A 111,322-nucleotide genomic window follows, 5' to 3' on the forward strand; every position below is an offset into this window, starting at 1 on the left:
TGCTCGGTGACGGCGTCGCGATCCGCCCCACGGATGGACGCGTGGTTGCCCCCGTGTCGGGCACCGTCACGTCCCTCCTCGACTCGCAGCACGCGATCGGCATCCGCACTGACGACGGCGTCGAGGTGCTCGTGCACGTCGGCATGGACACCGTCGTCCTCGAAGGCGCCCCCTTCACGACGCACGTCGCGCAGGGCGACCGGGTCGAGGCGGGCCAGCCCGTCATCGACGCGGACCTCGACGCCATCGCCGCGGCCGGCCTCGACACGATCACCCCCATCGTCGTCGTCAACACGGCCGGGGGCGACGCGCAGTTCGACACCGGCCAGCACGTCAACCGGGGCGCATCCCTCATCTCACTCACCAACATCAAGGAGACCGCACATGGCACTGTCTGATCACTTCCTCTGGGGCGGCGCAATCGCCGCGAACCAAGCCGAAGGCGGCTGGGGCGAGGATGGCCGAGGCTGGGTCGTCACCGACGTGCTCCGCCGCCACCCGAACGCCAACAACGACGATTTCGCCGCGCTGCACGCCGTCACCCTCGAGAGCATCGCAGAGGCCAAGCGCGACCCGGACCCCACGTACTTCCCGAAGCGGCGCGCCATCGACTTCGTGCACCGCTACAAGGAAGACCTCGCCCTGTTCGCCGAGATGGGCTTCAGCGTGCTGCGGGTGTCGATCCTCTGGTCGCGGCTCTACCCGACCGGCGAGGAGCTCGAGCCCAACCAGGACGGGATCGCCTACTACCTCGACCTGTTCGAGGAGATGCAGAGCCACGGCATCCAGCCCCTCGTGACCCTGTCGCACTTCGACGCGCCCCTCGAGCTCGCGGTCACCCGCAACGGCTGGCTCGACCGGGCCACGATCGGCCTCTTCGAGCGTTTCGCCCGCACCTGCTTCGAACGGTTCGGGCACATCGTGAAGCGGTGGATCTCGTTCAACGAGATCGACGGCATGGAACGCCACCCGTTCACCTCGGGCGGCATCATCGAGGAGACCGTCACGGGGACCTCGATCACGCAGGCCTGCTACACGGCCCTGCACCACCAGTTCATCGCAGGCGCATCCGTCACCCGCATGCTGCGAGAGCTGCACCCGGACGCGCAGATGGGCTGCATGATCACCATGCTCACGACCTACCCGCGCACCTGCCACCCGAACGACGTCGCCGCGACGCGCGCGAAGGAACGCCTCCTCTACATGTGCTCGGATGTGCAGGCCGGCGGGTCGTACTCGCCGATCGTGCTCCGCCAGCTCGAGGAGATGGGCGTCACCGTGCCGTTCGAGGACGGCGACGTGGAGCTCCTGCGCGAGCACACGGCCGACTTCGTGTCGTTCAGCTACTACATGTCGATGACCGAATCCGTCGACCCCGACGCCGAGCGCACGCCGGGCAACACGGTCCTCGGCGTCAAGAATCCCTACCTCGGCTCGTCCGAGTGGGGCTGGCAGATCGACCCGATCGGGCTGCGCATCTCCCTCCTCGACCTGTACGACCGCTACCGCAAGCCCCTCTTCATCGTGGAGAACGGGCTCGGGATGCGCGACACGGTCGACGAGGACGGACGGATCCGCGACGACTACCGCGTCGAGTACTTCCGAGCGCACTTCGAGCAGATGATCCAGGCCGTGGACGAGGGCGTCGACCTGCTCGGCTACACCAGCTGGGGGCCCATCGACCTCGTCAGCTCGTCGACGTCGCAGATGAGCAAGCGGTACGGGTTCATCCACGTCGACCTCGACGACCTCGGGAATGGCACACTGGAGCGCCGACGCAAGGACTCGTTCCACTGGTACCGCCAGGTCATCGAGTCCAACGGCGCAGACCTCAGCTAACCCCCTCCCCTCCAAGCGGCGTCAAAGGAGACCACCGTGCCCGCCATCAAGAAGGTCCTCAATTCCAGTGTGGTGCTCGTCGTCGACGACCGCGGCGTCGAGCGCGTCCTGCTGGGCAAGGGCATCGGGTACGGCCAGAAGCCGGGCGACGAGGTTTCGGCGACGATCACGGACCAGGAGTTCATCTCCCTCCCTGACTCGGATCACCGGAACCTCGTCGAGCTGCTCGCGCAGATCCCGGCAGAGTACGTCGAGCTGACCCGCGAGATCGTCGCGGATGCGGGTCGAGCGGGACTCACCCTCGACCCGCACGTGTACCTCACCCTCACCGACCACCTCCACTTCGCGGTGGAGCGATACCGGAAGGGCATCGCCCTCACGAACCGGCTCGCGTGGGAGGTGCGCACCGTCTACCCGGACCACCACGCCGTGAGCGTCCGCGCCCTCGACGACGTCGAACGACGCCTCGGCGTGCGGCTCGGCGAGGAGGAGGCAGCCAACGTCGCCTTCCACCTCGTCAACGCCGACACGGGCAAGCTCGGCGTCGACTCGATGCGCGTCGTCGACCTTGTCGCGAAGGTCACGAGCATCGTGACGATGACCTCCGCCGTCCGGGTCTCCAGGAAGGACCTCCACGCCTCGCGGTTCCTCACGCACCTGCAGTTCTTCGCGGAGCGATTCTTCGCAGGCCAGCTGCTGGGCGGCGACGACTTCCTGTTCCGGAACCTCAGCGAGCGCGCCCCTCGTGCGATCGCGACCGCGGAACGCGTGCGCACGTTCATCCGCGAGACGCACGGCGTGGAGCTTCCCGACGAGGAAGTGGCCTTCCTCGCGGTGCACATCGCGCGCGCCTCGCCGGAGTAGAGATGAACGCGGCACCCCATCCCTCCTACCGGCGTCGATCCCCGGCTTCGGCCGCCTGACCCCGGAGGCGACCCGCGACCCACACACCGACCAGGGCGAGTGCGGCGGTGGACCCGAAGACCGCGAGGAACGCGGGCGTCGTGGCGTCGAGCCGTGCGACGGCCGCCCCACCGAGGCCGGCGATGACCGCCGTCGCGAGGGTCTGCGCGAGCTGCAGGCTCGCGCTGATGCTCCCCGCAGCCGAGGTCGGCGTGGCCGACATGGTCGCCGCCGTCGACGCGTTGAACGCGATCCCCATCCCGATTCCCGCGATGCCCCAGCCGACGACGGCCCAGCCCGGCCAGACCGCCGGAAGCGCGACAGCCGCCCCCATGAGCAGCTGGCCACCCAGCAGGACGAGCATCCCGACCCTCGTCGAGCGAGCGCGCTGTCCGGGCCGGGCTGCGTCGATCCGCGCCTGCACGAACGACCCGGCCGTCCAGGCGAGCGCGCCGGCCGCGAGGCCCAGCCCTGCGATCGTGACGTCGAGGCCGTGGATGCTCGTGAGCCCGAGGGGCAGGAACGCCTCCGACCCGAAATACACGCCGCACAGGATGAAGCGCACGACGACCCCGGCCGGCGCACCACGGCGCGCACGGAAAGATCCCACGGGCAGGGTGCTGCGCAAGCCGACGGCTGCAGCCACCAGGCCCACGACAAGCAGCGCGAGCATCAGCGGGAGCGCATCCACCTCGAGGCCGAAGAGCACGGCCCCCGTCCCGGCCGCCAGGAGCACCGAGAACCAGACGGGCGCGGAGAACAACCGGCCACTCCGCACCCTTGGGCCTGCCGAGACCCGGCGTGCACCCGGCAAGACGAGCGGGAGGAGGAGGATCGTGATCGGCGCGATGGTCCAGAACACGACGCGCCAGTCGAGCACCGTCGTGAGCACCCCGGCGAAGACCGGGCCCAGGAGCGACGGGATCGTCCACGCAGACGACAGGAACGCGAACATGACGGCCTGGAGCCGAGGCGGATACGCGAGGCCGACCAGGCTGTAGGCGTACGCCATGATCGCTCCGACCCCGAACCCCTGGAGCGCTCGCGCGGCCACGAACACTCCCCACCCGGGGGCGAGGCCAGCGAGCAGGCAGCCGAACGCGAAGACCAGGCTTCCGACCACCACTGCCCGGGCGGGCCCCCTCCGGTCGATGTCGCTCCCGGCGACGACGGTGCCGACGATGCTGGCGAGCATGAGCGCCGAGAGCCCCCAGCCGTATCCGCGCAGGCCGCCCAGCTCCTCGGCGACGGTCGGGAGGACGGTCGCGACCCCCAGCGATTCGAAGGCCACCGCCCCGACGCTCACGAGGATCCCGATCGTGGACCCGCGCAGACGGGGCGAGAAGACACCTCCGGCCTCTACCTCTGAGGGTGTCGTCGCCTCCGCCGTCGAACGCGATTCATCCTGCTGCATGCGCACTCCCATTCATTACATTCCACACCGGAACGTAATGAATGTAGGGTACGGTGAGGCAATGCCGCAACCAGAGCCGCACGCTGCACCCCGGACCCGATCACTGCCGCACGGCCGCCCCCGCGACGCGACGATCGACGCCAGGGCGACCGAGGCGGTCATCGGCCTCCTCAAGACCGGCCAGTACCGCTCGCTCACGATGGAGAATGTCGCGGCAGCCGCCGGCACGAGCAAGCCAGCGCTTCGACGGCGCTGGAAGAGTCTGCCCGGCATCGTCGTGCACACGCTCATCTCGGTGCTCGGAACGACGCCGACACCAGATACCGGCTGCGTGCACTGCGACCTCGTCAGCGGCATCTCGAACATCGCCGACGGGTTCGGCAACTCCCCCATCACCCGCGCACTCCCGGGACTCCTCGCCGACCTGGAGGCCGACCCGGAGCTCCGCGAGCTGTTCCTCCGCGAGTACTTCGAGGCTCGCCGCGCGACGAGCAGGACAGTCCTCGAGCACGCCATCGAGCGAGGAGATCTGCGGGCGGGACTCGACATGGAGCTCACCCTCGACCTCCTCGCGGCACCGCTCTACTACCGAGCGTTCTTCGGCCACCAGCCGATCGACGCGAAGCTCGCCGAGCGCACGGTGCTCAGCGTCCTGACCGGCATCGCCGACCCCTCCTGGCGAGAACGGCACCATTCGGAACAGGACCGGCCGCCAAGCTAGCCGAGTCGAGCGCCGCCTCGAACGCTGTGCTGAACACCGTGCTCAAGAAACGGACGATGCTGCCGCCGCCGCGCGGTGCGCGCGCACACGTCCGCGGGATGCACACGCAGCCGCCGGGCACCACCGCCTGCGGCCGGATGAATCCAGAAAGACCCAGCGGCAGTCGACCTCGTCGCACTGGCGGAGGAGCGCTCGGTCGGGCCCACGCAGCGTGAGGGTCGCCTGGATGGCGAGCGCTGACAGCGCGGATGCGACATCGCCGAGCGGCGCCCCGGCTAGAGCCGGGTTCCCCTTCGTGGAGAACTCGAGGAGCGCATCCATGCTCAGCTCCCTGGGTGACGAGGGCTCCACGGCTGCCATAGCGAGCCCACGAAGGGTCTCACGGAGCCGCACCGTCTCCTTCAGGTCGCCTCCACTCGGCGCCTCGAGGGGTCGCAGGCCCATCAACGTGAGCCACCGCTGGAGGTCTTCAGGGGCGCGAAGGCGCTCGATGGGATGCGCACCGAATGTCTGCCCCCGAGTGGCGAGGAGATTGAGCCACGCCGCTCCACCATCTGTCCTGAATGCTGTCTTGTCGGCCACTCGACAAGTGTAACGTGTGAACCGTTACAGAATGGAGTCGCCATGGACAGGCAGTACGACCCAGAGGCGGGCCTCGATACGCTCGCCGCGTTGCAGGAACCCGAGACGACGCAGGGATGGCGCACGACCGTCGACGCGACGGCGCCCGGTTTCGACGAGTGGATCGTCGGTGCGGTCTTCGGCGGCACCTACCAGCGCCCCGGGCTCAGCCCCCGCGATCGGCAGCTCCTCAACCTCGGAGCCCTCGCGGCACTGGGCGGCGTGGATCCTCAACTGCAGGGACAGATCGCATCCTCGATCAGGATCGGCATGTCGCGGGAGGAGGTCGCCGAGGCCTTCGTTCACCTCGTCGCCTACGTCGGCCTGCCCCGCACCATGGCGGCCCTGCGCGCACTCGACACGGTCTCCCCGAACAGCGCGACAGCGTGACCGGGGAGGTCGTCCGAACGACTGCCGGCGACCTCGACGCGGCGAGCCTCGGCGTCGTGGATTCGCACGACCATCTCTTCCTCTCCACGCCGGCCCTGCCAGGCCAGGAGCTCGCCGACTTCGGGGCCGCGGTGCTCGAGGCTGACCTCTTCCGCGAGGCCGGCGGAACCACGATCGTGCAGTGGACTCCGCGCGGCCTCGGTCGGCAGCTGGCCGCACTGCAGGAACTCGGGCATGCGTCTCGAGTCCACATCGTCGCCGCGACCGGCCGGCACCGCCGGGAGGTCTATCGGCCCGGGCATCCACTGCTCGACGCCAGTGCCGTCGAACTCGCGGCGGCCTTCGTCGACGACGTGATCGATCGGCGGTGCGGCCTGATCAAGGTCGGGACCGGACCGGCGGGCGCGACGCCGTTCGAGCGGACCAGCTTGGATGCGGCCGCGGCCGCGCATCACGCGACCGGTGCGCCCATCGCCGTCCACCTGGAAGGAGGAAGGTGCGCCCTCGCGGTCGTCGGCCTGCTCCGGGAGCTCGAGGTGGCCCCTGAAGCCGTCGTCCTGGGACACCTGGGCCGCAACCCCGACCTCGAGTACATCGCCGAAGTCAGCGCCACCGGCGCGTACCTTTGCGTCCACGGCCCCTCGCCCAACCACGCCCGCACGGACTCCGCCCTTCTGTCCGTCATCAGCCGGATCGTGGACACGGGGCATGCCGGCTCGCTCCTCATCGGCGGCGACACCACGACGCGCTCGGCGACGGCAGCCAACGGCGGGGCCGGGATGCGCGGCCTCCTCAGCCAGACGAGGCGGACGATCGCCTCGCACGTCGGCGACGCCGTCGCCACAGCGATGTTCACGACGAATCCCGCTCGGGCGTGGCGCCTTCGCGGCAGTGGGCACCCCGAACGAGGTTCGTGAACTACAGCTCAGTCGGCGAGCTGGGGATGATCGTCCCCTGGTGGTATCGGAGGGTTGGGCCTCGCGTGTCCCACAGCGACGCATGCCTGCTGTCCCGGCCGGGCTCATGGAGCACGTAGTTCACGAGCACGAGCTCCGCACTCACCCGGTTGAAGAGCCACTCCGATGTGCGCGGAAGAGGGCGCTCCTCCTCGCCGGCCAGGGCCGCCACCGACTCCGCGTACGTCCAGCGACGCCCGGAGCGCCCGATCTCTGCGAAGTCCTCAGATAGGAACGCGGACGTCTGGGCGGAGTCGGCTCGCACGGCCGACGAGAGCAGCGCGAGTTCAGCGCTCTTGATGTCCGCGAAGTCCTCGGTATCCGTCTCCCACATAGAGCGACCCTACCGACGCATCTGCTCGTCGCAGCCCCGGCAGGAGCCTCTCGGCCCCTGCCCGTTGGACCTGAACGGGAGCACGGGCTCAGGCGCCCTCGAACTCCAGCCGGTCGTAGACGACGGGATCCATGACATCGAGGCCCGCGTCGACAGCTTCCCCGTAGACGACCGCTTCCCTGTCATCCCTCTGGCTGCTCGTGAGCCCCGAGATCCAGTACGCCGTGGCGTGCAGATTCCCCCGAGGCACCCCGAGACCCTCGATGAGGTGGCGGCGGATGCTGCGAACGGTCGCCGACTCGGCGGCCAGCCACACCTGCGCATGCGGGGGTACGGTCAGGTTGCGGGCGGCGCTCACGAGGGCGCTCTCCAACCCCTGGGACGACCTCCCGGTGAGCCAGACGACACGCAGTCGGTCACCCAGCGACTCGATCGCCGCGGAGAGAAGCGCACGATCTTCTGGGTTGCCCGTCTCCGCCAGCAGAGCCACTCGGTGACCAGTGGGAAGCGACTCGAGGATGGCGGCGGTTGCGGGGAGAGCGCTGGCGTCGGCGATGAACACGTGCTCTGTGACCCCGTCACCGACGGCGAAATCTCGCCGGAAGCCGAGGAAGCGCACCCGTTGACCGACCGCGACCGTCTGCGACCAGTCGCTGGCACGACCCGCCTCATGCAGGGCGACGTCGAAGTCGAACTGCAAGCGCTCTGCCCGGAAATCACGGACCGTGAAGCCCCGGATAAGCGGGTTCGCCTCCGAGCCGATATCAATCTTGAAGGCATCTGCAGGCAGCGGCTCCGTGTAGTCCGCAAGGCACGCGCCCCCGAGCGTGACCCGTTGGAACCCCGGAGTGAGACGACGGCTCGCGACCACCTCGACGAAGTCGTCGATCAGGATCGCTCGCCCCTGGGAGAGCTCCCGGATGCGGTCACGGATCGTTGCCATGAAGGCCTTCGTCTGGGGATGAGAGGCGCCGGACAGGACGCACTCCCACGACACTGCACTTAGGTTAGCATTCCCTTACATAAGCCTCCGTGACAGCCGTACTGTCCCGCATCAGAGAAAGCCCTCCCCCCAATGACGCTTCCCATTGCGCGCATCGCCGCTGTCAGTCTCGCGGCCTTGACCGCCCTCTCCCTCGCGGCCTGCTCGGCACCAACGGAGTCCAGCCCTGCCGCGGGCAACGACAGTTCGGCACTCTCAGGCGAGTTCCCCCGAACCGTGACGACGATCCAAGGCGATGTCGAACTGACGGAGAAGCCGGAGCGCATCGTCGTCCTCGATTCTCAGAGCGCCGACGTCGCCGCTGCCCTCGGTGTCGAACCGGTTGCCTACGACATCGGCACGAGCGACAGCCTCGAGACGCTGCCCTGGCTCGACGGGGCCCTGACGGGCTCCTTCGAACCTGGTCTCATCGGCGCCGACGGCTCACTCGACTTCGAAGCCATCCTGGCAACGGACCCCGATCTGATTGTCGTCGACTACTGGACGGCAGCGGAGGGAGAGGCCTACGACCGCCTCAGCGCCATCGCGCCGACCCTCACCAGTGACGTCGAAGCCGCGCAGAGCTGGCAGGAACGCACGACCTTCCTCGCGGACGCGCTCGGAGTCGCCGACCAGGGCGAGCGTGTGATCTCTGAGACGGAAGCCTCCATCACGACAGCAACCGAGGGGCTCTCCGCACTCGATGGCGAAAGCTACTCGTACCTCGGCTATTCAGTCGAGCAGGGCGGCTTCTGGTACGGAAACGGGACATGGCTCGAGGACTTCGGGCTCGCCCCCGCCGACGGCCAGGACAACAGCCACGAGGAGTTCACCGTCATCTCGCTCGAGAATGTGAGTGACTTCGACTCTGATGTGCTCAGCATCTGGGCGATGACCGACGCAGACAAGGCCGCCCTCGAAGCGGATGCGCGCTTCCAGGCACTGCCCGCCGTGCAGAGCGGCAAGGTCGTCTGGCTCGACTATGCCCTCGCCGTTGCCACCAACGTGCCCGGCCCGCTCAGCATCACGTACATGCTCGACGAGGTGACTCCGACCTTCGAGGCAGCCCTTGCCAGCTGAGCTCACCGACACGCAAGGGGCGGCGCTGACGGGCGCTGCCCCTTCCGCTGCGGGCGCGCGACGCCGGATGCGGATGCTCGGTCTCGCAATCGGGGTCGCGCTGCTCCTCGTGACGGTCGTGCTCTCGGTCCTCATCGGCGCGAAGCCGCTCCCGATCCCGGACATGATCTCGGCGCTGGCGAACCCAGACGGCTCAGAGGCCTCCGAGATCCTCTTCACCTTGCGCATTCCACGAACCGTGGTCGGCATCTTCGCGGGCATGGCGCTTGCCGTGTCGGGCGCTCTGATGCAGGCGCTCACGCGCAATCCCCTGGCTGACCCCGGGCTGCTCGGCGTCAACGCCGGTGCCGCGCTCGCCGTCGCGCTCGGCATAGCGCTTGTCGGCATCACGACGCCGAGCGAGTACAGCGTTTTCTCGTTCGTGGGCGCCGTCGTTGCGACGCTCGTGGTGCTAGCCATCGGCCGCACGGGAAGATACGGCGCCTCCCCCGCTCGGCTCGTCCTCGCGGGCGTCGCCCTAGCCGCGGTCTTCTCCGGCATCAGCATGGCCCTCACCATGCTCTTTCCCCTTGTCTTCGCGGGCTACCGCGCCTGGACCGTCGGGTCGCTGGTCGGGCACGACCTGCTCGGTGCCATGCCAGTTCTGCCCGTCATCGTGGTCGGCCTCATCGTCGCGGTCTGCATCAGTCGCGGTCTGGGAGCGCTCTCGCTCGGCGACGATCATGCGCGCGCGCTCGGAACGCGGGTGCGGCTCGTCCGCGGGGCCGCGCTCGTGTCGGTGACGCTGCTCGCGGGATGCGCCACGGCGCTCATCGGGCCGGTTGCGTTCATCGGACTCATGATCCCGCACGTCGTACGGAGGTTCACGGGGCCGAGCCAGCCCTGGATCCTCGCCTCGTCACTCATCTACGGACCGGCGGTGCTGCTCGCCGCAGACATCCTCGGCCGGGTCGTCGCGCAGCCAGGCGAATACCCCGTCGCGTTCATGATGGCGATCATCGGCGCGCCCGTGCTGATCGCGATGATGGCCAGGCGCCGGGTGATCTCGCTGTGAACGAGGGCGGCGGCTCCAGGCCCGAGACCACGCCCACGGGCACGCTGGTCCTGCGGCGGGCGGCCCTCAGCATCCGCGTCCGCATCCGCACCCTTATCGTCGGCGCATGCCTGGTCGCCGCGATCGTCCTTCTCGGCGTCACTGCCCTCTGCGTCGGCAGCCTCGTCCTCTCACCCGGCGAGGTCCTCGCTGCCCTCCTCGGGCAGGGCGACAGCCGCAGCCAGCTCGTGGTGATGGAATGGCGGCTCCCCAGGGTTCTGGCTGCCGTCGTGTTCGGCGCGGCCCTCGGCGCAAGCGGCGCGCTCTTCCAATCGCTGACGAGGAACCCCCTCGGCAGCCCCGACGTCCTCGGCTTCGATGCCGGGGCGGTCACCGGGGCCCTCGTCGCGACTCTGGTGCTCGGCGCGGGGCAGACCGGCCTCACCATCGGCGCCCTCGTCGGCGGTCTCGCCACGGCCGTGGTCGTAGCGGCATTCGGCCTGTCATCTGGGAGCGGCAGCATCCGCCTGATCGTCGTCGGCATCGGCATGAGCGCCATGTTGCTCGCGATCAACCAACTGCTCATCCAGCGCGCCGAGCTCGAGGAAGCGATGCGCGCAAGCTCGTGGACGCTCGGGAGCCTCGCTTCGATCGGCTGGGAGCGCCTGGTGCCAGCGACCTGCGTCATCGCCGTGCTCCTCGTGCTGGCCGTTCTGGCAGCCCGACCCGGTCGAATGCTCGAGCTCCACAACGATGCGGCCGCGGCGTTCGGGGTCAGCGTCCGCCCCGTCCGACTCGCCCTTCTCGCCATCGGCGTGGCGCTGGTCGCCGTGCCGGTGGCGGTGGCCGGGCCGATCGCGTTCGTTGCGCTCACCGCTCCACACCTGGCACGCCAGCTGACCCGGGTCGGACCGCTCGCCGTGCTGCCCGCCGCGCTCATGGGTTCACTCGTCCTGCTGGGCGCGGACGTGGCCGTCCTCGTCGCCCCCACCACGTCGAGCCTGCCCGTGAGCATCGCCACGCTCGTGCTCGGCGGGAGCTACTTCATCTGGCTGCTCATCAACGAATGGAGGCACGCGCGATGACCACACCACGGCTCGCCGCTGACGGAGCTCGACTCAGCTACGGCGGCAAGGTTGTCAGCGAGCATCTCACCGTCGCTATCCCGGACGGGTCGTTCACCGTCATCGTGGGCGCGAACGCGTGCGGCAAGTCAACGCTCCTGAGGGCCCTCGCCCGCCTGCTACCCACGACCGAGGGGGCAGTCGTCCTCGACGGGCGCAACATCCTGTCTCTTCCCACGCGCGAGGTCGCGAAGACCATCGGGTTGCTCCCGCAGACATCGGTTGCTCCGGACGGCATCACGGTCGCCGACCTCGTCGCCCACGGCCGCTACCCGCACCAGCGAATGCTGAAGCAGTGGAGTGCGGCAGACGCGGCTGCAGTGGATGAGGCGTTGGAGCTGACGGAGACCGCCGCTCTTGCGGACCGGTTCGTCGACGAGCTCTCGGGTGGGCAACGACAACGCGCGTGGATCGCCATGGCACTGGCCCAGGAGACCCCGTACCTGCTGCTCGACGAACCCACCACGTATCTCGACATCGCGCATCAGATCGACGTGCTGGAACTGTGCGCTGCGTTGAACCGCCGGGGGCGCACGCTTGTGGCAGTGCTGCACGATCTCAACCACGCGGCCCGCTACGCAACCCACCTCATCGCCTTGAAGGACGGATCGCTGGTCGCCGAGGGCAACCCCCGTGAGGTCGTGTCGGCCGAGTTCGTGCAGGAGGTCTTCGGCGTCGAGTCGACGATCCTCAGCGATCCTTACTCGGGTTCTCCCCTCGTCGTGCCTGCGGGGCGCAGCGTCAAGGCCTGACGTCGGAGCCTGACCGACCGGATACGCCGCCCCGCAGCGCGCCAGCAGCAACCAAGCTGCAGACCACGAACACTCCGGCCCCGGTGGCGACCGGTATCGCGAGGTCGACCTCCCCCAGGAGCCCGCCCATCGTCGCCCCGATGGCAAGCCCCAGGAGACCGAGCACGCGCGTGCTGGCGCCCACGCGTCCGAGCAGCTCGTCCGGGATGAGGCGCTGGCGGAGGGACTGCGAGCAGATGTTCCAGACCGTCGCGTGCAGGATGTAGAGCGCCAAGAGCACGCCGGCGACGATCGGGTTCGTCGTGAGGCACAGTCCACCGAGCGTCAGCGCCCCCAGCGCCAGACTTGCCACGATCGTCCATCGGTATCCGAGCCACGTGCGAAGCCGGGCTGCGAGGAAGGAGCCGAGCAAGCCGCCGAGGGCCGACGCGGCGAGCAGCAAGCCGTATCCGGTGCTGTCCAGGCCGAGGCGCTCCTCGGCGAACAGCACGAGAATCGAGAAGGGCAGCATGTAGCCGATGCTCGCGAGCGCTCCGATGAGCGCAAGGCTCCCGACCACACGGTGGCGTGCCAGCCAGGCGATGCCCTCACGCACCTCGACGGAGACCGAACGTCGTGCGTCGCGCGCATCCGATCCTGGCCTCGACAGTCGCCGAATCGGCAGCGCGAGGGCGACGAGGCCCGCGACAGCCCACAGCCCACCCATCGCGAAGACAGGGGCCGCTGCGGCGAGGGCGAACAGCAATCCCCCGAGGGGAGGACCAGCGAACTCGTCCGCGACGAGCTGCGCCGCCGCGACCCTCCCGTTCGCGGAATCGAGTCGCTCTCGGTCGACAAGCGACGGCAGCATGGCCGATGCGGCGTTGTCCGCCGCGCTCTCCAACGTCGCGACCACCCCCATCGCTGCATACAGAACCATGAGGGAGGAGAAGCCGAGCTGGATCGCCAGGGCGAGCCCCAGCAGGGCGCAGCCGCGCAGCACGTTCGCCGCGACGATCAGGGTCCGGCGGTCGACCCGATCGACCCAGACGCCGATGGGCAGCGCGACCAGGAGGCGGACCAGGGCGTAGAGCGTCGCCAAGCCCGCGACGAGGCGCGGGTCGTCGGTGACCGAGGCGGCCAGCAGCGGCATCGACACGAACGCGATGCCGTCTGCCAGGTTCGACAGGGCGTTCGCGCTCCAGAGCACACGAAATCCGCGACCGAGTGGCATCCGGGAAGCCTACCGATGCGTGGCTTGCCTGATATCCCTCACCAAGCGCGGAGTCCGAAAGCGTCGCACCTCTGGCAGCCAGGCCCGGGCCGGGTAGCTCAGCCGCACGACGAAGTAGTTGAGGTACTCGACGGTCCCAAATGCCCATGTGAACAGGACGAGCACCGCGACCAGCCAGGAGCTGGGCCACCAGGCCACGATGCCGACGAGGCCGCCGACGAGCACCGCGAGGTTCAGCCACTTCAGCACCCAGAACGTGCGCGCGAGCCCGACGGGCATCCTTGAGGTGCCGACCCAGCGGCGGGCGAGCAGCCAGTACGAACCACCGTGCAGGAGCACAAGCAGCAGGGGTGCGAGCGCCGACCAGAACGCGGCCACGTCACTGCCCGACGGCAAGATGGGTGGCACGGCCCACACGCCCAGCATCGTGAAGGTCAGGACCGACGCCAGCTCGCCGGTGCCGAGCGAGAAGTACTGGCGGCGGGCCGCGTCGCGCAGCCCGGGCAGCGAACCGCTGGGTCGGGACGGACTCGCCCCGTCGAAGCCCGGCGTCCGACGATCCGTCACCTCGAGCGCCCGACCGAGTTGCCATTGCTGGTGCTGCTGCGCACGACGAGCCTCGTCGGCAGGATGCGGTGCTCCCCGCTCCGCGGCTGCTCGCCTTCGGCGCTCGCGTCGACGCGCCCCACCACCATCTCGACGGCCGCGGATGCGAGCTGCGCCGGGTCCTGCGCGAGGCTTGTGAGCTGCAGGTACGGCAGCTCGGCCTGCTCGGAGTCGTCGAAGCCGACCACGGCCAGGTCCTCGGGAACACGTTTGCCGAGGAGGCGCGCCTGAGCGACGACGCCCTGCGCGCTCCGGTCGTTGAAGGCGACAACCGCGGTGGCGTCCGGGTAGCGCGCCAGCGCCTCCTCGATCACCTTCGCGCCGGCGGCCTCGGAAGCTCCGCCCGCGACGATCGCGACCTGGTCGCCGAGCCCGGCAGCAGCCGTGGCGGTGAGGAACGTAGTCGTGCGCACCTCATCACCCGAGACGCCAGGCGCCCCGAGGTACAGGATGCGCGAGTGCCCGCGCTCGTGCAGGTGCCGCACCGCCAGCTCCATGCCGCGCGCGTCGTCCATGGACACGCTGTCGAACGACGCCGACGAGTACTGGCTGGCGACCGTGACGACGGGGACCTCCTCGGCGATGCGTTCGAGCTGCTCCTCGGGCAGCGACGCTCCGAGCAGGACGAGCCCCTCGACCCGCTCCCCCAGCAGCGCCTCGATCGCATCCGCCTCGCCCCGCCGCTTCGTGACCGCGGCGAGCGACACGTTGTACCCAGCAGACCGGGCCGCGAGCTGGAGCTCGTCGATGAGCTCGCCGTGGAACGGCTGCGCCGCGTGGAAGACGATGCCGACGAGGCGCGAACGGCCCTGCTTGAGCATCCTCGCCCGCTCGTCTCGCCGGTACCCGAGACGGGCCGCGACCTCGAGGACATGCGCGCGAGACTCCGGGCTCGCGCCGGGCACGTCACGCATGACAATCGACACGAGCGGCTGCGAGACGCCAGCCGCGTCGGCGACGTCGCGCATCGTGACGCGCTTGCCGCCGCCCGGTCTCGCCGGGCGGCGGGCGTCTCGTGCGTCAACGTCGCTCATACCTCGATGCTAAAGGCCTCCCGGAACCTGCGGAGCGCGAGGTCGGAGTCACCGGACGCGAAGGCCTCCATCGCGACGACCCCGCGGTAGCCGAGCTCGTCGAGTTCCCGAGCGACCCGCGGGTAGTGGATCTCGCCCGTTCCCGGCTCGCAGCGCCCTGGCACATCCGCGACCTGGATCTCGCCGATGTAGGGCAGCGCGCGCCCACACAGGTCGACGAGGTCACCCTCGCCGACCTGCGCGTGGTAAAGGTCGAGGTTGAGCCGGAGGTGCGGGCTGTCGACCGCAGCGACGAGTGCGATCGTGTCGCTCGCCCGGTTGAACGGCACGCCGGGGTGGTCGACGGCGTGGTTGAGGTTCTCGAGGGTGAACACCTTGCCGTACTCCTCGCCGAGCTTCGCGAGGCGCTCCAGCGTGCGCAGGGCCGCGAGCCAATCAGCCGGAGTGGTGTGCGCGCTCGGACGCACGGGCAGGCCGTTGGCGTCGAGGCCCGTCCCGTGGATCACGAGTCGCGGCACGTCCAGCACCTGGGCCGCCTCGAGCGACTCGCGCGCCGTGGCGACGATCGCGTCGGCCCCGTCCGGGTCGATGAGCTCTCCGCGAATGTACCCAGACATGGAGCCGAACGTCGCGCCGGTCGCGACGAGCGCATCCAGGTCCTTCTCCCACCACCGCCAGATCTCGACCTCGAAGCCGGCCTCATCGATGCGCCGCACCCGCTCCTCGAACGGGAGGTCGAGGAACAGCATCTCCGCGCAGGCGGCGAGCACGAACGGCGACTCGGCGGCGCCCGAACCAGCGCCCGAGCCAGCGCCGGCGACGGCCCCGCTCATCGGACGACCTCGACGGGTGCGCCGGTCTTGACCGACTCGATGCAGGCGAGCGCGATGACCATGGCCTCGAGCGCGGCCTCCGTGCCGGGGCGGGGGCTCTCGACGCCGGCGACGGCGTCGACGAACGCCTGCAGCTCGCCCGTGTAGGCGGCGCGCATGAGCTGCGTGTCGGCACGCACCGTGTCGAAGGACGCGCCCGCCGCGCCATAGAGGCGCAGGCTCGACGCCGCCAGCTCACCCGCGGTCGCCATGCCGGCGCTGCCGAAGACCTCAGCACGGGTGTCGTAACCGTAGGCGGCCGAGAAGTTCGCCTCCGCGGTGGCGATGGCGCCGTTGTCGTAGCGGATCGTGACGACAGCGGTGTCGAGGAGGCCCTTGTCCTTGAAGTCCGGCGCGACGAGCGCATCCGCGACCGCGTAGACCCGGGTGGCGCGGGCGCCCGGGTTGAAGAAGTTGAGGGTGTCGAAGTCGTGGATGAGGGTCTCGAGGAAGATCGTGAACGGCGGGATCGCCGCGGGGTTCGCGAGGCCCGGGTCGCGGGTCACCGAGCGCAGCAGCTGCGGTGTGCCGAGGGCTCCCGCGTCGAGGGCGGAGCGCAGCTCAGGGAACCCGTTGGCGTAGCGGCGGTTGAAGCCGACCTGGAAGATCACGTCGTGGCGCTCGACGGCGGCCTCGACGCGGCGAAGCTCCTCGAGCGAGACACCCGTCGGCTTCTCGCAGAAGATGGCCTTGCCTGCCGCGGCCGCCTGCTCCACGAGCGCCGTGTGGAAGCGGGGCGGGGCCGTGATGACGACCGCGTCGAGGTCTGGACGGGCGAGCAGCTCGGCGATGTCCGTGTACGACTGCTCGACGCCGAGCGTCTCGGCGAGCTTCGCCGCGGCGCCCTCGACGGGGTCGGCGATGGCGATGAGCTCGGCGTTCGGGATGTCGCGGGCGATGAGCGCGGCGTGGTTGCTGCCGATGCGGCCGGCGCCGATGAGCGCGACACGAATGAGGGGGGTCTTGGACATGGTGCTTCTCCTGAGGACGGCGGTGCCGACACGACACTGTGCTGCTGGGTGCGCCCAGCACGCACAGACTATTACGTACTAGCGCTCTGCGTCTAGTACGTATAAGGTTGCCTCCAATCGGCCGGGAGACCCGGCCAGAATCGCGCAGAAATCACCCAGGAGCGCGACGAACCGCGGAGACAAAGGAGTTCTCATCACTTCCACGCATGGGGCATCAGTGTCAGAGACGACCCTGCCCAAACTCACGCCAGGCCCGTACCGCAAGCGGCTCGGACTCATCTCGATCGTCGCCTGCTTCGGCGGACTGCTCTTCGGCTACGACACGGGTGTCATCAACGGCGCGCTGCGCCCCATGGCCGCGGAGATCGGCCTCGATGCCTTCACGGAGGGCGTCGTCACCAGCTCCCTCGTGTTCGCCGCCGCCTTCGGCGCGCTCTTCGGAGGACGCATCTCGGACGCCATCGGCCGCCGCCGCACGATCATCATCCTCGCCGTGCTGTTCTTCCTCGGCACGGTCGTCGTCGTCGCGTCGCCGAACTTCGCGCTGCTCGTCGTGGGGCGCGTCATGCTGGGGCTCGCCGTCGGCGGCGCATCCACCGTCGTACCCGTCTACCTGGCAGAGCTGGCGCCGTTCGAGATCCGCGGTTCGATCACGGGCCGCAACGAGGTCGCGATCGTCACGGGCCAGCTCTCCGCTTTTGTCATCAACGCCATCCTCGGCAACACGCTCAGCCACATCGACGGAGTGTGGCGCATCATGTTCGCCGTCTGCGCGATCCCCGCCATCGCCCTCTTCTTCGGGATGCTGCGCATGCCCGAGTCGCCGCGCTGGCTGGTCGAGAAGGGCCGCCACGCGGACGCACTCACCGTGCTCAAGACGGTGCGCTCCGAGGAGCGCGCGATCGCCGAGCTCGGCGAGGTCGAGCAGGTCGCGAAGGAGGAGCAGACCGAAGCGAAGGTCGGCCTCGGCGCGGTACTCACGAACAAGTGGCTCATCCGCATCCTGCTCATCGGCATCGGCGTCTCCATGATGCAGCAGCTGACGGGCATCAACTCGATCATGTACTACGGCCAGGTGGTGCTCATCGAGTCGGGCTTCGAGGCGGATGCGGCCCTCATCGCGAACATCGCGCCCGGTGTGGTCGCCGTCATCGGCGGGTTCATCGCGCTGTACATGATGGACCGCGTCGACCGCAGAAAGACGTTTGCGATCGGCCTCACACTGACGACGACCTGCCACCTGCTCATCGGCGCCGCTTCCCTGCTGCTCCCGGTCGGCAACCCGGCCCGCCCGTTCGTGATCCTCATCCTCGTCGTCGCATTCGTCGCGTCGATGCAGACCTTCTTGAACGTCGCCGTCTGGGTGTACCTCGCGGAGATCTTCCCGCTGCACATGCGCGGCCTCGGCATCGGCGTGTCCGTGTTCTTCGGCTGGATGACCAACGGCTTCCTGGCGCTCTACTTCCCGAGCCTGATCGCCGGGATGGGCATCAGCGGGGTGTTCTTCCTGTTCGCCGGTATCGGGGCGCTCGCGTTGCTCTTCACGATCACGCAGGTTCCCGAGACCCGCGGGGTGACCCTCGAGAAGCTCGAGGCCGGCGTCACGACGGGGGCCATCCACGTGCTCGGAAAGACCCGCTAGCCACCACAGAATTCACGACTCGGCCGCTTCTGCGAGCGGCCGACCCGCCCGCGGGATCGGCTTCGATCTGGACGTCCGAGCCGACTCCGCGGGCTCTTTCTGTGCGCTGCGCCGACCCCAACACCTCAACCGCGAGAGGTCGGACCTGAGTGCGAGCAGCGGACAATATTCGCGTGCTTTCCGCGACAAACACTGTAAATTTCGGTTAATCATCGGATGAATCGGGGCATTTAGGGGGTTTGGGCCTTTCCCCGCGTTGATTGAAACGATACAGTCAACGGACCACGAGACGAAGGAGTCCCGCCCCTATGGCTGAACGCACACGCCGCCTCCCACTGCTATCGAGCGCCAGTGTTCTCACTGCCGCCTTCATCGGCCTGCCGTTGCTCGCCGCGCCCGCGCAGGCGACAACCAGCCCGATCGACACCCCACCACCCGCGGCTTCCTCCACCGCACAACCCACTGCGACCCCGACCCCCACCGCAAGCGCCTCCCCACTGCCATCGGCGAGCGCGTCCGCGACGACTTCCCCAACACCCGGCCCGCTCGTCTGCGACGACCGGGGCGCACCGTACGACTTCGCCGATACCTCCGAGACCGTCATCGAGGAATCGGAGCTCGGCCTCACCTGGGCGGGCATGTACGTCCTCCAGGACCTCCTGACCCAGGACGATCGCCAATACGTCGGCTTCTACACCGACGACCGCGAGATGGTCATCGCCCAGCGCGCCCTCCGCACCGACGGGACCAGCGCAGGCGATTGGATCTACCAGCCCCTCCCAGAGACGCTCGAATGGGACAGCCACAACTACATCTCGCTGGGCCTCGACCGCGACGGTGCGCTCCACGTCGCCGGCAACATGCACGATGTCGCGCTGAACTACTACCGCACCGATGCATCCGGTGACGTGACGACCCTGACCGCGGTCCCGACCATGGTCGACCCAGCGACAGAAGACTCCGTGACCTACCCGGAGTTCGTCAACCGCAAGGACGGCAGCCTCGTGTTCAGCCACCGAAACGGCGGCTCGGGCTCGGGTGTCACCTACTTCAACCTGTTCGACGAGACGACGCAGTCATGGTCGCGCCTGATCGACCAGCCCCTCTTCGACGGCGCCGGTACGACCGAGAACCCGGAAGGCACCTGGAACTCCTACTATCAGGGCCCCACGTTGGGCCCCGACGGAAAGTTCCACCTGCTCTGGGTCTGGCGAGACACCCCGGACGCCGCCACGAACAGCATGCTCAGCTACGCGAGCAGCGACGACCTCGTGACCTGGCAGGACAGCAAGGGCGAACCGCTCACCACCCCATTCACGTATGGAGCCGGCGACGTCGTCGACCCGATTCCAGACTACGCAGGGCTCCTCAACGGCAACGCGCGTATCGGCTTCACTGCCGACGATGAAGTGCTGATCAGCTACCACAAGTACGACGAAGCGGGGAACTCGCAGGTCTTCACGGCCACGCCAGACCGCACCTCCTCCGACCCAGCCTGGAAGATCGACCAGGTGTCCGACTGGGAGGGGCGATGGAGCTTCGGTGGCGGCGGCAGCCTCGTCTTCGAGGTGCAGATGCTGGGCTCCGAGGTGCTGTCCGACGGCGACGTGCAGGTCAACTACCTGTGCTCAGGCGAGCCGATGAGCATCATCATCGACAGAGATCAGCAGCCGGTGACCCAGGTGTCGACCCCGCCGTACCCGGCGCAGGTCGCAGAGCTCGCCGGCACGTATCCGGGACTGCAGGTGAACGTGCAGCAGGACCGAGGCGGCAACACGGACAATGGCCGATACGTCCTCCGGTGGGAGAGCCTCGGTCAGAACCGCGACCTGCCGCGGGACGAATGGCCAGAAGGTGGATCGACGCTCTCCGTGCTGCTGCTCCGAGCAGCGTCGGAGACTCCGCCGGAGACGATCGACCCCACGGCCACTTCGCAGCCCACGGCGACGGCAACCGCCACCGCGCTGCCGCCGATCTCAGTCCAGCCGACGGAGACGACCGGGACCGGGGGCCAGGGGCCAGGCACGACTCCATCCGCGCCGGGCCCCGCCGAGGCCGACAGCGGTTCCGAGCTCGCAACCACCGGCGCCGACCTGCCGTGGCTCGCCTTCGGGGCCGCCGGTGCGCTGCTCCTGCTCGGTGCGGGACTCCTGGCTCGGAGAAAGAACGCCTGAGCCCGCCGACAACACCTGAAGTCATCACTCAAGAGCGCCCCTCCGCTGGTCTGCGGAGGGGCGCTCCTCTCATCCGCACCCCGAGACGGATCACGCGGGGCGCCACCTCGCGCCACTGGACACCGCGCCCACGTCGAGCTAGCAGACATCGGATGAATGCGGCTACACTCCGATCATGGCAGTCACCGACGGAGCTATCCTGCAGATCAAGGAGATGATCGTCTCCGGCGATCTCGTGCCTGGGTCCAAACTCCCCCCAGAGAAGGAGCTGAGCGATCGACTCGGGTTGTCGCGCAGCTCGCTTCGCGAGGCCGTCAAGGCGCTCGAAGTCATCCGGGTCCTGGATGTGCGGAGGGGCGACGGCACGTACGTCACGAGTCTCGAGCCACGCCTGCTGCTCGAGGCGATGAACTTCGTCGTCGACCTGCACCAGGATGACAGCGTGCTCGAGATCCTCGCAGTGCGACGCATGCTCGAGCCTCAGGCTGCGGCCGTGGCCGCGCGGGAGGCCTCGCCCGAGCAGCTCGAGAACCTCGAGGAGATTCTCCGTGAGATCGGTGACGACACCGAGGTCGAGGGGCTCATCGAGCACGACCTGAAGTTCCATCGCCACATCGTCGAGAGCACCGGGAACAAGTACCTGACGAGCCTCATCGACTCGCTGTCCAGCCGGACCGTGCGGGCCCGCGTCTGGCGCGGCATCACTCAGGCTGGAGCAGTTGCACGGACGATCGACGAGCATCGGGCCATTCTGGACGCGCTCCGCTCAGGAGACGCGGAGCTCACTGCGGCACTCACGCTCGCCCACGTGTCCGGTGTCGAGCGCTGGCTGCGAGACGCTCGATGAGGGTCGCGCTGCACTCGGAGATCAAGCCGGGCGCCATCGAGCGGTATCGCGAAAGCCATGCGGTGATTCCCACCGAGCTCGTTGCGACGTTCGACCGCGTCGGAATCCGCAGCTGGACCATCTACCGCTCAGGGCATCGGCTGTTCCACGACGTGATCTGCGACGACTGGGAAGCGGCGAACGCAGCACTCGACGGAGATGCCGCGAACGCGCGCTGGCAGGAAGACATCGGACGCTTCGTCGAACTGTTCCGAGGCCCCGACGGCGAAGACGGGTACTCGCCGCTCGAATTGATGTGGGATCTCGAGGCTCAGAAGCGGCGCAGCTGACATGAGCGGAGTCCGCGGTTCAGGGCCGGTGGATGCGCACGTGCACGTCTGGGACCGGGCGCGGGTGCGGTTCGACTGGCTCGACGCACTGCCGGACCTCTCCGCGTCGCGACTGCCCGCGGAGTACGACGCTCAGCGAGGCGACGTGCACGCGGCCGTCTTCGTGCAGGCTGGCGCCGCCCCAGAAGACGCACTGACGGAGGCCAGCTGGGTGCAGTCGCTTGCGCCGAAGTGGCCGGCGCTCTCCGGCATCGTCGCGGACGCCGACCTCCTGCGCGGCGTCCCCGCACTCGAGGCACACCTCGACGCCCTCGAGCAGCTCGAGCTCTATCGCGGCGTTCGTCACCTGCTGCAGGACCTCCCCCGTGGCGCCGTGGCGTCAGACGCACTCGTCTCGGGCCTTGGCGTGCTCGCCCGGCGCGGTGCGAGCTTCGATGCCTGCGTGCGCTGGTGGCAGCTCGAGGAGTTGGCGGACGCGGTGTCCCGCGCCGCTTCGCTGCCGGTGATTCTCGACCACGTCGGCAAGCCCCCGCTCGCCGACGACGAGCGCGACGCGAGCTGGGCGTCCTGGGAGCGCGGCCTGCGCAGGCTCGGCGCCCTGCCGAACGTCTCCGTCAAGCTGAGCGGCTTGTCTGCCGAGGCTGGCCCGAGCTCGCAGGCGAGCTTCGCCGCTCGGGTCGGACGAGTCGTCGATACAGCACTGGCTGTCTTCGGCCCAGACCGCTGCATGTTCGGGAGCGACTGGCCGGTGAGTGCCGTCGGCGCCGCCGGACTCACGACAGCCGAGTGGCTGGAGTTCGTACGCGCGCGATTGTCGGACGCCGAGTGGCTGCAGGTCGGGACGGAGACGGCGGCGCGGGCCTATCGACTGCGGCGATGACCTGATGGCGGTGCCAGCCGGCACCGCCATCAGGTCATCGGCGTCAGCGCTCGAATGCTGGAGCAGGAATGAGGCCGAGCCGCTCGAGCTCGAGCCACAGCTCTTCGGGGATGGATGCTCGCAGGTGGCGTGCGTTCTCGCGCACGGCGGCAGCCCGCGAGGTGCCGACGACCACCGTCGAGACTGCAGGGTGGCGGAGGGGGAACTGGATGGCGGCCTGGGGAAGCGTCACCTCGTACCTCTCGCAGACCTGCGCGAGCAGGTCGACGCGTGCGGCGACCTCCTCTGGCACAGCCCCATAGTTGTAGTGCGCATCAGCCGCGCGGGTCGCCGTCGCAAGCAGTCCGGAGTTGAAGACCGCAGCCGTCACCACCCTCACGCCACGCGCGAGGCAACGAGGCAGCAGCTCGCTGGCTGCTGGCTGCTCGAGCAACGTGTAGCGGCCGGCGATCATGACCACGTCGATGTCGCTCTCTTCGACGGCCCGGAGCGCCGCACCGACGTCGTTGACGCCGATGCCGACCTCCGCGACGACACCCTGCTCGCGCAGCTCCACAAGAGCAGGCAGCCCTTGGGAGATGCCGGCGTCGAGGTCATAGACGTCGGGGTCGTGGAGGTAGGCCACATCGACCCGGTCGACGCCCATCCGCTCGAGCGACTCATGGAGACTTCGCTCGACGCCCGACCTCGACGGGTCGAACCGGCGGATGCGGTCGGCGGGCACAGCGAACCCATCGGCTTCGTCTGTCCCGCCATCGAAATCCGGGTTGGGCACCAGTAGACGCCCCACTTTCGTGGAGAGCACGTACTCGTCCGCAGGAAGGCCGGACAGGAACGCCCCGAGCCTTCGCTCGGACAACCCGAGCCCGTAGTGCGGCGCCGTGTCGTAGACCCGAACGCCTTCGTCCCATGCCGCCGCGAGAGCCGCACGGGCCTGCTCGTCGCTGACCTCCCGGTAGAGATTGCCGAGAGAGGCGGCCCCGAAGCCCAGCCGGTCGATCACGCGACCACGACCGGCTCTGAGGAGAACGCGTAGTCGATGAGGGTCTGCGAGAGCATCTCCGTTCCGGCGCCGGGGGCGAGCGGGGTGACGTAGTGCCCGTCTTCGAGGACAGTCGGGCTCACGAAGTGCTCGTGCAGGTGATCGACGAACTCGATCATCCGATTCTCCATCGTGCCGCTCACGGCGACGAAGTCGAACATAGAGAGGTGCTGCACAGCCTCGCAGAGCCCCACTCCGCCCGCGTGCGGGCAGACACGCACGCCGAACTTCGCGGCGAGCAGGAGGTTCGCGATGTTCTCGTTGACGCCTCCGACACGGCTCGCGTCGATCTGCATGACCTGCATGCCATCGGCCTGCAGGAACTGCTTGAACATGACCCGGCTGTGCGCGTGCTCGCCGGTGGCGACGGGGATGGGTGCGATGGCGCGGGAGATGGCGGCGTGCGCGAGGACGTCGTCCGGGCTGGTCGGCTCCTCCACCCAGGCGATCCCGTAGGGAACGAGCGCGGTGATCCACTCGATGGCATCCCGCGTGTCCCAACGCTGGTTCGCGTCGATCGCGATGGGAAAGTCGGGGCCGCAGATCTCGCGGGCGATGCGCATCCGCCGGATGTCGTCATCCAGGTCTCCGCCCACCTTGAGCTTGATCTGCGGGAAGCCGTCGTCGAGCGCCTCCCTGCAGAGTCGCGCAAGCTTCTCATCGGAGTAGCCGAGCCATCCGGGGGTCGTCGTGTAGGCCGGGTAGCCCGTGCGCAGGAGGGTCGCCTCCCGCTCTGCTCTTCCCGGTTCGGAGGCTCGAAGGATCTGCAGCGCATCCTCGCGGGTCAACGCGTCGGACAGGTAGCGGAAATCGACCAGCTGCACGAGCTCTTCTGGCGACATGCGCGACAGGAGCCGCCAGAGCGGCTCACCGGCGCGCTTGGCCTTGAGATCCCACAGGGCGTTGACGACGGCGCCGATGGCCATGTGCATGACGCCCTTCTCGGGGCCGAGCCAGCGCAGCTGGGAGTCGTACACGAACCCTCGGTAGGTGGCGCCCATATCGGCGAGCAGCTCTTCGACGTCCCGCCCGATGAGGTACTGCTCGAGCGACCGGATGGCGGCCACCTGCACGTCGTTGCCGCGGCCGATCGTGAAGGCGAACGCGTGGCCCGCGAGGCCGTCTGCGGCGTCGGTCTCGATCACCGCATACGCCGCCGAGTAGTCGGGGTCGAGATTCATCGCGTCGGTGCCGTCAGCGGTCAGAGACGTCGGGAACCGGACGTCGACAGTCGTCAGTGACTGAACTTTGCTCATTGTTCCTCCTTGCCGAGAACTGTAAACATCGGATCAATACCGCGTCAAGTGTTACAGTAGCCGCGTCGTAGGCCCTCAGAGGTCGTAATCTTCAGATGTTTGGAGCGTATGTATGCGTTTTCTTCGATTGGGTGACGAGGGGGCAGAGATCCCCGTCCTTCGCGCGGCCGGCACGGACTTCGACCTGCGAGGGGTCACCGAAGACCTCGACGGCGGGTTCTTCGAGCACGGTGGCATCGCTCGCGTCCGAGCGGCGCACGAGGCCGGGGAGCTCCCCGAGCTCGACGGAGCAGAAGCACTCCGCGTGGGCACTCCCGTCGCGCGCCCATCGGCGATCATCTGCGTCGGGATGAACTACGCAGCCCACGCCGCAGAGTCAGGCGCCGCACCCCCGAGCGACGTCGTCATGTTCCTCAAGACACCCAACACGGCCTCCGGGCCGTTCGACGACGTGCCCCTGCCGCGGGGCTCAAAGAAGTCGGACTGGGAGGTCGAGCTCGGCGTCGTCATCTCGAAGCGCGTCAGCTACCTCGAGAGCAGCGACGAAGCACTGGATGCGGTCGCCGGCTTCCTCATCGGCAACGACCTCTCCGAGCGGGCCTGGCAGCTCGAAGCCCCGGGTGGGCAATGGAGCAAGGGCAAGTCGGCCCCTCGGTTCTCGCCGCTCGGGCCTGAGCTGGTGACTCCGGACGAAGTCGACTTCCGAGCACTGCGCCTTCGCAGCTTCGTCAACGGCGAGCCGAGGCAGGACTCCTCGACAGCCGACATGATCTTCGATGTCCCGCACATCATCTGGACACTGAGCCAATACCTCACGCTCGAGCCGGGCGATGTCGTCCTCACGGGCACTCCGGAAGGGGTCGCTCTTTCCGGACGGTTCCCGTATCTGCAGGTCGGCGACGTGGTCGAGCTCAGCATCGATGGCCTCGGAACGCAGCGGCAGGTGATCGTGTGAGCGGATCCATGCAGGGGCTTGTCGCGATCGTGACCGGCGGCGCCTCTGGGATCGGCGCCGCGATCGTGACGCGACTCCAGGAAGCTGGGGCGATCGCCGTGCCGTTCGATCTCGCGCCGAGCGAGGGAGGCGCCGTCGTCGACATCGGCGACGACGCGGCTGTGCGGGCGGGCGTGGAGTGGGTCGTCGAACAGCACGGGCGGGTCGACATCGTCGTCAACAATGCCGGCATCAGCACGGTCGGGACGATCGAGACCAACTCCGACGAAGAGTGGCACCGCGCGTTCGACATCAACGTGCTCGGGGCTGTGAGGGTCACGCGAGCCGCGTTGCCACATCTGCGTCGCTCGCCCAGCGCAGCGGTGGTGAACACCTGCTCGATCGCATCGACTGCAGGTCTCCCACAGCGCGCGGTCTACGGAGCGACGAAGGGAGCGCTCCTGGCACTGACGCTGCAGATGGCCGCGGATCACCTCGCCGACGGGGTACGCGTGAACGCAGTGAACCCGGGCACCGCGGACACACCGTGGGTTCAGCGGCTGCTCGCCGACTCCGCCGATCCCGACGCGGCGCGCGCCGCGCTCGAGGCGAGGCAGCCACAGGGCAGATTGGTGGACGCCGACGAGGTCGCCGAGGCCGTGGCCTACCTCGCGAGTCCGGCCGCACGTTCGACAACGGGCACGAGCCTCGCGGTCGACGGCGGGATGGCCGGACTCCGCGTGTCGCCTGCTGCGAGTTGAACCGATGTTTACCCGCATTCCATCCATTGAATTGACTCAAACTCACTCTTGACCATCTAAACATCGGATGATTAGATCGCCTCAGGCGAAGCTTCGGGGCCGCACGCCCCAACATCGCAACATCAAAGGAGATAACGATGAAGAGACGCACGAAGACTGCCGCCGCCGTCCTGGCAATCGGGTCGCTGGCCCTCGCAGGATGCGCGTCGGGAGACTCTGCCGAATCCGCTGACGGGCTCGTCTGGTCGATGTGGATCGGATCCACGGAAGACCAGACAGCCTGGCAGGCCGTCGGCGAAGCAGGAGCCGCCGCCTCAGGGGTGAACGTGACCTTGCAGGGAGCACCATTCGCCGACTACTGGACGAAGCTGTCCACGCAGCTCGGCACCTCCGCCGCCCCGTGCATCGTCTCGATGCAGAGCCTCCGCATCAACCAGTTCAACAGCGGCCTCCTGCCGCTCGACGACCTCATCGCCGGCTCCGACATCGACCTCGCCGAATTCGACCAGGGCGCGCTCGACGCGATGCAGGTCGACGGCCAGCAGTACGCGATTCCCTACGACACAGGCCCCATGGTGCTCTTCTACAACAAGGACGCCTTCGCCGCGGCGGGCGTCGCCGACCCGGCTCCCGGCTGGACCGCAGACGAGTTCGATGCGGCCACCGCGAAGCTCAAGGACGCCGGCCAGGTGGGCTTCGCATCGACGGTCGAGGACCTCTTCCTCGAGAGCAGCGTGCTCGCCTACAACGGAGGCCGCGTCCTCGATGAGAACGGCGAGTTCACCTTCGACGACTCAGCCTTCGGCGAGGGAGTCGAATGGATCGCGGAAGCCGTCCAGGACGGCCGCGCGACAGTCGCCAACGGACCGGACAACACCGCGGACGACAACGCCTTCGTGAACGGCTCAGCCGCCTCCGTCGTCGGAGGCCCGTGGCTGCTGCTCGACTTCAACGCGAAGACGGACTTCGAGATCGGCGTCGCGACGCTGCCCGCCGGCCCGAACGGCGGAGGCACCTTCTCGGCCGGCAGCGGCTTCGGCATCTCCTCGGAGTGCGCAGACCCGGAAGCCGCCCTCTCTGCCATCGCAGGCATGACCTCCGAGGAGGTGCTGACCTCGCTCGCTGAGCAGGGCCGCGCCTTCCCGGCACGCACCGCCGCGCAGCAGGTGTGGTTCGACAACGCCGGCATCGACGGCCTCCAGGAGGCCATGGATGCGGCGCTCGAGACGGCGATCCCTCTCCCGGGTTCCGCGAAGGGCGACCAGTTCAACCAGCTGCTCGTCCAGTACGGGCCGCAGATGGTGAACGGCGACAAGCCGGCGGATGAAGTCCTGCCCGAGATCGCGACGCAGCTCGGATCATGACGCTCACCACTGAACCGGAGGCGACGACGCCCGCGGTTCCCTTGACCACCGAGGCGAAGCGAGAGCCGGCGCCGCCGCGCAGGCAGCGCCCGAACCTGTGGGGGCCGGCATTCGCTGCCCCCCACGCGATCGGGCTCGGGCTCTTCACCTTGACCCCCATCGTCATCGCGCTCGTCATGAGCTTCCACGACTGGCCGATGATCGGCAGCCCGACGTTCACCGGCATGGACAACTTCCAGCGCCTGTTCGCTGACGAGACCTTCAGGGCCGCGTTCGGCAACACGCTCCTCTTCGTCGTCCTCTACCTTCCGCTGAACCTCATCGTCTCGATGGGCATGGCCGCATGGCTGTCACCGCGCATCAAGGGACGCCAGTTCTTCAGGGTGCTGTTCTTCCTGCCGACCGTCACGCCGATCGTCGCCAACGCGGTCGTCTGGCGTCTCATCTACGAGCCCGGCGGCACGCTCGACGCGACGTCGCAGACGCTCTTCGGGATCGAGCTGCCGAACTTCCTGGCCGATCCCAACTGGGCCATGGCCGCGATCGTCGTCATGAGTGTGTGGCAGGGGTTCGGCTACAACATGCTGGTGTTCTCGGCTGCCCTCGACTCGGTGCCCGAGAACCAGATCGAAGCCGCACAGCTCGACGGCGCCAACCCCTGGACGATCTTCTGGCGCATCCAGTTGCCCTTGATCTCGCCGTCGGTGTTCTTCGCCACGATCATGACGCTCATCACGTCGTTCCAGGTCTTCATCCAGCCCTACATCCTCACCAAGGGAGGGCCCGGAACCTCGACGCTGACGCTCGTGCAGTTCATCTACAACCAGGGCTTCACGTTCCAGCAGCTCGGGCTCGCCGCCGCAGCCGGCTGGGTGCTGTTCATCATGATCCTGGTCATCACCGCCGTGCAGTTCATCGGCCAGAAGAAGTGGGTGCACTATGAGTAGCGGCACCACCCAGGTCCGACGCAGGGCCGCAGTTCCGAGTCGAGCAGGTCAGCGCATCCGTTCCGCCATCGGCTACGTGCTGCTCGGGATCGTCACGCTCATCTTCATCTCGCCGCTTCTCGTGATGATCGGGTCATCTCTCAAGAAGCCGAACGAGATCTTCTCCACTCCCCCGAGCCTCTTCGGCTCGACCCTCGAATGGGGCAACTTCGTCGAGGTCTTCGAGTACGCCCCCTTCGGCCAGTACCTGATGAACGGCATGATCGTCGCCGTGCTCGGGACCGCGCTCACGCTCGCGGTCGCCGCGCTCTCCGGCTACGCGTTCTCTCGGCTCAAGTGGAAGGGTCGCGGCGCCACGTTCGCCGTGTTCCTGGCGACCATGATGCTCCCGCAGGAGGTCATCATCGTGCCGGCATTCGTGCTCATGCGCTCGCTGGGGTGGGTGAACTCGTACGAGGCGCTCATCATCCCCTGGGCGTTCACCGCGCTCGGTGCCTTCCTGCTCCGCCAGTTCTACATGACGGTGCCGCAGGAGCTCGAAGACGCAGCCCGCCTCGATGGCGCCGGAACGGTGACGATCTTCTTCCGCATCATGCTGCCCCTCTCCCGGTCCACGCTCGCCGTGCTCGCGGTCTTCACCTTCATCACGTATTGGAACTCGTTCCTGTGGCCACTCATCATCGTCAACGATGTGAGCGCCCTCGGGACGATCCCGCTCGGACTCCAGCAGTTCTTCGGCCAGCAGGGTACCCAGTGGCATCTGCTCATGGCGGCGTCCGTCATCTCGATGCTCCCGACGAGCGTCCTGCTCGTGGCGCTGCAGAAGCACCTCGTCCGAGGTGTCGTCACGTCCGGCATGGGCGGCCGCTGACTGCGACTCCCGTCACCCACCGACGGCCCTCCCCCACCCCAACCAGGCAACAGCAACCGCTTCAGAGAGGAAGCCGCTTCCCATGGCAATGTTCAAGTCAGAGCCCGTCCGCCCAGAGGCCTACAAGAAGTTCGAACGCGAGACACCCGAGTGGTACCAGGATGCGAAGCTCGGCATCTTCGTGCACTGGGGACCGTACTCGGTGCCGGCCTGGGCCGAGCCGATCGGTCCGCTCGGGACGTTCGACGAGGAGTACTGGTTCCGGCACAACCCCTACGCCGAGTGGTACTACAACACGGTTCGCATCGAGGGCAGCACGGCGCACCAGCATCAGCAGGAGGTGTTCGACGGTGCCCCGTATGACGCGTTCATCGACCTGTGGAAGGCGGAGAACTTCGATGCGGGGGCGGTCATGGACCTCGTGAAGTCGACCGGGGCTCGCTACTTCGTCCCCACCACGAAGCACCATGACGGCGTGGCGCTGTGGGACGCTCCGGGAACCGGCGACCGCAACACCGTGCAGCGCGGCCCCCACCGCGATCTCGTCGCGGAGTTCAAGGACGCCGCCGAGGCTCGCGGCGTGAGGTTCGGCGTCTACTACTCGGGCGGACTCGACTGGCACTTCACCGACGCTGCCGTCATCGATGGCCCCATCGAGGGAGACCGACGCCCCGTCGACAAGGAGTACGCCGACTACGCGCACGACCACGTCGTGGACCTCATCGAGAAGTATCAGCCTGAGGTGCTGTGGGGCGACATCGAGTGGCCGGACGCTGGCAAGGCGCCAGGCGAGAAGAGCCTGGTCAACATCTTTGAGAAGTTCTACGCGAGCCGTCCGGATGGGGTCTCGAACGACCGGTGGGGCGAGACCCACTGGGACTTCCGGACCAGCGAGTACGAGCAGGGACGCGCCCAGGAAGGTGACGGCGCCTGGGAGAACTGCCGCGGCGTCGGGTTCTCGTTCGGGCACAACACGCTGGAGGACGAGTCGAACTCGCTCAGCGGCGTCGACGCGATTCGGAACTTCGTCGACATCGTGTCCCGTGGCGGCAACTTCCTCCTGAACATCGGGCTCACGGCCTCAGGCGAGGTGCCAGAGCTGCAGCGGCACACGCTCGAGGTGCTCGGGGCCTGGAACGCGGTGCACGGAGAGGCCGTCTTCGGCTCACGTCCGCTGGATTCGATACTCGGCGCAGAGAGCGGCACTCCGTGGGTGCGTTGGACGCGCACGGGTGGCATCGCGAACGCCTTCGTGGATCTGCCTGTCGGCGAGACCGTCATCCTCGAGGCACTGTCCGATCGGCTCGACCTCGCGGGGGCGGAGGTCGTCGGCGCGACCTCCCGCGTTGACGGTGACACGGTGACGCTCGTGCGCGCAGACGGTGCCGTCGAAGGCCTCGTTCGCGTCTCCTTCCCGATCCGCGGCGACGTCGAAGCGTAGGTATCGACGTCGGAAACCACGACGCCGCCCGAAGCTGTCATCGCGACAGCCTCGGGCGGCGTCGTGGTTTCCGCCGTCACCTGCTGCCGCGCCGTGCCACCGAATGCCGAGGTCGTGCGCCGAAGGTCAGCCTCCAGCGTCAGCTGTTCGACGACTCCCCATCGACGACCGCGGTGACGCGGTCGAGGTACAGCGAGACGAGCTTCGCCTCCTGCGGGGAGAGATCCTCGGAGAGGCTGCGGATCTGGCCGGAGACGGGGTCGATCTCGTCGGCGTCGAGGTCGGTGTCGACCGGAACGATCATCTTGCGTCGACGGTCATCCGGGTCCGGCGCCGTTCGCACGAGGCCCGATTCGGTGAGGCGCTGCACGAGCATCGTCGCCGACGCGCTCGTGACGTCGAGCCAGTCGGCCAGCTCGCCAGGGCTCGTTCGCTTCCCCTCACCGGTTCGCTCGAGGATGAACCGCATCGCGGACCGGTGGGTCTCGCTCAGCTCACCGGTCGCCTGGCGGCGCCGCCCGAGGCGCGCCTCCGCTCGGCGCAGCTCGTCGACGGCCTCAGAGGCCTCGTCCCCTGGAGTCGCGGAGGGGCGCTCACGGGTCGTCGAGTTCTGTTCGCGGTTCCTTGAGACGTCAGTCATGAGCTGTGGTCACCGACCCGATCAGAGGAACGCGGAGACGGCGGCGATGCAGCCGACGCTGAGCGTCGCACCGATGACGGACAGGGCGAGAAACTCCTTCGGGAGCGTGCGTCGCTGGTAGGCGTCCCAGTAGCGGTCCGAAGTGGAGCGCTTGGCTGACTTCTCAGAGGCGGAGGTGGGAGCGAGGGAAGTCATGTAGTTAGCCTAGCTACGTTCACGGAGGGCAACAAGGTGAGAACTCCCCACCCCGAGTGCGAACTGCAGCTCGAACCAGAACGAGCCACCGGCGCGTCAAGCACCGGTGGCTCGCTTCCGCAGCAGTCTTCAGAAGAGCTGGTACGCACCGATCAGGCCGCCCACGATGAGCATCACGAGCGCCACGAGGATGCCCCGCACGATGACCTTCTTGAAGTGGTCTCCGAGGTTGACGTTCGCAAGCCCGATAAGCAGCAAGAAGGAAGCCACGAGTGGGCTGGACTGATGCAGCGCCTGTCCAACGAGCCCAGCGCGCGCCATCTCGACGGGAGCGATCCCGTAGTGGCTCGCCGTCTCCGCGAGGATCGGAAGCACTCCGAAGTAGAACGCGTCGTTGGTCATGATGAACGTGAGCGGGATGCTGAGCAGCCCCGCGATGACGGGCATGAACGATCCCATCCAGTCCGGGATGATCGAGACGAGCCACGCGGCCATCTCGGTGATCATGCCGGTGCCGTTCATGATGCCGGTGAGGACGGATGCGGCGAAGACCATGCCGACGACGCTGATCACACTGTCGGCGTGAGCTTTGATCTGCGCGGACTGTTCCTTGATCTTCGGGAAGTTCACGACAAGGGCGATACCGGCGGCGGCCATGAAGATAACGGCCGGCTCGACGACATCCATGACAAGCAGCGTCATGACGGCCAGGGTGAGGACGAGGTTGAACCAGATCAGCCTCGGACGTGCGTTGGGGCGGGTCTGGATGGTGCCGGTCTCCGTGACCTCACGAGCGAAGTCGTTCTCGATGACCACCGATGAGCCCGTCTTGGGCATTCCCTCTGCGGCGGCGATGCTGTGCACGAGCTGCCGGCTGGAGTTCTTGTCGACTGAGGGTGACACGCCGCCGCCTTCGCCGGGCAGGGACAGCCTGCCGATGCGCTTGCGCTCGGAACGGCCCAGGAAGTATGCGAGGACCAGCACGGTGACGACGCCCGCGAAGATCGCAGGGGCCATGGGGACGAAGATGTCGATCGGCGACACCCCAAGGGCCGCCGCGGCGCGAGCAGTCGAACCGCCCCACGGCACTGTGTTGAGGACACCGTTGGAAAGTGCCGCGACGACGGTGAGCACGACAGGGCTGAGCCCAAGACGCAGGTAGAGAGGCAGAAACGCCGAGGTGACGATGATGAAGGTAGTGGAGCCATCCCCATCGAGCGAGACGATGCTCGTCAGCAGCGCGGTCCCGATGACCAGACGCACCGGATCGTCCTTCACGAAGCGCAGGATGAGTCGGATCAGTGGGTCAAAGAGGCCGACGTCGATCATCGTCCCAAAGAAGATGATTGCGAAGAACAGCAGTGCCGCGGTTGGTGCGAGCTTGAGCAAAGACTCGATCACCATGTCACCCATGCCGAGGCCAGCCCCAGTGAACGCCCCGAAGATCAGGGGGACGAGGATGAGCGTGGCGATGGGGGTCGCCCTCTTGCTCATCACGAGGTACATGAAGACGGCGATCATCAGAAAGCCGAGGACTACGAGCATCGTTGCTCCTCATTGTCGATACGGGGACTCTAGGTCGCCTGCGGTTGCGCAGCACAACCCAGCCAGGCTAGGTACACGGAGTATATACACACAGGTATACCTATTGAGAACCTAATATGTACCCATGGTCGAAATCGCGCAACCCCGTTCAGCTGATTCATCTGCCGGTGCGGTGCCGGAGCAGCTTGCGAAGACCGAGCGCGTGTATCGCCACCTGCGTGAGGACATCGAGAACGGGACATTCACCCCTGGGCAGGCGTTGCCCGAGGCGATGCTTGTGGAGCACACCGGCGCTTCACGCACGCCGGTCCGTGAAGCACTCCGTCGGCTGGCAGTGGATCAGCTCGTCGAGATCGAGCCCCGACGCGCCCCGACGGTGACGCGGCTCTCGTTGCGAAGCGCCCGAGCACTGTTCGACTATCGACGCATTCTTGAGCCGGCAGCGATGAAGGCGATTGCTGCACGGCAAGTGAAAGACCCGGCGCTGAGCGTGCGATTTCTCGACCTTGAAGCGGCATTCGCTGAGCTCGTGGACGAGCCATACTCCCCGGAGTTCGCAGCCCGTTTCGCCGAGTTGACCCGCAAGTTCGATGACACCGTGGTGTCGCTCACCTCGAACGACTACCTCGCTCGAGCGATCACGGAGCTTCGACCGCACGCTTCCCGCCTGCGGAGAATTGCCCATGCCGACGTCGGCCGTCTCGCGGAGTCCGTACGAGAGCACATCGAGATGTGCCGCGCCATCGCGCAGGGCGACGGAGACAAAGCCGCGGCCGCCTGCATGAACCACCTCTTCCACGTGGATCAGGCGATTTTCACCGCCTTGCTCGACTCCACCCGCCCTGACGCGATGGTGGACATCGACGGCTGATCGCCGTCAGCGACTCGTGATCGCAACGAAGCGGTCGCCAGTCGTGATGACCTGCGAGCCGGGGACGAGGGCTCGAGCCGCCACATCCTTCCAGGTCGCATAGTGCGCCGCACGACGGTGCTCGAGGGTGAAGGCGACCTCGTCGCGGTAGATCTCGTAGAACCCGTACTGACGAGCCTCTCGGTCGATCTCGATGACATCGAAACTCAGGCAGCCGACCTCGTCGCGCACGGAGGACTCCGCGTTCTCCGTGATCGCTGCCAGGAATTCGCTGACGTATTGTTCCTGCACTTCAACCGTGACCCAGACGCTGAACATGTACTCTCCCTCTTGCTAGGTATACCTGAAGGTGTACCCTAACTCATGCACCAACGATGGTGCTGGTTCCGAGAGGTCGAAGAATGCAGACGATAAGCCCCCAGGGAGTTCGCGTTGAAGCCGCGGTGTGGCGTGTTTTCGCGTCGAGCGTGCTCCAGTTCCACCACTTGAAGGAAGCCGACGCTGATCTGGTCGCGGACAGCTTGGTGCAGGCCGATATGTGGGGGCATCAGTCGCATGGGCTGCTGCGCCTTCCCTGGTACGTGGCTCGCCTGAGAACCGGAGCGATGCAGGCCTCCGCAACCCCCACGACGCTCGTGGACACGGGCAGTCTCCTCCTGATCGATGGGCACGATGGAGTTGGACAGGTCCTGACTGAGCGTGCACGCAAGGAGGCCGTGACTCGGGCTCGCGTGCATGGCATCGGCGCCGTCGGCGTTCGCAATTCGAACCACTTCGGGACGGCCATGTACTTCACCCGCCGCGCGGCGCACGACGGTTGCGTCTCCATCCTGACCACCAATGCGTCCCCGGCGATGGCGCCGTGGGGTGGCCGCGAGAAGCGTGTGGGCACCAACCCATGGTCGATCGCGGCACCGAATGGCGACGGTGTGATCTCGCTCGATATCGCGAACACCGCCGTGGCGCGCGGGAAGATCTACCTTGCCCGCCAGCGGGAAGAGCCGATTCCCTCCACTTGGGCGCTCACGCCGGACGGTGCTCCGACCACTGACGCTGGCGAAGCCGTACACGGCGTGATCTTGCCTATGGCTGGCCACAAGGGATACGCCATCAGCTTCATGATGGACGTGCTTTCCGGCGCGCTCACGGGGAGCAAAGTTGGCCGGAGCGTCCACGGGCCGTACGAGGCGGACAAGCCCTCCGGGGCTGGGCACCTCTTCCTCGCCATCGACGTCGCAACCCTGGGCTCCCCGGACGAGTTCCAATCCAGGGTCCAGCAGATGATCGACGAGGTCCACGACACCCCGCTCGCGCAGGGGCATGAACGCATCTACTACCCCGGCGAGATCGAGGACGAATCGGCAGCAGCGAACGCCGCTGCTGGCGGCATCATCCTCCCCGCGAACACCTGGGACGACCTGGCGGAACTCGCGAGCGAAGCGCGCATCGCGCTCCCCCACCGCAGCTAACTCACTTCAAAGAAGAACGGAAGAGAACAATGCCTACCGCTATCAACCCGACAACCGGCCAGAACATTGCCGACTACCCGCTGCACACCCCTGAGGACGTTGACCGCGCTCTAACCGCAGCGGTCACCGCGCAGCGGACGTGGCGGACGACACCCCTCGAAGAGCGCACGCAGCTGCTCACTCGCATCGCCGCGACACTTCGCAGCGGTGTCGACGAATACGCGGCGCTCATCACCGATGAGATGGGAAAGCCCATCGCTGAGGCGCGCGGCGAGATCCTCAAGTCCGCCAAGACCCTCGACTACTACGCCGAGCACGCGGCGTCGTACCTTGCATTCGAGGAGATCGAGTCGAACGCCACAACCTCCGGCGTGGAGTTCGATCCGCTCGGCGTGGTCCTGGCGATCATGCCCTGGAACTACCCGTTCTGGCAGTTCTTCCGCTTCGCAGCGCCCGCCCTCGCTGCTGGCAACGGCGCGATTCTCAAGCACGCCAACAACGTCCCCGGCAGTGCTCTCGTCATCCAGAAGATCATGGACGAGGCCGGCACCCCAGCCGGACTCTTCTCGACGCTCATCATCAACGCGTCCGAGGTCAAGGGCATCATCGAGGACGAGCGCATCGCCGCGGTCACCCTCACCGGCTCTACCGAAGTCGGCGCACTCGTCGCCGCGCAGGCGGGCAGCGTCCTCAAGAAGCAGGTCCTCGAGCTTGGCGGCTCCGACCCCTTCATCGTGGCAGCAGATGCAGACCTCGAGGCCGCATCCACTGTTGCCGTCAGCTCCCGCTTCAACACCACCGGGCAGTCCTGCGTCAACGCGAAGCGCTTCCTCGTGGACGAGAGCATCGCGGACGAGTTCGTGAGACTCTTCACCGAGAAAGCTGCTGCTCTGGTCGTTGGAGACCCTCGCCGCGAGGAAACGCAGATCGGCCCCATGGCACGTGGCAACCTCCGAGACGCTCTGCACGAGCAGGTCGAGCGCACGCTCGAGTCCGGGGCAACGGCGCTCATCGGAGGCGCGATCCCGGACGGCCCTGGCTACTTCTACCCGCCAACGATCCTCGACCACGTCAAGCCGGGCAGTGCCGCGTTCGACGAAGAGACCTTCGGCCCCGTCGCTTCCGTCACTCGCGTCGCCAACATCGATGAGGCCGTCGAGCTCGCAAACTCCAGTGAATACGGGCTCGGGGCGACGATCTTCTCTCGCGACGTCGACGCTGCTCGAGCCACCGCACGACGAGTTGACTCGGGAGCCGTGTTCATCAACGGCCAGGTCGCCTCCGACCCGCGCCTGCCCTTCGGCGGCATCAAGCGATCCGGCTACGGGCGCGAGCTCTCCGGATACGGCATCCGCGAGTTCGTGAACGTCAAGACGATCTGGATCGGACCGGTCAGCGAATGAGCCCCATCAGCTCCTACCAGCCCCATGTCTTTCGACCGGAAGAGCTGCCCTCAAAGAATCGCGGCGGTGGTGCACGCACCATCCCCCTCGTCACCTACGGCCGAGGCGCGACTTCCTACCTCAACGGCATGACGATCTTCGACCCCGGCGCCCAGATCGGCCACCACACCCACAATGTGGCCGAATCCGTCATCGTCATCGAAGGTCGCGCCATCGTCGACATCGACGGCGAACGCTCGGAGCTCAACACCTTTGACACCACCTTCGTGCCCGCGAACATTCCCCACCACTTCGAGAACATCTCGGCCACCGAGCCCATGAGAATCCTCTGGATCTACGGATCGATCGATTCCACACGCACGCTCATCGACAGCGGTGAGCACGGGCGAATCGACGGGGAATCGGCCGACAGCGCTGGCCCCTCCGGTCTCGACTCTGTCACCGAAGTCGCGACCTTGAGAGTCCATGACGGACACCAGGCGGCGTTCGAGCGCGCCGTCGCAAGAGCAGCCCCCTTGTTCCAGCGAACTGCCGGTGCGCGCACCTTCGCGCTCGAGTCTGTCGCAGAGGACGCCACCGAGTACCGGCTCATCGTGCGATGGGAGTCCGTCGACCACCACATGGTCATCTTCCGGGAGTCTCCCGAATTCCAGGAATGGCGAGCCCTCGTGGGCGAACACCTCGCCGAACCGCCTCGTGTCGAGCATCTCAAGAACGTCTTGACGGCGTTCTGACTCCCGGTCTGCTTTGTGGTGCACGCCCCGTCGTGCCTCAGCATGTGCACCACAAAGCTCCCGTCGGGGCTGTCCCTAACGCCCGAGCGCACCCGAGATCCCACGCGCCGCCATCCGCACCCCGAGTGCGAACTGCGGCTCGGCGAGGCGCTCGACGTGCGCGATGATCGACACCGCCGCGACGACCTCGCCGTGCGCATCCACCACCGGAGCGGCCATCGAGAACGCACCAGGCGTCATCTCCTCGACCGACCTGGAGAGGCCCGTCGCCCGGATCTCCGCGAGCCGGCGCCGAAGTGCCTTCTCCTCGGTGATCGTGTTCGGCAGGTACTGCCGCGGCTTCGACGCGACGACCTCGTCGAAGACCTCGATGGGCGAATGCGCGAGCAGCACCAGCCCGACACCCGTCGCGTGCAGGGGCAGCCGCGTGCCGACATCCGAGATGACCCGCACCGCGTTCGGGCTCGAGATGCGCTCGAGGTAGACCGCGCCGAGGCCGTCCCGCACCGCGATGTGCACGTTCTCCTCCGTTGCCTCCAGGAGATCCTCGAGATATGGCCGCGCGATGGCGCGCAAGCGCTCGACCGTCGTCCGCCGCGCCCCGAGGCGCCACAGCTTGATGCCGACCCGGTAGGTGCCCGACTCCGTACGCTCGAGCCCACCCCACTCGGTCCAGGACGCGAGCATGCGGTGCGCCGTCGACACCGGCAGGTTCGCCGCCGCCGCGACCTGCGTGAGCGTCAGCTCCTCACGAGCCGCGAACGCGTCGACGATCGCGAACAGCTTCTGCGCCACACTGCGCTCATCACCACCGCCACCGGACATGCCGCAATGGTAGCCGCGAGAGAACCATCCACATCGATGATGCTCGCCATCATGAACTTCAGCTTCCCTGATATGTGGGTTCCGGACGAAAGTGGTGTTGTGCCCGAGACGGCACATGCAAGCCGCGGCCGAGAACCGCCACAGACGCACCGCACCAGACGAAAAGGATCGACGATGATCAAACTGCTCTCCCACCTCTCGCACATCGAGATCGCGACGCCAGACGTCGAAGCCTCGGTCACGTTCTACGAGAACGAATTCGGCCTGCGCGTCGTCGCACGCGAAGACGGCAAGGTCTACCTCCGCTCGTGGGGCGACTACTACACGTACAGCCTCGTCATCGCCGAAGGCCCAGAGGCCGCCCTCAACGTCATGGGCTGGCGCACCTCCAGCGCCGAGGCACTCGACGAGGCGGCCAAGCGCATCGAAGCCGCCGGCGTGCACGGCGAATGGGCAGACCGCAGCGTCGGCCACGGCAAGTCGTACACCTTCACCGGGCCGTACGGTCACACGATGGAGCTCTACTGGGACGTTGAGAAGTACCAGGCAGACGCCGAGCACGCCTCCGTCTTCCCCGACCGCCCCGAGAAGCGCTCGAAGCACGCCGTCGGCCCCCGCCAGCTCGACCACGTCACCGTCGCCGCCTCCGACGTTCGCGGCTTCGCGAAGTGGTACAACGAGGTCCTCGGCTTCCGCATCATGGCCTACACGGTGCTCGACGACCACCCCGTCACGGTCTTCTCCGTCCTCACCACCAACGAGAAGTCGCACGACCTCGGCGTCGTCCTCGACAGCTCGTCGCGCCCCGGCCGCATCAACCACTACGCGTACTGGGTCGACACCCGCGAGGAGCTCCTCCAGGGCGCCGACGTGCTCATGGAGAACAACATTCCCATCGAGTACGGCCCCTCCATCCACGGCATCGGCGAGCAGAGCTTCCTCTACCTCCGCGACCCCAGCGGCATGCGCATCGAGGTCAACACGGGCGGCTACCGCAACTACGTGCCCGACTGGGAGCCCAACGACTGGAAGCCCTCCACCGGCTCCAACAACCTCTACCGCAACGGCGCCATGCCGATCTCGATGACCGAGTCGTTCCCGCCGGACGCCGGACGCCCCACCGCGACCGAGGAGGGCATCCTCCCCGGAACCGAAGAAGCCATCCTCAACCCGTACGCAGTGCAGGGCCGCGGTTAGGTCACTCCGCTCCGGGCAGTGCCCAGCTCGTCGGCTGCTCCACCGGCGAGCTGAGCACGGCACTCGCACGATCCGCGCGGGCCCCCGCATCCACCAGGTTCCTCCTTTCCTGGTTCCGGATGCGCGGGCCCGCGTCAGTGCGAGCACTCATCTGTGCGTGCGCGCGTCAGCGCGTCAGCGCGTCGGCAGGGCGACCCCGGTGACCTCGGCCAGCTCCGCGATGAGGCGCGACCGGAAGTCCGCGTCACGCACACCGACCGCCGGCTGCTGCTCGGCGCCGTGGTGCCAGTAGCCGCCCGTGACCTGCAGACTCGGGTCGACCGCCAGACGCTCCTGCGTCTCATGGCCGAGATCGAAGTCATCTGGCGCCCCTGACCCGCCCATCTTCGTCGCCACCCAGCCCGGGTCGACGGAGTTGGCGAGCACGCGCGGAGCCCACAGCTCGGCGACGCCCGCCGAGAAGGCCGCGACGAGCAGCTTCGTATCGGAATAGCTCGCCGTAACGGAACCGCCCGACCAGTCGAGCCCCGCGAGCTGTGCCTTGCCGTCTCGGTGCATGCTGCTGCTGAGGTAGACATGCCGGCTCGGAGTCGTCAGGAGAGCCGTGCAGAGATACGGCGCGACCACGTTGACGGGCAGCAGGCTCGGCCCCGTCAGCACACCGGCGTTGTGGATGACCGCGTCAATGGCCCGCCCCTCGTTGAGTTCGTCCATCGCGTCGAGCACTGCCCCGCGGTCGGCGAGGTCGGCGATCACCAGGTCCGCGCCGCGGTCGATGAGCGCCGACACGGCCTCCGCCCGAGCCGCACTCCGCGCGTGCACGATGACCTCGTGCCCCTGACCGAGGAGCGACTCCGCAGTCGCGTATCCGAGGCCGTCGGTGGAACCGGTGATGAGGATGCGTGTCATCGCCCCATCCTCACACCCCGACCGCTCAGCGCGCTCATACTCCGTCGGGGCCCGGCGCAGGAGGTATATTCACTGGAAACTGACGCGGTCGACCCGGTCGCCGTGACCCCCCATTCGCTTCCCTGGCCTGAAGAGACGAACATGACACGACAAGAAGTTCTCGCCCTCGGATACCTCATCGCGGGACTCGCGCTCGGCGTGATCGCCGTCATCGCAGACCTCATGGGCGGACCCGCCTACCTGCACGCCCTATCCTGGGTCGGCGGATTCGCCGGCGGCTACGGCCTGATCACGATCATCAAGAGCGCGCGACAGCGCCGACGGCACCCGCTCGGGACCAAGGACTACGAGCCGGACACGAGCAACCCGCCGCACCTCACCTGAGTCCCCGCGGCCGGGCTACCCGCCGAAGATGCGGCGGGTGATCTCGGCAGCGGACCTCTCGAGGAGCAGCCGCAGGCGCGGCTCATCCTGAGGGCGATCCTCCGACCAGGTGACCGCGATCGCAGCCGCCGGCCACCCAGTGTGGTCGAGCACTGGCATCCCCACCGAGCGCATCCCCACCGACACCTCGCCGTTCTCCGACGCCAGCGACCCGCTGCGGACCCCGTCGAGCACCGCCCGCAGCTCGCGCGGAGTCCTCGGGCCGCGACCCGTGCGATCCGCGAACGAAGACGCATCCGGGAACAGCGCACGCACCTGCTTCTGCGGCAGGGCCGCGAGCATCGCACGACCGGACGCGGTGAGGTGCGCAGGCAGACGCACCCCCACGTCGGCGACCAGAACCGGCCGACGTGGTGCGCGCTCGTCGACGATGTAGAGCACATCCCGGCCGCTCATCACCGCGAGGTGCGCGCTCTCCCCCACCTGGTCGACGAGGTCGGCGACCACCTGATGGCCGACCCGCGCGAGCGGCTCCTGCCGCGCGTATCCGCCAGCCAACTCGAACACGGCCGTGCCGAGACCCCAGCGACGCTCGCCGCGCAGATGCACGACGAAGCGGTGCTCGAGCAGCGTCGTCAGCAGGTGGTAGACGCTCGAGCGCGGGATGCCGAGCTGCGTCGCGATCGTGCTCGCCGCAACCGGCCCCCGCTGGCGACTCAGGAAGCTGAGGATCGCGAGCGTCTGGTCGGCCGCCGGCACCTGGGCGCGACCGGCAGCCTTGCCGCCGGCTGCCGTCACGGGCTCATCTCGGCAATGCCCTCGAGCGACCTCGACCTGGCCGCGTGCGTGACCAACATCAGTGCAAAAACCGGCCCGAACCGCGCCGAACCCCCTCGGACGGCAGATATTGCACGCAAGTTGGTCAGGCGCGCGGGCGACTCCGCCGGGCCCGCCGCGTCCGCCGGGCACGGCTCCCGGGCAGCCGTGACCAACATGAGTGACAAGAGCGACCCGAACCGCAGCAAACGGCCTCTAGTGGCGGGTATCTCACGCAAGTTGGTCAGGCGCGCGGGCGACCCCGCCGGGCCCGTCGCGTCCGCCGTGTCCGCCGCGGCCGACGGCTCCGCCGGGTCCGGCTCCCGGGCGCGCGTGACCAACATCAGTGATGAAAGCGGCCCGACCCGCGCTACGGGGTCCCGAGTGGCGGTTATCTCACGAATGTTGGACACCGGGTCGACCGTCGGCAGCGCACGCGCGAGCTGGCCCGCCAGCGCGGGCATTCTGTCTGGGATCACAGACACCAAGTCTCCTCCCGGCGCTGACGATGCGCAACGGGTGGGGTGGAATCGAGGTCATGAGCACACCCGCATCCGCCGCCGGCCGCCCCTCGTCCAGCTCCGCCGAGCCCGGCTCGGGACAGGCAGCGCCGCTCGCGCCCGTCACCCTCGGCCTTCGCCCGCTTGAGCCCTCGGAAGTCGTCGCTGTCGCGAGGCACGGCGCGCGCGTCGACGTCGCACCGGCCGCGCTCGCCGAGGTGGCGCGCACCCGCGACCTCATCGAACGCCTCGCCGACGACCCGAACCCGCACTACGGCATCTCGACGGGCTTCGGCGCGCTCGCGACGAAGTTCATCGCACCCGAGCGGCGCGTGCAACTGCAGGCGAGCCTCGTCCGCTCGCACGCGGCTGGTACCGGGCCGGAGGTTGAACGTGAGGTGGTCAGAGCGCTGCAGCTGCTGCGCCTGCAGACCCTCGCGACGGGGCGAACCGGCGTGCGGCCCGTGGTCGTCGAGACGTATGCCGCCATGCTCAACGCGGGCATCACCCCGATCGTGCGCGAGTACGGCTCGCTCGGCTGCTCGGGTGACCTCGCCCCGCTCTCGCACCTCGCCCTCGCCGCGACCGGCGAGGGCACCGTGCGCGATGCGATCGGCACCGAAGTGGATGCGGGTGCGGCACTTGCGGCCGCCGGCATCGAGCCGCTTGTCCTGCGCGAGAAGGAGGGCCTCGCGCTCATCAACGGCACAGACGGGATGCTCGGGATGCTGCTGCTCGCGATCCACGACATCCGGATGCTGCTCACGACGGCCGACCTGGCCGCCGCGATGTCGGTGGAGAGCCAGTTCGCGACCGATGCCGTCTTCGCCGCCGAGCTGCAGGCGCTGCGCCCGCAGCTTGGCCAGGGCGAGTCCGCCGCGAACCTGCGCCGATTCCTCGCCGGATCCCCCATCGTCGCCAGCCACCGCGGGCCCGAGGACGGCCGCGTGCAGGACGCCTACTCGCTGCGCTGCTCGCCCCAGGTGCACGGGGCCGCCCGCGACACGGTGGCGCACGCCGCGCTGATCGCCGGGCGGGAGCTCGCATCCACCGTCGACAATCCGGTCGTGACGCTGGATGGTCGGGTCGCGTCGAACGGGAACTTCCACGGGGCACCCGTGGCCTACGTCCTCGACTTCCTGGCCATCGCGGTCGCCGACGTGGCCAGCATCTCCGAGCGCCGCACCGACCGCGCCCTCGACCCGTCCCGCAACCGTGGGCTCCCGCCGTTCCTCGCGCACGAGGTCGGCGTCGACTCGGGCCTGATGATCGCGCAGTACGCGGCCGCGGGCATCGTCTCGGAGCTCAAGCGGCTCGCGGTGCCCGCGTCCGTCGATTCGATCCCGTCATCGGCCATGCAGGAGGACCACGTCTCGATGGGCTGGGCTGCAGCGCGCAAGCTGCGCCGCGCCGTCGACGGGCTCGGGCGGGTGCTCGCCATCGAGGTGCTCACAGGATCCCGCGCGCTCCAGCTCCGCGCTCCGCTCGAGCCAGGCCGGGCCACCGGCGCCGTCCTCGGCCTCGTCTCCGCCGTCTCCGAGGGGGCCGGTCCCGACCGTTTCCTGAGCCCCGAGATGGAAGCCGTCGCCGAGCTCGTGCTCGCGGGAGAGGTGGCGCGGACAGCCCTAGCGAACTCCACCGCCGCCTGACCCGCTCATCCGCTCATCCAAATTCTCGGGATGGAAAAGTCACTTCGTTCGGGGAAGTTCTCCAGCACGAAGTGACTTTTCCATCCCGAGAGTCGGCGCAAAGGCTACGTCGTCGGCTCGGGCTCGTCCCATCCTTGCTGCGGCGTCTCGCAGGTGTCGCGGAACACGTACTGCGAGGGCAGCTTGCGCTGGTGCGACGACCAGTCGATGGCGGGGCGGCGCTGCTCCTTGGGGAGGTAGCCGAGGCGGTACACGGCCATGAGCTCGAACTCGTCCGGCACCTTGAGGAGATCGACGATCTTGTCCCACTGCCCCGGCACCTCCATGGGGAACGACACGAACTGGATGCCCATCCCGATCTCACCCGTGGTGAGCCAGATGTTCTCCATCGCCGCCCCCATGCTGAACACCGAGTAGAACGAGGACAGCTCCCCCGGCCGATACTCGGCGCGGTCGAGCATCACGCCGAGCAGCAGCGGCGAGCCCGCGACGAGCTTGCGGTTCTCCTCGCCGAGCGTGTGGGGGACGCGCAGCGAGTTCATGAGGAACTGCCCGCGCTTCGTGAACACCTGGCTCGTGAAGGGCCGGAGGGGCGCGGGGAGCTTGTCGAACAGCATCCCGTCTCGCCGCTCCTCCATCTCCTGCTTGCTGAAGCGGAAGTACGGCTTGTACCGCTCGAAGAACGTGCCGTTGCTCATGGCCGTCGTCATGCTGTCGCCGCTGATGCTGGCGATCTCCTCGATCGTCTCGCGCGCCTCGACGACCACGAACCGCCACGGCTGGCTGTTGAGCTGCGATGGGGCACGGCCGGCGACCTCCATGAGGAGGCGCTGATGCTCCTCGCTGACGGGGTCTGGGAGGAACGGGCCGTTGGTGGTCTTGCGGCGCCGCAGGACGTCGAGGAATTCCATGCGCTGAGTCTGGCGCATCCGCCTGAAACGTATGCCCGAGCCTGCGGGTGGACCTCGGGGGCCGAAAGTCCAGCCCCTCAGCCTGATGCCGGTGATCCGAACTCCTTATGTGCGATTTCGACAGAAGGGTGGAAGCCTGGACTGACCACCCGGCTCAAAGGAGAACCAGTGACCAAGCCCCTCAACGTGCTCATCCTCTCGGGACACATGACGTCCGAGCATGACAACGAGTTCCGCAGCTTCCGCCAGCACAACCAGTGGCTGACGACGCTCCTCGAAGACACGGGTCGGTTCAAGGTGCGCGTCACCGAGGACCCCCGCGGTCTCACCTCCGAGATCATCGACAAGTACGACGTGCTGCTCATCGTCTTCGAAGGTCGCGACGGCTACCACGACCAGGGCACCGGATTCGGTCCGGAGACGGACGCGGCGATCCTGAAGTTCGTGCACGACGACGGCAAGGGCATCGTCTGGTTCCACGGCTCTGCCGTGCAGGAAGACGACTGGGGGTACCCGGAGGAGTACAACGCGATGCGCGGCTCGAAGCTCAGCGTGCCGACGGGCATCCGTCCCCGCCCCTGGGGTGAGGCGCAGCTGCGCACGACCGAACCCCGCCACGCCATCACCGACGGCATCAACGACACCTGGACCGTCACGGGCGACGACATCCTCGTCGGCGTCGAGCTGTACGAGGGCGCGAAGGTGCTGCTCACGACCTTCGATGACCTCGAGTCCTACGAGAAGGCGCCCATGTGGCCCATGCCGCACTACCCCGTCGCGATCCCGCCCGAGGGCATCGCCGCGCTGCCCGGAATCAACACCGACCAGCCCCTCGCCTGGATCAACGAGTACGGCACTGGCCGCTCGTTCACGATCACGATCGGGCACGACATCGACACGTTCCGCCGCATCGAGTTCATCCGCATGTTCCCGCGCGGCGTCGAGTGGGCAGCGACCGGCGAGGTGACGCTCACCGGACCGGACCGCCGCGGCGACCGCCGCATCAACCCATGGCCGTACTACAACGGCGAAGGCTGAGGCGCTTCGGCGCCGGATGTGCCGCCGCGCGGTCTGGCGGCCCCACCTACATCGCAGTCACCCGCACCTGAGCCCGCGCCCGCGCCCGCGCCCGCAGGATCGCTGCCAGTCGAATACCCATCCAGCGCTCATCCTGGAAGGCAATTCGACTGGCAGCGATTGACCGGTCGGGGCGCTGGCAGGCAGAGCAGGCAGGGCAGGGCTTCTCAGCGGCGGACGGATGCTCGCACCGCGAGCGCGTAGAAGGGTGCGGCCGCGAGCGCGATGGCGGGGTGCCGTCGGGAGTGGGTGCCTGCGTACGGGATCGCGGCGAGCGGGAGCGCGGTCGGCAGCAGCAGCGTGCCCGCGCGGCGGCGGTGCTCGTCGCCGCTCGTGAGCAGCGTCACGCCGGCGGCGAGCGTGAGCGCCGACGTGCAGATGTAGAGGGCGTGGTGGATCCAATGCCAGCGGCCGGTGCGCACGACGCCCGTCGCGACGCTCACGCCGAGGGCGCAGTTCGCGGCGTAGCTGGTCGTCGCGGCGACCAGCAGCGGGGGCACGTTCACGTCGCCGACGGTACACCGGCGGGCTGAGGCGAGCCCTGCGGCGTGAGCGTCTGGTCTCGGATCAGCAGCAGGCGGTATGGGAACTCACGCCGCACCGTCCATCCCTGCGGCGCGACCGCTCGAAGCTCGGTCGCCGTGTAGCTGCGACGGATGGAGAGCGTCCCGTCGAAGTGCACGAACGACCCGCGGTCGAGGGGCTTCGTCGCGACGCCGAACGCGGCGAGCGCGAGGCGTCCGCGCTCGATGTCGCTGTGCAGGGTGAGCGGGGCGAGGGCCGCGCTGTCGGCGAGGAGGCCGGTGAGCGCATCCGCGTCGAGGTGGTGCAGGAGGTGATTGGACGTGACGATGTCGTAGGACTCCCCCGCGGCGACGAGCTCGCTGCTCGAGGCTGCCCGGAAGCCGACGCCGCTCGCCGTGAGGCCGCGCGTCTCGACGAACTCGTGCGCTCGCTCGTCGGGGTCGATGGCGGTCACCTCGAGGCGCAGCCCGTCGTGCGCGGCCCACCGGGCGAGTGCCAGTGGGATGTCGCCGCCCCCGAAGCCGATGTCCAGCAGTCTGGATGCGCGCGTCCGGTCGAGCACGGGCCGCACGTCGCGGAGGTACACGCGACGCCAGCCCGCGACCAGCGCGTTGACGGCGCGGAACTGCCGGTACGTCGCGAAGAGGCGATCGCGGTCGCAATCGGGGTCGTCCATGAGCTCGAGCGACGTCGTATCGCGCGGGACGGCGGCCGCCGAGGCGACCGCGCGGAGTGCGCTCACGCGCGCGTCCGCGTGAATCGTCCGACCTCGACCGTGAGTCCGGGACCGAACGCCATCGCGCAGAGCGCCTCCCCGCGGTCGCTGGGGTTCTCGATAGTCGGACTGCCGACGCTCGAGTCGCCGACGCCTGGGCCGTCAGCGCCCGGCCCGTCGATGCTCGACTCGCCGCCGCTGATGCCGCGCCTCGAGTCGCTGGCGTTCTCGCTGAGCAGCCGTTCGAGGATGAACAGCACCGTCGCACTCGACATGTTGCCGTGGTCGCGCAGCACGCCTCGCGACGGTGCGAGCTGCTCCTCGGTGAGCCCGAGGGCCTGCTCGACCTTGTCGAGGATGCTGCGCCCACCCGGGTGGATCGCCCACAGCGGCGTCGCGGCGGGCACGGTCGGCGCGAGCAGAGGAGCGACGACGTCTTCGATCGACGCCCCGATGATGCTCGGCACATACCCCGAGAGGCGCATCCGGAACCCGCTGTCGCCGATGGTCCACGCCATCTCCGACTCGCCCTCGTCGGTGATGGTGCTCGCGAGGGCGTCGATGGTCAGGATGCGCGTGCCGGCCGGGGCGGGGCGTGCCGTCACGAGGGCTGCCGCGGCCCCGTCGGCGAAGACCGAGGTGGCGACGATCTGCTCCGGGTCGTTCGAGCTCGTCAAGTGGATGGTGCACAGCTCGACGCACACGATGAGCACGACCGCGTTCGGGTCGGCCCTGGCGAAGGCATCCGCTGCACGCAGTGCCGGGAAGGCGCCGTAGCAGCCCATGAAACCGAGGTGGAAGCGCTGCACGCGAGGCGACAGGCCGAGGCCGCGCACGAGCTCGTAGTCGGGGCCGGGCGCGTAGAAGCCCGTGCAGGAGACGGTGACGACGTGCGTGATGTCACCGGTCTCGAGGCCGCTGCCCTCGAGCGCGGCACGCGCGGCGCCGAGCAGCAGCTCGGGCACGCGCTCGGCGTAGACCGCATTGCGGGCGCCGGTGGAGGCGTCCAGCACCAGGCCTTCGGCGACGAGCGCCGAGTCGGTGCCGCCGGCGAGCGCATCCACGACCGTGTGCCTCGTCTCGATCGCGGAGCCGTCGAAGGCCGCGCCGATGAGGCGCGCGCCGAGGCGGTTGATGCCGGGCTGGGCCGCGAAGAGGTCACGGGCCTTCGTCTGGGGCAGCTCGGTCGGGGGGACGGCAGTGCCGATGCTGCGGATGTGCACGCTCACGGCACGACCGTACGCCCCGCATCCTGAGAGCCCCCGCGAGTCGCCGCCCTCGCAGAAGTCCGGGCGAATCGGAGCCCATCACGGCCCGACAAAGCCCCCCCTCGACGCGAGGCGCCGGAGGGCGAAACGCCGGGCAGCGATCCCCGGGGCAGGAGGAGCGGCGGCGGGGCAGGGCTACGCGGCGGGGTAGGTCATGAGGTCGCCGGTGAGCGGCACCTGGTTGGTGCGCGCTCCGGCGTTTGCCTTGTCGACCTTGTAGGCCTTGCCCTGTTCGCCGGCGTCGAGCGCGGCCTGCGAGGTGACCTGGCCGTCGAGCGCGAACGTGTCGAAGACGAACGGCAGCCCGTTGGAGGCGAGCGGGTTCGGGGAGTCCATGATGTGGAAGTGGAGGTGCGGGGCGTCGCTGTTCCCGCTGTTGCCGAGCAGCCCGAGGCGGTCGCCGCGGGCGAGCTGCTGACCGACCTGGAGCTCGAAGGGGTTGCCGGTCTTGAGGTGGGCGTAGAACGCATAGTTGCCGCCGCCGATGTCCTGCACGACGTAGTTGCCGCCGTATTCGTCGAGGGTGAGGGTCGGGCCGGGGGCTGTGCCTGCTTCCTGCTCGGCACGGTCGCTCGTGATGGCGACGATGGGGCCGTCGGCGACGGCGATGACGTTCTCGCCGAAGCCGGGGTAGCTGCGCGCGTTGTCGCGGGAGTCTTCGTAGAGCCGCATGGTGGGGGTGAGCTTGACGTAGTCGATGGCCCAGCGTTCCGGCGCCCAGTAGGCGCCGTTGATGGGGCTGACGGCGCCGCGGTGGGCGGTGAGGCCGCAGCAGCCGTTGGCGTCGAGCCATCCGCTGCCGGTGAGGGGCGGGCCGATGACGGCGACCTCGCGTTTGTCGACGCCGACGGCCTGCGTGGTCTCGGCGATGGTCTTCTCGTACAGCGGCGGTTGCGCCTTGGGCATCTCGACGGTGACGGTGTGGTCGATGAGGTCGGGCACGTCGGTGCCGGATGCGACGGTCGCGTCCATCCACACCGTCGCGTTCTGCCCAGGCCCGAGCTCGAGCCCTCCACCATCGGTGGCACCGGCGACGCGCATCACGTCGTCGAGGTCGTCGCCCTCGAGCTCCTGCAGCACCGTTCCGCCGCTGCTCGCCTCGACTGCCTGGATCTTCACCTTCGACGGCGACCCGTTGGTGAGCTGCAGCTCGTAGGCGAGGTGGATGCGCTTGTCCGTTCCAAGCACGGGAATGGGCGCAGCGAGGGCGGAGACGACGACGGGCGTGAACTGCTCGCCGCTCGCCGCCGGAGGTGCGGCGGCTGATGGGGTCTCGGTGACCGCGGGAGGCGCATCCGCCCCGATCGTGAGGGCCGGGCTCGCCGAGCAGGCGCTCAGCGACGCGAGCGCAGCCGCCGCGAGGACCGCCGCGCACACGCGCGCTCCCCGTGCGGTGATGCCGGTCATGGGCTGAGTTTAGGCTCGCGCAGGGAGGCTCGCCAGGCACAGCGCCCGCCGCTATTGCGTTCGTCGCTTCCGGGAGGTGACGGCCCGCTGCAGCAGCACGAACACGAGCAGGATGCCGCCGGTGATGATCGTCGTCGCCTCGGGAGGGATGCTGCCGTCGCGGGTGATGAGGACGTTCATGAGACCCAGCACGAGTGCGCCGACCACTGAGCCGAGCACGAACCCACCGCCGCCGGTCAGCAGCGTGCCGCCGATGATGACCGCCGCGATCGCGTCGAGTTCCCATCCGACGCCCGTGATGTTCTGCGCGATCCCGAGCTTCGAGGTGTAGAGCACTGCCGCGATGCCCGCGAGGGTGCCGCTGATGACGTAGATCATGATCTTCGTCCGAGCGACGGGGAGCCCCATGAGCAGCGCGGACTGCTCCGAGCCTCCCATGGCGTAGACGGTCCGCCCGAAGCGGGTGCGGTGCAGGATGAAGAAGGCGACACCGACGAGGAGAACCGCGATGACGACGGCGGGGGTGACGACGAGGTCGTTGATCTTCGGCCCGTCGATGATCTTGATCTCGGTGGAGAGGCCGCGGATGGGCGAGTCGTCCGCGAGTCGCTGGGGCTCGGTGCTGAGCATCGAGGCGAGCCCGCGGGCGAGGAACATCATCGCGAGGGTCGCGATGAACGGCTGCACTCGGAAGGAGTGGATGAGGATTCCGGAGGCGAGGCCGAAGAGCGAGCCGACGCCGATCATCAGCACGATCACGAGGATCGCGGGGAGACCTGCGCTGGAGAGCATGACCCCGATCAGGCTGCTGACGGCGATGACCGCGCCGACGGAGAGGTCGATGCCGCCCGTCAGGATGACGAAGGTCAGTCCGATGGCGAGGACGATCAGGTAGGCGTTGTTGATGAGGAGGTTGGAGAGGGTGCTGAACTGCAGGATCCCGCCGTACGCGAGTTCCCCGTATGCGAGCATCCCGACGAAGATGACCACGGCGGCGAGCGTCGGGAGGGAGTCGAGGTTCGGCTTGAACTTCGCGAGCCTGGTGACCTCGCTGGTCTGTTCGACGATGGTGGTCATGCGGCAACCGCCTTCTGGGCTGGTGCGGAACTCGCGGGTCCGGTGGGGGTCTTGGCTCGTCGCCGTTTGAAGAAGTCGCGGACGCGCTGCGACTGCAGGAGGCAGACGAGGACGATCACGATCGCCTTGAACGCGGGCGTGGCTGAGGATGGGATGGAGAGGAACACGACGGTCTTGTCCAGCGTCGCGATGAGCAGGGCGCCGATGACGCTGCCCGTGAGCGAGAACTTGCCCCCGGCGAGCGACGTGCCGCCGATGACGACGGCGAGGATCGCATCCATCTCCGACGCCGATCCTGTCTTGGCGACTTCGACCGTCATGACGGTGGCGGTGCTGAGGATGCCCGCGACGCCAGCGAGGATCGCGCTCGAGATGTAGACGAAGAAGAGCAGCCCGATGGGGCGGATGCCCGCCATGCGGGAGGCCTTGGGGTTGATGCCGATGGACTCGATCATGAGGCCGAGCGCGGTGCGTCGCACGAGCAGCGCGACGAGGACGACGATGCCGACGGCCAGCAGGAAGATCACGGGGAACCCGCCGATCGTGCCGTTGGCGATCCAGCGGAACGAGTCGTTGCTCGCCGACGTGTTCTGGCCGGCGGTGATGACCTTCGCGAGCCCGCGACCGGCGAGCATCATGATGAGCGTGGTGATGAAGGGCTGCAGGCCGACCACCGAGACGAGGAGTCCGTTGACGGTGCCGAGGAGCGCGCTGATGAGCAGCGCAAGGCCGATGGCGGTCAGTGCAGAGCCGAAGGAGTTCTGCGCGGACGCCATGAATTCCATCGAGACGGCACCCGCCACGGCCATGACGGAGCCGACGGACAGGTCGATGCCGCGCGTGGCGATCACGAGGGTCATGCCGACGGCGATCATCATGACGGGTGCGCTTGCGCGGAGGATGTCGATGATGTTGCCGTTGAGGTCACCGGTCGCCTGGTTGACCGAGATGCCCAGGTAGCCCGGGTCCTTGAGCAGGTTGATGATGATGAGCAGCACGAGTGCGACGACCGCCCAGATGTAGGGCTGCCGCAGCGCGCCGCGCACCGGGTGTTCGGTGTCTCGTCGGCGTCGGGGCGGTTCGGCGGGGCCATCGGTGGTCGGTGTGCCGAGCGGGGCCGTGGTCTGGCTCATGCGTGGGCTCCCTCGACGTCAGTGGATGCGGGTGGGGTGGACGGGGTGTCCGGCAGCTGCGCGTCGACTCCGTCGGCGGCGATGGTCTGGACGATGAGGTCCGCGGTGACGTCGGGGCCGTTGGCGATCTCCGCGATCTTCCTGTGGTCCTTGAGGACGACGATCCGCTCGCTGAGCCTGACCACCTCGTCGAGCTCCGACGAGATGAAGATGACCGACATGCCGTCTTCGGCGAGCTGCGCGATGGTCTCCTGGATCTCGGCCTTGGCTCCCACGTCGATGCCGCGGGTCGGCTCGTCCAGGATGAGCAGCTCGGGCTTCGTGGCGAGCCAGCGCCCGAGGAGCACCTTCTGCTGGTTGCCTCCGGAGAGGTTGCGGATGGCGCGCTCCGGGTCGGCGGGGCGGACGTTGAGCTCGGTCAGGTACTTGGCGCAGAGCTCGTTCTGCTCTCTTCTGGACAGCGGGCGGGCCCAGCCTCGTCTGGCCTGGACGGCGAGGATCAGGTTCTCGCGAACGGTGAGGTCGCCCACGATGCCCTCGTCTCGACGGTTCTCGGTCGAGAAGGCGATGTGCTTGCCAAGCGCGGCGGCGGGCGAATGCACCTCGACAGGCGCTCCGTTCAGGTGTGCCGTTCCGGCGTCTGGCTTGTCTGCCCCGTAGATCAGGCGCCCGAGCTCGGTGCGCCCCGATCCGAGCAGTCCGGCGAGACCGACGACCTCTCCGCGGTGGACCTCGATGTCGACGGGATCGATGGAGCCTTTTCGGCCGATGCCCTGAGCGCGGTAGAGGGGGACGTCGTCGCCGTCGCGAGCGTCGACCCGTCGGTTGGCGCCCAGCGACTCGAGGGTCGAGAACTCCTTGCCGATCATCTTCGAGATGAGATCGCTTCTGCTGAGCTCGGCGGTGGCGTACTCGCCGACGAACTGGCCGTTGCGGAGCACGGTCAGCCGGTCGCTGATCGCGTACACCTGGTCGAGGAAGTGGGAGACGAACAGGATCGCGACCCCCTGCTCGCGAAGCTGGCGGATGACGGCGAAGAGCCCATCCACTTCCTGCGCGTCGAGGCTCGACGTCGGCTCGTCGAGGATGAGGACCTTCGATCTGATGACCATCGCTCGGCTGATCGCGACGAGCTGCTGCATCGCGAGCGAGATGCTCGAGAGGGAGCGCTTCGGGTCGAGGTGGTCGAGTCCGAGTGCCGCGAGTGCGTCGCGCGCTGCCGCGTTCGTCTTGCGCCAGTTGATTCCGAGGGGCCCACGCACTTCGTGCCCGAGCATCACGTTCTCCCCGATGGAGAGGTTGTCGCAGAGGTTCACCTCTTGATAGACCGTGGAGATGCCAGCGGCTTGGGCGTCTGCCGTGCCCCTGAGCTGCCGCTCCTCGCCGCCGATCAGGATGGCGCCTGCATCGATCTTGTAGACGCCGGTGAGTGCCTTGATGAGGGTGGACTTCCCCGCGCCGTTCTCGCCCATGAGGGTGTGCACTTCGCCGGGGAAGAGCCGGAAGTTCACGTCTTGGAGTGCTTTCACTCCGGGGAACTCGATTGAGATGCCGCTCATCTCAACGATTGGCTGGTTCGCTGCCATGATCGCCTAGCGTTCTGCCGGTGGGCCGGCGTCGAGTGTGTGGGGTGGGTGCGCCCGGTGCGCCGCCGAGAGAGCGGCGGCGCGCCGGGGCACGAGCGCTGTCAGTACTTGCGGTCGGGGAGGGCGGTGGTCGCGGCCTCCGGCGAGTCGAAGGTCACGCTCTCGACGACGATGTTCTTCTCGACGCTCTCGCCGGCGACCGCGGACTTCACGACGTCGACGGCGACGTCACCGAACAGCGGGTTGTATTCGGCGACGAAGGACAGGCGGCCAGCTGCGAGCGCTTCGAGGGCGGCCTTGGTGCCGTCGATCGTGATGATCTTCACGTCGGTGCCCGGCTTGAGTCCGGCCTCCTCGACGGCGAGGGCTGCGCCGAGTCCCATCTCGTCGTTCTGTGCGAAGACGAGCTGCACGTCGTTGCTGTTCGACTTGAGGATCGTCTCGAAGACGCTCTTGGCCTCTTCGGTCGACCAGTTCGCCGACTGGCTCTCGAGCTTCGTCAGCTTCGAGTCGATGCTCTCGTCCCAGCCCTTGTTGCGGTCGTTGACGACGGAGAGTCCGGGGGGACCTTCGAGGACGACGTAGTTGCCTCCGTCTGCGAACTGCCCGTTCGCCCACTCGGCTGCGGCTGAGCTGATCCCCACGTTGTCAGGGGCGATGTGGCTCGTGTAGAGGGCTTCGTCGTTCGGCTCGATGCCGCGGTCTAGGAGGATGACGGGGATCTCGGCTTCCTGGGCTCGTTCGAGGACGCTCTCCCAGCCGGTGGCTTCCGTGGCGGAGAGCAGGATGGCGTCGACGCCCTCGTCGATGAACGAGGTGAATGCGGTGATCTGCGAGTTCTGGTCCCCGTTGGTCGCGGGTGCATACTTGAGCTCGAAGCCGTTCTCGGTGGAGAACGAGTCCTGGATGTTCTGCTCGTTCGCGGTGCGCCAGCCGCCTTCTGGTCCGACGGCGACGAAGCCGACGGTGATGAGCTCTCCGTCGCTGCCTGCGGCCGTGTCTCCTGAACCTCCGGAGCAGGCCGCCATGCTCAGAGTGAGTGCTCCTGCCATCGCGATCCCGGCGATGGTCTTGATCGTTGACTTGTTCACGCTTGTCTCTCCTCGTTGAGAGCAGTTCACTCGTGCCTGGGCCGTCGTGATGCTGCGCCGTGGGATGCTTCCTCGCATCTGCCGAAATGTTATCGATCACATCCGGGGAGCGCAACCGCCAATCTCAATCGTTATTCGGGCACCGCCACTCGCTGGCTGTGGGCATAATTGCGGAATGACGAACGGACCTGTGGATGCGATGAAGCCCAAGCGGGCCGCAAGCGTGTTCGACGTCGCGCGTGCCGCCGGGGTTTCCCACCAGACCGTCTCGAGGGTCCTCAACGACCATTCGAGCGTCCGCCCGGCCACTCGGCAGAAGGTGCTGGATGCGATGGGCGAGCTCGACTACCGCCCGAACCTCGCCGCGAGGGCACTCTCCTCGAAGCGGAGCCGAACACTGGGGGTCCTCTCGACCGCGAACGGCGAGTACGGCCCGTCGTCGAGCATCATCGCCATCACGGAAGCCGCGCGCGCACGGGGCTACACGACGATCGTCGAACAGACGGACGGCTTCGATGTCGCGTCGATCGAGCAGGCCCTCGGGAACCTGGCGAGCCTCAACGTCGAGGGCATCGTCGCGGTCGCGCCGCAGACCCCCCTCCTCGAGGCGCTGAGCAGCATGAAGTCGGGCATCCCGTTCGTCACGCTGCAGGCATGGGCCACCGAGGGAGGGGCCGACCTTGCTCAGGATCAGCTCGAGGGCGCCCGCGTGGCGACGGCCCACCTGCTCGACCTGGGGCACATCAACGTGGTGCACCTCGCCGGCCCCAGCGATTGGATCGACGCCACCTCCCGCCTCCGGGGCTTCCGTCTCGAGATGGAGTCGCGGGGCCTGGACGCGCGACACATCGACGCCAGGGACTGGTCCCCCGGCGCTGGCTATCTGGCCGCGGCCCAGATCTTCGAGTCGAACGCGACGGCTGTGTTCTGCGCGAACGACCAGACCGCCCTCGGCGTGCTCCACGCGGCGCATGATGCCGGCGTCTCCGTGCCGGACGACCTGAGTGTCGTGGGCTTCGACGACATCCCGGAGGCCGCGCACTTCTGGCCGCCACTGACCACCGTTCGGCAGCATTTCGCCGCCGCGGGGGCCCAGTGCGTCGCGCGACTCCTCGACGGCGACGAGGGCATCCCGAACGTGCTGCCGAAGCTGATCAGCCGCGCCTCGACTCGTCGGATGACCCTCGAGAGCTAGCCGGGTCGCGTCCACAACTCTGGGCTTGCGCTCACGGCGTCTGCGTGGTGTGATCGATCACATTACATCCGGTCGAGCCAAAGGAGACCGCCAGGATGAGTCATTCGACGAACTCGGAATCGCGCATGCAGGACGCTGATCGCACGAGGGCAGACACCGCGGATCGCTACGTCATCGGCGTCGACTACGGCACCCTCTCCGGCCGGGCGGTCGTCGTCCGGGTGCGTGACGGCGCCGAGCTCGGCGTCGGCGAGCTGGCATACCCGCACGCCGTGGTCGACGAGCGGCTCCCGGCGACGGGTGAGCAGCTCCCGCCCGAGTGGGCGTTGCAGGTGCCGAGCGACTACGTCGACGTCCTCAAGGTCGCCGTGCCCGCCGCCATCGCAGACGCTGGCATCGACGCGGCGGATGTCATCGGCATCGGCACCGACTTCACGGCCTGCACCATGGTGCCGACGCTCGCCGACGGCACCCCGCTCAACGAGGTCGCCGGCTTCGAGACGCGCCCCCACGCCTACGTGAAGCTCTGGAAGCACCACGCAGCGCAGCCGCACGCCGACCGCATCAACGACCTCGCCGAGCTGAGAGGTGAGAAGTGGCTGCCCCGGTACGGCGGCCTCATCTCGAGCGAATGGGAGTTCGCGAAGGGCCTCCAGCTCCTCGAGGAGGACCCCGAGGTGTACGGCGCGATGGACCACTGGGTGGAGGCGGCCGACTGGATCGTCTGGCAGCTCACGGGCACGTACATCCGCAACGCCTGCACCGCCGGCTACAAGGGCATCCTGCAGGACGGCGAGTACCCCAGCCGCGAGTTCCTCGCCGCCCTCAACCCCGAGTTCGCCGACTTCGCCGAGGCCAAGCTGGCCCACGAGATCGGCCAGCTCGGCGACGCAGCAGGCACGCTCTCGGCGGAAGCCGCGGCGTGGACGGGACTGCCAGAGGGCATCGCGGTCGCGGTCGGCAACGTCGACGCGCACGTCACCGCCCCTGCTGCGGCCGCGACCGAGCCGGGCCAGATGGTCGCCATCATGGGCACCTCCACCTGCCACGTCATGAGCTCCGGCACCCTCGCCGAGGTGCCGGGGATGTGCGGGGTCGTGGACGGCGGCATCGTCGCGGGCCTCTACGGCTACGAGGCCGGCCAGTCGGGCGTCGGCGACATCTTCGCCTGGTACGTCGAGAACCAGGTGCCCGCCCGCTACGAGCGGGCCGCGGCCGAACTCGGCATCTCCGTGCACGAGCACCTCACCAACCTCGCGGCAGCGCAGCCCGTCGGGGCGCACGGCCTCATCGCGCTCGACTGGCATAGCGGCAACCGCTCCGTGCTCGTCGACCACGAGCTCTCCGGCCTGCTCGTCGGTGCGACGCTCGCGACGAAGGCGGAGGACGTCTATCGTGCGCTGCTCGAGTCGACGGCCTTCGGCACGCGCAAGATCGTCGAGACGTTCAACGCCTCCGGGGTTCCCGTGACGGAGTTCATCGCGGCCGGCGGACTGCTCAAGAACGCGTTCCTCATGCAGACCTACAGCGACATCCTCGGCCTGCCGATCTCCACGATCGACAGCGCGCAGGGTCCGGCGCTCGGCTCCGCCATCCACGCGGCGATCGCCGCAGGAGCGTACCCGGATGCGCGCGCCGCGGCCGCCGCCATGGGGCGCGTGACCCGAGCCAAGTACGTGCCGAATCCCGAGGCGGTCGCCGCGTACGACGAGCTCTACGCCGAGTACGACGAGCTCCACGACCACTTCGGGCGGGGCGCGAACCAGGTCATGAAGCGCCTCAAGCGACGCCGCCGCGAGGCGCTCGCCGGCGCATCCGCTGCCCCGGCCCCGGCAACCCGCGAGGAGGTCAACGCGTGAGCATCCAGACCTCCGGCACCACGCCCGTCATCACGCCTGAAACTCAGACGAGCATCGACAGGGTCCGCGCCGAGGTCGCCTCGCTGCACGACGAGCTCGTCCGCTACGGACTCGTGGTCTGGACGGGCGGCAACATCTCCGGCCGCGTGCCGGGCACGGAGCTGTTCGTCATCAAGCCGTCCGGCGTCAGCTACGACGAGCTGAGCGCCGACAACATGATCCTCTGCACCCTCGACGGCGAGGTCGTGCCCGGCACTCCAGGCTCAGATCGCTCCCCCTCGAGCGATACCGCGGCGCACGCCTACGTGTACCGCAACATGCCAGAGGTGGGCGGGGTCGTGCACACGCACTCCGACTACGCCGTGGCGTGGGCGGCGCGGGGCGAGCCCATCCCGTGCGTCATCACGGCGATGGCGGATGAGTTCGGCGGGGAGATCCCCGTGGGCCCGTTCGCGATCATCGGCGACGACTCGATCGGCCGCGGCATCGTCGAGACGCTGCGCGGGCACCGCTCGCGGGCCGTGCTCATGAAGAACCACGGGCCGTTCACGATCGGCAAGGACGCCCGCGACGCCGTGAAGGCGGCCGTCATGGTCGAGGACGTCGCCCGCACCGTGCACATCTCCCGGCAGCTCGGCACTCCGAACTCCATCCCCCAGCAGGCCGTCGACTCGCTGTTCGACCGCTATCAGAACGTCTACGGACAAGACCCGACAGGAGCCCTCAGTTGAGCGCACTCACCACTTCCTTCGACGCCGCCGAGATCTGGTTCTTCACCGGCAGCCAGGGCCTCTACGGCGAGGAGACGCTGCGCCAGGTCGCCGAGCAGTCCCAGGCCATCGTCGACACCCTCAACGAGTCGCCGAACACGCCCGTGAAGATCGTCTGGAAGCCGGTGCTCACCGACTCCGACGCCATCCGCCGTGCGGCCCTCGAGGTCAACTCGAACGACAATGTCATCGGCATCGTCGCGTGGATGCACACCTTCAGCCCCGCGAAGATGTGGGTCCAGGGCCTCGACACACTCGCGAAGCCGCTCCTGCACCTGCACACGCAGGCCAACGTGGAGCTGCCGTGGGCGGACATCGACTTCGACTTCATGAACCTCAACCAGGCGGCGCACGGCGACCGCGAGTTCGGGTACATCCAGACCCGCCTCGGCATCCCTCGCAAGACGGTCGTCGGCCACGCGTCGAGCGCGAGCGTGACGCGGCAGATCGACAGCTGGTCGCGCGCCGCGGCCGCCTGGCAGGCCGTGCGCACCATGAAGCTCGCCCGCTTCGGCGACAACATGCGCTTCGTCGCCGTCACCGAGGGCGATAAGACGGAGGCCGAGCTGCGCTTCGGCGTGCAGGTCAACACGTGGGGCGTCAACGAGCTCGCCGAGGCCGTCGCCGCGGTCGACGACGGGGCGGTGGATGCGCTGGTCGCCGAGTACGAGGAGCTGTACGACGTCGCCCCCGAGCTGCGGCGCGGCGCCGAGCGCCACCAGTCGCTGCGCGACGGCGCGGCCATCGAGCTCGGCCTGCGCTCCTTCCTCGAGGCCGGCGGCTTCAGCGCGTTCACGACGAGCTTCGAGGACCTCGGGGCGCTCAAGCAGCTCCCGGGGCTCGCCGTGCAGCGCCTCATGGCCGAGGGCTACGGCTTCGGCGCCGAGGGCGACTGGAAGACGGCCATCCTCGTGCGGGCCGCGAACGTCATGGGCGCCGGCCTGCCCGGCGGGGCGAGCCTCATGGAGGACTACACGTACGACCTCACCGAGGGCAGCGAGCTCATCCTGGGCGCGCACATGCTCGAGGTGAGCCCCTCCCTCACCACCGCCAAGCCGAGCCTCGAGGTGCACCCGCTCGGCATCGGCGGCAAGGAGGACCCCGTGCGCCTCGTCTTCACCGCCGACCCGGGCCCCGCGGTCGTCGTCGCGCTCAGCGACATGCGCGACCGGTTCCGCCTCGTCGCGAACGTCGTCGAGGTCGTGGAGCCCACCGCTCCCCTGCCGAAGCTGCCCGTCGGCCGCGCCGTCTGGAAGCCGGAGCCCTCGTTCGAGGTGTCGGCCGCAGCCTGGCTCACCGCCGGCGCCGCGCACCACACGGTCATGTCGACCGCCGTCGGCATCGACGTGTTCGAGGACTTCGCGACCATCGCGAAGACCGAGCTGCTGCGCATCGACGCCGACACCACCCTGCGCGAGTTCAGCAAGGAAGTGCGCTGGAACCAGGCCTACTACCGCCTCGCGCAGGGGCTGTAGACCCGGCGGTTCTCGACCGACCTCGGTGCCGCCGCGGCTCTTCGCGGCGGCACCGAACGACGACCACGAGGTGGCGCCGCTCTTGTTCGGAGAGGGCCAACGGCGCCACCCCGTGGCACCTCTCCTCGGCATGCCGCGCCGCGGTCACACCCGTTGGACCTGGCCCCGCTGCGCGATACTCCGCGCCGCGTCGTGGATCGCCCGCGAGATGGCGTACATCGCCGGCGTGTACTGCCGCCGCGCGAGCGACGCGATCGTGATGGAACGGGACGGCACCTCGTCGCGACCGGCGAAGCGGACCATCCGCACGTCCGGCCGGTGGTGCGCGATCGCGAGCTCCGGCACCATCGCGATCCCCACACCGGCCGCCACCATCGCCTCGATCTCCTGATAGTCGTGCGCCTCGTAGACGACTCGCGGCTCGAACCTCGCCGTCGCGCAGGCTCGGAACAGCACCTCCGAGGCAGGATGCCGGTCGTTGCGGATGATCCACTGGGCGGAACGCAGGGACCTCACGGTCACGTTGTCCTCGATCTCGGAGTCGGCCGCGACCAGGAGCACCGTCCGATCCGTGGCGACCGGCACGAGCGACAGCGACTGCTCGGCCGCCTCCGTCCAGGCGTAGCTCCACATGAGCGCGAGCTCCACCTCGCTGCTGTGCAGCATCTCGACGAGCCGCGGCCGAAGCGCTGACCGCACCTGCACGGTGATGCTCGGCTGCGAGTGATGGAAGCTCTTGAGCGCGTCGGAGAGCAGTGACGCGCTCACGGTGGGGAACGAGCCGAGGCGTACGGTGCCGCGCTCGAGGCCTCGAAGCGCCTCGAGGTCGCCCCTCGCGGCCCGCATCTCTCGCCGGAAGAGTCTCGCGCGCTCGACCAACACGGCCCCCGCCTCCGTCACCTGCACACCCCGGGGGAGGCGGACGAGGACGGGCTGGCCGATCGACTTCTCGAGCTTGGTGATGCGCTGCGAGGCGGCGGACACCGTCATGTTCGCGCGCTCGGCTCCCGAGGTGATGCTGCCAGCATCCACGACGTCCAAGAGCAGGGACAGCGTTGCGGCGTCGAAGAGGTCCGACATGACTCACCTTTCAGTTTGGCTAAAGCCGAGCGTAGCAACATTCAATTTACGTGAAGCCTTTCGCTTCCTAGCTTGGAGGGAGTCAGACGAAAGGCTCCACGATGCAAACCCCAGCAACCCTCATGCGAGGCGGCACCAGCAAGTGCTGGATCTTCGATTCCCGAGATGTCCCTGCGGACCGAGCGGCGCTCACCGCACTGCTCGTCGACACGTTCGGCGCAGAGGACCCGCGGCAGCTCGACGGCGTCGGCGGCGGCACCTCCGTCACCTCGAAGGCCGCCATCGTGTCGAGGAGCGCCGACCCCGCCTTCGACATCGACTACCTCTTCGCGCAGGTCGCCGTCGGCGAATCCGTCGTCGAGTGGGGCAGCAACTGCGGGAACTGCGCCACCGCGGTCGCGCTCTGGGCCGTCGACACCTTCGACCTCGCACACGGGGCGCCGAGCACGGAGGTGCGGATGCGCAACCTCAACACGGGCGCAGAGGTGACCGCTCGGGTGGACACCGAGGAGCACGAGGCGACCGTGAGCGTCCCCGGCGTCCGGGGAGCCGGCACCGCCGTCGACCTCGCCTTCATCAACCCGGTCGGCTCGACCACGGGAAGCCTCTGGCCCACAGGCAACCACCGAGACGAGCTCACCGTCGACGGACTCACCGTGGCGGTCTCGATGGCGGATGCCGGAGCCCCGGTCGCGCTTGTCGAGGCAGACTCGCTCGGCGTCTCGGCCGCCGCGACCGAGGAGCAGGTGCGCCAGTACGTTCCGATGCTGCGCAAGATCCGCGCCCGCACCGCCGTGGCGATGGGCATCGCACCCTCCATCGACGAGGCCTTCGACGCGATCCCGAAGGTCGGCATCGTCGGCCCGCCCGTCGACTACGTGACGTCGCTCGGGGAGCCGGTCAGCGCCAACGACTACGACGTCTCGGTCCGCATGCTCTCGATGAACAACCCGCATCCGACCATCGGCCTGACCAGCGCGGTGGCCATCGCCCTCGCGACGACCGCCACCGACTCGGTCCTCGGACCAGTCGGCCAGCCGGCGGATGCTGCGTCCTCCACTTCGGCCCTCGACGTCCGGGTGATCACCATCGGCACGCTCGGCGGCACCCTCCGCTGCGAGGTCGAGATCTCCGCGGACGGCTCACGCGTCCTCCTGCGACGCGCTGCCCGCCGGCTCGCCGACTCGCAGCTCTACGTGCGGTGAGCACGCCCCCACTGGCATATTCTCCATCCTGATCCGAAAGCGTGACAATGTCGTCCACTGAAATCCTTCCTCTCATCGCACTGATCGCGATGTTCGTGATCGCCACGATCTTCCCCATCAACATCGGCTTCCTCGGGTTCGTCGGAGCCTTCGCCGTCGGAGCCATCTACCTCGGCTTCGACGACAAGGAGATCCTGTCCGCGTTCCCCGGCTCGATCGTGCTCACGATCGTGGGCGTCACGTACTTCTTCGGCATGGCCAAGAAGAACGGCACGATCGACCTCTTGGTCAACGTGTGCATCCGCGCAGTGCGGGGCCGCGTCTCCCTCATCCCCTGGGTCTTCTTCGCGGTCGCATCGTTCCTGACCGCGCTCGGCACGTTCAGCCCGGCCGCCGTGGCCCTGATCGCACCCGCCGCGATGACGTTCGCAGCCCGCAGCCGGATGAGCCCGCTGGTGATGGGCATCATGACCATCAACGGCGCCCACGCCGGGGCGTTCTCGCCGATCTCGGTCTCCGGGATCATCGTGCGCGACCTCGTCGAGGGCAACGGACTCGCCATCGAGCCCTGGTCGCTCTTCTTCGCCAGCTACGGCATCAACACCCTCCTGTCGATCCTGACCGTCGTGGTCTACGCCGTCGCGAGCCGAGTGCGCACACTCGAGTACACGGCGACCGGCTCCATCACCACCGCCGGCGCCCACGACATCGACGACGAAGGCCCTTCGAAGGCGAACCGCGTCCAGGCGCTCACGCTCGCGCTGATCGCCGTGATCCTGGTCCTTGTCCTGGTCTTCCACCTGCCGATCAGCTTCATCGCCATCGCGGCGGGCGTCGTGCTGGCCTTCACCGATCTGAAGAAGCAGAGCGACGCGATCGCCGGCATCAGCTGGTCCACCGTGCTCCTGGTCTCCGGCATGATCACCTACGTGTCGATCCTCCAGGAGCTCGGCACGATCGACCACCTCGCCGACATGGCCCTCCTCATCGGAGCTCCGATCGTGGTCGCGCTGGTGCTCTGCTACGTGATCGGCCTGACGTCCGCCTTCGCCTCCTCAACTGCCCTCCTGACGGCGATCATCCCCCTGGCGATGCCGCTGCTGGAGATGGGCGCGCTCCCCATCGTGGGAGTCGTCGCGGCCCTCTCCATCTCGGCCACCGTCGTCGACGTCTCACCGTTCTCCACGAACGGCGCGCTGGTGCTCGCGAACGCGCAGGGCATCGACCGCCGCGTCTTCTACAAGCATCTGCTGCTCAACGCGGTGGCCGTCGTCGCGATCGCCCCGCTGCTCTGCTGGCTGATCCTCGTCATCGTCCCCAACGCGGTCGGGTAGCTCTGCCCACAGAAGAACACGGCCCGCAACAGAGCACGGCCCGCTGCCGCATCCCGAGACGGGAGCGCCAGCGGGCCGTTGCCTCACGGGTGCAGCGAGTCGTCCGCCCGCGTCGTCCGCCACGAGGTGAAGTGCACCACCAGGCCGCTCCGCGACGGCGCGCAGCAGAACGGGCCGGCCGCGACGCGCGCATCGGCAGCCAGCGGTGCCACTCGAACGAGGCGCCACGGCTCGGCGTCCACCCGGGCGCGGATGGTGACGGCGTTGCCCTCCCGGCTCGCGCGCACCGCGACACGGCGGCCACCCCACTCGGGCACTGGAGCCAGCGACCAATCCGACTCGGACCTGGTGACCACGGCCCCCAGCTGCTCCTGCCCGTCGCTCAGCTCGATGCCGGCCTTGATCCAGGTCTCGTCGTCGACCCTGAGGAAGATCCCAGCCTGGTCGAACTGCTCGGTGAAGTCCACGATGAACTCCACCTCGACGGCGGAATCCTGCTCGAACGGACGCAGCAGCGCGTGCTCGGTGTCGTGGATGAACCCGTAGGACGTGGTGCGCCACGCGTCGCTGCCCTCGACGGCGGTGACGCGGAGCCCGTCCTCGCTCGCCTCCGCGGCAACCGGCTCGTTGGTCCAGTGACCGTCACCCCACGGGATGCTCGTCGCGTTCAGTTCCGTCATCATCGACTCCGTTCAGCTCGGCTCGGTTCGGTTCGGGGCGGCACGCGCAGCCCAGGTCGAGCGTGCGCGCCATCAGGTCGTTCCGCAGTCCATCATCGCTGTCGAGCGCACTGCCCTGCCGAACCGCTCCCCTTACTCCGTCCACACCCCTTCGCGCGGAATCACGAGCGGCGTGCCGGTCTCCGGGTCGTCGATGATGCGGCAGGGCAGTGAGAAGACGTCCTCGACGAGCTCTGCGGTGAGCACCTCGCCCGGTTTGCCCTGGGCGACGATCTCGCCGTCGCGCATGACCACGAGGTGCGTCGCGAAACGGGCCGCCTGGTTGAGGTCGTGCAGCACGGCGACCAGCGTGCGCCCCTCGCCGCGGAGCCGCCGGAACAGCTCGAGCAGCTCGTACTGGTGGGAGATGTCGAGGAACGTCGTGGGCTCGTCGAGCAGCAGCACGGGTGCTTCCTGCGCGAGCGCCATCGCGACCCACACGCGCTGCCGCTGACCGCCGGACAGCTCGTCCACGAACCGCGACGACAGCGCATCCACCCGCGTCGCGGCCATCGCGTCGGTGACGGCGCGCTCGTCGGCCTCCGACCAGCGGTCGAACATGCCCTGGTGCGGGAACCGGCCCCGCGCGACGAGGTCGGCGACCCGGATGCCCTCAGGGGCGAGCGACGTCTGTGGCAGCAAGCCGAGGCGCTTCGCGACGTCCTTCGTCTTGAGTGTGAAGATGTCGCTGCCATCGAGCAGCACACTGCCGTCGCTCGGTTTGAGGAGCCGGGCGAGGGCCTTCAGCAGCGTCGACTTGCCGCACGCGTTCGGCCCGATGATGACGGTGAACGAATGCGCCGGCACCTCGAAGTCGAGGCCCTCGATGATGGGCTGCGCGTCGTAGCCGACGTGCACGGAGGTGGCCTTGAGCTCAGCCGCGACCAGGCCCGTCGCAGGGCCCGCCAGGCTCGCTGTATCCGCTTCGATCGTCATCACTGACGTCCCTTCTTCGTGGTCTGCTCGTGCACGAGCAGCCAGGCGAGGTAGATGCCGCCGACGCAGACGGTGAGCACGCCGACTGGGAGGTCGACGAGCTGCGCGACGAGGTCGGCGGAGACGAGGAGGAGCGCGCCCACGAGCGCCGACGGCAGGAGCTGCAGGCTTGCACCCTTGGTCAGCCGGCGCGCGATCTGCGGGGCGGCGAGCGAGATGAACGAGATGGGTCCGGCCGCTGCCGTGACGAGCGCCGTCAGCGCGACCCCGACGAGGGTCGAGAAGGCGCGCGTGCGGTTCGCGTGCACACCGAGCGACAGCGCCGCGTCGTCACCCACCTCGAGCGCCGCGAGCGGACGCCCGAGGAACCCGCATCCCACCACCAGCGCGGCGAAGATGAGCGTCGCCGGCAGCAGCTGCGCGTAGCCGAGCGCGCTCAGCGAGCCGGAGCCCCAGACGGCGGCGAGCATCGCCTGCTCCTGGCTGACCCGCATCATCATGAGCGCGTTGAGAGACGCGAGCATGGCGCTCGCGCCGATGCCCACGATGATGAGCCGGAACGGACGGAGTCCCTTCCGGTAGGCGAGCAGGTAGACGGCCGCCGCGACGACGGCCCCGCCGAGCAGGGCCCCCGCTCCGATGGCGTAGTACGAGGTCGAGCCGATCCAGAGCATCACGATGATCGCGCCCGTGTAGGAGCCCGTCGAGAAGCCGATGATGTCAGGCGAGCCGAGCGGGTTGCGGGTGATCGACTGGAAGATCGCGCCGCTTGCGCCGAGCGCGAGGCCGGCCAGCACGGCGAACAGGAACCGCGGGAGGCGCCACTCGAACACGACGAGCCGATGCGCCCTCGATGCATCCGAATCGAAGAGCGCCGTCAGCACCTCCCAGGGCGAGAGGGCGAGCGTGCCGTAGCCGAGCGAGACGACGCCGAGCGCCAGCACGGCGACGACGATCGCGCCGCACACGACGACCGCGCGGCGGCGGTGGAGGTTGGAGAAGCGGCCGAAGCGCACGGCGTAGGTGCGGTCGCCGAAGTCGATGCCGCGGGCAGCAGTTGCGGCGACGGCGGTTCTCTCACGTGTCGCGGTCATAGTCCGCTCACCTTCTTGCGGCGCACGAGGCCGATGAGCACGGGGGCTCCGATGATCGCGGTCACGAGCCCCACCCGCAGCTCTCCGGACGGCAGCACGATGCGGCCGAGAATGTCGGCGGCCAGCAGCAGGATGGGCGATATGACGATCGACATGACGATGATCCAGCGCTGGTCGGGCCCGACGAACCAGCGCACGACGTGCGGCACCATGAGGCCGACGAAGCCGATCGGGCCGGCGATCGCGACGGCGGTGCCAGCGAGCAGCGTCACGGCGATGACCACGAGCACTCGGGTCGAGCGGATGCGCACCCCGAGCGAGGCTGCGAGCTCGTCACCCAGCGACAGCGCGTTGAGGGAGCGGGCGCAGAACAGCGCGAGCACCACCCCGACGATGATGAGGGGCAGGCACGTGAGCACCACGTCCATCGACCTCCCGCCGATGGACCCGACCCCCCAGAACCGGGTCACGTTGAGGGCGTCGATGTTCTTCAGCACGATGGCCGAGGTGAAGCCGCCGAGCACGGCGCTGATCGCAACGCCCGCGAGCGTGAGGGTGAGGGGCGTCGCCTTGCCGCCGCCGACCGAGCCCATGGCGTAGACGAGCATGGTCGCGAGGAACGCCCCGATGAGCGCGAACCACACGTACTGGCCGGGGGCGGTGAAGCCGAAGAGGCCGACCGCGAGCGTCACGACGAAGCTCGCGCCGGCATTGACGCCGAGGATGCCGGGGTCGGCGAGCGGGTTGCGGGTGAACGCCTGGATGAGGGCGCCGCACAGCCCGAGCGCGGGCCCGACGACAAGCCCCACGAGGGTCCGCGGGATGCGCAGGTCGAGCACCATGACGTGCTCTTCGGTGGCGCGCGAGCCGAGCAGGCCCTCCCAGACCACCTCGGGCGAGATGGCTCGCGCGCCGACGAAGATGCTCAGCACGACCGTGCCGACGAGCACCGCGAGGGCGATGACAAGCGCGAGGGTGCGCTTGGCGTTGCTGCTCGCCAGGCCGCTCCCGCTCGGGTCCCGGGGGTTCGAGCGAGCCGCCCCGACGCTCGGACCCGCCGTGCTGATCGTCGCCACGGCGCTGCTAGAGGCCGACCGAGGCGTAGATGCGGAAGACCTCGTCCATGCGGGTCTCCTCATCCATCTCCGGTTCGCCGTCGCCGGTCTCGCCGTAGAGGTCCATGATCTGCTGCTTGATCGACTCGTCGAGCGCCTCCCACTTGGCCGACCAGGCCTCGACCTCGTAGGTCCAGTAGCCGACGACCTTGTACGCGGAGCCGGGGAGGCCGAGGGTGTGGCGGAGGTGGCTGCGCACCTCTCGTGTGACGCGCGTCTCGCCGGCCACCCACACGTAGACGCTGCCGTCGTTCGGGATGTCGAGGCGGCGCACGGCCTCGACGAGGCGGCTCGGCCGGTGGCCGTTGCCGGAGCCGCGCACCCAGTGCGCCGCCTTGAGCTCGACCGACGGGAGCAGCTCGTAGCCCGCATCCCGGATCTCGCAGACGATCTCCGTCTCGACGTGTGGCGTCAGCTCGGCGATGCGCAGTGCGGCAGGCAGGGCCGGCTCGTCGCAGATGAGCACCTGCTTGGTGACACCCTCGGGCAGCGCGTACAGGTCGCGCGGCGGGTTGATGCCGAGTACGTAGCCGGGCTTCGCGCCGAGCACCCACGTGCTCGCGATCCCGCCCTCGTGCACGACGAAGTCGATGTCGATCTCACCAGGCCGGTGGTCGCGGATCGTGTACGTGCGCATCTGCGATGGCTCGACACCCTCCTCGTAGTCCCAGCCGCGGCCCGAGACGAACGGCAGGCGCGGCTCGAGGTGCGCCTCGTCGGGGAAGAAGAGGCGCACGTACTCGTCGCCGATCCCCGTCGTGGGGTAGTCGAGCAGGTCGTCGCCGCCGAACGTGACCCGCAGCATCCCGGGACCAAGCTGCCGCACGCCCGTCACGACGGCGCGGTGGATGCGCTCGACGTAGCCGCTTCCTGCTGTCTCAGATTCGGTTCCGGCTTCGGTGAGGGCGGTCATTCCGCGCCTCCGACTCCGTTGCCGTCGATGGCGGAGTTCAGCATGGGAACGAACTCGTCGATGGCCCACGGGATGGAGAGGGGCGTGGGTGCGTTGGTCGCCATGGCGAGCGGCTCGCTCTCGAGGAACAGGTAGTGGCCGGTGGCAATGGGCTCCCACAGCTTGAACGTGGGGTGGTTGAGCGTGTAGTCGAGCTCTTCCTTGCTGTTCGACCAGGCGACGAAGATGTCGGCGGGGATGGTGTCGAGCTCCTCGAGGCTCACGGCGCCGTACCAGTTGTCGCCCTCGACGGTGCCGAGCACCGTGTCCATGGCCGGGGTGTTCTTCAGGCCGAGGTCGGTGAGGAACTGCACCCGCAGGTCGCTCGGGATGTAGATGCCGGCCTCCGTCGCCCCATCGCTGAGGGTGAGCCCGTACGCGAACGTCGTGTCGGCGAACCGCGGGTTCTCCTCCTTGACGGTGTCGAGCTGGCTCTGCGTCTCGGCGATGATCTCGTCGGCCTTCGCGGGCTGGCCGAGGCTGTCGCCGACGATCTCGACGAGCGACTGCCACGACTCGGAGGCCCACGGCTTCTCGGGGTACGCGACCGTCGGGGCGATCTCCGTGAGGCGGTTGTACTCGACCTCGGTGAGCCCGGAGTGCGGGGCCAGGATCACGTCGGGCTCGAGCGTGAGGATCTGCTCGAAGTCGAGCTCGTTCGCGTCGTTGTAGTTGAGGATCTCCGGCATGGTGCCGCCCAGCTCCTCGACCTCCGCGCGGAACCACGGCGAATAGCCTCCCTCGTCGCCGCCCCACGTCTCGGGAATCCCGACGGGCACAGTGCCGAACGCGGCGACGACGTCCTGCGTCGCCCAGCCGATCGTCACGACCCGCTCTGGTGCTTCCGAGATCGTGGTCTCGCCGAAGGCGTGGGTCATCGTGACGGGCAGGGCACCCTCCTCGGCCGCCGTCGCTGTCACTCCGTCAGCCGCTTCGGCGTCACCGGATGCGCAGCCCGCGAGCGCGAGGACCGCGACGGTGGCCGCGGCGAGCGCTCCGGTCCAGCGGCCGTGCGCCGAGCGTCGCGGCGCGAGACGGGATGAGGTGGACAAGCGACGGGTGACAGCCGAGGTCAAGGTGGCTCCATTCGACAGAAGTGCAGACGCTAGAGGTAAGGCTTACCTCAGAACACACCGAGCTTACGGAGGCGGCGTATCGCTTCGCGGTCACTCGGCATCGCATTCCTGCCACCTCGGGCGTCGCGCGGGTGCCCTCTCGCCGCGCTACTCTTCGAAGGTGAATCAAGACGAGCTGTTCGGGGGGCTGCTCGCCATCTTCGTGCTCGCGGCCATCGCGATCGGTGCGATCGTCGTGTTCGGCGATCTCAGCATCCGCCCCCGCCCGAAGCGCCTCCCGCTCTGGCAGTACACGCACCGCGTCATCGGCAGGGACCAGCCGTTCGTCACCTCGAGTGGGTCGTTCCCGGCGAACGAGCAGCGCCTCTGGGAGCTGTGGGTCGAGAGCCACAAGCCCGGGAAGCTCGTCGCCGTTCCCGTCGAGGAGCAGGCGCCAGCCCCGGCCACCGTCCCCGCCGAGGGCGACACCGATAGCGGGGACGAGACCGGGGCCGACGGTTCGCCAGCCAAGCCAGCAGAGCAAGCAGAGACGCGTCAGCTGCGGGTCTCCAGGGTCTCCCGTGAGCTTCGCTCCGTGTATCCGCTGGCCCTGGTGGGCTTCAACGCCTACTTCGAGGACTACGAGAAGAGCGAGTTCCCCGTCGGCCTCATCGTGCGCGGCAGCGATGGCGTCGCGATGATGACCCTCACCGCGGACGACGTCGTCGCGTTCGACGAGCGGGGGCGCAGGCTCTGGTCGAGCCGCTGGGAGCGCCTCATCTTCTCCAACGCCCACGACCTGCTCCTGTACAACGGGCACACGCAGATCCGCATCGACGACGAAGACCAGCGCGACCTCGTCGAGGCGCTTGTCGTCAAGTACGGCCGACTCGAGCAGATGCACTTCCTGCCGGGCCCCCTGCGCCGCGACACCGAAGACTGACGTCGAGCCGGGCCACTCCTGGCGCTCGCCTCGCCCCGCCGCACGTCCGCCCCGCCCCGCCACTCTTCCGTTTCGGGATGGCTTCCACGCCTGCGGATGGGTTGCAACCCATCCCGAGGCGAGCAACCCATCCCGAGAACCGGAGTTTGGGCGAGATACCGCGCAGAATCGAGCGGAAACCTGGGGCTAGAGCGAAACGCAGAGCAGCGCAGCAGCGCCGGAACGCCGGAACGCCGGAACGCCGGAACGCCGCGTCTCCGAACCTGGGGTCCGTTTCGAGATGGCTTCCACGCCTGCGGATGGGTTGCAACCCATCCCGAGGCGAGCAACCCATCCCGAGACCTGGAGCCTGGGCGAGACGCAGTGCCCGGACGGGCCGGGCGAGCTACGGCCGCCAGTCGCTGGGCTTCGACCCCATCGCGCGCCGGAAGGCTGCGCTGAACGCACTGGTCGTGGCGTAGCCGACGCGCCCGGCGACGGTGCCGACGGGCAGGTCGTCGGCGAGCATCCGCGCCGCCGCCGCCATGCGCACCATGGTGCGCCAGTGCGAGAACGTCATGCCGACCTCTGCCGCGAAGATGCGGGCGATCGTGCGCACGCTGAGCGACAGCTGCCACGCCCACGCTTCGACGCCTCGATCGTCGGCGGGGTCGCTGAGGACTCGGCGCACGAGCGGCTCGAGGCGCTCATCGCGGGGCACGGGAACGGTCTCGACGTAGCTCGTCGCCGCGGGCAGGAGCTCGATGACGACGGCCTGCGCGCGGAGACGCTGATCGGTCTCCATGGGTGACTCGGCGAGGTGCAGCAGCAGCTCGCGGAACGCGGCGCCCAGCTGCACGGTGCCGACGGCGTACCAGTCGGGGGCGACCTCGCTCGTGAAGTACGTGCAGCACCCGACCGACGACGCGTCGACCTCCATGGTGTGGGGCGTGAAGGGCGGCACCCAGATGCCCTGGCCGACGGCGAGCGTGCGCAGGGCACCCTCGACGAGCACCACAACGCTCCCCCGCGATGGCCACATGATCATGCCCTCCGGGTGCACGTGCGGCACCCGGTCTCCGAGGTTCGGGCCGTCTAGCACGGCCGTGGTGAGGAGGAAGGGTGTGGGAATGCCGACCGGACGGACCTCGAGGGTCGATGGTGCGGGGCTGAGCTCGAGCGCCTGGAACACGGTGCATCTCCTGGTTGTCCGGAACGCAACAGAAGTTGGCCGAACGCATCACTAACGGGACTTAGGTGAACCTTACTATCGACTGATGCCCCGTGAGAACCCCAGAACCCCGACCCCCGCATCCGTCATGCGGGACGCGCTCTTCGCGTCAGGGCGCAGCTGGAAGCTCACCCTCGCGACGCTCGGCTACATCGTGCACGAGGCCGCGGAAGCGCTTGTCCCCGTCCTCGTGGGCGTCATCATCGACCGGGCCATCGTCACGAACGACGCCGCCCAGCTCGCACTCTGGCTGGGCATCCTCCTCGCGAACTTCCTCGTGCTCTCCTTCTCGTACCGCTGGGCGGCGAGGCTCATGGTGCGCGTCTACGGGCACGGCGAGCTCGAGCTGCGGCGCTCGCTCCTGACCCGCGTCCTGCACCCGAACGGCGTGACGAGCCGCCGCAGTCCCGGCGAGCTGCTGCAGATCACGACCTCGGACAGCTATCGGGTCGCGGGCGTCTCCTGGTCGGTCGTGCAGCAGGGCGCGAGCACCGCCGCGATCCTCGTCTCGTCGGCGGCGCTGCTCGCGATCTCGGTGCCTCTGGGCGTCGGCGTCCTCGCGGCCTCCGTGCTGATCCTCGTCGGGATGCACGCGGCCTCGAAGCCCATCGAGGCCCGCGGCGCCCGCGAGCAGGCGTCCGCGAGCGCGGCAAGCGACGTGGCGACCGACCTCGTCGCGGGACTGCGCATCATCCGCGGCATCCGCGCCCAGCCGCAAGCCACCCGCCGGTACCTCGACGCGAGCGCCGAAGCGAAGACCGGTGCGATCGCGTCCAACCGCGGCATCCAGCGCTACCTCGCCGTGAGCGGCATCGCGTCTGGCGCGTTCCTGGCCGCTCTCGCCTTCTCGGCCGCATCTCTCGCCGCCCTCGGGCAGATCACGCTCGGCGAGCTCGTCGCCGTCGTCGGGCTCGGCCAGTACCTGCAGGGCTCCCTCGCGCACGTCGGCACGTTCGCGTCGAACTGGCTGCACAAGCGCGCATCCGCGGTACGCATCGTCGCGGTGCTCAGCGAGGAGCACGCGGTGCCCGTCGAGGACACGCACGTCGGCGGCGTGGGCCTGGCCGAGGCCGTCCGTTCCACCCACGATGCCCCCGCGGCCTTCACGTGGCGGGCGCCCGACGGCACCGACATCGACGTGGCCCCTGGCACGCTCGTCGGTCTCCGCCCGGCAACCCCGGCAGCCGCCCGCGCGCTCGCCGCCACGCTCGCCTACCGAGTTCCCCTCGAGGCCGGCGAGGTGACCGTGGCCGGGCTGGACGCCCACACCATCGGACCGGACGCCTACCGACACCTCGTCTTCGCGCCTCCCCACGACGCGACGGTCTTCTCGGCGACGCTCCACGAGAACCTGCTCGTGGATTCGGATGCGGATGGCGTCGACGGAGCGGGTGCGGGTGCGGGTGCGGATACAGGAGCTGGCGCCGGAGCAGGCCCCGGAATCGACCCGGATCTCGAGTCGGCCGCGGAACGGTCCGCCCTCACCGAGGTCACCGTGCTCGGCTGGCACCGCCAGCTCGGCGAGCGCGGCAGGCGTCTCTCCGGCGGACAGCGTCAGCGTGTCCTCCTGGCCCGCGCGTTCGCAAGCGAGGCGCGGGTCCTGGTACTCGACGAGCCGGCCTCCGCGCTCGACCCGGCAACCGAGGCGCGCATCGCGGCCTCCCTCCGCGCGCACCCCACGACTACCGTGCTCGTCACTCGCAGCCCCCTCCTGCTCGCTGCCTGCGACCGCGTCATCGACGTCGAGGCGCACTCGCCCTGCGGCACGGGCGACGCTCGACCGGCCGAAACTCGACGGCCCGAAACGCCGAACGCATCCACCGCCGCAGGTGCGGTCACGCAGACCCGGCCCGAGACTCAGAACGAGACACAGGCCCAGCGCCAGACACAGCCCGAGACCCCGACACAGCCCAAGGCGCAGGCCCAGCGCGACACCGACCCCGACACCCCAGCCACGAGCCCCGACGAGGAGCTGGCACGCCGATGAGCCACGACGCACCGCAAGCAGCAACAGCAACAGCAACAGCAACAGCAACGCTCCTCCCCATCGCGTCGGGCCGCGAGACGGCGCGCGCCACCGCCGACCGGCTGCGCGCATCCCGTCCTCGGATCTTCGCCGTGATCCTGCTGCTGCTCGGCGGTTCCTCGTCGACGCTCCTCGTCCCGCGGCTCCTGGGCTGGCTCGTCGACCTCGTGACCGGCAGCGCGGGTGTGCAGGCGCTGGTGCTGCCCGGAGTCCTGCTGCTCGTCGTGACGTCCGTCTCTGCGCTGCTCGCCTACGCGGGCATCCGCCTCCTCGTGGCGCTCGTGCAGGAGCTCGTGAGCGGGCTTCGCGAGGACGCGATGAGCGTCGTCCTGGGCATGCGGGCCGGTCAGGCCGAGAGCTCCGACTCGTCGGACATCGTCTCGCGCGTGACCGGCGACGTCGAGTCGGTCACCGAGGCCGCCTCCGGCGTGCTGCCAGCGGTGACGCAGTCGTCGTTCATGATCGTGCTGTCGCTCGCCGGGATCGCCGCGATCAACCCGTGGCTCGGTCTCGCGGCGCTCGTCGCCGTGCCCGTGCAGGTACTCGCGACGAGGTCGTTCATCCGCCGCTCCCGCCCCGTGTACACGGAGATGCGGGTCGCCGAGGCGGAGCGCGGGCAGGTCATCATCGAGGGGGTCAGCGGGGCGGACACGATCCGCGCCCACCGCAGGCAACGCCGCCAGCTCGCCGAGGTGGATGCGCGCAGCCTGCGTTCCATCGACCTGCAGTACGAGGCGGCGCGCATCCGCACGACGTTCTTCGCCCACCTCAACACGGGCGAGTACCTGGGCGTCGCGGCGATCCTGACCGTGAGCTTCTGGCTCGTGCACGCGGGCGTGGTGTCCATCGGCGGCGCGACGGCGGCGGCCCTCTACTTCCTCGCCCTGTTCGGCCCCATCGGCTCGCTGCTCTCGAGCATCGACGAGCTACAGCTCGCCGGGGTCGGCCTCGCGAGGCTCGTCGGGGTCGTCGGCGCGCGCGACCACGACGGACGGGATGAATCGGGGGCGCTCCGCGGAGGCGGAGACGAAGCGGGTGAAGACGGGGCGGCTGAAGACGAAGACGAAGACGGCGCGGGCGTCGCCGCGGACTCCCCCGCGATCGTCGTCGAATCGGTCGATTTCAGCTACGACGGGCAGCGGATGCAGCTCGCTGACGTGAGCCTGCGGATCGCGCCGGGCGAACGGGTGGCGCTGGTCGGGGAGAGCGGATCGGGGAAGAGCACCCTCGCGCAGCTCATCGTCGGGGCGTTCGATCCGACGGGCGGCAGCGTGACGGTGCATGGGCGGCCCGCGGCGTCACGCGAGCGGGACACGGACGTCGTGCTCGTCACGCAGGAGATCCACGTGTTCGCGGCGACGATCGCTGAGAACCTGCGGCTCGGGGCGCCATCGGCGAGCGCTGAGGACCTCGAGTCGGCGGTGCGGGCGGTGGGGGCCGACTGGTTGCTCAACCTGGAAGCGGGGCTCGACACGCGGGTGGGTGCATCCGGTCTCGCCCTCGATGGCGCCGCCGCGCAGCAGCTCGCGCTCGCGCGGGTGCTGCTGCGCGACCCGGCCATCGTCGTGCTCGACGAGGCGACGGCTGAGGGCGGAGGCGACGACCCGCTCGGCCTCGACGCGGCCCTGACGGCCGCGACCCGCGGGCGCACCTCGGTGGTCGTCGCGCATCGGCTGTCGCAGGCCCGCGTCGCCGACCGCATCGTCGTCATGCAGCGTGGACGCATCGTGGAGCAGGGCAGTCACGGCGAGCTGCTCCGCCGGCGCGGCGAGTACGCCCGCCTGTGGGGCGCATGGGAGAGCGCAGCGGCGGAAGCCCCTGCCCCAGCCGCCCTCCCTGCTCCCCCGCAGCCGGAGTGAGGCAGACGCAGCAGGAGTAGAGAGTGCGCAAGACGCAGGCTCCCGGCGCTGCGCGCCTGCATCTCGCTGACCTCTGCGCGAGAGCTGACACTGCTCCCGCTGCCCGCCCGAAACGCGACGGTGCGAGAATGCCTGCATGACGGATGGCACCCTCGGCACCCCGCTCACCCCCGCTTCGACGCGCGCGCTCCTCCTCGGCGCGGGCGAGCTCGGCAAGGAGGTCGCGCTCGAGCTGCAGCGCCTCGGCGTCGAGGTCATCGCCGTCGACCGCTACGCGAACGCCCCGGCGATGCAGCTCGCGCACCGCAGTCACGTGGTCGACATGCTCGACCCGGTGGCCCTGCGCGCCGTGCTGGCGCAGGAGCAGCCCGACATCGTGATCCCCGAGGTGGAGGCGATCGCGACGCAGGTGCTCGCCGAGATCGAAGCGGAGGGACGCACCCGCGTCGTGCCGACCGCCCGGGCGACGCAGCTCACGATGGACCGTGAGGGCATCCGCCGGCTTGCCGCCGAGGAGCTCGGCCTGTCGACCTCCCCGTACCGATTCGCGGACACGTTCTCCGAGTTCGCGGCGGCCATCGAGGCGGTGGGCCTGCCCTGCGTGGTGAAGCCGGTCATGTCCTCGTCGGGGAAGGGGCAGTCGGTGATCCGGGAGCCGGACGATGTCCAGGCCTCGTGGGACTACGCGCAGGAGGGTGGTCGCACGGGCCGCGGCCGCGTCATCGTCGAGGGCTTCGTGCCGTTCGATTCGGAGATCACGCTGCTGACGGTGCGTCACGTCGGCGGCACCGTCTTCTGCGAGCCGGTCGGGCACACGCAGGTCGACGGCGACTACCGCGAGTCGTGGCAGCCGGCGGCACTCCCCGTGGCGGCGCTGGAGAAGGCGAAGGTCGTCGCGAAGACGGTGACGGATGCGCTCGGCGGCTTCGGACTGTTCGGTGTGGAGCTGTTCATCGTCGGCGACGACGTGCTCTTCTCCGAGGTGTCTCCGCGCCCCCACGACACGGGCCTCGTCACGCTGGTGTCGCAGGATGTGTCGGAGTTCGCGCTGCACGCCCGGGCCGTCCTCGGCCTGCCGGTGTCGGAGCCGCTGCGGATCGGGGCTGGTTCTGGGGAGTCGGCTGCCGCATCGTGCGCGGTGCTCGCCGAGGGTACCGGTGTGCCGACGATCTCTGGCGTGGATGCTGCGCTCGCGGTCCCGACATCGCAGCTGCGCCTCTTCGGGAAGCCGAACGTCGCGGGCAAGCGCCGGGTGGCGGTCGCTCTCGCACGCGGCGCCGACGTCGACCAGGCCCGAGAGCGGGCTCGGGAAGCCGCGGCGGCACTGAGGATCACGCTGAGCTGAGTGCTCAGCTCAGCGCCGGCGACTCAGCAGCGACGCCTGCACCGCGAGGGCCGCGGCGATGATCACGAGCTGCACGCCACCCCAGAGCACGTAGCCGGTGGGGATGCCGACGGGCGACGTCCAGGCCGTCGAGCAGCTGCCGAGCTGCACGCCGAAGCCGATGAGCGAACCGAGGTCGAAGCTGGCGTCGGACTCGGAGCCCAAGCACACGCCCCACCCCTCGTGCGGCACGAGCAGGACGGTCGTCACGACGAGCAGGACGACACTCGCACCGATCACGGCGACCGCTTGACGAATGCCCTTTCGCTCTCCCAGATTCTGCATCCGCTCACCCTGGCAGATCCAGGCCCAGGCCTGCGTGCGCCCGCGCACGCGCTCTGAGCTGCCTAGCCGTCGAGTCCCAGCTCGCGCACGCACTCGCGCAGGAACGCTGCCCCGGCGTCGTCGTGAATGAGGTCGCCGAACGTCACGACGTCGTACTCCTTCTCGAGGATCCCGTCAGCGGGCCGGACATCGACGTGCGCCGTGTCGTAGCCCGTCGCGTGCAGCTCGTCGGCCATCTTGTAGTCGCTGCGGGAGTCGCCGACCGAACGCCAGCGCTTGGGCAGCGCACCGGCCGCCGCGAACTCGGCGAGCGCTCGCCGCGCACCGTGGTCCTTGTCGAGGTTCACGGACTCGATGTCGGTGGAGATGATCGTCGGGTCGATGCGGAACGGAACGAGGCCCTGCGCATCCGGCGCCTCACGGTCGCCGTGGCGCATGCCGACGCCCTGCTGCACGGCGAGTTCGAACGCCACATCGTCGAAGGCCTTCTGCCGCTCGAGGTACGCGGCGGAGCTGACATCGGTGCGCTGCTCGACAGAGATCATGGCCTTCTTCGTCTCGTCGAAGAAGAGGACATCGCTGAACTCGCCCTCGCCGAGTTCGCGGATCGCGGCGATGTACGCGGAAGGCGGCACGACCGACTCGTCGATCTGCAGCTCGCTCATCCCTTCGGGTGAAATCGCCGACCACGTTCCACCCTTCTCGTAGACCCCGAACATGCGGGCTCCCGGCTGACGCAGCGCGTCGGCGAGGCCGTTCTCGAAGAGCGGCTCGATGACGCGGTCGCGGATGAACTCCTCGGAGCGTCCCGTGATGAACGCGATGGGAACCCCCGCCGCGGCGAGGGTGACGAGGTCGTCGAGGATGCTCTGGATCGCGATCGTGCGGGTCACGGGGCTCGCGATGGGGCCGTCCACGTCGAGGAGCAGGCCGAGGTCTTGGGGTGAAGTGGTCACGTCTCATTGTGGCAGGGGGGCCGGGTCCGGGTCCAGGACGGGGGCCGGCGATGTCGTTGGCTCCTGCTACGTTGTGCGCTGGGGCGGCCATGGGAAAGGCGACCCTTATCTCGGAGAACTCGTCGCGAATCGGTGGCGTGGACAGAATGGGGATCGGCGTGCGCGTGTGGAAGTCATGGATCTGGCCCGGCATCAAGATCGCGCTCGTGGCTGTGATCGCCGTCGCACTCGTCAAGATCGCGTTCTTCAGCTCGGCCCCCGAGGAGTCGGCGGCGCTGCCCACGGGTCAGGTCGTCGAACCCGTCATCAGTCCCGTGCTCGGCACGATCACGAACGACGTCACGTTGACGGCGAACGTGCAGGAGTCGCCGGCCGTCGACGCGAAGGTGCCCATGATGGGCACGATCGACACGGTGTACGTGACGCAGGGCGCGCGAGTCGAGGCGGGCGATGTGATCGCCGCCATCCGCAACGAGAAGACCCCGACGGCAGCAGCACCGTCGTCACCGGAGGCGAGCGGCGAGCCGCAGGCGGCTCCCGCGGTCGAGCCCGAGTACGAGTGGAACGAGATCGTCGCCCCGACGGCCGGCACCATCACGAAGCTCAACCTCATCGAGCAGCAGCAGGTGACGGTGGGCGAGGCTCCCGTCTCGATCACCCCGGCGAGCTTCATCGTGAAGGGCACCATCCCACCGGCCCAGCTGTACCGTCTGGCGACGACGCCAGCGGATGCGCAGGTCACGATCACGGCGGGCCCAGCCCCCTTCACGTGCACCGAGCTCCGCATCGCCTCTGGCGCCGCGGCGAAGAGCAGCAGCGCCGCGGAGGACCCGAGCGGCGCATCCGGTGCAGCTGAGACGACCGACACGACGACGGTCACGTGCAAGGTCCCCGCCGAGGTCACGGTGTTCCCCGGGCTCGAAGCGAACGTCGTGCTGCACGGCGGCGTCGCCGAGAACGTGCTCACCCTGCCGATCACGGCGGTGAAGGGGCAGGCGGAGACCGGGGTCGTCTTCGTGCAGGGCGCTGACGGTGCGATCGAGGAGCGGCCCGTGAAGCTCGGCCTCACCGACGGCACGCTCGTGCAGATCGCTGAAGGCGTCACCGAGACCGACATCGTGCTCGAGTTCGTGCCCGGCGCCGACCAGGCGAGCCCGGAAGAGTGCTACATCGACCCGATGAGCGGCGCAGAGATCTGCGGGATGCTGGGCGGCTGACGTGGCGTTCATCGAGCTCCGCGAAATCTCGAAGTCGGTGCGGGCCGCCGACGACAGCGAACTCCACATCCTGCGCGGCGTGAACCTGCAGATCGAGGAGGGCGAGCACCTCTCGATCGTCGGGCGGTCCGGGTCGGGCAAGTCGACGCTGCTGAACATCCTGGGCCTGCTGGACGCGCCGACGAGCGGGGAGCTCCTCTTCGACGGCAAACCCACCGCCGCCCTGCGCCTGCGGGCGCGCGACCGGATGCGGGGTGCTCAGATCGGCTTCGTGTTCCAGCAGTTCAACCTGCTCGAGGGGCGCACGGCGACGGAGAACGTGGCCATGCCCCTCCTCTACGCGCGCGACAGCTCCTTCTGGCGGCGTGACGCTCTCGCCAGGGAAGCGCTCACCGATGTGGGACTCGACCATCGTCTCGACTCGCTGCCGACTCGGCTGTCCGGCGGGGAGCAGCAGCGCGTCGCGATCGCGCGCGCCATCGTCCGGCGCCCGCGGGTGATCCTCGCCGACGAGCCGACCGGTGCGCTCGACGTCGAGACCGGCGCCCGCGTCATGACGTTGCTCGCCGACATCTCCAAGGAGACCGGGGCCGCGCTCGTCACGATCACGCACGATGAGAGCGTCGCGGCCAGGGCCGACCGGATGCTGCGCCTCGACGCTGGCCTGCTCGCACCCTCGAAACCGGCCGTCGTGCCCGCGGAAGGAGCACCCGCATGAGCTGGTTCACGCAGATCGCCGGTGCCTTCATCGAAGCGTGGGACGAGCTGCGAGTGCACCGCGTTCGGGTGACGCTCGCGCTGGTCGGCATCGGCATCGCCGTGTTCGCGATCGTCGCGGTCACCGGGCTCGGGTCGATCACACGGCAGTCGTCGATCGAGATCTCCGAACGATCCAGCGGGCGCCCCGCGAGCTACCAGCTGATGGTGAGCAGTGCGGCGACCGACGACAAGGTCGCTATCTACGAGGCGGCCTACAAGGCTGCGATCGAGCGGTACGGCATCACCTACCAGTCGACATCGGGGTCCGCCATGACGCGCATCCAGTTCGTCGACGGTGTCGCGGACGTCGAGTCCACGATCGTCGATCCGGCGTACGGCGAGATGCACCGGGTGAAGCTCATCGAGGGGTCGTGGCTGACGTCGGACGACGCTGACCGATTGGCTCCCGCGGTCGTCATCAACGAGACCATGTGGAACCGGTTGGGCAACCCGTCTGTGGCCGAGCATCCGACGCTGCAGGTCGCGGGAGCTGCGCCGACGACGGCCGTGGTCGTCGGCGTCTCCGCCAACATCTACCCGGACTACCCAGAGCAGATGTACGTGCTGAGCGACGCCCAGCATCTCCTCGGGGCCAGCGCGGGCGGCGGCATGATGGGCGGGATGATGATGGGCGGCGCCTACGCCCCGCCGTCGATGGACGGCGACGAGGGGGCCACCGCGACGTTCCCGACCTACGAGCTGTGGCTGCCGCTCGAGAACCACGAGGAGCTGTCGAGCCAGATCGTGCGCGACCTGAAGGCGGCGCTTGGAGAGGGAGGCGCGGTCGACGCGCAGCGCACCGACTACCTGGCCTGGGGTGAGGACCCGTTCCTTGCCGTGCAGATCCTCGTGACCGCGGTCGGCGGCATCGTGCTGCTTGTCGGCACGATCGGATTCGTGAACCTGTCGATCGTGACGGTGAAGCAGCGGGTGCGGGAGATCGGCATCCGGAGGTCGTTCGGCGCCACCGGTGGCCGCGTGTTCTTCTCGATCCTGCTGGAGAGCGTCGTGGGCACGCTGCTCGCGGGGATCGTGGGCATCGGGTGCGCGATCGTGACGTTGCAGAACCCGCTTGTGCAGGGGGCGATCACGGGCGGGCTGGGTCTCACCGATTCGGTGCCGTTCCCGGTGGATGCGGCAGTGCTCGGCATCGTCGTGAGCGTCGGAGTCGGCCTGCTCGCGGGGTTCATCCCGGCGGTCATTGCGACGCGCAGCAACGTGATCGACGCGATCCGGTCGTAGGGCGCTGCGTCGGGCCCTCGTGTCGTGGGCCCTTGCTCCAGCTCTGACCTGGCGTCGGGCTTGGGGTGAAGTGCCGGCAGTCGTTAGACCAGCTGCGCGTCGCCTGGCACGGCTGCGGGCGTCCCGAAGCGGAGCGCGGCGACGACGGCCCAGATGAGGAGGAGCGGCAGCGCGACGTAGGTAGCGGTCATGAGCGGTGCGCTCAGGGTGAGGAAGCCGGCGGCTGAGGCGAGGAGCGCGACGATGGTCGCTCCGCTGACGAGCGTCGCCCAGACGGGGCGGCGGACCTGGCCGAGCAGGACGACCAGCACGAGCGCGGCGAGAGCGAGCATCTTGATGCCGTCGACGACCTGGATGGTGGCCCAGACCTGCCCGGAGTCGAGCCCGAGCAGCGGTGAGGAGCCGTCGGAGGCGAGCCCGAAGGTGAGGAGTGCTTCGCCGGCGAGCTGGATGAGCGAGAGCACGAGGGTTGCGAGGCCCGCGCCTCGCGTGGCCCTGCGCAGCCGCTGGCTGCCGAGCAGCGTGGACATGCCGTAGAGGGCGACGGCTGCGAGGCCGTGCACGAGGGTGGCGTTGACGAGCACGCTCGGCGAGGTCGCGTAGGCCTCGGCGACGGCGGCTGAGCTGTCGGCCGGAGTGATGTCTGGGGCGCCGACGAGCAACCCGCTGATCCAGGCGGACACGTAGACGCCGCACCACACCCAGAGCGTCCGCTGGATCTCGAGCGTCGGGGCCGTCGCCGGTGTTGTCATGCGGCAACGCTAACCGGAGCGAGCGTACGGAGGCTGTGTTCGGCGCCGCGGCGGGCCGGCTCTGGCCGCGGCTCGTCGCGGACGGCGCCGCGGGATGCGCAGTGAGCGTTGCGGTGCGCTGCGGTGCGCGGCGAAAGAAGTGACACGCCAATCACAGAATGTCGGTGGTTCGGGAGACGATGCAGGTATGCAGAACGAACCGATCGACAACGAGGCTCCGCGGGCCGCGGCGCCTGGTCGCGCGGCTCGGCTTCGTGAGATGCGCCGGCGTCTCGCGGCCGGGCTCGGTGTCGAGCAGGGCGTCGTCGACGACGCCTGCCAGCGCGCCGAAGATCGCACGCGCGGCGCGCGGCGAGCGCTGCTTGTGCTCGCCCTCGCCGACAACCAGCGGCACCTGAATCGGCTCCACGGCGAGCAAACAGAGCTGCACGCTCGGGCGCTCGAGCTGGGGCTCCGGGGCGACGAGCTGGCCGGCACCTCGAGTCCCGCCCTGGAGGTGCGGTCGCTCGCGTCCGAGATCGCGGCAGTGTCGGGCAGGTCGCAGCGGTCGGTGCAGATCGAATTCGGTCGAGCGGATGCGATCGCCAATCGTTTCGAGCCCGTTCAGGAGGCGATGAAGGCCGGGGTCATCAGCCGCGCGCATGCACTGGTGATCGTCGACGCGGGTCTTCGCATCACGCATCCCGACCCTGCTGAGCTCGAGCGTCGCCGAGAGCACTTTGCGCGCGTGGTGCTCGAGAAGGCCGTCTCGACGACCCCCGGTCGAATCAAGTCCTTCGCGGAGCGGGTCGCCGAGGAATTGACCGAGGAGTCACTCGATGAGCGCTTCGAGAGGGCCCGCCGTACCCGACGGGTGACGCTCTCGCAGCTCGAGGACGGCCTCGGCGAGCTGTCGGTCATCGACTCCTACGCGAAGCTCGTGGCGATCTTCGACCGGACGACAAGGCAGGCGCTCGTCATCAGCGACGGCGAGCGACGGGCCGCAAAGGAACGCGCCGACGCGCACCCGACCGGCAACGACGCCGACGGTCAAGGCGAGGCGCGAGCCAACGGAGACCCCCAAGGTCCTGCCAACGGCCACGCCGATGGTTGCGATAGTGAGCCAGCCAGTGCGCTGGACGCCGGGAGCAGAGGCGACGATCCGCATTTTGAGCCCCGTTCGCTGGACGAGGTGCGCGCGGATGTGCTCTCCGACAGCTTCCTTCGCACGACGCCGGAGGAGTTGCGGGGCAGGGCTCCGATCAAGGCAAAGATCTCGATCGTCATTCCGGCTGAGACGCTGCTCGCACCCACCGGGTACAGAGTCGGTAGAGACGCCGCAGCCAGCACGGACGGCGCAGACGGCACGGTCGGCACCGGTGGCACCGCCGGCACAGTCGGCATCCACGGCACAGCCGGCGCAGCCCGGACAGGCAGCCCAGGCAGCCCCGACCGCGGAGACCGCGGAGATGCTGCACGCCGGGGGAGCCCCGGTCCTGCCCTTCTGAACGGCTACACCCCTGTTCCGACTGCGGAGGTGCGGCGCCTCATCGACGCGGCGCCCGAGTTCGAGCGCATCTTCACGGATCCCCTCAAGGGCACGCTGGTCGAGGTCGATACGTACCGGCCGACGAGTGCGATGCGCCGCCGAATCGCTGTCCGCGATGGTCGCTGCCGTTTCGTGGGATGCATGATGCCGGCGAGCCGCTGCGATATCGACCACACGAAGGCCTGGGAGGAGGGCGGCCCGACGAGTCTTGCGAACCTCGGCCACCTCTGTGGAGGCCACCACACGGGCAAGCACCACGGTGATTGGGAGGTACGACAGCTGCCCGATGGCGTCTACGAGTGGCGATCTCCTAGCGGTTTCGTCTTCCGCGACGCCCCAGTGCAGTTCGGCCGGCTCACCGCACTTTCGAACCCTGACCGCGGCGAGCAGTCGAGCGCCACCCAACCCAGTACCGACAGCGGCGGCCAAGTCGCCCTCCCGTCGACCGCTCCGGGCCTCGGCGACTCACGCAGCTCTGGCCGCGCCGACGACACCGCCGCTGCTCAGCGCGCGGTCGGTGGCGGCGACCTTGAGGAGGTTGGTGGTGGTGGCGGCGACCTTGAGGACGCGGGCGACGCAGCACAAGTGGGCGACGTCAGCGACGTTCGCGACCCGATCCACGCTCGCCACCAGCACTGCCCAGGGGAACACGAGTGCGAGCGCGAAGACAGGGACGAGGACGAGGACGAGGACAAGGCCAGGCACGAGGACGAGGACAAGGCCAGGCGCGAGGACGAGGACGACCTGCGGTCGCGGTTCCCGAAACTTGGCTTCCTCGAGGAGTTCAGGAGGGAGCGCGCGGCGAAGAAGGCGGCCATCGAGTCGGGGGCAACGAGTCGGTGGCAACCTGAATTTCGTCCAACCGGGCAACGGGGCGACGAGGGAGGTGGCGACCAGCTGCGCGCCGAGAGCTCTCGTGGAGAACGTTCGGACTCGTCGGACGATCCGCCGCCCTTCTGAGCCCGGCTGGCTCGCCTGAGACCCGACGATCCCTCGTGACCGAGCCAGGCGCCCATCCCATCTGTTGTCCCTGAGCGCCCCTCGGATTCCCACCTGGCTCGCATGGAGGAGCTTTGGAGCTCGTCGTACATTGAGGGAGAAACGAGCGCGATGACACCCGCGGCTTCTCCAACGTCCGCAAGATCGAGCAGGCTGACGATGTTGACGAAGGAGACGGCTCAGTCAACTCACTGAGCTCAGTCAACTCACTGGGCTGAGCCAACTCACTGGGCTGAGCCAACTCAACGGCTTCAGCGAATTCAGGACGACCACACCTGCGATCAAAGGAGACGCCATGGCCGGCCAGATCATCATCGACCTCTTCACGACCCTGGACGGGGTGCAGCAGGCGCCGGGCGGGCCGGAGGAGGATCCGGAGGGCGGGTTCAGGTTCGGAGGTTGGCAGGCGCCGCTCATGGACGAGGCGGAGGGCGAGCAGGTCGAGAGTGGTGTGCGGACCATGGATGCGCTGCTGCTGGGCCGCAAGACGTACGACATCTTCGCGGCGTACTGGCCGCGCTACGCGGATGGCCCGTCCGATGGCATCGCCGCGGTCTTCAACAGGATCCCGAAGTACGTGGCGTCCCGCGGCACCCCCGATTTGCCCTGGGCGGCATCGCATCGTGTGGGCGCCGATCTTGCGGCGGAGGTGTCCGCCCTCCGGGACCGCCACAACAGCATCCACGTGATCGGGAGCGTCGACTTCGCCCAGACGCTGGTGCGGGAGGGGCTCTTCGACGTGCTGAACCTGTGGGTGTATCCGGTGGTCCTGGGCGCAGGAAAGCGACTCTTCCCGGACGATGGACCACCTCTCGGGCTGAGCCTCCTCGAACCGCCCGTCGCATCGGGGCGCGGATGCGTGCTGCTCAAGTACGGCCCGGGCAGCCCCGTTGAGACGGCCGACATGGACGAGGCACTGCGCGAGCGCTGATACCCACGCCCACCGCTCTCGGCGTGGGGTCGAGCCCCTGGAGCAGTGACCGCGTATTGACTACTACTCGTAGCGTGCTGTTGAGGCTCGAATGAGATCGGCGTGCTCGTAGATGTCTTGGATCTCTTCGATGGGAATCTTGGTTTCGTTCTTGGCTTCGTCGAAGACGCCCAGGTACTTCTGTTTCTTGCCGTTGAACCAGAGGCGCGCGATGGGCTTCCGGTTGTTGTCGTCGATGAGTACAGCGAAGTAGGACTTCGCATCTCGATGCGTCACCCGTTGCGGCTTGACATGGGCACACGCAATTGCCTTCACGACCTGGTAGCCCTCGAGCTCTTCCAGGGTGGTGTCAATTTCGGTATCACGGTCAAGGTCATCAGCAGCCACGGCCTGGCTTTCGAGTTCATGCTGCGCCTCGGCAGGTGCAGCAACAGGCAGCGCTGACGCACCCAAGGCGGTCTTGAGTCGGTCGTTGACCTGCTCGGTGAGGAACTGCTTGGTGGCGTTCGGGACGAGCAGGCTGAATTGCTCGCGCACCTTCTGCGTAAAGGAACCGTCGTAGACACGACTCGTGAAGAACTTGATCCACTCATCGGAGGGTTCCCTGAACTGCGCAGCTATCTCACGCTTCAGCGCTCCGACATACTTGAGCTCCTCGGCCGCGTTGATGATCGAGTCGAGGTCGAAGACCTCCTTGGTGAGCTTCTTGAGCTCCGGGATCAGGGTCTCATCGATGTCACTGAGGTCGAGAACCAGGAAGGGCTTCTCGTCCATCCTGTTCGGCGCATCCAGGTCAGTGAAGAAGTTGTAGACCTCACCATTCGTCAGAACGGCGATGCGCGCGTTCGTGACCGCGAAGTAGCGAAAGAGCTGAGAGGCATGCTCGATCTTGAGTGCCCCAGTTGAGCTCTTGCACTCGATGAGCATCTGGACTTCGCCGTCACGCATGATGGCGTAGTCGATCTTCTCACCCTTCTTCACTCCCACATCGGCAGTGAATTCGGGCACGACCTCAAGAGGATTGAAGACGTCGTAGCCGAGGATCGTCGAGATGAACGGCATGATAAATGCGTTCTTCGTGGCCTCTTCGGTCTGGATTGCCTCGCGCTGGTTGAAAACCTTGAGCGCGAGCGCACTGAGTCGCTCGTTGAAGTCCATCTCACTCCTTCGGGATTGAAGGAGATAGTAGTTGTCTTGCCCCGCTCAGATATACCCGTGCGATTTCTCAATCACCCGGGCGACCCCATTCGGAATGGAGCCGCCCGACGCTGGCTGATGGATCTGAGCGGGCCACGCCTGTCCCGCTAGTGCGCGGGGTGCTTGCGTTCCAGCGCGGCGCCTTCGACATCGACGTTCGGCATGATCTTGTCGAGCCACTTCGGCAGCCACCAGGCTGACTTCCCGAGGAGGTGCATGAGCGACGGCATGATGAGCATGCGCACGATGAACGCGTCGAGGAGCACACCGAACGCGAGCCCGAACCCGATGGACCGGATCATGGTCGATTCGGCGAACACGAACCCGCCGAACACGGACACCATGATGAGCGCCGCGGCGACCACGACGGCTCGGCCGGCCCGGAAGCCCTGCACGACAGCGACCCGCGCCTCAGCCCCGTGCACGTACGCCTCACGCATCCCGGAGGCGAGGAACAGCTGGTAGTCCATGGCGAGTCCGAAGAGGATGCCGACGAGGATGACCGGCAGGAAGCTCAGGATCGGCCCCGTCGCGTGCAAGCCGATGAGGTCCGCGAACCACCCCCACTGGAAGACCGCGACCACGGCCCCGTAGGTCGCGAACAGCGACAGGATGAACCCGCCCGTCGCGATGAGCGGCACGAGGATCGACCGGAACACGAGAATCATGATGAGCAGCGACAGGCCCACGACGAGCGCGATGTAGAGGGGCAGCACCGAGTTGAGTCCCTCGGAGATGTCGATGTTGATGGCCGCCTGCCCGGCGACGCCGAGCGTGATGCCGTCTTCGATCTCGGGCAGAGCGCGGAGCTCGCCGACGAGCTGCTCGGTGGAGACGCTGTTCGGCCCCTCCGCCGGGATCACCTGGAACGCCGTGAGGCTCTTGTTGTCCGAGACGCCGATCGGGGCGACCGCGGTGACGTCGTCGAGCGAGGCGAGCTTCTCGCCGACGAGCACCTGCTTGTCGAGCACACCCGCATCGTCGAGCCCCTCGGGAAGCGTGGCCGTGACCAGCAGCGGACCGGTCGCGCCGGCCCCGAACTGCTCCTCGGTGATCGTGAACGCCTGGTACGACGCCGACTCCTCAGGCTCCGACGAACCGTCGGGCAGGCCGACCCGCATCGACAGCGCGGGAATCGCGACCGTCAGCAGCACCGCAACCCCGGCGAGCACCGTCACGATGGCCCGCCACGTCGGCATGGCCTTCAACGGTTGAGCGTGAGCTGCCCGCACCTGACCCGTCACGACGCCGACACCGCCGGTCGCCGCCCCTTCCGGGCCGGTGCCGTGCAGCTTGCGGATGTGCGCCCGCCTGCGCTTGTTCAGCACCCGCATCCCGAGCTTTCCCAGCAGCGCCGGCGTGAGGGTGACGGCGATGAGCACCGCGATCAGGACGCACACCGCGCCAGCCGTGCCCATGAGGCCGAGGAAGGGGATGCCCGTCACGTTCAAGGCGAGGAGGGCCACGATGACCGTCGCACCGGCGAACACGACCGCGTTGCCGGCGGTGCCGTTCGCGAGCCCGATCGACTCGCGCACGTCCATGCCCTGCATGAGCTGCTTGCGGTGCCGGTTCACGATGAACAGCGAGTAGTCGATGCCGACCGCGAGCCCCAGCATGATGCCCAGGACAGGGGTGACCGACGCCATCTGCACGACGCCGGAGAACGCGAGCACGCTGACGACGCCGATCGCGACGCCCACGAGCGCCGTCAGGATCGGCAGGGATGCGGCGAGCGCCGACCCGAGCAGCACGAGCAGCACGATGGCCGCGAACACGAGGCCGATCGCCTCGCCGATGCCGAAGATCTGCGGGACACTCTGCGCGATATCCGTCGAGAACGCCACGTTCACCCCGTCGACGGGGTGCGCTTCGAAGTACTCGATGACGCCCTGCTTGGCGTCCTCGCTCAACTCGAGGCGAGGCTCCGTGAACGAGACGTTCACGATCGCCGTCGAGCCATCCTCCGAGACGAGGCTGATGCCATCCGAGAGATCGACGAGCTTCGCGCCGTTCTCCAGCTGCTGCAGCTGCGTGTCGATCTCAGCCTGCGACGCATCCAGAGTGGCCTGCTGATCGGCGATCGCCTGCACCTGCGTGTCGAGCTGCGCCTGCTGAGCCTCGAGCGCCTCGAGCTGCGCCGCCGGGTTCCCGGCCGCCTCGAGCTGCTGCTTCGCCGCATCCAGCTGCGCCTGGGCCGCGTCGAGCTGCGCCTTGCCGCCGTCGAGCTGCGCCTGGCCCGCGTCGAGCTGCGCCTGCCCGTCGGCGATCTGCGTGCGGCCGCTCTCGACCTGCGCCGCCTGGCCCTCCAGCTCGGCCGTCGCCGAGAACGGGTCGATGACATCGGCCACGTCGGTGAGGTCGCCACGGTCGGCGATCACGGAGCTGATGTCAGCCCGCTGCGCCTCCGTCAGCGCCGACCCGTCCTCCGTGGAGTACACGACGGTGCCGGATGCGCCTGCGAACGCCGGCAGCTGCTCCTCGAGTTCCGAGATGACCTCGCCCGAGGCCGTGCCAGGCACGTCGAAGCTCGACGAGAGCCCCTTGAAGCCGATGAGGAACCCGCCGACGGCGAGCCCCAGGATCACCAGCCACGCCCCCACGACAACCCACACACGGCGGGTCGCGAAGGTCCCCAGGCGGTACAGCAGTTCGGCCATCAGCATCCTCTCGACGCGCAGGATCATGCGCGCACGCTCGTTGCGGCGCCCGAACCGACCCGACTGCTCGAGGGGCGCCGCCCTAGATCATACGCAACGTCTCGTCTACTCAGTTTGTGAATATGATGGCCGTCATGTCAGAGCGAGACGCCGGTGTCGAGGAACGCGCGACCACCGGCCATAAGCAGGGCCCGGTGCGCAGCGAGGCCGCCCGCGTCGCGGTACTCGAAGCCACGTCGAAGCTCTTCGCCGAACGCGGCTACGAGCGCCTCACCATGGAGGGAGTCGCCTCGGAGGCCGGCGTCTCGAAGCAGACCATCTACCGCTGGTGGCCCTCCAAGGGAGCCCTCGTCTCCGACTGCCTCCTCCAGGGGCAGCTCTTCCCCAACCGCTTCACCGTGCCCAACACGGGCGAGCTTCGGGACGACCTCACCGCCTGGCTCGGCGCAGTCCTCGCGCTCCTCGGCCAACCACAGGGCGAGCTGCTCGTGCGCTCGCTCATCGCCGCATCCGTCGAGAACGAGGACATCGGCAGGCGACTCCACGAGAGCCTCGGCGCCAGCCGATCCCTCACGGAACGCTTCCAGATCGCCATCGCGCACGGCCAGCTGGCACCGGATGCGCGCCTCGAGGAGATCGGCGAAGCCATCATCGGCGCGCTCCTGCTCCGAGCTCTGAGCAGGACCGAGTCGAGCGAGGCCAGCATCCAGCGACTCCTGGACGCCGTGCTCGGACCCGCCCAGCCAACGGGGCGCACCGGGGCCTGACGCTCGCGTAGCCCCCGGCCCAGACCCAGCCCCAGGCCCGGCGCCGGCCGGAACGCGGGTCAACGCGTCGGCTGGCCAGTCTCGCGCTCGTCGCGCACCTCGCGCAGCTCGGCGTCGCGGAACGCTTCCACCTGCGCCCGGAAGTGCTCGGTCTTGGCTTCCGCGATGTCCCGCGGGCGGTTGTCCGCGCTCGCGAAGAACTCGTTCCACCGCGAGCGCAGCACCTGCAGCACGAGGCGCGGGGTGACGTGCACTCGACGGTTGCGGGCATCCTCGTCGGCAAGCTGCACGAGTTCGCCGGCGGCCGCCGCTGCGGCGTCCTCGGCGTCGACGACGGAACCGGCGTCACCCTCACCGGCGGGCGCAGCCGTCCCGCTTCGCCCCGCCCCATCGGCTCCGCGGGTGTCGAAGGGGTCCCTGGCATGGTCGACGCAGAGCTCAGCGACGCCCTTCGCGTGGTCGTACATGACGGAGTGCGCGGCACCCTCGATCTCCCACGTGGAGGCGTGAGGCAGGAGGCGTTCCATGTCGCGCAGCCACTGGCGCGGCACGAGCGAGTCGTGCTCGCCCCGGATGAGCAGCGTGTGGGCTTGGATGCGCGGCAGGACGTCCTCGATCCGGTAGCGCATCATCCGCGGCAGCACGGCGGAGAACCAGCGGAACCCGCACAGCAGGTACGCGCCCGTGGCGAGTATCGCCACACGGAACGGCTCGCGCGCGGACGACTCGAGGAAGCGGAACACGAGCTTGGGGAGCGACCGCTCGCGCGGGTTCGTGACGGGCCCGATGAGCACGACCGTGCTCAGCTCGGGCCGCTGCGAGGCCAGCTCGGACACCACCTGCGTTCCCATCGAGTGGCCGACGAGCACGGGGTCCTCGAGTCCGAGCTCGTCGATGACGGTGCCGACCACGGCCGCGTACCGCTGGATGCTCATGGGCCGCTTCGGGTACGGGACGCCCGCGAACCCCGGCAGGTCGAGGGCGTGGACTGGCCCGAACTCGCCGAGGCCGGGAGCGAGGTTCTCGTAGTAGTTCGAGGCGACGCCGATGCCCGCGATGAGCACGAAGGCGCGGTCGCCGTCGGCGCCGATCGTCGAGACGCGCGCGCGGACCTCGCCGTGGCGGATGTACCGGACATCGACGCGCTTCCGCATGTGATTGCGGGCGGAGGTCGCTGCAGAGTCGTGGGCCACGGAATCCACTGTAACCAGGGCGCCGCGACCCGATCGTCAGGGCGGCGGGGGCGAGCGGTCGCCGAGGTTCGAGCTATTCCCCGAGGAAGCGCGCCGTCGGCCGACCGGCCGTCGGCTCGAGCAGCACCACCTGCCCGTTCAGGATGCGCGGGCACGTCGCCCCGGTGACAGCTTCGATCCCTGCCCGGAGGAAGACGCCGTGGCTCACGACAACCGCAGTGCCGGGAGCCCCGAGCAGGGCAGTGAGGGCCTCGCCCGCCCGTTCCGCGAGCTGCGCCGCCGTCTCCGAACCGGGGTAGTCCCCGCCCGGCCAGCGCTCGGCGGCCTCAGCCACCCGCATCCCCTCAGCCCGACCGAAGTCGCGCTCGAGCAGTCCGGGCTCGACCGCGGGTTCGGGAACGCCGAGGTGCGAGCCGACGATCGCCGCCGTCTGCGCCGCGCGCGTCAGCGGAGACGTGATCACGCTCCCCCACCGCGCCCGCGCCAGGAGCCGACCGGCGGCGTGCGCCTGCAGTTCGCCATGCGCGTCGAGCTCGATGTCGCTGCGCCCCTGCAGCCGACGCTCCAGGTTCCAGGCGGTGCGGCCATGCCGCACGAGTGCGAGCGTCACGCTGAGGTCCGCGCGAACGTGCCGGCGAGCGTGCCGGCGGCGGAAGTTCGAACATCCGAGCGAGCGTCCGTGCTGGCGCCGGGGTCGGCGGCAGCAGGCTCCGGGCCTACGCCGTAGACGCGGGCCCGCGCGATACGCACGACGACCAGGTCGCCGACCCTGGGGCGAACTCCGCGCGTCCGCGCACGCAGCCGCAGGCCGGCCCAGTCGAGCACGAGGTCGCTGCCTTCCGTGGTGAAGAGCGCCGACCTGACCGTCGCGAGGGCAGCATCGTCTCGGCCGGCCTCGGCCCCCTGGACCTCGACCTGCACCTCTACCTCGACATCGCTCGGGAGGATGGCCGCCTGCACCGCACTCTCACTGCCCCGCTCCCCGAAGTCGAGCCGAGCCTGTTCCACGCGCAGCGGGTGTGCATCCGCAGCGAACCCGGCCGCACCAGAGACCATCGCGCCGTCGACGATCGTCGCGTCGGAGAGGAACTTCGCGATGAACGGCGAGGCGGGCCGCGTGACGAGCTCCTCCGGCGTGCCGAGCTGCTGGATGCGCCCACCGTCGAGCACGGCCACCCGGTCGGCGAGGGCGAGGGCCTCGGAGCGGTCGTGGGTGACGTGCACCACCGTCAGGCCGAGCTCACGCGTGAGGGTGTGCAGCTCGAGCCGGAGACTGTCCCGCAGCGGCTCGTCCAGCGCGGACAGCGCCTCGTCGAGCAGCAGCACCCGCGGTCGCGCCACGAGTGCGCGCGCGATCGCCACACGCTGCCGCTGCCCGCCGGAGAGCGTCGCCGGGTTGCGCTTCGCGAACCCCGTGAGCCCCACCATGTCGAGCACCTCGTCGACGCGGCGGATGCGCTCCGCCTTCTCGACTCGCGCGCGGCGCAGCGGATAGTCGACGTTGCGTCCGACGTTCCAGTGCGGCCACACGGCGTGCTGCTGGAACACCATGCCGAGCTCGCGGGCCTCCGGCGGCACCGTCGCCCCGGACCCCGCAACCACCCGATCGCCGATGCTCACCTGCCCCGTGGTGGGCGCCTGGAACCCCGCGATCGTGCGCAGGAGCGTCGTCTTGCCCGACCCCGAGGGCCCGACGAGCGCGAGGAACTCGCCGTCACGCAGCGCGAGGTCGATGTCGTCGAGGCCGACGGTGCCGCTCGGGAAGCGGACGGAGACTGAGTCGAGGGTGACGGATGCCACGGGGTGCCCTTCTGGGAGATCGAACGGGACGGGAGCGCGGCTGGCGCTGGGAGCGCAGCCGGCACGGACTGGAGCGAGGGATGAGCGAGGCAGGGGTCAGCGAGTCAGGCGCGATCGAGGCAGGAGTCAGCGAGACCGAGCGGTGCTACTTCGGCGCCCGCGTGGCGATGCCGATGACGGCGACACCGAGGAGCGCCACGATGAGCGACAGCGCGGCCGCCGTGTTGAATGCCCCGGCCTGCTGCAGGTTGAAGATCGCGACGCCGAGGGTCTGCGACCCCGGTGAGAGGAGCAGCACGGAGAGCGTCAGCTCGCGCACCGCGGTCACGGCGACGAGCACCGCCCCGGAGATCGCGGCGGGCGCCGCCATGCGGCTCGAGATGTCGAAGAGGGCGCGCATCCGCCCGGCTCCGCCGATCCTCGCGGCCTCCTCGGCACTCGCCGGGGTGCTCGCGAGCGGCGCCGCCACGGCCTGCACGACCAGCGCCGTGAACGACGTGATGTAGGCGCACAGGATGAGCCACGGCGTGTTGAACAGGCCGAGGTGCGGTGCGAGGACAAGCCACGCGACGGCGATGACGATGCCGGGAACCGCCTGCGGCAGCATGGCGAGCGCCCGAAGCGGGCCGCTGCCGCGCATCCGCGTTCGGGTGGCGAGCACCGCGATGCCGAGGCCGAGGAGCCCGCAGACGAGGCCCGCGAGCACCGCCAGCATCACCGAGTTCGTGGCCCCCTTGACCGCGTTGGCCGAAGTCACAGCCTTCACGACGTTGTCGAGCGTCAGGTTCTCCGGGGTGAAGGCGAGGCCGGGCGCTCGGAGCAGCGACTGCTGCAGCAGGGCGAGCAGCGGCAGCACCGTGACGGTGAGCACAAGCACCCACGTCACCACGGAAATGGGGACGCGCCCCCGCCCGAGCGGCAGGAGCTGCGGCGCCGACGAGGACGAGTCGAGCTCCCAGCGACTCCTGCCGATGACGAAGTCGACGACAAGCGCCGCGAGGGCGAGCACCAGCAGGACGACCCCGATGGTCGCGACGACCGCGAGCGGCTCATCCACGGTGCCCGACTGCAGGTAGCGGTAGACGAGCGTCGCGAGGGTCGTGTACTGCTCGGGGAGGCCGATGATGGAGGGGATCCCGAAGTCGGCGAGGTTGCCGACGGCGATGAGCACGAACGACGACAGCAGTGCGGGCCGCAGGAGCGGCACCGTGATCGTGAAGACGCTGCGTGCCGGGCTGGCCCCGGCGATGCGCGCCGCCTGCTCGAGGTCGGACGGCACCCGGCGCAGGGCAGCCGAGACGATGAGCATCGCGATCGGGTAGCTGTGCACCGTGAGGAGCAGGATGACTCCGTCGGCGCCGTAGATCGACCAGAGCGGGCCGCCGAACGCCTGCGTCCACCACAGGTTCACGGGGCTCGTCGGGCCCGCGATGCCGAGCCACGCGATCGCGCCCACGAACGGCGGCACGAGCAGCGGCGTGAGCGCGAGGAGACGCAGGCCGCGGCGACCGGCGAGGTCGGTGCGATCGAGCAGCACCGCGAGCGCCGTGCCGACCGCGACGGCACCGAGCGCGGATGCGCCCGCCGAGACGAGGCTGTTCGTCGCGGCCTCGACGACGTCGGCCTGCCAGAGGACGTGCAGCTGGGAGCCGCCGGCCGCGAGCACGAGGATCGCGCCGATGGGCACGAGGACAACCGCGGCGACGGCGACCCAGAGCGCCAGCGACAGCCCGTGCACCCCGTCGAGCGTGGCCCGGCCCGAGTTGCGGGGCGCCGCGGAGGCGGTGCCGCTGCTGACAGCGGCACCGCTCCCGGGTGTTGTTGCGAGTGTGCTCATGAGAGGGACAGCGTGCTCGCTACAGGAACAGCGTGCGGAACTTCTCGACCGCGGCGTCCTGGCTGGCGCGGATGGTCTCGAGCTCCGGGGAGAGGATCGTGATCTCATCCATCGCCGGGGCACCCTCCGGGGTACCGACGTCGGCGCGCACCGGCAGGTACGACTGGCTGACGGCGACCTCCTGGCCCTCCGCGCTCACGAGGAAGTCGACGAACGCCTTCGAGGCGGCCTCCTCCTCGGTGTTTGCGAAGATGCCGACGGGCTGCGACACGTACGGCACGCCCTCCGTCGGGTAGGAGACAGCGATGGGCGAGCCCTGGGCGGCGAGCTCGCGGGCCAGGTAGTCGACGACGATCCCGACGGGCTGCGCGCCCGTCGCGATGGCCTGGGAGACGGGGCCGTTGCTGTCGGCGATCACGGGCTCGTTCACGGCGAGGTCCGTCAGCCACTGCTCGCCGAGCGCCGGCTCGTCGAGCCACACGGCGGCGTTGTACGCGGCCGCGCCCGACACGTCGGGGTTCGGCATGACGAGCTTGTTCGCGTACTCGGCGTCGGTGAGCTCAGCCCACGACGTCGGCGGCTCGGTGACGAGGCCCGTGTTGTAGGCGATGACGGTCGGGATGATGCGCGTGCCCGTGTAGTAGCCCTCGGGGTCGACGACGTCCTGGTTGAGCGACTCGACGTCGGTCGGCGAGTACTGCAGCAGCAGCTCGTCGGCGGCGTAGTCCTCGAAGGTGCCCGCGTCGGCGGCGAGGAACACGTCCGCCTGCACACCACCCGAGGCCTGCTCGGTCGCGACACGCGTCGTGAGGTCGCCCGTGCCGGCACGGAACACCTCCACCGTGACCTCCGGGTGGATCTCGGCGAACGCCGCGACGAGCGCATCCGCCTTCTCCTGCGGCTCGGACGTGTAGAGGGTGATGGTGGCGGCTTCGAGCGCGGATGCCGCCGAGGGGCTGGCGTCGCCGCTCGCCGCGGTGCTCGGGGAGCTCGCGCAGCCGGCGAGGAGGACGCCGGCGAGGCCGAAGGCCGCGAGCGCGGCTGGGGTGCGGAGGGAGTTCATGATGACCTAACTGTTCGAGGGGAGAGCGGGTCTGCGGGGGAAGGGCTGAGGGTGAAGAGCGGGGAGGGATGCTCGACGGTGACGCTGGAGGCGCTGACGCCGTCCGGCGTGAGGTGCACGAGCGAGAACATCGAGCGGTCGAAGCCGCTGACCGTGCCGGGTTCTGCGTCCATCACCTGGTGGTAGGCGAGCGCAGGCCCGACAGAGACGTGCACGCCCCGCATCGTGGCGGCGAGCGGATGGTGGAAGTGACCGGACAGGATCATCCGGACGTCGGTGCCCTCGACGATGTCGAGGAAGTCTGCTGCGTCGCCGAGCCCGGCGCGGGCGAGCATCGGCAGCGGGGACCCGAGCGGCGGGTGGTGCATGACGACGATCGAGCCGGAGCCGAACGGCTGCGCGAGCTCCGCGTCGAGCCACGCGAGCTGCTCCGAGCCCAGGCGCCCGGGAGACGAGTCGAGCAGCACGAAGCGCCACTCGCCGACGTGCACGGCCCGCGGCATGGCCGTTCTGGGCAGGGTGCCGTCGGGCAGGGTGCCGTCGGGCAGGGTGTCGTCGGGCAGGGCATGCCCGGGCAGGATGCGCGCCGCGTCCCGGTCGTCGTGGTTGCCGAGCACCGTGAGCACAGGCACGCCCCACGCCGCTTCGAGCTCGAGGAGCGCCTCGCGAAGCGCCGGGTAGGCGCCCTCGTTGCGCCGTTCGATGAGGTCCCCGCTGATCACGATGACCTCCGGGGTGACGCCTGCCGCTTGCGCGTAATCGCTGGCCGCGTGCATCCGTCGAATGCCGTCGACCGCCCCGTAGAGGGGTGCGCCGACCGTGGCGTGGACGTCGCTCAGGTGGAGCACCGTGGTGCGGTTCGGTGCCGCGGCGGTCGCCTCGGCACCTGCGCCTGCGTTCGTCGCGGTGCCTGCGTTCACGTCGGTGTTCACGTTCGCCGCAGTGCTCGCGTGCACGTCAGCGCTCACGACCGAACCGAGGCTGCCTGGGCGGCCTTGCTGCGCAGGGCGAGCACCTGCTCGTCGGTGAGTCCGTGGCGGCGCAGGTACGCTTCGGCGCCACCGAGCTCGCGGATGATGGTGAGCGCATGCTCGAGGGCTTCCGGCGGGCTGTCGAGGTGCAGGCGGAGGATCTCGTCCCGCTGGGCTGCGGGATAGGCGGCGGCGACGGCGAGCGCGTACGGCTCGCGCACGGAGCGAACCTCGACACCGGAGAGCACGTAGTCGGCCACCACGTCGGCCTCGCTCGCACCGCCCACGAGCTGGGCCAGGGCGACGACGAGCCCGGTGCGGTCCTTGCCGGCAGTGCAGTGGACGAGCACACCGCGTTCCGCGTTGGCGAGCACGGCGACGGCTTCGGCGAGCGCACCTCCCCGCCCCCGGAGGAGCGTCTCGTAGATCTCCTCGAGGCGTCCCGCGACGGGCGGCTCACTGCCGTACAGCGGCACTTGTCGCACCGGGACGCCGTGCTCGCGCTCGCCGGACTCGGCGCGCTCGCGGAGGTCGAGGATGAGCGAGACGCCCAGCGCACGCAGCGCGGCCTCGCCGTCGGCGGCGAGCGCGTCCGGTGATCCGGCGCGAACGATCCAGGGTGACGTCGTGCTGGCTGCGCGGGCGTTGAACAGCCCGTCGATCTCGATTGCCCTCACGAGCACCTCCCGTTGCGTGGAATCCGGCCCGTTACATTGATTCCGCAGGGCCTGGAACGTTGTTACATCGGGAGTGTGACGAGCGAGAGTGAACGCGCGGTGACGAGCGTCGAGCGCGCGGATGAACTCCGGGAGACGAGTGCGCGCAAGGGACTGAGGGGCGGAGGATGACCAGCCAGATCGCCGCGCGTGCAGGTGCTGGACTGCGGAAGCGTGAGAGAACGGTCAGGTTGCGCGCGGTTCGGTGCGGTGCGGTGCGGGACGGCGCGATGCGGGCGCGGCGCGATGCGGGCGCGGCGCGATGCGGGCGCGGCGCGATGCGGGCGCGGCGCGGCGTGGCGTGGTTCCACAGCTTCAGGCGGCGCGGCGTGGGCTGCTCCCCGCCTAGGTCCATGTCCGCGTCCCCGCTTCCGTCTGCGTCCACGTCCACGTCCAATGGGATGTGCGGGCTTTTCGCAACCGTGATGGGTTTTTACCCATCACCGGTCACCGAAACCCCGCACGCACCTCCGCAGAACCCATCACGGTGGCGAAAACCCCGCACGAAGCGACTCCACGCAGCCGCTCCACCCCTCGGGACCCAGCCGCCATGACCCAGCCGGCGTGACCCGGCGCGGCGCGGCCTGATCCCCGTCCCGTCCCGCTCTACGGCCCGTCCCCGCCTGCGTCCTCGTCCCCGCCACCCGGGCCGTGCGGGCTTTTCGCATCCGTGATGGGTTTTTACCCATCACCGGTCACCGAAACCCCGCACGCACCTCCGCAGAACCCATCACGGCTGTGAAAACCCCGCACGAAGCGACTCCACGCATCGACTCCACAGCTTGACGCCACGCATCCACTCCACGCATCGACTCCACCCCTTGGGACCCGGCCGCCACGACCCAGCCGGCACGACGCGGCGCAGGAGACGGCGACGCGAGAGGGCTGGCATGCGCCGGGATTGCGGGTGCGAGCGCACCTCGGAGGTCAGCCCCGCAGGTAAGTCCTCGCAGACCAGTCGTCGGAGATCAGCCTTCGCAGATCCGTCCTCGGAGGCCAGTTGTCGCGGGCCAGGACTCGCACGTCAGGCCTCGCAGGCCAGGACTCGCAGGCCACCCCTCGGAGGTCAGTCTTCCGAGAGCGCGTCGGCCACGACGTGCCGCATGCCGACGACCTCGTCGCCGCCGATGAGCTCCGACAGCGCAGAGTGGAACGCGTGGAGCACGATCGTGTGGCCGAGCCGCGCGAGGAACGGATCGATGTCGTGGGCGGTGCCCGCGGGTCCGGTCGTCACGACCACGTCGGCGACCCGTCCGAGCGGCGAGCGCGCGTAGCTCGTGACCAGCACCACGGTGGCGCCCTGCGCACTCGCAGCCTCGGCTGCCCGCAGCGACTGCACGTTCGCACCGGAGTAGCTGAGGGCGAGGCACACGTCGCCGCTCGAGAGCGAGCGCACCGCGAACTGCTGCGCGAGCGCATCCACAGGAGCCTCGACGGAGTGACCGAGCGTGCTCAGGCGCATCGCGAAGTCCTGCAGCGGGGGCCCCGAGAAGCCGCTGCCGACGAGCACGACGCGGCGGGCGCCCCGGAGCGCCGCGACAGCGGCGACGATGCGCTCAGGGTCGACGCTCTCCTGCGCGAGCCGGACCGCGTCGATCGCATCGTCGAACGTGCTCGCCTCTCGCACGGTCCCCTGTTCCCGCGGGGCGAGCGGCGCCGATCGCGCGAGGTCGAGGCGGAGATGCTGGAAGCCGCGGAACCCGAGGCTCTGGCAGGCGCGGATGACCGTGGCCGTCGACGTACCCGCGGCGTCCGCGAGCTCCGCCGTCGACCACTCCACGATCTCGTCCGGCCTGGCGAGCACCATCTGCGCGACCTTGCGCTCACTCGGGCCGAGGGCGGCGGATGCGGCGCGCACGCGGGCGAGCACGCTCAGCTCCGGGCGCGTCACGCCCCGGAGCCGCTCTGGATCGTGCACTGGCCCTGACATGAGACGGAGGGTACACGTCCGCGTGAAACACTGACCAGCATGCGTGCAATCACGGTTCCTACCCCCGGCGGGCCAGACGCCCTCGTCCTCTCCGACGTCGACGAGCCGACCCCCGGGCCGTTCGAGGTCATCATCGACGTGGCAGCTGCCGGCGTGAATCGCGCCGACGTCGCGCAACGCGAAGGCAAGTACCCCTCCCCCGATGGCGCCCCGGCCTGGCCAGGTCTCGAGGTGAGCGGAACCGTCGTCGAGATCGGAGCATCCGTGACCGCCTGGAAGGTCGGAGACTACGTCGTCGCGCTCCTCCCCGGCGGCGGCTACGCCGACCGGGTCGCGGTCGACGAGGGCCTCGTGCTCCCCAAGCCGCGGCGAGTCGACCTCGTCGAAGCCGCCGGGCTCCCGGAAGCCGTCGCGACCGTCTGGTCGAACCTCTTCATGAGCGCTGGCCTCGAAGCTGGCGAGACGCTCCTCGTGCACGGCGGCACGAGCGGGGTCGGCACTATCGCCATCCAGCTCGCAACCGCCCTCGGAGTGACCGTCTACGCCACCGCCGGCACGCCAGAGAAGGTCGCCATGACGGAGCAGCTCGGCGCGACCCGAGGCATCAACTACCGCGACGAGGACTTCGTCGACGTCATCGCGCAAGCCACGGGAGGCCGCGGCGTCGACGTCGTGCTCGACATGATCGGCGGCGACTACCTCGCCCGCGACGTCAACGCGCTCGCGACCGGCGGCCGGATCATGGTCATCGCGGCGCAGGGCGGCAACGAAGCGACCATCAACGTCGGCCGCCTCATGCAGAAGCGGGGCCGCATCTGGGGCACGACCCTGCGAGCCCGCCCCCTGGAAGAGCGGCGTGCGATCGTCGCGCAGGTGCGCGAGCACGTGTGGCCGCTCGTCGAGGCCGGCAAGGTGCGCCCCCTCCTCGACACCGCCGAGACCCTCGACTTCACGCATCGAGCACACCAGCGCATGGAGTCCGGCGAGCACATCGGCAAGATCCTCCTCGCCGTGCGCTGACCGGCGCGCAGGACCCGAGGCTGGTCCGCCCGTGCGCATCGGCCGCCCCTCATCGACCGATGCAAAGCGGCAGACGCGCACTGGCGGACACCTGCCGACCGACGCTCATCCACCGGTGCGCGCAGGCCTGCGCTCATCCACCGGCGCGCACCGCCTGCCCCTCAGAGCAGCTGCGCGTCGATGCCTTTCCGACGGAGCCCCTCGATGACCTCGTCGTCGACCCCGAGCAGGGTCATCGACGTGAGGTTCGGGAAGTGGCGCGTGTCGGTGAAGTCGGCGATATCGAAGGTCGAGTCGTCGCCGCCCCACTGCGGGGCGATCTCCAGGTAGATGTCGTTCCCGCCATCCTGGAAGAGCTCCTCGACGCTCGGCGCGTATTCGCTGGGCACCGGCAGCGAGCGGAAGTACTCGAGCACCTCGGGGATCGGCTCGGTGATCTCCTGCGAGAGGTCGATCTCGCGGTCGACGTGCTCTTCGAGGAAATCCGCGAGCACGAACTGCGGGGTCAGCAGCTCCTGCTCGTACATCAGCTCCTGGATGACGGCGAGCTTGAAGTTGAGGTCGGCGAAGTCGATCGCCTCGCTGGGCAGGTCGCCGGCGGGCTGGGTCTTGGTGGAATCGCTCATGCGGGCCATGCTGGCGGAAGCACTTGAGCGTCCGCCGAGATGCCCAGGGCCGACTTGTGGTCGCTCAGGCCATCGATTGACGACCACAACTCACTTCTCGACTCGGCGAGCGGGGCGTGAGGCGACTCGGCGAGCGGGGCGTGGAGGGGGAGGCACGCGGGCACCGGGCCTGGCCGCTTTCGCGTTGTTGCGCAGGCTATGCGGGAGAGACCCGGCAGCACGTTCCGGAAGGCTCGCGAGGAGCATAGAGTCCACGGCATCGACATCGATTCCGGGGGGGTCCCATGTGCCGAGTTGCAGGCGGAAGCCGCACATCCGAAGCCGACTACGACCACATCGTGGAGGCCGACTCTCTGCCGAGGCCGAGGTCCGGCGACACGTGGACGCGTGAGCGCGGGTACGCGGTGAAGGTGGCCGGCGACGACTGGCTGTTCTTCGCGAACCTCGCGGCCGCGTACACGTTCGGCCGCGCGGGCCACATGTCGGCGCGGTCCACGAGCTGGTCCGTGCGGGAAGCGGTCGACGAGATCAAGTTCGACGAGCAGACGGGACGCGAGGTGCGCACCCTGCATCTGCTCTTCGGGGCGGACCACGCGAATCGCAGCGCAGCGAGCGACCGCGAGCTGCTCACCAGCTTCGTCGCGAGTGTCAGCGAAAGCCCAGCGTCACCGCTCTTCTCGTAGACGAACCGGCTCGTAGACGAACCTGCTCAGAGACGAACCTGCTCAGAGACGAACCTGCTCGGAGGCCCCGTCTCGGAGATATCCCGACTCGGACGTTTCCCTCGCAGGCGGCTCGTCACAGGGCAACCGTCGCCGAACGCCGCAATCCAGCGCAGAACGATCGTCCTCCTGCGAGAATGCGGACATGCCTGAAGCGAAGCGTCGCATCTCCGTTGTCCTGTTCGAGGGGTTCGAGCTCCTCGACGTGTTCGGCCCGGTGGAGCTGTTCCGGCTCGACCCGTCGCTCTTCGACGTCGAGCTGATCGCACCGCACGCTGGGCCGGTGCGCAGCTCGCAGGGACCCGAGGTCATCGCAACCAGCGGCTTCGCCGACGCCACGCGGCCCGACATCGTGCTCGTCCCCGGTGGGCAGGGCACGCGCGCCCTCGCCGTCGACGCCGGGTTCCTCGGCTGGCTCGCTGAGTGGGCGGCGGATGCGCGCCTCGTGACGTCCGTCTGCACGGGTTCCGCGCTGCTCGCGGCGGCCGGTCTGCTCGACGGGTTCCGGGCCACCTCCAACAAGCGGGCGTTCGCCTGGGCGGCGTCGCACGGCACCTCGGTCGAGTGGATCCCGCAGGCGCGTTGGGTCGAGGACGGAAACCGGTGGACATCCTCCGGGGTGGCCGCGGGGATGGACATGACCGCCGCCATCATCGCCTCGATCCACGGCGCTGACGTCGCGGCGAGGGTCAGCGACGCCGCCGAACTCGACGTGCACACGGACGCGAGCTGGGACCCGTTCGCCGAGAAGAACGGACTCGCCTGATGGCCCTGGAGCTCCGCCCGAACTGCGAACGCTGCGACATCGACCTGCCCCCGCACGCTGAGGCCTACATCTGCACCTTCGAGTGCACGTGGTGCGGCGACTGCGTGGCCACGTTCGAGAGTCGGGCGTGCCCGAACTGCGGCGGCAACCTCGAGCGTCGCCCCGTGCGCCCGGCCTCGAAGCTCGCCGCGAACCCGCCGAGCACCGTTCGGGTGCACGGCGGGTAGCGACGCGGCTCGGGACGCTCCGGCCAGGCCCACACGAAGATCAGGCCCGCACGAACGCTAAGCCCGCACGAGCACCTTCATGCCCTTGCCCGCGCGGAGGCTCTCGATCGCCCCGACCACGTCGTCGACGGCGACGTCGTCGACCCAGCCGTCAGCCGTGTATCCGCCAGCCGCCATCGCGGCGATGACCGCGTCGAAGTCGCTCTGCAGGTAGGCGAGGGTGCCCACGATCGCCGTCTCGCCCATGACGAGCTGCGTCGGCAGGAAATCCATGGGCCGCTCGTGGATGGCGACGACCACGACGCGCCCACCGGGAGTCAGGTTCGCGAGCGAGGCCGCGACAGCTGGCCCGACTCCGGCAGCGTCGAAGGCGACATCCACGCCATCCCCGCCAGTGATCTCAGCAACCCGAGCCGAGAGGTCCTCCGTCGTCGGGTCGACGAGGTTCGCCGCTCCGACCCCGGCGATCGCAGACCGGCGACCCTCGCTCGGCTCGGACACAATGACCGTCTCGACGCCCTTGGCGCGCAACGCGAACCACACGCCGATGCCGATCGGGCCGGCACCCGAGATGAGCGCCGTCTGCCCAGCCTGCACGCCGCTCTGCTCGACCGCGTGCCATGCGACCGCCATCGGCTCGACGAGCGCCCCCAGGCGCAGGTCGACGTTCTCGGGCAGCACGTGCAGCTTGCTCGCATCCACCGTCGTGAATTCGGCCATGCCCCCACCGTGCGAGGAGAGGCCGTGGAAGCCGATCTTCGTGCACACGTTCGGCTTGCCGCGACGGCAGGCCGCGCACTCGCCGCACGCGTAGATCGGCCACACCGCGACGCGGTCGCCGAGCTGCACCGAGTCGACGCCCTCGCCGAGCTCGACGACGGTTCCGGAGAACTCGTGGCCCAGGATCTGCGGCGGCAGCGAACCCGTGACGGGGTGCGGATGCTCGAAGTCGAGGCCCGAGCTCTCCGGCGCGTAGTAGACGTGCAGATCGGAGCCGCAGATGCCGGCGTACGCGTTGCGCAGCTTCACCTGGCCCGGGCCCGGCGTGGGTTCGGCGACCTCCTCGACGCGCACGTCCTCCTTGCCGTGGAACACCGCGGCCTTCATGCGAGGAACTTCCGCAGGTCGGGGTAGCCGGTCGTCGACCAGGCGCCGTCGACGACCAGGTTGTCGCCGGAGATGTAGGAAGCATCGTCGCTCGCGAGGAACAGCGCGGCCGACGCGATCTCCTCCGGCTGCGCCGCGCGGCGGAAGGGGATGCGCTCGTCGTACGCCTCCTGCACGCCGGGAATGTCGGTGAGGCCCTTCGTGAGCGGGGTCGCGACGAGGCCGGGCGAGACGGCGTTCACGCGGATGCCGTGCTCGCCGAGCTCGAGCGCCGCCTGCTTCGTGAGCATGACGGCCGCGGCCTTGGAAGCCGTGTAGCCGACACCGAAGTGCATCGGCACGAGCGAGTTGAGGGAGGCGACGTTGACGATCGCCCCAGGCTTGCCCTCGGCGAGGAACTGGCGGGCCGCGAGGCGGGTGCCGTTGAAGGCGCTGTAGAGGTTGAGGCGGACCGTGAAGTCCCAGTCGGCGAACGAGATGTCGGTGAGCGTGCCCGAGCGGGAGCCTCCCGCGACGTTGAAGAGCGCGTCCAGCGTGCCGAATTTCTCGACCGTCTCGGCGATCAGACCTGCGAAGTCGTCCTCGTCGGTCACGTCGGTGCGGCGGCCGATGACATCGCCGCCGAAGGTCTCGCCTGCTGCGGCGACGAGCTCGGCGTTGATGTCGGCGACGACGACGCTGGCGCCTTCGGCGACGAGGCGCTCCGTGATCTTCGCCCCGATGCCCGAGACACCTCCCGTGACGATCGCGACCTTGCCGGCGAATCGGCCCGCGCCGGTTGCCGTCCTGTCTGCTGCTTGCGACATTGCTCACTCCGTTCTGCCCGCCGTCGTTGGCGTGCGTTTCCAGCGTACGCCGGTTATCAGGCACCTGTCAGATAGTTTGCTGTGGACCCACCCTTCAGCCCATAGGGTGGGCGGATGGATCCGCGTCAGGCACGAACACGCGCCGCCCTCCGCGCGGCGATCTACGAGCTCGCGGCCGCGCAGCCCATCGCCGATGTCACCGTGGCGCAAGTCGCCAGAGCCGCCAGCATCACCCGCGACACCTTCTACCGGCACGCGGCGACGCCAGAGCACCTCCTCGCGGCGTTCCTTGGCGAGGAGATCGACACCCTCATGGCACCCCTCGAATCACTGCCGGCCAGCAGCGGCAGCGAGCTCAGCGTCTTCGACGAACCGGAGCGCGAGCTCCTGCGGCACGTTGCTCGCCACGCGAAGATCTACCGCAACGCCATGTCGCCGCGACTCACCGGGGCCGTCCGCGACACCCTCGTCGACCGCATCGAGACCGGCCTCCGCACGCACCTCGACCGCCACCCCGAGATCGCGCCGACAGCCCAGCCCGGCATCGACCGCGAACGCCACGCGCGCCTCCTCATCGCCTACGCCGGCGGAGGCACCGTCAGCGCCATCGAGGAGTGGCTCCGGTCCGGGGAGGTCGACGACGTGGATGCGGCAGCCCGCACGATCATCGCTGCCTCCCCCGATTGGTGGCTCGGCCGGGCGTAGGCCTGGAGTGGCCGGGGTGGGCCGGCGGCCGGCGCCCGGCAGCGACCCGCATGTTTTGACGACGCTGTTTCCTGAGCGTGGCAGCAGGCTGGGAGTTGCGTGACCATGCCCCGGTCACGGGTCCGCGACGCCGTCCGGCGGCTAGCGTCGCTCTGATGACCACCACCTCGAACGGCGACGCCCAGCCAACGAAGCAGTCTGCGCAGCAGGCAGCGAAACAGGCTGCACAGCAGCCGACACAGCAGCCCACGCTCACCACGTACCGCGTGCTCGTCATCGGCGGCGGAAACGCGGGCCTCTCCGTCGCGGGCCGACTGCAGCGAGCCGGCATCCCCGACATCACCGTCATCGAGCCGCGCGTCAACCACGTCTACCAGCCCATGCTCTCGCACGTCGCCGGCGGCACCGCGAAGGCGAGCCAGGCGACTCGACCGCAGGCCGACGTCATGCCAACGGGAGTGACGCTCCTCCGCGACGCCGTCGCCTCCGTCGACCCCGAGACCTCATCGCTGGTCCTCGAATCCGGCCGACGAGTCGGCTACGAGCACCTCATCGTCTGCCCGGGCATCGTGCAGGACTGGGATGCGATCCCCGGCCTGCGCGCAGCCCTGCAGTCGCCGCGCGTCGCATCCAGCTATGAGATCAGGCTCGCCGACAAGACATCGCACCTTCTCCGCGACCTGCGGGACGGCACCGCCGTGTTCGTGCAGGCCCCCGAGCCTGCCTCGTTCGCCGGTGCCATCCAGAAGCCCATGTACCTGGCGTGCGACTACTGGCGCGCACGGGGCGTGCTCGACCGCATTCGGGTCGTGCTGGTGCTGCCGGACGCGACGCCGCTCGGCGTGCCGGAGATCGACGCGGAACTCGAGCGCAAGGTCGCCGAATACGGCATCGAGGTGCGCCGCGAATCGCGGCTCAGCGAGGTGATCGCCGACAGCAGCACCGCGGTCATCGGCAAGGCGACTGTCGGTACCACGGCCGACGTCGAAGGCGAGTCCGAGCGCATCCACTACGACGCCCTCGTCGTGGAACCCCCGCAGCGGGCTCCCGCCTGGATCGCCGAGGCGGGTCTCGCCGCGGCGGCGCCCCTGACCGACAGCGAGGCTGGATTCGTCGATGTGGACGGGCGCACCCTGCAGCACCGGCGCTACCCGAACGTGTGGTCGCTCGGCGACGCCGCCGTCTCGGGGAGCCAGCGCTCCGGCGGGGCACTGCGGAAGCAGACGAAGGCCCTCGCCGAGAACCTCGTCGGCGTGCTCGGCGGAAAGGGCGCGCGGAGCGAGTACGACGGCTACACCGTCGCCCCGTTCACCGTCTCGCGCTCGAGCGTGGTCTTCGCGGAGTTCGACGCCGACGGGCAGCAGCGCCCGAGTATCCCCTTCTGGAAGGGACTCGCGCGCGAGCGTCGGCTCACCTGGGTCTTCGACCGACGCGTGCTGCCGTGGGTCTACTGGAACCTCATCCTCAAGGGCCGCGCGTAGCGTGAGGCGATTCGCGAGAGGTGCTGGCCGGGTTTCACTCAGGCTCAGGCGATGACGACGGCCGTGCCGTAGGCGACGATCTCCTGGTAGTTCTGGTCGATCTCGTTCGAGTCGTAGCGCATCGCGACGACGGCGTTCGCTCCGGCCGCCTCCGCTGCCGCCTTGAGGCGAGCGACGGCTTCCGCCCGGGCCTGCTCGAGCTGCGTCGTGAGGCCCTTCAGCTCACCGCCGCCGAGCGACTTGAAACCGGCCGCGAACTGCGCACCGATGTTCCGCGAGCGCACGGTGAGGCCCGAGACCTCGCCGATGACGCTCGAGATGGATGTGCCGGGAACGTCATTGGTCGTCACGATGATCATGAGGGAACGCTACCGAATCCGGGGCACCACGGGAAGTACTCGGACACCTCCTCCGGCTCGAGCGGAAGGCTCGCTCGGGACGCTCGTGTGGGAGGCTCGAGAGCATGAAGCGTGCGCTCGCCATCGTCACCGTCGTGCTGGGGCTCAGCCTCGCCGCCCTCGCGGCTGCCGCCGCCTTCGGTCCTGCCGGCGCCCTCGCGGCTGCCCACCCGGACACGGCCGGCCCGGGCACTGCCGAGTTCCTCGTGGGCCTCGGCTACGCCGGCCTCATGCTGGTGCCCGCGAGCGCGCTCGTGCTGCTTGTCCTTGGCCTGATCGCCCTCGTGCGCATCGCACGCACGGACGCGTCAGCCAACCGGGCCGCACGACGCTCTCCGTCCTCGAGCGACTGAGACGGCCCCACGACGGCAAACAAAAAAGGCCCGCTTTCGCGAGCCTTTCCTGCATCTGTCTCAACACAGAGCTTCGTACTGAGCTTGGAAGCTCTGGTACCGTGCGCCCGAAGGGATTCGAACCCCTAACCTTCTGATCCGTAGTCAGATGCTCTATCCGTTGAGCTACGGGCGCCCAGTCTTTCGCTTGCGCGATTGACCAGGGGATAGCTTACACACGACCCTGGCGCACCGCAAACCCGGCGGGTCGCCCGCCATTTCGGGCAAGACCACGAACGATCCGCGCGCGCCCATGCAGACGCACAATGCTCGGACGAAACCCCCGGAGTACCCTCGAACGAGTGACCCCTGACCGCGCCAGCACCCCGAAGCCCCCATCCACCGGCAACCCCTGGCTCGGACACCTCGGCGGGTCCCGCGACTACCGACGCATTCAACTCGCGATGCTCTGCGCGGGGTTCGCGACGTTCGCGCAGCTCTACGCCCCACAGGCGCTGCTGCCCGAGATCTCGACGACCTTCGCGATCGACCCCGCGACGGCGGCGCTCATGGTGTCGATGGGCACCCTCGGCGTCGCCATCTCCGTCCTGCCCTGGTCGATAGCAGCCGACCGGATGGGGCGCGTTCGCGCCATCACGATCTCCATCTCGAGCGCCACCGTGCTCGGTCTGCTCATGATCCTCATGCCGAGCTTCGAGCTGGCGCTCGCGCTGCGCCTTCTCGAGGGGCTCGCGCTCGGCGGCGTCCCCGCCTGCGCCATCGCCTACCTCAACGAGGAGCTGCACCCCACTGCCGCTGCAGGAGCAGCCGGCACCTTCGTCGCCGGCAACACCCTCGGTGGACTCGGTGGCCGCATCGTGCCGACCCCCGTCGCCGAGCTCCTCGACTGGCGGCTGGGCCTCCTCACCGTGTCCCTCATCTCCGTCGCCATGGCGGTGCTCTTCATCTGGCTCATCCCCAAGCCGCGCGGGTTCGCCCCGCTCGCCAAGCACGCGGGCGGAACCCTCGGCGCGAGCATCGGCCGCGCATGGAAGGCCATCGCCGCGCACCTCTCCAGCACCAGGATGCTCGGCCTCTTCGCGCAGGGCTTCTTCCTCATGGGCGGATTCGTCGCCGTCTACAACTTCCTCGGCTTCCACCTCACCCAGTCGCCCTACTTTCTCCCCGTCTGGCTCGTGTCGCTCGTCTTCGTCACCTACCTCGCCGGCTCGTTCTCCTCGCCCTTCATCGCTCGCCTCGCCGGCCGTCACGGACGCAAGGTCGTGCTCCTCGCATCCACGGCCGTCTCCCTCGGCGGCCTCGCGCTCACCCTCGCGCCGCAGCTGTGGCTCGTCATCACCGGCCTCGCGATCTTCACGGCCGCCTTCTTCGGCGCGCACTCCGTCGCCGTCGGCTGGGCAGGCGCCTACCCGACCCGCGGCCGCGCCCAAGCAACCGCGCTCTACAACCTCGGCTACTACGGCGGTTCAAGCCTCTTCGGGTTCCTCGGCGGCGTCTTCTTCCAGCACTTCGACTGGCCGGGCGTCATCTGGATGGTCGGTGGCCTCACCATCATCGCCGGGCTCCTCGCCCTCTTCCTGCTCCCCTGGAAGGGTGAGACCGCCGCCACCCAGGCGGTTCGCGTCCCCTGACCCGCCAACGCGCAGCGTCGTCGCACGTCCGCAACCGCAACTTCACGTAATCGTCACAGGCAACCCCGCGCGGGGCCTGCCAAGGTGAACGCCGAAGTGCGACGCTAGGAACGCGCGCACACGCCGCCCCACGCACGCGGCACCGGCACGCTGCCCCAGCACCGCATCCCAACCCAGCACCGACACAGAAGGAGGGCACATGACGAAGGCGCCCACCTCTACCAGCACATCGACCTTCGACAGCGCCACCCAGCTGGCCGCCGTCACCCGTTCGGTGCGGATGCAGGAACTCGACGGCCACGACGGCTTCGTCATCACCCTCACGCAGACGTTCGCCGCGAAGCGCAGCTCGCTGTGGTCGGCGGCCACCGAGATCGCCCGCCTCGCCCAGTGGTTCGCGCCCGTCGACGGCAGCCTGCGCCAGGGCGGCACCTACCAGATCCAGGACAACGCGCACGGGCACATCACCGGCTGCCACGCCCCGGACTCGTTCACGCTGACCTGGGAGTACGACGGCGAGCACACGCACATCGAGGCCCACTTCACGAAGGTCGACGAGGCCCACGCCACGCTCACCCTCGAACACCACTCCCCGACCGACGAGGAGACGTGGCCCAAGTTCGGCGTCGGCGCGACCGGAGTCGGCTGGGACCTGAGCTTCGCGAGCCTCGCCCACCACCTCGAGGCTGGCGCGACCGTTCCCCTCGAGACAACCTCGTGGGTGCGGGGCGACGACGCGCGGAGCTTCCTCATGCTGAGCGCCGAATCGTGGGCGGATGCCTCCATCGCTGCCGGCTCGGACGAGGCAGACGCTCGCGCCGCGCAGAAACGCACCACCGACGCCTACCTCGACGGCCTCGACGCGGCAGACGCCTGATCTTCCGCGCAGCAGACGCCTGAGCTTCGGCGCGGCTGACCCCAGAGCTTCGACACGGCAGACCCCGATCTTCGACGGCCCGACCGCCTGCGTCCACGGCCATACCGCTGCAGTCTCCCGAGTCCCGACCCGCGTTCCCGAATCCCGTCTCGCGAACCCCGAATCCGGAATCCCGATCCCGATTCCGATCCCCAGCTAGCGAACCCCGAATCCGACCTCCCGACCCGCGCCTCCCGACCCGCGACCGACTCGACGCCTCACCCGCCCTCGCGCTCGCGCTGGCCCTCGCGCTGGCCCTCGCTGCCCCCTCCGGCGCCCAGGGCTGACTT

105 protein-coding genes, 1 tRNA gene and 1 pseudogene (1 of these 107 cut by a window edge) are annotated in these 111,322 nt (G+C 68.9%); 54 read left to right on the forward strand and 53 right to left on the reverse strand.

Features of this window, described 5'->3' with window-relative positions:
- The 3 genes in view from C5E05_RS08955 to C5E05_RS08965 are tightly spaced (at most 36 nt apart) and all read left to right on the forward strand, a layout consistent with a single transcriptional unit that may run on beyond the window.
- A protein-coding gene (locus tag C5E05_RS08955) for a glucose PTS transporter subunit IIA (RefSeq protein ID WP_104341798.1) crosses the window boundary here: on the forward strand, nt 1–398 show its 3' portion. Its footprint begins 1,534 nt before the window's first position; only the last 398 of its 1,932 coding nucleotides appear in the window; its start codon lies off the left edge, out of view; the stop codon is at nt 396–398.
- On the forward strand, nt 385–1,839 hold the full coding sequence (locus C5E05_RS08960) for a family 1 glycosylhydrolase (protein ID WP_104341731.1): 1,455 nt from the start codon (nt 385–387) through the stop codon (nt 1,837–1,839). Before C5E05_RS08955 ends, C5E05_RS08960 begins: the two co-directional genes overlap by 14 nt.
- Nucleotides 1,840–1,875: 36 nt before the next feature.
- Nucleotides 1,876–2,703, forward strand: coding sequence for a PRD domain-containing protein (locus C5E05_RS08965; protein WP_104239894.1), 828 nt, complete (start codon nt 1,876–1,878; stop codon nt 2,701–2,703).
- Between the two features lie 25 nt (nt 2,704–2,728).
- Here the strand turns inward: C5E05_RS08965 and C5E05_RS08970 are convergent, their stop codons facing one another.
- Entirely contained in the window at nt 2,729–4,156 is a 1,428-nt protein-coding gene (locus tag C5E05_RS08970) for an MFS transporter (RefSeq protein WP_258064819.1), read from the reverse strand.
- 61 nt (nt 4,157–4,217) lie between these two features.
- Between C5E05_RS08970 and C5E05_RS08975 the strand changes: the two genes are divergently transcribed.
- Nucleotides 4,218–4,877: a TetR-like C-terminal domain-containing protein gene (locus tag C5E05_RS08975; RefSeq protein ID WP_104341733.1), complete on the forward strand. Its 660-nt coding sequence runs from the start codon at nt 4,218–4,220 to the stop codon at nt 4,875–4,877.
- 42 nt (nt 4,878–4,919) lie between these two features.
- On the opposite strand, the gene C5E05_RS08980 is transcribed toward C5E05_RS08975, so the two are convergent.
- On the reverse strand, nt 4,920–5,459 hold the full coding sequence (locus C5E05_RS08980; RefSeq protein WP_104341734.1) for a CGNR zinc finger domain-containing protein: 540 nt from the start codon (nt 5,457–5,459) through the stop codon (nt 4,920–4,922).
- Between the two features lie 42 nt (nt 5,460–5,501).
- Here C5E05_RS08980 and C5E05_RS08985 point away from each other — a divergent pair, with 42 nt between their 5' ends.
- Nucleotides 5,502–5,888: a carboxymuconolactone decarboxylase family protein gene (locus C5E05_RS08985; RefSeq protein ID WP_104239898.1), complete on the forward strand. Its 387-nt coding sequence runs from the start codon at nt 5,502–5,504 to the stop codon at nt 5,886–5,888.
- Entirely contained in the window at nt 5,885–6,805 is a 921-nt protein-coding gene (locus tag C5E05_RS08990; protein WP_104341735.1) for a phosphotriesterase, read from the forward strand. The genes C5E05_RS08985 and C5E05_RS08990 overlap by 4 nt, the downstream gene beginning before the upstream one ends.
- A 1-nt stretch (nt 6,806) precedes the next feature.
- On the opposite strand, the gene C5E05_RS08995 is transcribed toward C5E05_RS08990, so the two are convergent.
- Both C5E05_RS08995 and C5E05_RS09000 read right to left on the reverse strand, forming a co-directional pair.
- Nucleotides 6,807–7,178 (reverse strand): DUF4440 domain-containing protein, encoded by a 372-nt coding sequence (locus C5E05_RS08995; RefSeq protein WP_104341736.1) that lies wholly within the window; start codon nt 7,176–7,178, stop codon nt 6,807–6,809.
- A gap of 88 nt (nt 7,179–7,266) precedes the next feature.
- The gene (locus C5E05_RS09000; RefSeq protein WP_104307338.1) at nt 7,267–8,121 is read right to left on the reverse strand and encodes a siderophore-interacting protein; all 855 of its coding nucleotides are present in this window, start codon (nt 8,119–8,121) and stop codon (nt 7,267–7,269) included.
- A 132-nt stretch (nt 8,122–8,253) separates the two neighbouring features.
- On the opposite strand from C5E05_RS09000, the gene C5E05_RS09005 reads away from it, so the two are divergent.
- From C5E05_RS09005 to C5E05_RS09020, 4 genes are read left to right on the forward strand one after another with little or no spacing between them, the layout of a single operon-like run.
- A complete protein-coding gene (locus C5E05_RS09005; protein WP_104341737.1) occupies nt 8,254–9,240 on the forward strand; it encodes an iron-siderophore ABC transporter substrate-binding protein in 987 nt (328 codons plus the stop codon).
- Nucleotides 9,230–10,294, forward strand: coding sequence for an iron ABC transporter permease (locus C5E05_RS09010; RefSeq protein WP_258064820.1), 1,065 nt, complete (start codon nt 9,230–9,232; stop codon nt 10,292–10,294). The genes C5E05_RS09005 and C5E05_RS09010 overlap by 11 nt, the downstream gene beginning before the upstream one ends.
- Nucleotides 10,291–11,358 (forward strand): iron chelate uptake ABC transporter family permease subunit, encoded by a 1,068-nt coding sequence (locus C5E05_RS09015; RefSeq protein ID WP_104341738.1) that lies wholly within the window; start codon nt 10,291–10,293, stop codon nt 11,356–11,358. Before C5E05_RS09010 ends, C5E05_RS09015 begins: the two co-directional genes overlap by 4 nt.
- On the forward strand, nt 11,355–12,149 hold the full coding sequence (locus tag C5E05_RS09020; RefSeq protein WP_104341739.1) for an ABC transporter ATP-binding protein: 795 nt from the start codon (nt 11,355–11,357) through the stop codon (nt 12,147–12,149). Before C5E05_RS09015 ends, C5E05_RS09020 begins: the two co-directional genes overlap by 4 nt.
- On the opposite strand, the gene C5E05_RS09025 is transcribed toward C5E05_RS09020, so the two are convergent.
- From C5E05_RS09025 to C5E05_RS09045, 5 genes are read right to left on the reverse strand one after another with little or no spacing between them, the layout of a single operon-like run.
- The gene (locus tag C5E05_RS09025; RefSeq protein ID WP_104341740.1) at nt 12,139–13,362 is read right to left on the reverse strand and encodes an MFS transporter; all 1,224 of its coding nucleotides are present in this window, start codon (nt 13,360–13,362) and stop codon (nt 12,139–12,141) included. The genes C5E05_RS09020 and C5E05_RS09025 overlap by 11 nt on opposite strands.
- A gap of 9 nt (nt 13,363–13,371) precedes the next feature.
- Nucleotides 13,372–13,929, reverse strand: a complete 558-nt coding sequence (locus C5E05_RS09030) for a hypothetical protein (RefSeq protein ID WP_258064821.1) — start codon at nt 13,927–13,929, stop codon at nt 13,372–13,374.
- Nucleotides 13,926–15,002, reverse strand: a complete 1,077-nt coding sequence (locus tag C5E05_RS09035) for a LacI family DNA-binding transcriptional regulator (RefSeq protein WP_104341741.1) — start codon at nt 15,000–15,002, stop codon at nt 13,926–13,928. The genes C5E05_RS09030 and C5E05_RS09035 overlap by 4 nt, the downstream gene beginning before the upstream one ends.
- Nucleotides 14,999–15,835: a TIM barrel protein gene (locus tag C5E05_RS09040; protein ID WP_104341742.1), complete on the reverse strand. Its 837-nt coding sequence runs from the start codon at nt 15,833–15,835 to the stop codon at nt 14,999–15,001. The genes C5E05_RS09035 and C5E05_RS09040 overlap by 4 nt, the downstream gene beginning before the upstream one ends.
- A complete protein-coding gene (locus C5E05_RS09045) occupies nt 15,832–16,845 on the reverse strand; it encodes a Gfo/Idh/MocA family oxidoreductase (protein WP_104239909.1) in 1,014 nt (337 codons plus the stop codon). Before C5E05_RS09045 ends, C5E05_RS09040 begins: the two co-directional genes overlap by 4 nt.
- Before the next feature lie 124 nt (nt 16,846–16,969).
- Here C5E05_RS09045 and C5E05_RS09050 point away from each other — a divergent pair.
- The 5 genes and pseudogenes from C5E05_RS09050 to C5E05_RS09070 form a co-directional block, all read left to right on the forward strand.
- A pseudogene (locus C5E05_RS09050) lies at nt 16,970–18,487 on the forward strand (sugar porter family MFS transporter); the annotation flags it as partial.
- 308 nt (nt 18,488–18,795) lie between these two features.
- Nucleotides 18,796–20,661 (forward strand): BNR-4 repeat-containing protein, encoded by a 1,866-nt coding sequence (locus C5E05_RS09055; RefSeq protein WP_181059480.1) that lies wholly within the window; start codon nt 18,796–18,798, stop codon nt 20,659–20,661.
- A gap of 175 nt (nt 20,662–20,836) precedes the next feature.
- Nucleotides 20,837–21,508 carry a FadR/GntR family transcriptional regulator gene (locus C5E05_RS09060; protein ID WP_104239911.1) on the forward strand — a complete coding sequence of 224 codons (672 nt, stop codon included), beginning with the start codon at nt 20,837–20,839 and terminating at the stop codon, nt 21,506–21,508.
- Complete coding sequence (locus tag C5E05_RS09065) at nt 21,505–21,837, forward strand: L-rhamnose mutarotase (protein WP_104341744.1); 333 nt, start codon at nt 21,505–21,507, stop codon at nt 21,835–21,837. The genes C5E05_RS09060 and C5E05_RS09065 overlap by 4 nt, the downstream gene beginning before the upstream one ends.
- 1 nt (nt 21,838) lies before the next feature.
- Nucleotides 21,839–22,717: an amidohydrolase gene (locus C5E05_RS09070; protein ID WP_104341745.1), complete on the forward strand. Its 879-nt coding sequence runs from the start codon at nt 21,839–21,841 to the stop codon at nt 22,715–22,717.
- 43 nt (nt 22,718–22,760) lie between these two features.
- On the opposite strand, the gene C5E05_RS09075 is transcribed toward C5E05_RS09070, so the two are convergent.
- Together C5E05_RS09075 and C5E05_RS09080 are read right to left on the reverse strand one after the other, a co-directional pair.
- A complete protein-coding gene (locus tag C5E05_RS09075) occupies nt 22,761–23,720 on the reverse strand; it encodes an aldo/keto reductase (RefSeq protein WP_104341746.1) in 960 nt (319 codons plus the stop codon).
- Nucleotides 23,717–25,015, reverse strand: coding sequence for an enolase C-terminal domain-like protein (locus tag C5E05_RS09080; RefSeq protein ID WP_104239915.1), 1,299 nt, complete (start codon nt 25,013–25,015; stop codon nt 23,717–23,719). The genes C5E05_RS09075 and C5E05_RS09080 overlap by 4 nt, the downstream gene beginning before the upstream one ends.
- A gap of 112 nt (nt 25,016–25,127) precedes the next feature.
- Here C5E05_RS09080 and C5E05_RS09085 point away from each other — a divergent pair, with 112 nt between their 5' ends.
- The 6 genes from C5E05_RS09085 (at nt 25,128) to C5E05_RS09110 (ending at nt 31,333) form a co-directional block, all read left to right on the forward strand.
- Nucleotides 25,128–25,970 carry a fumarylacetoacetate hydrolase family protein gene (locus C5E05_RS09085; RefSeq protein ID WP_104239916.1) on the forward strand — a complete coding sequence of 281 codons (843 nt, stop codon included), beginning with the start codon at nt 25,128–25,130 and terminating at the stop codon, nt 25,968–25,970.
- A gap of 8 nt (nt 25,971–25,978) precedes the next feature.
- A complete protein-coding gene (locus C5E05_RS09090) occupies nt 25,979–26,710 on the forward strand; it encodes an SDR family NAD(P)-dependent oxidoreductase (protein ID WP_104239965.1) in 732 nt (243 codons plus the stop codon).
- 137 nt (nt 26,711–26,847) lie between these two features.
- Nucleotides 26,848–28,074 (forward strand): ABC transporter substrate-binding protein, encoded by a 1,227-nt coding sequence (locus C5E05_RS09095; RefSeq protein WP_104307327.1) that lies wholly within the window; start codon nt 26,848–26,850, stop codon nt 28,072–28,074.
- Nucleotides 28,071–29,021, forward strand: a complete 951-nt coding sequence (locus C5E05_RS09100) for a carbohydrate ABC transporter permease (RefSeq protein WP_104239918.1) — start codon at nt 28,071–28,073, stop codon at nt 29,019–29,021. Before C5E05_RS09095 ends, C5E05_RS09100 begins: the two co-directional genes overlap by 4 nt.
- On the forward strand, nt 29,014–29,892 hold the full coding sequence (locus C5E05_RS09105) for a carbohydrate ABC transporter permease (RefSeq protein ID WP_104341747.1): 879 nt from the start codon (nt 29,014–29,016) through the stop codon (nt 29,890–29,892). The genes C5E05_RS09100 and C5E05_RS09105 overlap by 8 nt, the downstream gene beginning before the upstream one ends.
- 82 nt (nt 29,893–29,974) lie before the next feature.
- On the forward strand, nt 29,975–31,333 hold the full coding sequence (locus C5E05_RS09110; RefSeq protein ID WP_104341748.1) for an alpha-L-fucosidase: 1,359 nt from the start codon (nt 29,975–29,977) through the stop codon (nt 31,331–31,333).
- 139 nt (nt 31,334–31,472) lie between these two features.
- On the opposite strand, the gene C5E05_RS09115 is transcribed toward C5E05_RS09110, so the two are convergent.
- The 3 genes from C5E05_RS09115 to C5E05_RS09120 all read right to left on the reverse strand — a co-directional run bounded on the left by C5E05_RS09115 (nt 31,473) and on the right by C5E05_RS09120 (nt 33,713).
- Nucleotides 31,473–31,973 (reverse strand): MarR family winged helix-turn-helix transcriptional regulator, encoded by a 501-nt coding sequence (locus C5E05_RS09115; RefSeq protein WP_104239921.1) that lies wholly within the window; start codon nt 31,971–31,973, stop codon nt 31,473–31,475.
- Nucleotides 31,974–31,994: 21 nt separating this feature from the next.
- Complete coding sequence (locus C5E05_RS20125; RefSeq protein WP_181058150.1) at nt 31,995–32,168, reverse strand: hypothetical protein; 174 nt, start codon at nt 32,166–32,168, stop codon at nt 31,995–31,997.
- A gap of 129 nt (nt 32,169–32,297) precedes the next feature.
- Nucleotides 32,298–33,713 (reverse strand): CitMHS family transporter, encoded by a 1,416-nt coding sequence (locus tag C5E05_RS09120; RefSeq protein ID WP_104239922.1) that lies wholly within the window; start codon nt 33,711–33,713, stop codon nt 32,298–32,300.
- 124 nt (nt 33,714–33,837) lie between these two features.
- On the opposite strand from C5E05_RS09120, the gene C5E05_RS09125 reads away from it, so the two are divergent.
- Nucleotides 33,838–34,584 carry a GntR family transcriptional regulator gene (locus tag C5E05_RS09125; protein WP_104307323.1) on the forward strand — a complete coding sequence of 249 codons (747 nt, stop codon included), beginning with the start codon at nt 33,838–33,840 and terminating at the stop codon, nt 34,582–34,584.
- Nucleotides 34,585–34,590: 6 nt separating this feature from the next.
- On the opposite strand, the gene C5E05_RS09130 is transcribed toward C5E05_RS09125, so the two are convergent.
- Nucleotides 34,591–34,902: a putative quinol monooxygenase gene (locus tag C5E05_RS09130; protein ID WP_104307322.1), complete on the reverse strand. Its 312-nt coding sequence runs from the start codon at nt 34,900–34,902 to the stop codon at nt 34,591–34,593.
- Nucleotides 34,903–34,985: 83 nt separating this feature from the next.
- Here C5E05_RS09130 and C5E05_RS09135 point away from each other — a divergent pair, with 83 nt between their 5' ends.
- Genes C5E05_RS09135 through C5E05_RS20525 form a run of 3 tightly spaced genes read left to right on the forward strand, consistent with a single transcriptional unit; the run spans nt 34,986 to nt 38,190 of the window.
- On the forward strand, nt 34,986–36,053 hold the full coding sequence (locus tag C5E05_RS09135; protein WP_104307321.1) for an Ldh family oxidoreductase: 1,068 nt from the start codon (nt 34,986–34,988) through the stop codon (nt 36,051–36,053).
- A gap of 29 nt (nt 36,054–36,082) precedes the next feature.
- Nucleotides 36,083–37,456: an NAD-dependent succinate-semialdehyde dehydrogenase gene (locus C5E05_RS09140; RefSeq protein WP_104239926.1), complete on the forward strand. Its 1,374-nt coding sequence runs from the start codon at nt 36,083–36,085 to the stop codon at nt 37,454–37,456.
- Nucleotides 37,453–38,190 carry a cupin domain-containing protein gene (locus tag C5E05_RS20525; RefSeq protein WP_258064822.1) on the forward strand — a complete coding sequence of 246 codons (738 nt, stop codon included), beginning with the start codon at nt 37,453–37,455 and terminating at the stop codon, nt 38,188–38,190. The genes C5E05_RS09140 and C5E05_RS20525 overlap by 4 nt, the downstream gene beginning before the upstream one ends.
- Nucleotides 38,191–38,265: 75 nt before the next feature.
- Here C5E05_RS20525 and C5E05_RS09150 read toward each other — a convergent pair whose 3' ends face one another.
- Nucleotides 38,266–39,015, reverse strand: coding sequence for an IclR family transcriptional regulator (locus C5E05_RS09150; RefSeq protein WP_181058148.1), 750 nt, complete (start codon nt 39,013–39,015; stop codon nt 38,266–38,268).
- 174 nt (nt 39,016–39,189) lie between these two features.
- Here C5E05_RS09150 and C5E05_RS09155 point away from each other — a divergent pair, with 174 nt between their 5' ends.
- Nucleotides 39,190–40,212, forward strand: coding sequence for a VOC family protein (locus C5E05_RS09155; protein WP_104239928.1), 1,023 nt, complete (start codon nt 39,190–39,192; stop codon nt 40,210–40,212).
- Between the two features lie 174 nt (nt 40,213–40,386).
- On the opposite strand, the gene C5E05_RS09160 is transcribed toward C5E05_RS09155, so the two are convergent.
- Complete coding sequence (locus tag C5E05_RS09160) at nt 40,387–41,121, reverse strand: SDR family NAD(P)-dependent oxidoreductase (protein WP_104341750.1); 735 nt, start codon at nt 41,119–41,121, stop codon at nt 40,387–40,389.
- A gap of 141 nt (nt 41,122–41,262) precedes the next feature.
- Here C5E05_RS09160 and C5E05_RS09165 point away from each other — a divergent pair, with 141 nt between their 5' ends.
- Nucleotides 41,263–41,505 (forward strand): hypothetical protein, encoded by a 243-nt coding sequence (locus C5E05_RS09165; protein ID WP_104341751.1) that lies wholly within the window; start codon nt 41,263–41,265, stop codon nt 41,503–41,505.
- A gap of 15 nt (nt 41,506–41,520) precedes the next feature.
- Here C5E05_RS09165 and C5E05_RS09170 read toward each other — a convergent pair whose 3' ends face one another.
- Nucleotides 41,521–42,303, reverse strand: a complete 783-nt coding sequence (locus tag C5E05_RS09170; RefSeq protein ID WP_258064823.1) for an IclR family transcriptional regulator — start codon at nt 42,301–42,303, stop codon at nt 41,521–41,523.
- A 556-nt stretch (nt 42,304–42,859) separates the two neighbouring features.
- Between C5E05_RS09170 and hutH the strand changes: the two genes are divergently transcribed.
- On the forward strand, nt 42,860–44,470 hold the full coding sequence (gene hutH, locus C5E05_RS09180) for a histidine ammonia-lyase (protein WP_104341753.1): 1,611 nt from the start codon (nt 42,860–42,862) through the stop codon (nt 44,468–44,470).
- Between the two features lie 104 nt (nt 44,471–44,574).
- Here the strand turns inward: hutH and C5E05_RS09185 are convergent, their stop codons facing one another.
- Nucleotides 44,575–45,381: a nitroreductase family protein gene (locus tag C5E05_RS09185; RefSeq protein WP_104341754.1), complete on the reverse strand. Its 807-nt coding sequence runs from the start codon at nt 45,379–45,381 to the stop codon at nt 44,575–44,577.
- 168 nt (nt 45,382–45,549) lie between these two features.
- Between C5E05_RS09185 and C5E05_RS09190 the strand changes: the two genes are divergently transcribed.
- On the forward strand, nt 45,550–46,419 hold the full coding sequence (locus C5E05_RS09190) for a ThuA domain-containing protein (protein WP_104341755.1): 870 nt from the start codon (nt 45,550–45,552) through the stop codon (nt 46,417–46,419).
- 206 nt (nt 46,420–46,625) lie between these two features.
- On the opposite strand, the gene C5E05_RS09195 is transcribed toward C5E05_RS09190, so the two are convergent.
- The 8 genes from C5E05_RS09195 to C5E05_RS09230 form a co-directional block, all read right to left on the reverse strand.
- The gene (locus C5E05_RS09195) at nt 46,626–46,964 is read right to left on the reverse strand and encodes a hypothetical protein (protein WP_104341756.1); all 339 of its coding nucleotides are present in this window, start codon (nt 46,962–46,964) and stop codon (nt 46,626–46,628) included.
- Entirely contained in the window at nt 46,961–47,725 is a 765-nt protein-coding gene (locus C5E05_RS09200) for a class I SAM-dependent methyltransferase (RefSeq protein ID WP_258064824.1), read from the reverse strand. Before C5E05_RS09200 ends, C5E05_RS09195 begins: the two co-directional genes overlap by 4 nt.
- Nucleotides 47,722–48,927, reverse strand: a complete 1,206-nt coding sequence (locus C5E05_RS09205) for a type III polyketide synthase (protein ID WP_104341757.1) — start codon at nt 48,925–48,927, stop codon at nt 47,722–47,724. The genes C5E05_RS09200 and C5E05_RS09205 overlap by 4 nt, the downstream gene beginning before the upstream one ends.
- A gap of 174 nt (nt 48,928–49,101) precedes the next feature.
- Nucleotides 49,102–50,373: a M23 family metallopeptidase gene (locus C5E05_RS09210; protein WP_104341758.1), complete on the reverse strand. Its 1,272-nt coding sequence runs from the start codon at nt 50,371–50,373 to the stop codon at nt 49,102–49,104.
- A gap of 51 nt (nt 50,374–50,424) precedes the next feature.
- Nucleotides 50,425–51,450: an ABC transporter permease gene (locus tag C5E05_RS09215; protein WP_104307734.1), complete on the reverse strand. Its 1,026-nt coding sequence runs from the start codon at nt 51,448–51,450 to the stop codon at nt 50,425–50,427.
- Complete coding sequence (locus tag C5E05_RS09220; protein ID WP_104341759.1) at nt 51,447–52,583, reverse strand: ABC transporter permease; 1,137 nt, start codon at nt 52,581–52,583, stop codon at nt 51,447–51,449. The genes C5E05_RS09215 and C5E05_RS09220 overlap by 4 nt, the downstream gene beginning before the upstream one ends.
- Nucleotides 52,580–54,142 (reverse strand): sugar ABC transporter ATP-binding protein, encoded by a 1,563-nt coding sequence (locus C5E05_RS09225; protein WP_374953247.1) that lies wholly within the window; start codon nt 54,140–54,142, stop codon nt 52,580–52,582. The genes C5E05_RS09220 and C5E05_RS09225 overlap by 4 nt, the downstream gene beginning before the upstream one ends.
- Before the next feature lie 128 nt (nt 54,143–54,270).
- Nucleotides 54,271–55,260 (reverse strand): ABC transporter substrate-binding protein, encoded by a 990-nt coding sequence (locus C5E05_RS09230; RefSeq protein WP_308471441.1) that lies wholly within the window; start codon nt 55,258–55,260, stop codon nt 54,271–54,273.
- Nucleotides 55,261–55,435: 175 nt separating this feature from the next.
- Here C5E05_RS09230 and C5E05_RS09235 point away from each other — a divergent pair, with 175 nt between their 5' ends.
- The 4 genes from C5E05_RS09235 to araA all read left to right on the forward strand — a co-directional run bounded on the left by C5E05_RS09235 (nt 55,436) and on the right by araA (nt 60,559).
- Nucleotides 55,436–56,455, forward strand: coding sequence for a LacI family DNA-binding transcriptional regulator (locus C5E05_RS09235; protein ID WP_228496680.1), 1,020 nt, complete (start codon nt 55,436–55,438; stop codon nt 56,453–56,455).
- Between the two features lie 125 nt (nt 56,456–56,580).
- On the forward strand, nt 56,581–58,314 hold the full coding sequence (araB, locus tag C5E05_RS09240) for a ribulokinase (RefSeq protein ID WP_104341803.1): 1,734 nt from the start codon (nt 56,581–56,583) through the stop codon (nt 58,312–58,314).
- A 2-nt stretch (nt 58,315–58,316) separates the two neighbouring features.
- The gene (locus C5E05_RS09245) at nt 58,317–59,045 is read left to right on the forward strand and encodes an L-ribulose-5-phosphate 4-epimerase (protein ID WP_258064829.1); all 729 of its coding nucleotides are present in this window, start codon (nt 58,317–58,319) and stop codon (nt 59,043–59,045) included.
- Nucleotides 59,042–60,559, forward strand: a complete 1,518-nt coding sequence (gene araA / locus C5E05_RS09250) for an L-arabinose isomerase (protein ID WP_104341760.1) — start codon at nt 59,042–59,044, stop codon at nt 60,557–60,559. The genes C5E05_RS09245 and araA overlap by 4 nt, the downstream gene beginning before the upstream one ends.
- 144 nt (nt 60,560–60,703) lie before the next feature.
- Here araA and C5E05_RS09255 read toward each other — a convergent pair whose 3' ends face one another.
- Nucleotides 60,704–61,639: a LysR family transcriptional regulator gene (locus tag C5E05_RS09255; protein WP_104341761.1), complete on the reverse strand. Its 936-nt coding sequence runs from the start codon at nt 61,637–61,639 to the stop codon at nt 60,704–60,706.
- Between the two features lie 101 nt (nt 61,640–61,740).
- On the opposite strand from C5E05_RS09255, the gene C5E05_RS09260 reads away from it, so the two are divergent.
- Together C5E05_RS09260 and C5E05_RS09265 are read left to right on the forward strand one after the other, a co-directional pair.
- On the forward strand, nt 61,741–62,844 hold the full coding sequence (locus C5E05_RS09260) for a PrpF domain-containing protein (protein ID WP_104307728.1): 1,104 nt from the start codon (nt 61,741–61,743) through the stop codon (nt 62,842–62,844).
- A 47-nt stretch (nt 62,845–62,891) separates the two neighbouring features.
- Nucleotides 62,892–64,178 carry an SLC13 family permease gene (locus tag C5E05_RS09265; protein ID WP_104341762.1) on the forward strand — a complete coding sequence of 429 codons (1,287 nt, stop codon included), beginning with the start codon at nt 62,892–62,894 and terminating at the stop codon, nt 64,176–64,178.
- A gap of 83 nt (nt 64,179–64,261) precedes the next feature.
- Here the strand turns inward: C5E05_RS09265 and C5E05_RS09270 are convergent, their stop codons facing one another.
- From C5E05_RS09270 to C5E05_RS09295, 6 genes are all read right to left on the reverse strand, one after another.
- Nucleotides 64,262–64,858 carry a DUF1349 domain-containing protein gene (locus tag C5E05_RS09270; RefSeq protein WP_104341763.1) on the reverse strand — a complete coding sequence of 199 codons (597 nt, stop codon included), beginning with the start codon at nt 64,856–64,858 and terminating at the stop codon, nt 64,262–64,264.
- 132 nt (nt 64,859–64,990) lie between these two features.
- Nucleotides 64,991–65,833, reverse strand: a complete 843-nt coding sequence (locus tag C5E05_RS09275; RefSeq protein WP_104239947.1) for an ABC transporter ATP-binding protein — start codon at nt 65,831–65,833, stop codon at nt 64,991–64,993.
- Nucleotides 65,833–66,927, reverse strand: coding sequence for an iron chelate uptake ABC transporter family permease subunit (locus C5E05_RS09280; protein WP_104341764.1), 1,095 nt, complete (start codon nt 66,925–66,927; stop codon nt 65,833–65,835). Before C5E05_RS09280 ends, C5E05_RS09275 begins: the two co-directional genes overlap by 1 nt.
- Nucleotides 66,924–68,003 carry an iron ABC transporter permease gene (locus C5E05_RS09285; RefSeq protein ID WP_258064825.1) on the reverse strand — a complete coding sequence of 360 codons (1,080 nt, stop codon included), beginning with the start codon at nt 68,001–68,003 and terminating at the stop codon, nt 66,924–66,926. The genes C5E05_RS09280 and C5E05_RS09285 overlap by 4 nt, the downstream gene beginning before the upstream one ends.
- 7 nt (nt 68,004–68,010) lie before the next feature.
- Nucleotides 68,011–68,955 (reverse strand): siderophore-interacting protein, encoded by a 945-nt coding sequence (locus C5E05_RS09290; RefSeq protein WP_104341766.1) that lies wholly within the window; start codon nt 68,953–68,955, stop codon nt 68,011–68,013.
- A complete protein-coding gene (locus tag C5E05_RS09295; RefSeq protein ID WP_219819516.1) occupies nt 68,952–70,070 on the reverse strand; it encodes an ABC transporter substrate-binding protein in 1,119 nt (372 codons plus the stop codon). Before C5E05_RS09295 ends, C5E05_RS09290 begins: the two co-directional genes overlap by 4 nt.
- Nucleotides 70,071–70,230: 160 nt before the next feature.
- On the opposite strand from C5E05_RS09295, the gene C5E05_RS09300 reads away from it, so the two are divergent.
- A complete protein-coding gene (locus tag C5E05_RS09300) occupies nt 70,231–70,992 on the forward strand; it encodes a hypothetical protein (protein WP_104341768.1) in 762 nt (253 codons plus the stop codon).
- A gap of 385 nt (nt 70,993–71,377) precedes the next feature.
- Here the strand turns inward: C5E05_RS09300 and C5E05_RS09305 are convergent, their stop codons facing one another.
- The gene (locus C5E05_RS09305) at nt 71,378–72,163 is read right to left on the reverse strand and encodes an AraC family transcriptional regulator (RefSeq protein ID WP_104341769.1); all 786 of its coding nucleotides are present in this window, start codon (nt 72,161–72,163) and stop codon (nt 71,378–71,380) included.
- Nucleotides 72,164–72,248: 85 nt separating this feature from the next.
- Between C5E05_RS09305 and C5E05_RS09310 the strand changes: the two genes are divergently transcribed.
- The 3 genes from C5E05_RS09310 (at nt 72,249) to purT (ending at nt 77,432) form a co-directional block, all read left to right on the forward strand.
- On the forward strand, nt 72,249–74,189 hold the full coding sequence (locus C5E05_RS09310) for an ABC transporter transmembrane domain-containing protein (protein ID WP_146081078.1): 1,941 nt from the start codon (nt 72,249–72,251) through the stop codon (nt 74,187–74,189).
- Entirely contained in the window at nt 74,186–76,087 is a 1,902-nt protein-coding gene (locus tag C5E05_RS09315; protein WP_104341770.1) for an ABC transporter ATP-binding protein, read from the forward strand. Before C5E05_RS09310 ends, C5E05_RS09315 begins: the two co-directional genes overlap by 4 nt.
- Before the next feature lie 136 nt (nt 76,088–76,223).
- Nucleotides 76,224–77,432 carry a formate-dependent phosphoribosylglycinamide formyltransferase gene (purT, locus tag C5E05_RS09320; protein WP_104301394.1) on the forward strand — a complete coding sequence of 403 codons (1,209 nt, stop codon included), beginning with the start codon at nt 76,224–76,226 and terminating at the stop codon, nt 77,430–77,432.
- Between the two features lie 9 nt (nt 77,433–77,441).
- On the opposite strand, the gene C5E05_RS09325 is transcribed toward purT, so the two are convergent.
- Nucleotides 77,442–77,756, reverse strand: coding sequence for a hypothetical protein (locus C5E05_RS09325; protein WP_104341771.1), 315 nt, complete (start codon nt 77,754–77,756; stop codon nt 77,442–77,444).
- Nucleotides 77,757–77,818: 62 nt separating this feature from the next.
- Nucleotides 77,819–78,712, reverse strand: a complete 894-nt coding sequence (locus C5E05_RS09330; protein ID WP_104341772.1) for a hypothetical protein — start codon at nt 78,710–78,712, stop codon at nt 77,819–77,821.
- Between the two features lie 146 nt (nt 78,713–78,858).
- On the opposite strand from C5E05_RS09330, the gene C5E05_RS09335 reads away from it, so the two are divergent.
- The 3 genes from C5E05_RS09335 to C5E05_RS09345 are packed head-to-tail and all read left to right on the forward strand — an operon-like array spanning nt 78,859 to nt 81,930.
- Nucleotides 78,859–79,929, forward strand: a complete 1,071-nt coding sequence (locus C5E05_RS09335; protein WP_228497100.1) for a biotin/lipoyl-binding protein — start codon at nt 78,859–78,861, stop codon at nt 79,927–79,929.
- 1 nt (nt 79,930) lies between these two features.
- On the forward strand, nt 79,931–80,647 hold the full coding sequence (locus C5E05_RS09340) for an ABC transporter ATP-binding protein (protein ID WP_104244534.1): 717 nt from the start codon (nt 79,931–79,933) through the stop codon (nt 80,645–80,647).
- Complete coding sequence (locus C5E05_RS09345; protein ID WP_104341774.1) at nt 80,644–81,930, forward strand: ABC transporter permease; 1,287 nt, start codon at nt 80,644–80,646, stop codon at nt 81,928–81,930. The genes C5E05_RS09340 and C5E05_RS09345 overlap by 4 nt, the downstream gene beginning before the upstream one ends.
- Before the next feature lie 83 nt (nt 81,931–82,013).
- On the opposite strand, the gene C5E05_RS09350 is transcribed toward C5E05_RS09345, so the two are convergent.
- A complete protein-coding gene (locus tag C5E05_RS09350; RefSeq protein ID WP_104341775.1) occupies nt 82,014–82,682 on the reverse strand; it encodes a hypothetical protein in 669 nt (222 codons plus the stop codon).
- A gap of 187 nt (nt 82,683–82,869) precedes the next feature.
- On the opposite strand from C5E05_RS09350, the gene C5E05_RS20135 reads away from it, so the two are divergent.
- The gene (locus tag C5E05_RS20135) at nt 82,870–85,170 is read left to right on the forward strand and encodes an HNH endonuclease signature motif containing protein (protein ID WP_181059484.1); all 2,301 of its coding nucleotides are present in this window, start codon (nt 82,870–82,872) and stop codon (nt 85,168–85,170) included.
- Nucleotides 85,171–85,504: 334 nt separating this feature from the next.
- A complete protein-coding gene (locus C5E05_RS09375) occupies nt 85,505–86,140 on the forward strand; it encodes a dihydrofolate reductase family protein (RefSeq protein ID WP_104244524.1) in 636 nt (211 codons plus the stop codon).
- Nucleotides 86,141–86,203: 63 nt separating this feature from the next.
- Here the strand turns inward: C5E05_RS09375 and C5E05_RS09380 are convergent, their stop codons facing one another.
- Nucleotides 86,204–87,298 (reverse strand): type I restriction endonuclease, encoded by a 1,095-nt coding sequence (locus tag C5E05_RS09380; protein ID WP_104244522.1) that lies wholly within the window; start codon nt 87,296–87,298, stop codon nt 86,204–86,206.
- 146 nt (nt 87,299–87,444) lie between these two features.
- Nucleotides 87,445–89,997 (reverse strand): MMPL family transporter, encoded by a 2,553-nt coding sequence (locus C5E05_RS09385; RefSeq protein ID WP_104341805.1) that lies wholly within the window; start codon nt 89,995–89,997, stop codon nt 87,445–87,447.
- Nucleotides 89,998–90,131: 134 nt separating this feature from the next.
- On the opposite strand from C5E05_RS09385, the gene C5E05_RS09390 reads away from it, so the two are divergent.
- A complete protein-coding gene (locus C5E05_RS09390) occupies nt 90,132–90,764 on the forward strand; it encodes a TetR/AcrR family transcriptional regulator (RefSeq protein ID WP_104244553.1) in 633 nt (210 codons plus the stop codon).
- Nucleotides 90,765–90,823: 59 nt separating this feature from the next.
- Here the strand turns inward: C5E05_RS09390 and C5E05_RS09395 are convergent, their stop codons facing one another.
- The 8 genes from C5E05_RS09395 to C5E05_RS09430 all read right to left on the reverse strand — a co-directional run bounded on the left by C5E05_RS09395 (nt 90,824) and on the right by C5E05_RS09430 (nt 100,274).
- Nucleotides 90,824–91,957 carry an alpha/beta fold hydrolase gene (locus C5E05_RS09395; RefSeq protein ID WP_258064826.1) on the reverse strand — a complete coding sequence of 378 codons (1,134 nt, stop codon included), beginning with the start codon at nt 91,955–91,957 and terminating at the stop codon, nt 90,824–90,826.
- Between the two features lie 73 nt (nt 91,958–92,030).
- Nucleotides 92,031–92,567 (reverse strand): histidine phosphatase family protein, encoded by a 537-nt coding sequence (locus tag C5E05_RS09400; protein ID WP_181059486.1) that lies wholly within the window; start codon nt 92,565–92,567, stop codon nt 92,031–92,033.
- Complete coding sequence (locus C5E05_RS09405) at nt 92,564–93,757, reverse strand: ABC transporter ATP-binding protein (protein ID WP_104341780.1); 1,194 nt, start codon at nt 93,755–93,757, stop codon at nt 92,564–92,566. Before C5E05_RS09405 ends, C5E05_RS09400 begins: the two co-directional genes overlap by 4 nt.
- 145 nt (nt 93,758–93,902) lie before the next feature.
- Nucleotides 93,903–95,594, reverse strand: a complete 1,692-nt coding sequence (locus C5E05_RS09410) for an iron ABC transporter permease (RefSeq protein ID WP_104341781.1) — start codon at nt 95,592–95,594, stop codon at nt 93,903–93,905.
- Nucleotides 95,595–95,613: 19 nt separating this feature from the next.
- Nucleotides 95,614–96,657, reverse strand: a complete 1,044-nt coding sequence (locus C5E05_RS09415) for an ABC transporter substrate-binding protein (protein ID WP_104341782.1) — start codon at nt 96,655–96,657, stop codon at nt 95,614–95,616.
- Nucleotides 96,654–97,625, reverse strand: coding sequence for a metallophosphoesterase (locus C5E05_RS09420; RefSeq protein ID WP_258064827.1), 972 nt, complete (start codon nt 97,623–97,625; stop codon nt 96,654–96,656). The genes C5E05_RS09415 and C5E05_RS09420 overlap by 4 nt, the downstream gene beginning before the upstream one ends.
- Nucleotides 97,622–98,305: a tyrosine-protein phosphatase gene (locus C5E05_RS09425; protein WP_258064828.1), complete on the reverse strand. Its 684-nt coding sequence runs from the start codon at nt 98,303–98,305 to the stop codon at nt 97,622–97,624. The genes C5E05_RS09420 and C5E05_RS09425 overlap by 4 nt, the downstream gene beginning before the upstream one ends.
- A gap of 1,105 nt (nt 98,306–99,410) precedes the next feature.
- On the reverse strand, nt 99,411–100,274 hold the full coding sequence (locus tag C5E05_RS09430; RefSeq protein WP_104307705.1) for a MurR/RpiR family transcriptional regulator: 864 nt from the start codon (nt 100,272–100,274) through the stop codon (nt 99,411–99,413).
- 39 nt (nt 100,275–100,313) lie between these two features.
- Here C5E05_RS09430 and C5E05_RS09435 point away from each other — a divergent pair, with 39 nt between their 5' ends.
- Nucleotides 100,314–101,294 (forward strand): NAD(P)H-quinone oxidoreductase, encoded by a 981-nt coding sequence (locus C5E05_RS09435; RefSeq protein ID WP_104341784.1) that lies wholly within the window; start codon nt 100,314–100,316, stop codon nt 101,292–101,294.
- 161 nt (nt 101,295–101,455) lie between these two features.
- On the opposite strand, the gene C5E05_RS09440 is transcribed toward C5E05_RS09435, so the two are convergent.
- Nucleotides 101,456–101,920: a DUF6892 domain-containing protein gene (locus C5E05_RS09440; RefSeq protein ID WP_104244548.1), complete on the reverse strand. Its 465-nt coding sequence runs from the start codon at nt 101,918–101,920 to the stop codon at nt 101,456–101,458.
- Nucleotides 101,921–102,204: 284 nt separating this feature from the next.
- Between C5E05_RS09440 and C5E05_RS09445 the strand changes: the two genes are divergently transcribed.
- The 3 genes from C5E05_RS09445 to C5E05_RS09455 all read left to right on the forward strand — a co-directional run bounded on the left by C5E05_RS09445 (nt 102,205) and on the right by C5E05_RS09455 (nt 103,635).
- Entirely contained in the window at nt 102,205–102,603 is a 399-nt protein-coding gene (locus C5E05_RS09445) for a hypothetical protein (protein ID WP_104244506.1), read from the forward strand.
- Between the two features lie 184 nt (nt 102,604–102,787).
- The gene (locus C5E05_RS09450; RefSeq protein WP_104301359.1) at nt 102,788–103,408 is read left to right on the forward strand and encodes a DJ-1/PfpI family protein; all 621 of its coding nucleotides are present in this window, start codon (nt 102,788–102,790) and stop codon (nt 103,406–103,408) included.
- Nucleotides 103,408–103,635 carry a DUF1272 domain-containing protein gene (locus C5E05_RS09455; protein WP_104341785.1) on the forward strand — a complete coding sequence of 76 codons (228 nt, stop codon included), beginning with the start codon at nt 103,408–103,410 and terminating at the stop codon, nt 103,633–103,635. Before C5E05_RS09450 ends, C5E05_RS09455 begins: the two co-directional genes overlap by 1 nt.
- 57 nt (nt 103,636–103,692) lie before the next feature.
- Here the strand turns inward: C5E05_RS09455 and C5E05_RS09460 are convergent, their stop codons facing one another.
- Nucleotides 103,693–104,742, reverse strand: coding sequence for a 2,3-butanediol dehydrogenase (locus C5E05_RS09460; RefSeq protein WP_104244500.1), 1,050 nt, complete (start codon nt 104,740–104,742; stop codon nt 103,693–103,695).
- A complete protein-coding gene (locus tag C5E05_RS09465; RefSeq protein WP_104307700.1) occupies nt 104,739–105,548 on the reverse strand; it encodes an SDR family NAD(P)-dependent oxidoreductase in 810 nt (269 codons plus the stop codon). The genes C5E05_RS09460 and C5E05_RS09465 overlap by 4 nt, the downstream gene beginning before the upstream one ends.
- A 114-nt stretch (nt 105,549–105,662) precedes the next feature.
- Between C5E05_RS09465 and C5E05_RS09470 the strand changes: the two genes are divergently transcribed.
- Complete coding sequence (locus C5E05_RS09470; protein ID WP_104307699.1) at nt 105,663–106,253, forward strand: TetR/AcrR family transcriptional regulator; 591 nt, start codon at nt 105,663–105,665, stop codon at nt 106,251–106,253.
- Between the two features lie 155 nt (nt 106,254–106,408).
- Nucleotides 106,409–107,734 carry an NAD(P)/FAD-dependent oxidoreductase gene (locus tag C5E05_RS09475; protein ID WP_104341786.1) on the forward strand — a complete coding sequence of 442 codons (1,326 nt, stop codon included), beginning with the start codon at nt 106,409–106,411 and terminating at the stop codon, nt 107,732–107,734.
- Between the two features lie 44 nt (nt 107,735–107,778).
- Here the strand turns inward: C5E05_RS09475 and C5E05_RS09480 are convergent, their stop codons facing one another.
- Nucleotides 107,779–108,093, reverse strand: a complete 315-nt coding sequence (locus tag C5E05_RS09480) for a heavy metal-binding domain-containing protein (RefSeq protein ID WP_104244492.1) — start codon at nt 108,091–108,093, stop codon at nt 107,779–107,781.
- A 104-nt stretch (nt 108,094–108,197) separates the two neighbouring features.
- On the opposite strand from C5E05_RS09480, the gene C5E05_RS09485 reads away from it, so the two are divergent.
- Entirely contained in the window at nt 108,198–108,485 is a 288-nt protein-coding gene (locus C5E05_RS09485; RefSeq protein ID WP_104341787.1) for a hypothetical protein, read from the forward strand.
- Between the two features lie 102 nt (nt 108,486–108,587).
- Here C5E05_RS09485 and C5E05_RS09490 read toward each other — a convergent pair.
- Nucleotides 108,588–108,660, reverse strand: a tRNA-Arg gene (locus C5E05_RS09490).
- 166 nt (nt 108,661–108,826) lie between these two features.
- Here C5E05_RS09490 and C5E05_RS09495 point away from each other — a divergent pair.
- A complete protein-coding gene (locus tag C5E05_RS09495) occupies nt 108,827–110,116 on the forward strand; it encodes an MFS transporter (protein ID WP_258063545.1) in 1,290 nt (429 codons plus the stop codon).
- 199 nt (nt 110,117–110,315) lie between these two features.
- Nucleotides 110,316–110,993 (forward strand): SRPBCC domain-containing protein, encoded by a 678-nt coding sequence (locus tag C5E05_RS09500; protein WP_104244486.1) that lies wholly within the window; start codon nt 110,316–110,318, stop codon nt 110,991–110,993.
- The last annotated feature ends 329 nt before the right edge of the window (nt 110,994–111,322 follow it).

Origin of the sequence: Pseudoclavibacter sp. AY1H1 (assembly GCF_002931055.1) — a bacterium.
Taxonomy (GTDB): domain Bacteria; phylum Actinomycetota; class Actinomycetes; order Actinomycetales; family Microbacteriaceae; genus Pseudoclavibacter.

Excerpts from the sequence above, each read along its gene's own strand:
- C5E05_RS09480 (WP_104244492.1), bottom strand. The coding sequence starts at position 108,093 with ATGATCATCGTGACGACCAATGACGTTCCCGGCACATCCATCTCGAGC.
- C5E05_RS09185 (WP_104341754.1), bottom strand. The coding sequence starts at position 45,381 with ATGGAATTCCTCGACGTCCTGCGGCGCCGCAAGACCACCAACGGCCCG.
- C5E05_RS09235 (WP_228496680.1), top strand. The coding sequence starts at position 55,436 with ATGACGAACGGACCTGTGGATGCGATGAAGCCCAAGCGGGCCGCAAGC.
- C5E05_RS09270 (WP_104341763.1), bottom strand. The coding sequence starts at position 64,858 with ATGACGGAACTGAACGCGACGAGCATCCCGTGGGGTGACGGTCACTGG.
- C5E05_RS09055 (WP_181059480.1), top strand. The coding sequence starts at position 18,796 with ATGGCTGAACGCACACGCCGCCTCCCACTGCTATCGAGCGCCAGTGTT.
- C5E05_RS09470 (WP_104307699.1), top strand. The coding sequence starts at position 105,663 with ATGGATCCGCGTCAGGCACGAACACGCGCCGCCCTCCGCGCGGCGATC.
- C5E05_RS09025 (WP_104341740.1), bottom strand. The coding sequence starts at position 13,362 with ATGCCACTCGGTCGCGGATTTCGTGTGCTCTGGAGCGCGAACGCCCTG.
- C5E05_RS08985 (WP_104239898.1), top strand. The coding sequence starts at position 5,502 with ATGGACAGGCAGTACGACCCAGAGGCGGGCCTCGATACGCTCGCCGCG.
- C5E05_RS09220 (WP_104341759.1), bottom strand. The coding sequence starts at position 52,583 with ATGAGCCAGACCACGGCCCCGCTCGGCACACCGACCACCGATGGCCCC.
- C5E05_RS09310 (WP_146081078.1), top strand. The coding sequence starts at position 72,249 with ATGCCCCGTGAGAACCCCAGAACCCCGACCCCCGCATCCGTCATGCGG.
- hutH (WP_104341753.1), top strand. The coding sequence starts at position 42,860 with ATGAGCACACCCGCATCCGCCGCCGGCCGCCCCTCGTCCAGCTCCGCC.
- C5E05_RS09315 (WP_104341770.1), top strand. The coding sequence starts at position 74,186 with ATGAGCCACGACGCACCGCAAGCAGCAACAGCAACAGCAACAGCAACA.
- purT (WP_104301394.1), top strand. The coding sequence starts at position 76,224 with ATGACGGATGGCACCCTCGGCACCCCGCTCACCCCCGCTTCGACGCGC.
- C5E05_RS09390 (WP_104244553.1), top strand. The coding sequence starts at position 90,132 with ATGTCAGAGCGAGACGCCGGTGTCGAGGAACGCGCGACCACCGGCCAT.
- C5E05_RS09060 (WP_104239911.1), top strand. The coding sequence starts at position 20,837 with ATGGCAGTCACCGACGGAGCTATCCTGCAGATCAAGGAGATGATCGTC.
- C5E05_RS09275 (WP_104239947.1), bottom strand. The coding sequence starts at position 65,833 with ATGACGATCGAAGCGGATACAGCGAGCCTGGCGGGCCCTGCGACGGGC.
- C5E05_RS09290 (WP_104341766.1), bottom strand. The coding sequence starts at position 68,955 with ATGACCGCCCTCACCGAAGCCGGAACCGAATCTGAGACAGCAGGAAGC.
- C5E05_RS09160 (WP_104341750.1), bottom strand. The coding sequence starts at position 41,121 with ATGACACGCATCCTCATCACCGGTTCCACCGACGGCCTCGGATACGCG.
- C5E05_RS09005 (WP_104341737.1), top strand. The coding sequence starts at position 8,254 with ATGACGCTTCCCATTGCGCGCATCGCCGCTGTCAGTCTCGCGGCCTTG.
- C5E05_RS09110 (WP_104341748.1), top strand. The coding sequence starts at position 29,975 with ATGGCAATGTTCAAGTCAGAGCCCGTCCGCCCAGAGGCCTACAAGAAG.
- C5E05_RS09040 (WP_104341742.1), bottom strand. The coding sequence starts at position 15,835 with ATGAGCGGGGCCGTCGCCGGCGCTGGCTCGGGCGCTGGTTCGGGCGCC.
- C5E05_RS20125 (WP_181058150.1), bottom strand. The coding sequence starts at position 32,168 with ATGACTTCCCTCGCTCCCACCTCCGCCTCTGAGAAGTCAGCCAAGCGC.
- C5E05_RS09260 (WP_104307728.1), top strand. The coding sequence starts at position 61,741 with ATGCAAACCCCAGCAACCCTCATGCGAGGCGGCACCAGCAAGTGCTGG.
- C5E05_RS09410 (WP_104341781.1), bottom strand. The coding sequence starts at position 95,594 with ATGAGCACACTCGCAACAACACCCGGGAGCGGTGCCGCTGTCAGCAGC.
- C5E05_RS09120 (WP_104239922.1), bottom strand. The coding sequence starts at position 33,713 with ATGCTCGTAGTCCTCGGCTTTCTGATGATCGCCGTCTTCATGTACCTC.
- C5E05_RS09150 (WP_181058148.1), bottom strand. The coding sequence starts at position 39,015 with ATGTCCGGTGGCGGTGGTGATGAGCGCAGTGTGGCGCAGAAGCTGTTC.
- C5E05_RS09130 (WP_104307322.1), bottom strand. The coding sequence starts at position 34,902 with ATGTTCAGCGTCTGGGTCACGGTTGAAGTGCAGGAACAATACGTCAGC.
- C5E05_RS09095 (WP_104307327.1), top strand. The coding sequence starts at position 26,848 with ATGAAGAGACGCACGAAGACTGCCGCCGCCGTCCTGGCAATCGGGTCG.
- C5E05_RS09155 (WP_104239928.1), top strand. The coding sequence starts at position 39,190 with ATGATCAAACTGCTCTCCCACCTCTCGCACATCGAGATCGCGACGCCA.
- C5E05_RS09450 (WP_104301359.1), top strand. The coding sequence starts at position 102,788 with ATGCCTGAAGCGAAGCGTCGCATCTCCGTTGTCCTGTTCGAGGGGTTC.
- C5E05_RS09065 (WP_104341744.1), top strand. The coding sequence starts at position 21,505 with ATGAGGGTCGCGCTGCACTCGGAGATCAAGCCGGGCGCCATCGAGCGG.
- C5E05_RS09385 (WP_104341805.1), bottom strand. The coding sequence starts at position 89,997 with ATGGCCGAACTGCTGTACCGCCTGGGGACCTTCGCGACCCGCCGTGTG.
- C5E05_RS09475 (WP_104341786.1), top strand. The coding sequence starts at position 106,409 with ATGACCACCACCTCGAACGGCGACGCCCAGCCAACGAAGCAGTCTGCG.
- C5E05_RS08995 (WP_104341736.1), bottom strand. The coding sequence starts at position 7,178 with ATGTGGGAGACGGATACCGAGGACTTCGCGGACATCAAGAGCGCTGAA.
- C5E05_RS09445 (WP_104244506.1), top strand. The coding sequence starts at position 102,205 with ATGTGCCGAGTTGCAGGCGGAAGCCGCACATCCGAAGCCGACTACGAC.
- C5E05_RS09335 (WP_228497100.1), top strand. The coding sequence starts at position 78,859 with ATGGGGATCGGCGTGCGCGTGTGGAAGTCATGGATCTGGCCCGGCATC.
- C5E05_RS09115 (WP_104239921.1), bottom strand. The coding sequence starts at position 31,973 with ATGACTGACGTCTCAAGGAACCGCGAACAGAACTCGACGACCCGTGAG.
- C5E05_RS09455 (WP_104341785.1), top strand. The coding sequence starts at position 103,408 with ATGGCCCTGGAGCTCCGCCCGAACTGCGAACGCTGCGACATCGACCTG.
- C5E05_RS09265 (WP_104341762.1), top strand. The coding sequence starts at position 62,892 with ATGTCGTCCACTGAAATCCTTCCTCTCATCGCACTGATCGCGATGTTC.
- C5E05_RS09225 (WP_374953247.1), bottom strand. The coding sequence starts at position 54,142 with ATGAGCGGCATCTCAATCGAGTTCCCCGGAGTGAAAGCACTCCAAGAC.
- C5E05_RS09280 (WP_104341764.1), bottom strand. The coding sequence starts at position 66,927 with ATGACCGCGACACGTGAGAGAACCGCCGTCGCCGCAACTGCTGCCCGC.
- C5E05_RS08975 (WP_104341733.1), top strand. The coding sequence starts at position 4,218 with ATGCCGCAACCAGAGCCGCACGCTGCACCCCGGACCCGATCACTGCCG.
- C5E05_RS08970 (WP_258064819.1), bottom strand. The coding sequence starts at position 4,156 with ATGCAGCAGGATGAATCGCGTTCGACGGCGGAGGCGACGACACCCTCA.
- C5E05_RS09350 (WP_104341775.1), bottom strand. The coding sequence starts at position 82,682 with ATGACAACACCGGCGACGGCCCCGACGCTCGAGATCCAGCGGACGCTC.
- C5E05_RS09125 (WP_104307323.1), top strand. The coding sequence starts at position 33,838 with ATGGTCGAAATCGCGCAACCCCGTTCAGCTGATTCATCTGCCGGTGCG.
- C5E05_RS09045 (WP_104239909.1), bottom strand. The coding sequence starts at position 16,845 with ATGTCCAAGACCCCCCTCATTCGTGTCGCGCTCATCGGCGCCGGCCGC.
- C5E05_RS09140 (WP_104239926.1), top strand. The coding sequence starts at position 36,083 with ATGCCTACCGCTATCAACCCGACAACCGGCCAGAACATTGCCGACTAC.
- C5E05_RS09500 (WP_104244486.1), top strand. The coding sequence starts at position 110,316 with ATGACGAAGGCGCCCACCTCTACCAGCACATCGACCTTCGACAGCGCC.
- C5E05_RS09485 (WP_104341787.1), top strand. The coding sequence starts at position 108,198 with ATGAAGCGTGCGCTCGCCATCGTCACCGTCGTGCTGGGGCTCAGCCTC.
- C5E05_RS09035 (WP_104341741.1), bottom strand. The coding sequence starts at position 15,002 with ATGAGCGACGTTGACGCACGAGACGCCCGCCGCCCGGCGAGACCGGGC.
- C5E05_RS09165 (WP_104341751.1), top strand. The coding sequence starts at position 41,263 with ATGACACGACAAGAAGTTCTCGCCCTCGGATACCTCATCGCGGGACTC.
- C5E05_RS09080 (WP_104239915.1), bottom strand. The coding sequence starts at position 25,015 with ATGAGCAAAGTTCAGTCACTGACGACTGTCGACGTCCGGTTCCCGACG.
- C5E05_RS09460 (WP_104244500.1), bottom strand. The coding sequence starts at position 104,742 with ATGAAGGCCGCGGTGTTCCACGGCAAGGAGGACGTGCGCGTCGAGGAG.
- C5E05_RS09345 (WP_104341774.1), top strand. The coding sequence starts at position 80,644 with ATGAGCTGGTTCACGCAGATCGCCGGTGCCTTCATCGAAGCGTGGGAC.
- C5E05_RS09375 (WP_104244524.1), top strand. The coding sequence starts at position 85,505 with ATGGCCGGCCAGATCATCATCGACCTCTTCACGACCCTGGACGGGGTG.
- C5E05_RS08960 (WP_104341731.1), top strand. The coding sequence starts at position 385 with ATGGCACTGTCTGATCACTTCCTCTGGGGCGGCGCAATCGCCGCGAAC.
- C5E05_RS09435 (WP_104341784.1), top strand. The coding sequence starts at position 100,314 with ATGCGTGCAATCACGGTTCCTACCCCCGGCGGGCCAGACGCCCTCGTC.
- C5E05_RS09465 (WP_104307700.1), bottom strand. The coding sequence starts at position 105,548 with ATGTCGCAAGCAGCAGACAGGACGGCAACCGGCGCGGGCCGATTCGCC.
- C5E05_RS20525 (WP_258064822.1), top strand. The coding sequence starts at position 37,453 with ATGAGCCCCATCAGCTCCTACCAGCCCCATGTCTTTCGACCGGAAGAG.
- C5E05_RS09085 (WP_104239916.1), top strand. The coding sequence starts at position 25,128 with ATGCGTTTTCTTCGATTGGGTGACGAGGGGGCAGAGATCCCCGTCCTT.
- C5E05_RS09255 (WP_104341761.1), bottom strand. The coding sequence starts at position 61,639 with ATGTCGGACCTCTTCGACGCCGCAACGCTGTCCCTGCTCTTGGACGTC.
- C5E05_RS09105 (WP_104341747.1), top strand. The coding sequence starts at position 29,014 with ATGAGTAGCGGCACCACCCAGGTCCGACGCAGGGCCGCAGTTCCGAGT.
- C5E05_RS09210 (WP_104341758.1), bottom strand. The coding sequence starts at position 50,373 with ATGACCGGCATCACCGCACGGGGAGCGCGCGTGTGCGCGGCGGTCCTC.
- C5E05_RS09325 (WP_104341771.1), bottom strand. The coding sequence starts at position 77,756 with ATGCAGAATCTGGGAGAGCGAAAGGGCATTCGTCAAGCGGTCGCCGTG.
- araB (WP_104341803.1), top strand. The coding sequence starts at position 56,581 with ATGCAGGACGCTGATCGCACGAGGGCAGACACCGCGGATCGCTACGTC.
- C5E05_RS09070 (WP_104341745.1), top strand. The coding sequence starts at position 21,839 with ATGAGCGGAGTCCGCGGTTCAGGGCCGGTGGATGCGCACGTGCACGTC.
- C5E05_RS09020 (WP_104341739.1), top strand. The coding sequence starts at position 11,355 with ATGACCACACCACGGCTCGCCGCTGACGGAGCTCGACTCAGCTACGGC.
- C5E05_RS09135 (WP_104307321.1), top strand. The coding sequence starts at position 34,986 with ATGCAGACGATAAGCCCCCAGGGAGTTCGCGTTGAAGCCGCGGTGTGG.
- C5E05_RS09215 (WP_104307734.1), bottom strand. The coding sequence starts at position 51,450 with ATGACCACCATCGTCGAACAGACCAGCGAGGTCACCAGGCTCGCGAAG.
- C5E05_RS20135 (WP_181059484.1), top strand. The coding sequence starts at position 82,870 with ATGCAGAACGAACCGATCGACAACGAGGCTCCGCGGGCCGCGGCGCCT.
- C5E05_RS09430 (WP_104307705.1), bottom strand. The coding sequence starts at position 100,274 with ATGTCAGGGCCAGTGCACGATCCAGAGCGGCTCCGGGGCGTGACGCGC.
- C5E05_RS09000 (WP_104307338.1), bottom strand. The coding sequence starts at position 8,121 with ATGGCAACGATCCGTGACCGCATCCGGGAGCTCTCCCAGGGGCGAGCG.
- C5E05_RS09440 (WP_104244548.1), bottom strand. The coding sequence starts at position 101,920 with ATGAGCGATTCCACCAAGACCCAGCCCGCCGGCGACCTGCCCAGCGAG.
- C5E05_RS09380 (WP_104244522.1), bottom strand. The coding sequence starts at position 87,298 with ATGGACTTCAACGAGCGACTCAGTGCGCTCGCGCTCAAGGTTTTCAAC.
- C5E05_RS09090 (WP_104239965.1), top strand. The coding sequence starts at position 25,979 with ATGCAGGGGCTTGTCGCGATCGTGACCGGCGGCGCCTCTGGGATCGGC.
- C5E05_RS09100 (WP_104239918.1), top strand. The coding sequence starts at position 28,071 with ATGACGCTCACCACTGAACCGGAGGCGACGACGCCCGCGGTTCCCTTG.
- C5E05_RS09415 (WP_104341782.1), bottom strand. The coding sequence starts at position 96,657 with ATGAACTCCCTCCGCACCCCAGCCGCGCTCGCGGCCTTCGGCCTCGCC.